96 protein-coding genes and 3 tRNA genes (2 of these 99 cut by a window edge) are annotated in these 115,343 nt (G+C 51.4%); 51 read left to right on the top strand and 48 right to left on the bottom strand.

All coding sequences use genetic code 11. The features are described from left to right. From QEH52_RS02850 to QEH52_RS02860, 3 genes are all read left to right on the top strand, one after another. A protein-coding gene (locus tag QEH52_RS02850; RefSeq protein ID WP_308948502.1) for a LysR family transcriptional regulator crosses the window boundary here: on the top strand, positions 1 to 203 show its 3' end. It extends 688 nt beyond the left edge of the window; the window shows 203 of its 891 coding nt (coding positions 689-891); its start codon lies beyond the left edge, outside the window; the stop codon is at positions 201 to 203. 129 nt (positions 204 to 332) lie between these two features. Then, a complete protein-coding gene (locus QEH52_RS02855; protein WP_308948503.1) occupies positions 333 to 1,520 on the top strand; it encodes a PP2C family protein-serine/threonine phosphatase in 1,188 nt (395 codons plus the stop codon). 90 nt (positions 1,521 to 1,610) lie between these two features. After that, positions 1,611 to 5,009, top strand: a complete 3,399-nt coding sequence (locus QEH52_RS02860) for a sensor histidine kinase (RefSeq protein ID WP_308948504.1) — start codon at positions 1,611 to 1,613, stop codon at positions 5,007 to 5,009. Here the strand turns inward: QEH52_RS02860 and QEH52_RS02865 are convergent, their stop codons facing one another. Genes QEH52_RS02865 through QEH52_RS02875 form a run of 3 tightly spaced genes read right to left on the bottom strand, consistent with a single transcriptional unit; the run spans position 5,010 to position 10,085 of the window. Next, on the bottom strand, positions 5,010 to 7,730 hold the full coding sequence (locus QEH52_RS02865) for a response regulator (protein ID WP_308948505.1): 2,721 nt from the start codon (positions 7,728 to 7,730) through the stop codon (positions 5,010 to 5,012). A gap of 14 nt (positions 7,731 to 7,744) precedes the next feature. Next, complete coding sequence (locus tag QEH52_RS02870) at positions 7,745 to 8,194, bottom strand: response regulator (RefSeq protein ID WP_308948506.1); 450 nt, start codon at positions 8,192 to 8,194, stop codon at positions 7,745 to 7,747. 16 nt (positions 8,195 to 8,210) lie between these two features. Next, complete coding sequence (locus QEH52_RS02875) at positions 8,211 to 10,085, bottom strand: sensor histidine kinase (RefSeq protein ID WP_308948507.1); 1,875 nt, start codon at positions 10,083 to 10,085, stop codon at positions 8,211 to 8,213. Positions 10,086 to 10,640: 555 nt separating this feature from the next. Between QEH52_RS02875 and QEH52_RS02880 the strand changes: the two genes are divergently transcribed. The 6 genes from QEH52_RS02880 to QEH52_RS20670 are packed head-to-tail and all read left to right on the top strand — an operon-like array spanning position 10,641 to position 17,530. After that, complete coding sequence (locus QEH52_RS02880; protein WP_308948508.1) at positions 10,641 to 12,080, top strand: efflux transporter outer membrane subunit; 1,440 nt, start codon at positions 10,641 to 10,643, stop codon at positions 12,078 to 12,080. Positions 12,081 to 12,092: 12 nt separating this feature from the next. Further along, positions 12,093 to 13,406, top strand: a complete 1,314-nt coding sequence (locus QEH52_RS02885; RefSeq protein WP_308948509.1) for an efflux RND transporter periplasmic adaptor subunit — start codon at positions 12,093 to 12,095, stop codon at positions 13,404 to 13,406. A gap of 3 nt (positions 13,407 to 13,409) precedes the next feature. Continuing rightward, a complete protein-coding gene (locus tag QEH52_RS02890) occupies positions 13,410 to 14,135 on the top strand; it encodes an ABC transporter ATP-binding protein (RefSeq protein WP_308948510.1) in 726 nt (241 codons plus the stop codon). A gap of 5 nt (positions 14,136 to 14,140) precedes the next feature. Further along, complete coding sequence (locus tag QEH52_RS02895) at positions 14,141 to 15,355, top strand: ABC transporter permease (RefSeq protein WP_425609275.1); 1,215 nt, start codon at positions 14,141 to 14,143, stop codon at positions 15,353 to 15,355. 7 nt (positions 15,356 to 15,362) lie between these two features. Further along, complete coding sequence (locus tag QEH52_RS02900; protein WP_308948512.1) at positions 15,363 to 16,013, top strand: response regulator transcription factor; 651 nt, start codon at positions 15,363 to 15,365, stop codon at positions 16,011 to 16,013. Next, positions 16,010 to 17,530 carry a sensor histidine kinase gene (locus QEH52_RS20670; protein ID WP_308948514.1) on the top strand — a complete coding sequence of 507 codons (1,521 nt, stop codon included), beginning with the start codon at positions 16,010 to 16,012 and terminating at the stop codon, positions 17,528 to 17,530. Before QEH52_RS02900 ends, QEH52_RS20670 begins: the two co-directional genes overlap by 4 nt. Positions 17,531 to 17,635: 105 nt before the next feature. On the opposite strand, the gene QEH52_RS02910 is transcribed toward QEH52_RS20670, so the two are convergent. The 3 genes from QEH52_RS02910 to QEH52_RS02920 form a co-directional block, all read right to left on the bottom strand. Continuing rightward, a complete protein-coding gene (locus QEH52_RS02910) occupies positions 17,636 to 17,764 on the bottom strand; it encodes an entericidin A/B family lipoprotein (protein WP_345785437.1) in 129 nt (42 codons plus the stop codon). A gap of 30 nt (positions 17,765 to 17,794) precedes the next feature. After that, complete coding sequence (locus QEH52_RS02915) at positions 17,795 to 17,968, bottom strand: DUF1328 domain-containing protein (RefSeq protein ID WP_308948515.1); 174 nt, start codon at positions 17,966 to 17,968, stop codon at positions 17,795 to 17,797. Positions 17,969 to 18,224: 256 nt separating this feature from the next. Beyond that, the gene (locus tag QEH52_RS02920) at positions 18,225 to 19,046 is read right to left on the bottom strand and encodes a formate/nitrite transporter family protein (RefSeq protein WP_308948517.1); all 822 of its coding nucleotides are present in this window, start codon (positions 19,044 to 19,046) and stop codon (positions 18,225 to 18,227) included. 459 nt (positions 19,047 to 19,505) lie between these two features. Between QEH52_RS02920 and QEH52_RS02925 the strand changes: the two genes are divergently transcribed. Genes QEH52_RS02925 through mdoH form a run of 4 tightly spaced genes read left to right on the top strand, consistent with a single transcriptional unit; the run spans position 19,506 to position 24,363 of the window. Continuing rightward, the gene (locus tag QEH52_RS02925) at positions 19,506 to 20,129 is read left to right on the top strand and encodes a c-type cytochrome (RefSeq protein WP_308948519.1); all 624 of its coding nucleotides are present in this window, start codon (positions 19,506 to 19,508) and stop codon (positions 20,127 to 20,129) included. A 6-nt stretch (positions 20,130 to 20,135) separates the two neighbouring features. Beyond that, positions 20,136 to 21,662 carry a glucan biosynthesis protein gene (locus QEH52_RS02930; RefSeq protein ID WP_308948520.1) on the top strand — a complete coding sequence of 509 codons (1,527 nt, stop codon included), beginning with the start codon at positions 20,136 to 20,138 and terminating at the stop codon, positions 21,660 to 21,662. Continuing rightward, positions 21,650 to 22,228 (top strand): hypothetical protein, encoded by a 579-nt coding sequence (locus tag QEH52_RS02935; RefSeq protein ID WP_308948521.1) that lies wholly within the window; start codon positions 21,650 to 21,652, stop codon positions 22,226 to 22,228. Before QEH52_RS02930 ends, QEH52_RS02935 begins: the two co-directional genes overlap by 13 nt. Next, on the top strand, positions 22,180 to 24,363 hold the full coding sequence (gene mdoH, locus QEH52_RS02940; RefSeq protein WP_308948624.1) for a glucans biosynthesis glucosyltransferase MdoH: 2,184 nt from the start codon (positions 22,180 to 22,182) through the stop codon (positions 24,361 to 24,363). The genes QEH52_RS02935 and mdoH overlap by 49 nt, the downstream gene beginning before the upstream one ends. Positions 24,364 to 24,377: 14 nt before the next feature. On the opposite strand, the gene QEH52_RS02945 is transcribed toward mdoH, so the two are convergent. The 3 genes from QEH52_RS02945 to QEH52_RS02955 form a co-directional block, all read right to left on the bottom strand. Then, on the bottom strand, positions 24,378 to 26,204 hold the full coding sequence (locus QEH52_RS02945; protein WP_308948522.1) for an ATP-binding protein: 1,827 nt from the start codon (positions 26,202 to 26,204) through the stop codon (positions 24,378 to 24,380). Between the two features lie 2 nt (positions 26,205 to 26,206). Beyond that, positions 26,207 to 27,541, bottom strand: coding sequence for a sigma-54-dependent transcriptional regulator (locus QEH52_RS02950; RefSeq protein ID WP_308948523.1), 1,335 nt, complete (start codon positions 27,539 to 27,541; stop codon positions 26,207 to 26,209). Between the two features lie 112 nt (positions 27,542 to 27,653). Beyond that, entirely contained in the window at positions 27,654 to 27,812 is a 159-nt protein-coding gene (locus tag QEH52_RS02955) for a hypothetical protein (RefSeq protein WP_308948524.1), read from the bottom strand. 338 nt (positions 27,813 to 28,150) lie between these two features. Between QEH52_RS02955 and QEH52_RS02960 the strand changes: the two genes are divergently transcribed. Both QEH52_RS02960 and QEH52_RS02965 read left to right on the top strand, forming a co-directional pair. Continuing rightward, positions 28,151 to 30,304, top strand: a complete 2,154-nt coding sequence (locus QEH52_RS02960; RefSeq protein ID WP_308948525.1) for a VTT domain-containing protein — start codon at positions 28,151 to 28,153, stop codon at positions 30,302 to 30,304. A 2-nt stretch (positions 30,305 to 30,306) separates the two neighbouring features. After that, a complete protein-coding gene (locus QEH52_RS02965; protein ID WP_308948526.1) occupies positions 30,307 to 31,026 on the top strand; it encodes an endonuclease/exonuclease/phosphatase family protein in 720 nt (239 codons plus the stop codon). 53 nt (positions 31,027 to 31,079) lie between these two features. Here the strand turns inward: QEH52_RS02965 and QEH52_RS02970 are convergent, their stop codons facing one another. Then, a complete protein-coding gene (locus QEH52_RS02970) occupies positions 31,080 to 31,445 on the bottom strand; it encodes a response regulator (RefSeq protein WP_308948527.1) in 366 nt (121 codons plus the stop codon). A gap of 202 nt (positions 31,446 to 31,647) precedes the next feature. Here QEH52_RS02970 and QEH52_RS02975 point away from each other — a divergent pair, with 202 nt between their 5' ends. Beyond that, positions 31,648 to 31,986, top strand: coding sequence for an FmdB family zinc ribbon protein (locus QEH52_RS02975; RefSeq protein WP_308948528.1), 339 nt, complete (start codon positions 31,648 to 31,650; stop codon positions 31,984 to 31,986). 27 nt (positions 31,987 to 32,013) lie between these two features. Here QEH52_RS02975 and QEH52_RS02980 read toward each other — a convergent pair whose 3' ends face one another. The 3 genes from QEH52_RS02980 to argH form a co-directional block, all read right to left on the bottom strand. Beyond that, positions 32,014 to 33,891 (bottom strand): LptA/OstA family protein, encoded by a 1,878-nt coding sequence (locus QEH52_RS02980; protein ID WP_308948529.1) that lies wholly within the window; start codon positions 33,889 to 33,891, stop codon positions 32,014 to 32,016. A gap of 44 nt (positions 33,892 to 33,935) precedes the next feature. Continuing rightward, entirely contained in the window at positions 33,936 to 35,726 is a 1,791-nt protein-coding gene (gene aspS, locus QEH52_RS02985; protein ID WP_308948531.1) for an aspartate--tRNA ligase, read from the bottom strand. A gap of 77 nt (positions 35,727 to 35,803) precedes the next feature. Beyond that, positions 35,804 to 37,201, bottom strand: coding sequence for an argininosuccinate lyase (gene argH, locus QEH52_RS02990; protein ID WP_308948532.1), 1,398 nt, complete (start codon positions 37,199 to 37,201; stop codon positions 35,804 to 35,806). Between the two features lie 163 nt (positions 37,202 to 37,364). Here argH and ribB point away from each other — a divergent pair, with 163 nt between their 5' ends. Next, positions 37,365 to 38,480 (top strand): 3,4-dihydroxy-2-butanone-4-phosphate synthase, encoded by a 1,116-nt coding sequence (ribB, locus tag QEH52_RS02995; protein ID WP_308948534.1) that lies wholly within the window; start codon positions 37,365 to 37,367, stop codon positions 38,478 to 38,480. Positions 38,481 to 38,546: 66 nt separating this feature from the next. Here ribB and QEH52_RS03000 read toward each other — a convergent pair whose 3' ends face one another. The 10 genes from QEH52_RS03000 to QEH52_RS03045 form a co-directional block, all read right to left on the bottom strand. Further along, positions 38,547 to 39,056, bottom strand: a complete 510-nt coding sequence (locus QEH52_RS03000) for a DUF4136 domain-containing protein (protein ID WP_308948535.1) — start codon at positions 39,054 to 39,056, stop codon at positions 38,547 to 38,549. A gap of 475 nt (positions 39,057 to 39,531) precedes the next feature. After that, positions 39,532 to 39,891, bottom strand: a complete 360-nt coding sequence (locus QEH52_RS03005) for a Fur family transcriptional regulator (protein ID WP_308948536.1) — start codon at positions 39,889 to 39,891, stop codon at positions 39,532 to 39,534. Positions 39,892 to 39,894: 3 nt separating this feature from the next. Beyond that, positions 39,895 to 41,631 (bottom strand): thrombospondin type 3 repeat-containing protein, encoded by a 1,737-nt coding sequence (locus QEH52_RS03010; RefSeq protein WP_308948537.1) that lies wholly within the window; start codon positions 41,629 to 41,631, stop codon positions 39,895 to 39,897. A 6-nt stretch (positions 41,632 to 41,637) separates the two neighbouring features. Continuing rightward, on the bottom strand, positions 41,638 to 43,656 hold the full coding sequence (locus QEH52_RS03015; protein WP_308948538.1) for a TonB-dependent receptor: 2,019 nt from the start codon (positions 43,654 to 43,656) through the stop codon (positions 41,638 to 41,640). An 83-nt stretch (positions 43,657 to 43,739) separates the two neighbouring features. After that, a complete protein-coding gene (locus tag QEH52_RS03020; protein WP_308948540.1) occupies positions 43,740 to 44,378 on the bottom strand; it encodes a hypothetical protein in 639 nt (212 codons plus the stop codon). 190 nt (positions 44,379 to 44,568) lie between these two features. Further along, positions 44,569 to 44,958: an aspartate 1-decarboxylase gene (gene panD / locus QEH52_RS03025; protein WP_308948541.1), complete on the bottom strand. Its 390-nt coding sequence runs from the start codon at positions 44,956 to 44,958 to the stop codon at positions 44,569 to 44,571. A gap of 84 nt (positions 44,959 to 45,042) precedes the next feature. Further along, entirely contained in the window at positions 45,043 to 46,170 is a 1,128-nt protein-coding gene (locus tag QEH52_RS03030) for an ATP-binding response regulator (RefSeq protein WP_308948542.1), read from the bottom strand. Between the two features lie 54 nt (positions 46,171 to 46,224). Then, the gene (locus tag QEH52_RS03035) at positions 46,225 to 47,655 is read right to left on the bottom strand and encodes a nitrogen regulation protein NR(II) (RefSeq protein ID WP_308948543.1); all 1,431 of its coding nucleotides are present in this window, start codon (positions 47,653 to 47,655) and stop codon (positions 46,225 to 46,227) included. 9 nt (positions 47,656 to 47,664) lie between these two features. Beyond that, positions 47,665 to 49,812 (bottom strand): ATP-binding protein, encoded by a 2,148-nt coding sequence (locus tag QEH52_RS03040; protein WP_308948545.1) that lies wholly within the window; start codon positions 49,810 to 49,812, stop codon positions 47,665 to 47,667. Next, a complete protein-coding gene (locus QEH52_RS03045; protein ID WP_308948546.1) occupies positions 49,809 to 51,491 on the bottom strand; it encodes a methyltransferase domain-containing protein in 1,683 nt (560 codons plus the stop codon). The genes QEH52_RS03040 and QEH52_RS03045 overlap by 4 nt, the downstream gene beginning before the upstream one ends. 174 nt (positions 51,492 to 51,665) lie before the next feature. On the opposite strand from QEH52_RS03045, the gene QEH52_RS03050 reads away from it, so the two are divergent. Then, positions 51,666 to 53,693, top strand: coding sequence for an ATP-binding protein (locus QEH52_RS03050; protein ID WP_308948547.1), 2,028 nt, complete (start codon positions 51,666 to 51,668; stop codon positions 53,691 to 53,693). Between the two features lie 4 nt (positions 53,694 to 53,697). Further along, positions 53,698 to 54,894 (top strand): OmpP1/FadL family transporter, encoded by a 1,197-nt coding sequence (locus QEH52_RS03055; RefSeq protein ID WP_308948548.1) that lies wholly within the window; start codon positions 53,698 to 53,700, stop codon positions 54,892 to 54,894. A gap of 82 nt (positions 54,895 to 54,976) precedes the next feature. Here QEH52_RS03055 and pheA read toward each other — a convergent pair whose 3' ends face one another. Together pheA and scpB are read right to left on the bottom strand one after the other, a co-directional pair. Continuing rightward, positions 54,977 to 56,278 carry a prephenate dehydratase gene (gene pheA, locus QEH52_RS03060; RefSeq protein WP_308948550.1) on the bottom strand — a complete coding sequence of 434 codons (1,302 nt, stop codon included), beginning with the start codon at positions 56,276 to 56,278 and terminating at the stop codon, positions 54,977 to 54,979. Continuing rightward, complete coding sequence (gene scpB / locus QEH52_RS03065; protein WP_308948551.1) at positions 56,275 to 57,072, bottom strand: SMC-Scp complex subunit ScpB; 798 nt, start codon at positions 57,070 to 57,072, stop codon at positions 56,275 to 56,277. Before scpB ends, pheA begins: the two co-directional genes overlap by 4 nt. Positions 57,073 to 57,214: 142 nt before the next feature. Here scpB and ilvD point away from each other — a divergent pair, with 142 nt between their 5' ends. The 5 genes from ilvD (at position 57,215) to QEH52_RS03090 (ending at position 62,909) form a co-directional block, all read left to right on the top strand. Beyond that, positions 57,215 to 58,930 (top strand): dihydroxy-acid dehydratase, encoded by a 1,716-nt coding sequence (ilvD, locus tag QEH52_RS03070; protein ID WP_308948552.1) that lies wholly within the window; start codon positions 57,215 to 57,217, stop codon positions 58,928 to 58,930. Positions 58,931 to 58,975: 45 nt separating this feature from the next. Beyond that, entirely contained in the window at positions 58,976 to 60,550 is a 1,575-nt protein-coding gene (locus tag QEH52_RS03075) for a glucose-6-phosphate isomerase (RefSeq protein ID WP_308948553.1), read from the top strand. 26 nt (positions 60,551 to 60,576) lie between these two features. Beyond that, positions 60,577 to 61,425 (top strand): hypothetical protein, encoded by an 849-nt coding sequence (locus QEH52_RS03080; RefSeq protein WP_308948554.1) that lies wholly within the window; start codon positions 60,577 to 60,579, stop codon positions 61,423 to 61,425. Positions 61,426 to 61,509: 84 nt separating this feature from the next. Then, entirely contained in the window at positions 61,510 to 61,656 is a 147-nt protein-coding gene (locus QEH52_RS03085) for a hypothetical protein (protein ID WP_308948555.1), read from the top strand. A gap of 95 nt (positions 61,657 to 61,751) precedes the next feature. Beyond that, positions 61,752 to 62,909: a hypothetical protein gene (locus QEH52_RS03090; RefSeq protein WP_308948557.1), complete on the top strand. Its 1,158-nt coding sequence runs from the start codon at positions 61,752 to 61,754 to the stop codon at positions 62,907 to 62,909. Between the two features lie 82 nt (positions 62,910 to 62,991). Here the strand turns inward: QEH52_RS03090 and QEH52_RS03095 are convergent, their stop codons facing one another. After that, positions 62,992 to 63,975 carry an acetyl-CoA carboxylase carboxyltransferase subunit alpha gene (locus QEH52_RS03095; RefSeq protein WP_308948558.1) on the bottom strand — a complete coding sequence of 328 codons (984 nt, stop codon included), beginning with the start codon at positions 63,973 to 63,975 and terminating at the stop codon, positions 62,992 to 62,994. A 44-nt stretch (positions 63,976 to 64,019) separates the two neighbouring features. After that, positions 64,020 to 64,376 carry a tetratricopeptide repeat protein gene (locus tag QEH52_RS03100; RefSeq protein WP_308948559.1) on the bottom strand — a complete coding sequence of 119 codons (357 nt, stop codon included), beginning with the start codon at positions 64,374 to 64,376 and terminating at the stop codon, positions 64,020 to 64,022. Positions 64,377 to 64,437: 61 nt separating this feature from the next. Between QEH52_RS03100 and QEH52_RS03105 the strand changes: the two genes are divergently transcribed. Beyond that, a complete protein-coding gene (locus QEH52_RS03105; protein ID WP_308948560.1) occupies positions 64,438 to 65,142 on the top strand; it encodes a zinc ribbon domain-containing protein in 705 nt (234 codons plus the stop codon). Positions 65,143 to 65,212: 70 nt separating this feature from the next. Here the strand turns inward: QEH52_RS03105 and QEH52_RS03110 are convergent. From QEH52_RS03110 to hpf, 4 genes are all read right to left on the bottom strand, one after another. Next, positions 65,213 to 65,289 (bottom strand) — tRNA-Arg (locus tag QEH52_RS03110). 278 nt (positions 65,290 to 65,567) lie between these two features. Beyond that, positions 65,568 to 65,644 (bottom strand) — tRNA-Arg (locus QEH52_RS03115). A 90-nt stretch (positions 65,645 to 65,734) separates the two neighbouring features. Then, positions 65,735 to 66,094, bottom strand: a complete 360-nt coding sequence (locus QEH52_RS03120; RefSeq protein ID WP_308948561.1) for a hypothetical protein — start codon at positions 66,092 to 66,094, stop codon at positions 65,735 to 65,737. 138 nt (positions 66,095 to 66,232) lie between these two features. Next, positions 66,233 to 66,598 (bottom strand): ribosome hibernation-promoting factor, HPF/YfiA family, encoded by a 366-nt coding sequence (gene hpf, locus QEH52_RS03125; protein WP_308948562.1) that lies wholly within the window; start codon positions 66,596 to 66,598, stop codon positions 66,233 to 66,235. 132 nt (positions 66,599 to 66,730) lie between these two features. Here hpf and QEH52_RS03130 point away from each other — a divergent pair, with 132 nt between their 5' ends. The 5 genes from QEH52_RS03130 (at position 66,731) to QEH52_RS03145 (ending at position 69,141) form a co-directional block, all read left to right on the top strand. Beyond that, entirely contained in the window at positions 66,731 to 67,555 is an 825-nt protein-coding gene (locus tag QEH52_RS03130) for an SDR family NAD(P)-dependent oxidoreductase (protein WP_308948564.1), read from the top strand. Positions 67,556 to 67,627: 72 nt separating this feature from the next. After that, the gene (locus tag QEH52_RS03135) at positions 67,628 to 68,431 is read left to right on the top strand and encodes an RluA family pseudouridine synthase (RefSeq protein ID WP_308948565.1); all 804 of its coding nucleotides are present in this window, start codon (positions 67,628 to 67,630) and stop codon (positions 68,429 to 68,431) included. 83 nt (positions 68,432 to 68,514) lie between these two features. Then, positions 68,515 to 68,590, top strand: a tRNA-Ala gene (locus QEH52_RS03140). Between the two features lie 122 nt (positions 68,591 to 68,712). Then, positions 68,713 to 68,871 carry a GIY-YIG nuclease family protein gene (locus QEH52_RS20490; RefSeq protein WP_345785440.1) on the top strand — a complete coding sequence of 53 codons (159 nt, stop codon included), beginning with the start codon at positions 68,713 to 68,715 and terminating at the stop codon, positions 68,869 to 68,871. Positions 68,872 to 68,913: 42 nt separating this feature from the next. After that, positions 68,914 to 69,141 (top strand): addiction module protein, encoded by a 228-nt coding sequence (locus tag QEH52_RS03145; RefSeq protein ID WP_308948566.1) that lies wholly within the window; start codon positions 68,914 to 68,916, stop codon positions 69,139 to 69,141. Between the two features lie 557 nt (positions 69,142 to 69,698). Here the strand turns inward: QEH52_RS03145 and QEH52_RS03150 are convergent. Both QEH52_RS03150 and QEH52_RS03155 read right to left on the bottom strand, forming a co-directional pair. Beyond that, entirely contained in the window at positions 69,699 to 70,943 is a 1,245-nt protein-coding gene (locus QEH52_RS03150; protein ID WP_308948567.1) for a tagaturonate epimerase family protein, read from the bottom strand. A gap of 22 nt (positions 70,944 to 70,965) precedes the next feature. Beyond that, entirely contained in the window at positions 70,966 to 72,288 is a 1,323-nt protein-coding gene (locus tag QEH52_RS03155) for a Gfo/Idh/MocA family oxidoreductase (RefSeq protein WP_308948568.1), read from the bottom strand. 91 nt (positions 72,289 to 72,379) lie between these two features. On the opposite strand from QEH52_RS03155, the gene QEH52_RS03160 reads away from it, so the two are divergent. After that, positions 72,380 to 73,177 (top strand): AraC family transcriptional regulator, encoded by a 798-nt coding sequence (locus QEH52_RS03160; RefSeq protein ID WP_308948569.1) that lies wholly within the window; start codon positions 72,380 to 72,382, stop codon positions 73,175 to 73,177. A gap of 72 nt (positions 73,178 to 73,249) precedes the next feature. Here QEH52_RS03160 and fabV read toward each other — a convergent pair whose 3' ends face one another. Together fabV and QEH52_RS03170 are read right to left on the bottom strand one after the other, a co-directional pair. Continuing rightward, a complete protein-coding gene (fabV, locus tag QEH52_RS03165; protein ID WP_308948570.1) occupies positions 73,250 to 74,428 on the bottom strand; it encodes an enoyl-ACP reductase FabV in 1,179 nt (392 codons plus the stop codon). Between the two features lie 83 nt (positions 74,429 to 74,511). After that, positions 74,512 to 75,870 (bottom strand): UDP-glucose 6-dehydrogenase, encoded by a 1,359-nt coding sequence (locus tag QEH52_RS03170; RefSeq protein WP_308948572.1) that lies wholly within the window; start codon positions 75,868 to 75,870, stop codon positions 74,512 to 74,514. 136 nt (positions 75,871 to 76,006) lie between these two features. Between QEH52_RS03170 and QEH52_RS03175 the strand changes: the two genes are divergently transcribed. Beyond that, positions 76,007 to 76,645, top strand: a complete 639-nt coding sequence (locus QEH52_RS03175) for a TIGR04282 family arsenosugar biosynthesis glycosyltransferase (RefSeq protein WP_308948573.1) — start codon at positions 76,007 to 76,009, stop codon at positions 76,643 to 76,645. A 55-nt stretch (positions 76,646 to 76,700) separates the two neighbouring features. Here QEH52_RS03175 and QEH52_RS03180 read toward each other — a convergent pair whose 3' ends face one another. Next, the gene (locus QEH52_RS03180; protein WP_308948574.1) at positions 76,701 to 77,789 is read right to left on the bottom strand and encodes a PAS domain-containing sensor histidine kinase; all 1,089 of its coding nucleotides are present in this window, start codon (positions 77,787 to 77,789) and stop codon (positions 76,701 to 76,703) included. 270 nt (positions 77,790 to 78,059) lie between these two features. Here QEH52_RS03180 and sucC point away from each other — a divergent pair, with 270 nt between their 5' ends. Together sucC and sucD are read left to right on the top strand one after the other, a co-directional pair. Next, positions 78,060 to 79,250, top strand: a complete 1,191-nt coding sequence (sucC, locus tag QEH52_RS03185; protein WP_308948575.1) for an ADP-forming succinate--CoA ligase subunit beta — start codon at positions 78,060 to 78,062, stop codon at positions 79,248 to 79,250. A 35-nt stretch (positions 79,251 to 79,285) separates the two neighbouring features. Then, positions 79,286 to 80,170 (top strand): succinate--CoA ligase subunit alpha, encoded by an 885-nt coding sequence (gene sucD, locus QEH52_RS03190; RefSeq protein WP_308948576.1) that lies wholly within the window; start codon positions 79,286 to 79,288, stop codon positions 80,168 to 80,170. Between the two features lie 143 nt (positions 80,171 to 80,313). Here sucD and bshA read toward each other — a convergent pair whose 3' ends face one another. From bshA to QEH52_RS03220, 6 genes are all read right to left on the bottom strand, one after another. Beyond that, a complete protein-coding gene (bshA, locus tag QEH52_RS03195; protein ID WP_308948578.1) occupies positions 80,314 to 81,447 on the bottom strand; it encodes an N-acetyl-alpha-D-glucosaminyl L-malate synthase BshA in 1,134 nt (377 codons plus the stop codon). A gap of 1 nt (position 81,448) precedes the next feature. Then, the gene (locus tag QEH52_RS03200; protein WP_308948579.1) at positions 81,449 to 82,174 is read right to left on the bottom strand and encodes a PIG-L deacetylase family protein; all 726 of its coding nucleotides are present in this window, start codon (positions 82,172 to 82,174) and stop codon (positions 81,449 to 81,451) included. Beyond that, positions 82,171 to 82,941 (bottom strand): hypothetical protein, encoded by a 771-nt coding sequence (locus QEH52_RS03205; RefSeq protein ID WP_308948580.1) that lies wholly within the window; start codon positions 82,939 to 82,941, stop codon positions 82,171 to 82,173. Before QEH52_RS03205 ends, QEH52_RS03200 begins: the two co-directional genes overlap by 4 nt. Then, positions 82,938 to 84,635, bottom strand: a complete 1,698-nt coding sequence (locus QEH52_RS03210; RefSeq protein ID WP_308948582.1) for a sodium:solute symporter family protein — start codon at positions 84,633 to 84,635, stop codon at positions 82,938 to 82,940. The genes QEH52_RS03205 and QEH52_RS03210 overlap by 4 nt, the downstream gene beginning before the upstream one ends. 109 nt (positions 84,636 to 84,744) lie before the next feature. Beyond that, positions 84,745 to 87,231, bottom strand: coding sequence for a PIG-L family deacetylase (locus tag QEH52_RS03215; protein ID WP_308948583.1), 2,487 nt, complete (start codon positions 87,229 to 87,231; stop codon positions 84,745 to 84,747). 65 nt (positions 87,232 to 87,296) lie between these two features. Further along, positions 87,297 to 88,151: a DUF2911 domain-containing protein gene (locus QEH52_RS03220; protein WP_308948585.1), complete on the bottom strand. Its 855-nt coding sequence runs from the start codon at positions 88,149 to 88,151 to the stop codon at positions 87,297 to 87,299. A gap of 149 nt (positions 88,152 to 88,300) precedes the next feature. Here QEH52_RS03220 and QEH52_RS03225 point away from each other — a divergent pair, with 149 nt between their 5' ends. The 4 genes from QEH52_RS03225 (at position 88,301) to lpdA (ending at position 94,411) form a co-directional block, all read left to right on the top strand. Beyond that, a complete protein-coding gene (locus QEH52_RS03225; protein WP_308948586.1) occupies positions 88,301 to 88,657 on the top strand; it encodes a hypothetical protein in 357 nt (118 codons plus the stop codon). Positions 88,658 to 88,815: 158 nt separating this feature from the next. Further along, positions 88,816 to 91,572 (top strand): 2-oxoglutarate dehydrogenase E1 component, encoded by a 2,757-nt coding sequence (locus QEH52_RS03230; RefSeq protein ID WP_308948587.1) that lies wholly within the window; start codon positions 88,816 to 88,818, stop codon positions 91,570 to 91,572. Positions 91,573 to 91,642: 70 nt separating this feature from the next. Next, positions 91,643 to 92,905, top strand: a complete 1,263-nt coding sequence (gene odhB, locus QEH52_RS03235) for a 2-oxoglutarate dehydrogenase complex dihydrolipoyllysine-residue succinyltransferase (RefSeq protein ID WP_308948588.1) — start codon at positions 91,643 to 91,645, stop codon at positions 92,903 to 92,905. Between the two features lie 99 nt (positions 92,906 to 93,004). Further along, the gene (gene lpdA, locus QEH52_RS03240; RefSeq protein WP_308948590.1) at positions 93,005 to 94,411 is read left to right on the top strand and encodes a dihydrolipoyl dehydrogenase; all 1,407 of its coding nucleotides are present in this window, start codon (positions 93,005 to 93,007) and stop codon (positions 94,409 to 94,411) included. 117 nt (positions 94,412 to 94,528) lie between these two features. On the opposite strand, the gene QEH52_RS03245 is transcribed toward lpdA, so the two are convergent. Together QEH52_RS03245 and QEH52_RS03250 are read right to left on the bottom strand one after the other, a co-directional pair. After that, entirely contained in the window at positions 94,529 to 95,059 is a 531-nt protein-coding gene (locus QEH52_RS03245) for an ecotin family protein (RefSeq protein WP_308948592.1), read from the bottom strand. Positions 95,060 to 95,116: 57 nt separating this feature from the next. Then, complete coding sequence (locus QEH52_RS03250; protein ID WP_308948593.1) at positions 95,117 to 96,181, bottom strand: quinone-dependent dihydroorotate dehydrogenase; 1,065 nt, start codon at positions 96,179 to 96,181, stop codon at positions 95,117 to 95,119. Positions 96,182 to 96,373: 192 nt separating this feature from the next. Between QEH52_RS03250 and QEH52_RS03255 the strand changes: the two genes are divergently transcribed. Next, on the top strand, positions 96,374 to 97,123 hold the full coding sequence (locus tag QEH52_RS03255) for a hypothetical protein (protein WP_308948595.1): 750 nt from the start codon (positions 96,374 to 96,376) through the stop codon (positions 97,121 to 97,123). A 254-nt stretch (positions 97,124 to 97,377) separates the two neighbouring features. Here QEH52_RS03255 and QEH52_RS03260 read toward each other — a convergent pair whose 3' ends face one another. Then, the gene (locus tag QEH52_RS03260; protein WP_308948596.1) at positions 97,378 to 98,022 is read right to left on the bottom strand and encodes a hypothetical protein; all 645 of its coding nucleotides are present in this window, start codon (positions 98,020 to 98,022) and stop codon (positions 97,378 to 97,380) included. A gap of 505 nt (positions 98,023 to 98,527) precedes the next feature. On the opposite strand from QEH52_RS03260, the gene QEH52_RS03265 reads away from it, so the two are divergent. Beyond that, complete coding sequence (locus QEH52_RS03265; protein WP_308948597.1) at positions 98,528 to 101,413, top strand: vitamin B12-dependent ribonucleotide reductase; 2,886 nt, start codon at positions 98,528 to 98,530, stop codon at positions 101,411 to 101,413. An 81-nt stretch (positions 101,414 to 101,494) separates the two neighbouring features. Here the strand turns inward: QEH52_RS03265 and QEH52_RS03270 are convergent, their stop codons facing one another. Then, the gene (locus tag QEH52_RS03270) at positions 101,495 to 102,301 is read right to left on the bottom strand and encodes a helix-turn-helix domain-containing protein (protein WP_308948599.1); all 807 of its coding nucleotides are present in this window, start codon (positions 102,299 to 102,301) and stop codon (positions 101,495 to 101,497) included. Positions 102,302 to 102,399: 98 nt separating this feature from the next. Between QEH52_RS03270 and QEH52_RS03275 the strand changes: the two genes are divergently transcribed. The 11 genes from QEH52_RS03275 (at position 102,400) to QEH52_RS03325 (ending at position 113,537) form a co-directional block, all read left to right on the top strand. Next, positions 102,400 to 103,215: a sugar phosphate isomerase/epimerase family protein gene (locus tag QEH52_RS03275; RefSeq protein WP_308948602.1), complete on the top strand. Its 816-nt coding sequence runs from the start codon at positions 102,400 to 102,402 to the stop codon at positions 103,213 to 103,215. Positions 103,216 to 103,259: 44 nt separating this feature from the next. After that, positions 103,260 to 104,369, top strand: coding sequence for a Gfo/Idh/MocA family protein (locus QEH52_RS03280; protein WP_308948603.1), 1,110 nt, complete (start codon positions 103,260 to 103,262; stop codon positions 104,367 to 104,369). 102 nt (positions 104,370 to 104,471) lie between these two features. After that, positions 104,472 to 104,756: a YhbY family RNA-binding protein gene (locus tag QEH52_RS03285; RefSeq protein ID WP_308948605.1), complete on the top strand. Its 285-nt coding sequence runs from the start codon at positions 104,472 to 104,474 to the stop codon at positions 104,754 to 104,756. 36 nt (positions 104,757 to 104,792) lie between these two features. Further along, entirely contained in the window at positions 104,793 to 105,989 is a 1,197-nt protein-coding gene (corA, locus tag QEH52_RS03290) for a magnesium/cobalt transporter CorA (RefSeq protein WP_308948606.1), read from the top strand. Positions 105,990 to 106,140: 151 nt separating this feature from the next. Further along, a complete protein-coding gene (lspA, locus tag QEH52_RS03295; protein ID WP_308948608.1) occupies positions 106,141 to 106,683 on the top strand; it encodes a signal peptidase II in 543 nt (180 codons plus the stop codon). 356 nt (positions 106,684 to 107,039) lie between these two features. Beyond that, entirely contained in the window at positions 107,040 to 107,348 is a 309-nt protein-coding gene (locus tag QEH52_RS03300; RefSeq protein ID WP_308948610.1) for a roadblock/LC7 domain-containing protein, read from the top strand. A 10-nt stretch (positions 107,349 to 107,358) separates the two neighbouring features. Further along, the gene (locus QEH52_RS03305) at positions 107,359 to 107,928 is read left to right on the top strand and encodes a hypothetical protein (RefSeq protein ID WP_308948612.1); all 570 of its coding nucleotides are present in this window, start codon (positions 107,359 to 107,361) and stop codon (positions 107,926 to 107,928) included. 71 nt (positions 107,929 to 107,999) lie between these two features. Next, positions 108,000 to 109,262 carry a DNA-binding transcriptional response regulator gene (locus QEH52_RS03310; RefSeq protein WP_308948613.1) on the top strand — a complete coding sequence of 421 codons (1,263 nt, stop codon included), beginning with the start codon at positions 108,000 to 108,002 and terminating at the stop codon, positions 109,260 to 109,262. A 19-nt stretch (positions 109,263 to 109,281) separates the two neighbouring features. Beyond that, on the top strand, positions 109,282 to 110,676 hold the full coding sequence (locus QEH52_RS03315) for an ammonium transporter (protein ID WP_308948615.1): 1,395 nt from the start codon (positions 109,282 to 109,284) through the stop codon (positions 110,674 to 110,676). A gap of 249 nt (positions 110,677 to 110,925) precedes the next feature. After that, positions 110,926 to 112,134 (top strand): Lcl C-terminal domain-containing protein, encoded by a 1,209-nt coding sequence (locus tag QEH52_RS03320; protein WP_308948616.1) that lies wholly within the window; start codon positions 110,926 to 110,928, stop codon positions 112,132 to 112,134. Positions 112,135 to 112,145: 11 nt separating this feature from the next. Further along, a complete protein-coding gene (locus tag QEH52_RS03325) occupies positions 112,146 to 113,537 on the top strand; it encodes a sulfatase (RefSeq protein WP_308948617.1) in 1,392 nt (463 codons plus the stop codon). Here QEH52_RS03325 and QEH52_RS03330 read toward each other — a convergent pair. Continuing rightward, complete coding sequence (locus tag QEH52_RS03330; RefSeq protein WP_308948618.1) at positions 113,507 to 114,124, bottom strand: HNH endonuclease; 618 nt, start codon at positions 114,122 to 114,124, stop codon at positions 113,507 to 113,509. The two genes, QEH52_RS03325 and QEH52_RS03330, sit on opposite strands and share 31 nt — an antisense overlap. Positions 114,125 to 114,199: 75 nt before the next feature. After that, positions 114,200 to 115,343, bottom strand: the 3' portion of a protein-coding gene (locus QEH52_RS03335; protein ID WP_308948619.1) for a sensor histidine kinase. Its footprint extends 26 nt past the window's final position; 1,144 of the gene's 1,170 nt are visible here — the last part of the coding sequence; its start codon lies off the right edge, out of view — the gene reads right to left on this strand; the stop codon is at positions 114,200 to 114,202.

Below are 115,343 nucleotides of genomic sequence, written 5' to 3' on the forward strand. Positions count from 1 at the left end.
TGCTGGAAGGTAAGGGTGTGACCATTCTGCCCCAAATGTCGCTGCACGGACACGACGATATGGGGATCAAAGAAATCGAGGGAATGACGCTCGAACGCGAGATCACCCTAGTGCAACACCCCGACCGTTACCTCTCAAAGTCCGCGCAAGAGCTCAAAGATAAGCTCAAGGCCTTCACCCAGCAATATTTGCAAGCGGAGTAAGCCAAAAGTGACAGATGCAGCTGAACATGCCTTGCGTTCGGGGACCGTTCGCGACTTGCTATCCACTGGAACAAACGTAATACTAATGAAGTAAGCTGCCCCCCCAGCGCCTCAAACAAGGACTGCCCCATGAAATCCGATTACGAGCAAAGCGCCACACTCATCCGAAACTCCTTCAAGCGTTTGTTTGTCACGCTAATGGAACAGACTGCTGACCGCATCTACATTAAGGACACCCAGAGCCGGTTCGTCTTTGTTAGCGAGGCACTTGCTCGCACTCACGGCTTACAACGTCCCACCGATATCGAAGGCATGACGGATTTTGATTTTTACGACCAAGCGACTGCGCAAGGATTTTTCGACGAAGAGCAGCGTATTATGCGCACGAATGAACCATTGATCAATCGTATCGAGAAAGAGTCATGGAAGTCTGGCAACGTCACTTGGGTCTCGCACAGTAAGACTCCCCTACGCCTCGATACCGGAGAGACAATTGGGCTGATCGGTATATCCCGAGACGTGACCGAAGAGCACTGCTCAAAGCAACAGGTACTCGAACAAAATAAAACCATGCGTGCTGATATCGCGAGCGCACAAAAGGTGCAACAAATCATGATTCCAGGGCGCCTGCCAGTCGTTGACGACATCCGCATCGCTTATGTATGGCAGCCGATGACCTCAGTCGGCGGAGACATCATTAGCTTCCCCCGCAGCCCTGGAAAGGAACTCATCTTTTTCATGGCCGATGTCTGTGGCCATGGCGTGCAGGCCGCATTCTACACCGTGTTACTCAAATATATGTCAGCTCACGCTGCTGAAGAATACGACAAAGCCCCAGACCACTTTTTAAATACCATTAATGAGCATGTCATTGGCCGAATAACCCAAGGCTTTGTCACTGCGGTCGCAGGCCACTTCGACCCACCGCAAGCCAACGGCAGTCGCAAGCTACACCTGTCAAACGCAGGGCAACCCGACTGGATGCTACTGCGTGCGAGCTCACAAACCGTCGAGCACCTCAAACTAGCTAGCGCGATGGTCATGGGCCTGCCTACCGGGCAAGCCAGCCCTCCGGTCGAATACACTCTGCATGCCGGCGACCGACTTTTTTTATTTACGGACGGCATCGTGGAATCTGCGAAGCCCAATGGCGAAGAATTTGGAATTGAAGGTCTACGTCAAACCATCGAATCTTATTCCAATCTACCACTACAACAATGTGTCGACAAGACCTACCAGGCTGCGCTGCAGCATACTGGCGACTTACAATTACAAGACGATATGACACTATTGGCTTTTGAAATCGCATCCTGCTGACTGGCTAAGGAAAGAGAGCGCGTGAACATGAAATAAGATTGCTGAATGGACATGATACGAATACATTAACATCCACCCTCACAGCGCGACATGCCACAGTCGATACCAGTCAAAATCACAACCCTTCTTTTGCTATTTCTTGCAGTCGCAAGCACTCAACTTACAGGGGCGAGCAAACGTATTTTATACCTGAGCTCCTACCATTCGGAATTCACCTCAGCATCGAGCCATTTAAAGGCAATCTCGCGCCTACATGAGCAAACTGGCCGTGAGATCGACCTGATCTACATGGATACCAAACGCCACCCTGTGGCGGAACGTTTTCCTATCACGCTGCAACAGATTCAAGAAAAAATCCATCAGCACGGCAGCTATGATGTCATTGTATCCTCAGATGACAATGCACTGAAATTTCTTCTACTACATAAGGATGGCTTATTAGGTTCAAGCCCAGTCATATTTTTTGGAATCAATGATCGTAATTTAGGCGAAACAGCTGCGCAACGTGCTGATTTCTGTGGGATCTTAGAGCAAGAGGCTCTAAACGAAAATGCAGAGCTTGCACTCCAACTATTTCCTAGTTTGGGCACTTTACACGTAATTACAGACCCCACTCCCAGTGGTCAGGCTCAATTAGAGTCGCTGCTAAAAAACCTATCCCCTGAAATAGAAGAGCGTCTGGAGGTCGATGACTTAAGTAATTATACTTTTTCCGAGTATAAAGAACGTCTACGCGCCTATCCTCACAACGACGTGCTACTCTTACTCTCCGCATACAAAGATAAAACTGGAGCACAACGAAGCTTTCTAGACCTTGCTTTATGGTTCAAGAATCACACACGGCTACCGATCATCTACCCGTACTCGCACGGCATCGGACTCGGGTTCCTCGGCGGCAAGGTGGTATCCCACCAGCAGATGGCTCAATTGGCTGTAAATATCGCGAACGACTACCTAAATGGTAAGCCTCTACCAGAGGATCATTTAATAGAGAATTACGGCAGCAATTACATTTTTGACTACAGAGAAATGCAATGCCAGCAACTCTCTGTAACCGCGCTCCCCCCCGGAGCGATCGTTCTTGATCAGCCTCAGTCCCTTTACGGGAAACATAGAGTCTACTTCATCACAGCATTTATCATCGCACTGCTATTAGCTGGTTTTGGTATCATTATCGGCATTATTCATTTAAAGCAGAGGAAGCTGTTAATGCATCTCAAGGAAAGTGAGGGCCAAACCGCTGGCCTCTTTAAGAACAGTGCCACTCCCATTCTATTGATAGGGCCTAAAACTGGAAAAATCCTCGATGCCAACCCAGCCGCCATAGATTATTATGGTTACTCGCAGTCAGAGCTGACAGAAATCAATTTATCTGATATTGATAACGGCGCCTTCGATGCAATCGGTAATGTACTCGAGCGAGTGACCGCGGGCGAAAGAAAGAGCTATCAATTTACACACCGCTTAAGTAACGGCGAAGCAAGAACCGTGGATGTGCTCTTTATTTCCATACAGAGCCACGAAGAACCCGTACTCTTCTCAATAATTCAAGACACGACAGAGCGCCGGCATATGCAAGAAAGCTTGGCGGCCGAACAAATACGACTCGCGAATATTCTGACTGGCACTCATGTCGGCACTTGGGAATGGAATGTAGCGACAGGCGAATTGAGGCTCAATCAGTATTGGGCTGAGATGGCTGGCTACCAGCTAAAGGACTTAGCACCCATTAGATTACAGACTTGGATCAACTTATGCCACCCTGAGGACCTCAAAATCGCGCAAGAGCGTATCCAGGACCACTTCGAAGGCAGAACGGACTACTACAGCTGTGAACTGCGCATGAGACATAAAAACGGCACATGGGTATGGATCACCGATCGCGGCAAGCTCGCCACACGAAAGCAAGATGGGAGCCCAGAATGGATGTATGGAACACATCAAGACATTACTGAAATCAAAAAATCCGAAGAGGTGTTACGGCGTAATCTAGGCTTCATTACTTCTCTTTTTGATTCAATTCCAGACATGATTTTTTACAAGGATCTCGACGGCAAATATCTAGGATGTAATGCAAAATTCGCTAAAATTGTCGGCAGTACGCCTGAAGCCATCCGAGGGAAGACGGACTATGAGTTGTTCGAGCCAAAACTAGCAAATTACTTTCGAGAAAATGATAAACAAATGCTAGCTCAAGGAAGCCCTCGTCAAAACAAAGAATGGATCCGCGATGAGGGTGGAAATAAAATACTTCTCAGTATGCTAAAAGCTCCCTATCAAACTGCAGATGGAGATATACTCGGTCTACTCGGCGTCGGTAGAGACATCACGCAACACTATCATGACGAGCAGCAACTACGCCTGCAGGCTCTGGTATTGGAGCAAATACAAGACTGTGTCACCGTAATGAACCTCAACGGCATCATAACTTACGTTAATGATGCCGAAACTCAGACGCTAGGCTTCGATCGTTCGCAGCTAATAGGCTCTGATGTCCTAGATTACGGAACAACTTGTAATGCTTGTCGCCCCGGCCAGGACTTCTTAGCCCTAACGCTGCAAAACGAGAGTTGGCAAGGAGAACTCACTAAATGCACGGCCGACGGCACTCAAAAGCAATTCATCAGCAAGATGCGGCTAGTTCGGAACGAAAATGGTGAAGTCGTTGCAATCAGCCGTGTATCAACCGACATTACCGAGCGTAAAAAATACGAATCCAAGCTCATTGAAGCTAAAGAAGCTGCAGAAGCTGCCAGCCGAGCGAAGAACACCTTTCTAGCCACAATGAGCCATGAATTACGCACTCCACTAAATCCGATCATTGGACTCACCGACCTGCTACTCGAGTCTAAAGAACTAGCGAACAAGCAACGCCAGTGGCTGCAAATCATCAAAGCTCGCTCCAATCACTTACTACAACTGATCGAAGATATTCTCGATATCTCTCGCATCGAATCTGGTCGACTGACGATCGCGACCAAGGCCTGCTCCATTCCCGACCTTTTAGATGAAATCGGAAACACCCTGGGACAGCCGTGTAGTCAGAAAGGTCTTAGCTTAAATTTTCAGATCGCGCCTCAACTGAGCACGCCATGTAAAATTGACCCCGCAAGAACACAGCAAATTTTGCTCAATCTAGTCAACAACGCCATCAAGTTCTCAGAATCCGGCGAAATCAAAGTCATCGCAGACATAGAAATGTATCAGGCAAGCAAGCACCTGCCCCGCGCCAACCTGCATTTAATCGTTCGTGATCAAGGCCCTGGAATTCCAGTCGAGGAACAGTCTCGAATTTTTCAAGAGTTTCAACAAATCGATAGCAGTAGCAGTCGTGAGCATGAAGGCGTTGGCCTCGGATTAGCGATTTGCAAACGCCTCGTAGAACTCATGTCTGGCAAGATCTGGATCAACTCTGATTATCAACAAGGAGCCGAGTTTCACGTAAAAATACCAGTCACATTGGAATACGAAAACAAACAAGACGTATAACTAAAAAAGCGTCTGCTCAAAGAAAGTCCTCAATTTCGATAAGGTAATTGGCTTCTCAAGAAAATCATTCATTCCGACTTCAATCGCCTCTTTTTTAATATCGTCCACAACATGAGCCGACAATGCCACAATCGGCACATGTGAATTTGGACTCGTTCCAGAACGGATTCGGCGCGTGGTCTCAATGCCATTCAACTTTGGCATCTGAATATCCATTAGAACGAGATAAAAACGCTCACTCTCGATATAATGGAGAGCTTCAAAACCATCCTCCGCTAAAACATGTGTGATACTCAAAGACTGCAGTAATTCACTAATAACTAAGCGATTCATTGCATCGTCTTCAACAACCAGCACCTGGCCACGTTCCTCCAAACAAGTATTTGCACCCTCGCTTCGAGGCTCCGGTCCCTCAGGCACATGTCTAGGCAACTTCAGCTTTAAGGTAAATACTGAGCCTACACCGAATTCACTGCCGACATGAATCGTCCCTCCCATCAACTCCGCCAGTTCTCGACACAAATTCAGACCAATCCCCTGCCCTTCATATTTACGCGAGGCACTCTGGTCAACTTGATAGAATCGATCAAAAATAGAATCAAGATTCTCAGCTCTAATCCCGATGCCAGTGTCACGAACTAACACGGTAACATCAACTTCACTTGCATTCAGAGCTGGTGGCAACAACTCGACACGAACCGTCCCTTCATGTGTAAACTTAATCGCATTATTTAATAAATTGATTAAAATTTGTCGAATTTTGCTCTCATCTCCTACACAAATCAAGGGTGTATCCGAGTCTCCATGCGCAGCATCCAAATATTCGAGCGACAGAGCTTTCTCTTGAGCGCTGGGTTGAAACATCTCAATAATTTCATGAATCAAAGCTGAAACAGAAAAAGCTTTCGATTCCAATTTTATGCGCCCCGATTCAATACTAGCAATATCTAGAATCTCTCCAATCAGTTCCACCAAATGAGTGGCTGAAAACTGAATCTGCTTTAAAAATGCGCATTGCTCCGGGTCTGTGGTTTCCGACAACATCAGCTCCGCAAATCCAATGATCGGATTTAGTGGAGTCCGTAACTCATGACTCATCATCATCAAAAATTGATTCTTCGCCTCATTTGCATGATTAGCGTCCCTCAAAGCCTGCTCTAGCTCAAGCGAGCGCTTCCTAGATTCAGTCACATCCTGACAAACTCCCCAGACGCCCTCAATCTCGCCATTCACCCACATCGGCACCCCCTGAGTGTGACACCATTTATGTTCCCCCCGTCGATCACGCATCTCCAAGGTCAGGCCATAAGGAACACCTTCATCCAAGCACGTGTGCCAAGCGTTTTTGAGAGCCAATTGGTCCACCTTCGAATATAAAGATAATGCATCATCAATCGAAATTGGTGTGCCCACCGGCATCGCATGAATTTCGTATATTTGATCGGTCCAATAAAGATGATCTGTGGATTTGCGATAGCGCCAGCCTCCAACCTTAGCCATCGAACCGATCTCACTGAGGAAATTTTCCTGCTCTTTCAATTTCTCGCGTTGGCGAATTTCCTGAGTCACATTAGTTTGAGTGGACACATAATGCGTTACTTGTCCGCTCGAATCCACAACGGGCGATATTCGCCAAGATAAAATATACTCGCTGCCATCTTTACGGTAATTAGTGGTCATACCCTGAAAATTATCACCAGCTAGCAGTTTTGAACGTAAGCGATTTAAAACCTTTCGGTTTGTTTTAGGGCCTTGAAAGATTCGCGGGCTTTGCCCTAGCAACTCTGATTCACTATACCCCGACATACGGCAGATTGCCTTATTCACATACAGAATTTTTGGTCCGGGACGCTCCAAATTCGCATCCGTTATCAAGATTGCATCTGAAGACTGATCCAGTGATTTCGCCATTAATTGTTGCATCGATTCCGACTCGATTTCCCGCGTAATATCGCGCAAGCAACCGACCACCTTTAAAATCTCACCGCTATCTGGATCTCGTATAGTCTCGCGGGTTTCCTCAACCCATCGCTCCGACTGATCATAGCAAATAATACGGTAACGAAGCTTAAGCTCACCTGAAGGTGCCTCGGAGTACGCCTTCCGAACACGCTCGCAATCAGATGCGGCAACCAAGTCAATCAACTGCATGCGGCGGCGAATAAATTCCTGCTTCGAATAACCAGATAATTTTTGGATCGAATCTGAACAAAAACACTCCCAGCCCTCTTGATCGCTTAATTTAGATTCGCGCCACATCACCACCTCGGTCCGCAGTAAGATATCTTCGATTGTAGCCGCCTGTTCTTGTAATTGACGCCGTTGGATAGAATTCTCGTAAGCATAGCGTACGGAACGGGAAAGCGTAGCTCCACTCACTTCTTTTTTAGGAAAGAAATCAGAGATCCCGACGCCTTCCACTTGCTGATCCACCTCCTCGAACACTCGTGCAGAAAGCCCAGTTAGTAATATGATACTAACAAAGGCATTCCGTTCTCGTATATCACGAGCAAAGTCCACTCCATTCACAGCTCCCAGGCTGTAATCAATCAATATGACATCTGGATCATATTGCTCTAAGAACAAGTCTGGATCCGGGGCATGGTCCAACCATTGCAAACTGTAATCCGTCCCAGCCAGCCCCTCCGACAAAGCCTCTTCAGTCAGAATATAATCATCTTCACTATCTTCAATCAGGACAATGCTTATCGGCGAACTCATATAATAAATGGTCTCTAGGGCGCTCCAGGTTTAGGTATTTCGACCACTTCTACCCAGTATCTTTTAAGTTCGGCGATGACACTCACCAAACCATCAAAGCTCACTGGCTTCGTCACAAAAGAATTCACACCTGTTTCATAAGAACGGATGATATCCTCGTCCGACTTCGACGTCGTCAAGATAATGACAGGAATTCTGCGAAACACGGGATCCGCCTTCAACTTCTGTAAGGCTTCACGCCCATCCATTCGAGGCATATTCAAGTCCAATAAAATAATTAGAGCTGGTTCCGCCTGTTTCGCTGGATTCTCTTTCAATTCTTGGGTTAACAATTCGAGTAATTCAACTCCATCATTAACAAAAACATAGGGGTTACGTACCGCACAAGACTGCAAAGCTTCTTCGATCAAAAATTGATCATCTTCATCATCTTCAGCGATAACAAACTTTATAAGGGGGGGCATACATGTAAAGCTACTGTTAATTACCGTTTGGGCAAATAAAATTTCTACTCACAGGCAGATAAAACGAAAAAGTGGCGCCTTTCCCGAGATCAGAGTCTACATGAAGCTCGCTGCCGTGTCGTTCAACAATTCGCTTGCAGATCGCTAAGCCGATACCTGTCCCGGGATACTCAGAACGTCCGTTCAAACGTTGAAACACCTTGAAAATTTTATGTTGATACTTCGGATCCATGCCGATGCCATGATCTCTAACATAAATGCGCAATTTTGAATCCACGCACTCCGCGCGGATCTGGACCACAGGTGGCACATTCGGCTGCATGAATTTGAGCCCGTTGCTAATTAAATTTTGAAAAAGTTGGCGCATTTGCGATTCGTCAGCGACTACCGGAGGCATCCCCCCCTCGATCTCGATACGCCCCTGAGTCAGTTCCAAACGCTCGACGAAGGTATCCTGCAAATCAACCAGTAAAAGGTTTAAATCCACCTCCTTATGCGTCTGAGCACGCGTCTCCACACGAGCATAATTCAAAAGTTCCTCGATTAGCGTGCTCATACGATCAACTGCTCGCAGCATTCGATTTAAATAATCCCCCCCTTTTTCATCTAATGAATCACGATACCCAGTGTAAATACGCTCACTAAATGCCTTGATGATGCGCAGCGGCTCCTGCAAATCATGCGATGCAACTTGCGCAAATTCTTGCAAGTCACGGTTACTACGCTCCAGCTCTCGATTCGCACTCTTTAACTTTGCTTCAGCCTCTCGTCGCACCTGAACTTCCGCTTGCAGCTGGGCATTTAACTCTAAAGTTTCATCAACCAATACGCGATAACGTGCATTTTTGTGAACGATCCAGCCAGTCATCAAAACAGCTAAGCTCGCAGCCAGCCATAGCAAGCGATGCTTAACCACTTGCAACTGCACAAACAAACTAGGATCTGGGATGATGCGCAGTATAAAATTCAAGCCATACTTTTGAAAGCTCAACTCGTGTCCCCACTGCTGATACTGCTTCTCAGAGAGCTTAAAAGCTTCACGAATCTGATAACCATTGAGAGTTATCAGCATCCGCTCATTCTGCACATTAGAAAAGGCCAACTTGTGCAAATAAGCAGCAAAAGATATTTTTGCTAGAAACATATGGGTTCTACTCTCTTGACCCAGTCCATCCAGCTCCAGCGGATATGCAATCAAGCCTGCTAGCCCAGATTCGGTAGAGGCAATATGAATGCGAACAGCTTCCTGATCTTCTGCCTGTTCAGCAAGGAGTCGTTCATAGCTAGGAAATGCCCTTTGCAACTCCTCAATCCGCGCCTCATCACCAATCCATTGCTCCCCCGATGAGCCATATGAGTAAATATATAAACCTTCGACCACGTTTAAGCGATCTTCTAGCACTGCAAAATCAACACCTAAGCCCGTAAATGAAGTGCCCGCAGCAGCATATGGAACCTCTGAAGCTGCGACTCCACTCCGCAGCAAGCCCAATAGCCGGACTACATCGTCAAGCTCTGCGATGATTTCCCGCCGCATACTCGCCAACATGAGTTGGCTATCTTTCTCAAATAATTTCCGATCTAAAGCAACACTAGTGGAAATTACTGTATAAGCGATTAACGCCCCCCCCAATGTAGCTAGAAAAGCAGATCGAGCAGGAGAAGTCAGCGAAACGATACAATGCTCTCGAAATAATAAGAGCCATGCAATGCACACGATGAGTAGAAAATATAGCTGATCTGTAACCCCTCCAACAAAGGTACGATTGCCCCCATCGAGGCTCAATAAATGCGTCAGAAGAGCCGAAATTAATAAGGCGACCATGACCACCCAACAAACCGCAGCTAGAAAATACGCCCAAGTGTAGCGTCTCAAAAACAGTAGACTCACAAGAAAAACAGTGAAGCTTAAAAAATATAGCACACTAAACGCATGCGGCTCACTCCTCGCGAAGACTTCTAAGAATGGTGCCTTAAAGATTGAAACCGCAAAAACAGGCACACACAAAAACACCAGTTCCAGGACTCCAAGCCCCATGAGTAGGCACAAGCAAACTGGCCTCTCATATCGCCGTGAATTGAAAAATAGCGAGCGCCAACAAATGGCTCCATAAATAAACAGAGCCACCGATAAAAATGGATGTGAAGGCACTCCCAATCCTGCACCCGCAGTAGATTCAGAAGCACAAAACCACCATACTGCAGTCAGAAGACCGCTCAAGCACAGCAAACCCGAAAGCCATTGCTGAACGACTTCGGCACTCACAGATTTCACCCAGCCAAGATAACTCACATAATTAACGATAAAAGACTAGGCAATCATGACAAACCTATTCACTCAGCTCTGCTCTAATATTTTTTGAAAGGTATCCGATTCTCATCCAAGCTTAATCTAATCTAAAGGTACCTTCTGCTAGAGTGGTAACATGTTCCTCTATCACATGTCATGAAACGATCACATTCCACTCCACTCAGTATCGCTTTAATCAGCTTATCCAGCCTAGCGCTCATAGGTTGCACCACCACTGGTAGCTCACCGGAAAGCACGACCATCAGCCAGCGCATCCCAGAAAACTGGGCACACGGCTCAGAAACAATGAGTCAGGCCACTGCAGTCGACTTAAGTGGATGGTGGCAGCGCTTTGGCGATCCCGTGCTCAACGACTTAATCGTAGAAGCACTGCAAAATAATACTGACAGCCGTAGCGCCCTCTCATCGATCCGCCAAGCCCGCGCCGAGCGTGGCTTGGCCAATGCGCAACTCTGGCCCTCAATCGATGCCAGTGCAGGCGCATCGGGATCCCATGTTAATAATCTGAATACAGACAACACGAGCTCCTCAGAAAGCTACAGTGCCGGAATCGATGCCAGCTGGGAAGTGGATTTATTTGGGCAACAAGCGAAATACCTGGAAGCCTCCGAAGCAGAACTCGCGGCGAGTGTTGAAGACTTCCATGACGCGCAGGTCTCACTGGCCGCGGAAGTTGCGACCGCTTATCTAGACCTGCGCGCTTATGAAATACAGCTCGGCATCGTCCAAGAAAACCTAAGCACTCGTGAAAGTACCTTGGAAATCATCCAATGGCAGGAACAAGCCGGTGAAGGCGATGCACTCAGCACTCAGCAAAGCCTCAGCACAGTGGAGCAAGCACGCGCACAAATCCCGGCCTTGGAGCAAAGCATCCAAGAGATCCGCAACAGTCTGGCGATCCTAGTAGGCCGCACCCCTGCAGAGCTACAATCACTCCAGTCCACGGCTAAATTTCCTCAAGCACCGGATCAACTCACACGAACGATCCCAGCCGACACTCTAAGTCAGCGCCCTGATCTTCGCTCTGCCGAACGCCATATCGAAGCGGCAGCTGCCAATCTCACTGCCACCGAACGCAGCCGCCTACCATCATTGAATCTAAATGGCTCCATCGGCATAGAGGCCTTTAAAGCAGGCGATTGGCTAGATCCTGAGCAAATCATCAGCAACGCCATCGCCAGTTTGAGTGCACCGATCTGGGATGCAGGACGAATCAGTCGCAATATCGAAATTCAAAAAGAAACACTTACGCAAGCCTACCTCAACTATGAGAGCGAGGTGCTGGCCGCACTCGCCGAGGTGGAAAACGCACTCTCCAGCATCGATCAGCTCAATCAAGAACTCGCGATCCTTCAGCGCGCCAGTGCCGCCGCCAGCAAGGCCACAGAACTCGCCCAGATGCAATACGAGAGTGGCGAAGCCGACCTGCTGACCGTGCTCGACACACAACGTACGGAGCTCTCACTCGACCAAGATCGTATCAGCACCCAAGCCGAAGTGCTACAAGCACACGTGGAGCTCTACAAAGCACTGGGTGGCGGCTGGTCCACTCCCCTGTCACTCACACAACTCTAAAATCAATCCAACATGAATACAAACGACTCCAACTCCGACATCAGTTTGGCCGATGCCATTCAAAAAGGCCGCCCCAACAGCAAGAAGCGCGCACGACTCATCAGCGCCCTAGTCATTTTGTTACTAGCGCTCGCACTCTGGCAGTTTCTGGGCTCCAGCGCCAAGCCTCAGCACTCGGGCCCCCAATTTAGCACCGCTCCCCTCAAGCGCGGAGAAATCAGCCTGACAATCACAGCCACTGGCAATCTGGAACCGACTAATGAAGTCACCGTCGGTAGTGAACTCTCAGGCACTGCCCGCGAAGTGTATGTCGATTACAATGACCGCGTCACTAAAGGCCAGGCAATGATGCGCTTAGACACCACCACATTGGAAAATACTCTCAAGGCAGGACAAGCGGACCTCGAATCCGCGAAGGCAAATCTAGCTCAAGCCAAAGTCAGCTTAAAGGAGGCCCAAGCGACCCTCCAGCGCCAGCAAGAGCTCCACACGCTCAGTGAAGGTCGCATTCCTTCCAAAGCCGACCTCTCCACCACCGAAGCCTCAGCCGAGCGCGCCGCTGCCGAAGTGCTCAGCGCAGAAGCTGCAATCGAACAAGCTCAGGCTGAAATAAACATTATTAAAAGTAACTTAGACAAATCGATCATCCGCTCGCCAGTCGACGGCATCGTATTGAGTCGCAGCATCGACGCCGGGCAAACAGTGGCCGCCAGCTATTCCACACCAGAGCTCTTCGTTGTCGCCGAAGACCTGAGCCAAATGAAACTCGAAGTCACTGTAGCCGAAGCGGATATCGGTCGAGTCGAATCAGGACAAAGCGCCACCTTCCAAGTCGACGCCTGGCCCGATCGCACATATCAAGCAGAAGTGCTCAAGGTATCCTACGGATCCTCTGAAACGGATAACGTGGTTACCTACGAAACCGAACTCAGCGCATCCAACGAAGACTTGAGCTTGCGCCCCGGTATGACAGCTACCGCAGACATTCATGTCGCTCAGCACAGTGACGTGCTGCTCGTGCCGATCGCGGCCCTACGCTTCGAACCAACACCTCCGGATCAAGCACCCAAAACCAGTAGCAACAGTAACGAGAGCTTTCTCAGCAAGCTCATGCCCGGCCCTCCCCGTCGTGGCGGCAGCGGCAGTGGCCGCCCGCAGAACGATAACATGCTGGAACGTGGCAGTGGTTCCACCATTTGGATTTTACAGGACAATCGACCAAGCCCCATCGAAGTCACCATCGGTCTCAGTAACGGACGTTACACAGAGGTCAGTGGAGATGGCCTAAATGAAGGCTCCGAAGTCATCCTCAGCGAAAGTATTTAAATTATGAATACATCCCCACAGAAACTCATACATTTACAACAGTTGACCAAAACCTACGGGCAAGGCAGCGCTGCATTCAAGGCGCTCAAGGGCATTGACCTCACGATTCATCAGGGGGAATTCGTCTCAATCATGGGCCCCAGTGGCTCTGGTAAATCGACACTCATGAATTTGCTAGGCTGCCTCGACCGCCCCACCACAGGTAGCTATCTATACGAGGGGATCCCAGTCGAAACGCTCGATTCAGTGCAACTCTCGCTGCTGCGCCGTCATGCGCTGGGGTTTATTTTCCAAGGTTTCAATCTACTCGCGCGCACGAGCGCCCTCGAAAACGTAGAACTCCCCCTGCTCTATCGCGGCATCAAGCGCTCAATGCGCCATACAATGGCACGCGATGCGCTCGCCCAGGTGGGGCTCCCCGACAAGGAGCGTAACACACCGGCCGAGCTCTCAGGCGGTCAACAACAGCGCGTCGCCATCGCCCGCGCCATCGTCAGTAATCCAACCACACTCTTTGCCGATGAACCCACTGGTAACTTGGACTCTCAAACCACAGAGGAAATCATGGAATTGCTCACCCGGTTGAACCGCGAGCGCAACATCACGATTCTCATGGTCACCCACGAGGACGATGTCGCCACCTATGCCCAACGAACCGTCCATGTCATCGACGGACTCATTCAAAAAGACCACGTAAATCCTCCACTCCCGCAGGCCGTCCTCTCATGATCTCAATGCTCACCAACGCCTTCTTTATCGCTCTGCGCGAAATCAAGCGCAACTTGATGCGCGCCTTCCTGACGGTGCTCGGCATCATCATCGGTGTCGCCGCCGTGATCACCATGGTCACTCTAGGCGACGGCACCACTCAAGCGGTCAAAGACAACATTTCTAACCTCGGAAGCAACTTAGTTATGGTGCGGCCAGGTTCTGGCTTCGGGCCACGCTCCAGTTCAGCGGGTGTGCCCAATTTCACCGAAGCCGATGTAACAGCTATCGCCGAGCAGGTGCCCGGTGTCGCTGCCATCGCCCCCGTGCGCAACAGCTCACTCAGCACGATCTACCGCCAAGAAGCCCGCAGCACCTCAGTGACGGGCAGCACACTCGACTATTTTGAAATCAATAGTTGGGAACTAGCCGAAGGGCGCTACTTCACCACAACCGAAGCCAAGACGGGAGCTGCTGTGGCAGTAATCGGAAACACGGTAAAGACAGAACTCTTCGACGACGAAGATCCAATCGGGCAAAAGATCCGCGTCGGCCAAGCTTCCTTGCAAATTATCGGGATCTTAAAAGCCAAGGGCCAGGCTGGCATGGGGGACCAGGATGACACGATGGTGGTGCCCCTCACCACCATGCAACGCCGCCTCGGCGGACGCTCCTCCGGACGCGACATTAGCCAAATCAGTATTTCAGCCGAGGATGACTTTGATAGCGATTTACTAATCAGCAATATCACCTCGCTCATGCGTCAGCGCCGCAATTTACAAAGCAATCAAGACAACGATTTCAACGTTTTCGACACACGCCAGATCGCCGAAACCCTGAGCTCTTCAACTCAATTAATGACCACCCTGCTAGCCGCCGTAGCAGCAGTCTCACTCCTCGTCGGCGGGATCGGCATCATGAATATTATGCTGGTATCCGTCACCGAACGCACCCGGGAAATCGGTATTCGCCTCGCCATAGGAGCCACTGCCCGCGAAGTATTATGGCAGTTCTTAGTCGAAGCGCTCACACTCTCCTGTGTAGGTGGAATCGTGGGGATCACATTAGCCTACATCTTCTGCTCTCTGATCGCACCACTGATTCAAATTGGCTTCGTATTTAATACGCAGATCAATCTAATCGCATTTGCCTTTTCCGCACTGGTTGGCATCGTCTTTGGCTTTGCTCCAGCCCGTCGTGCCGCCAAGCTTGATCCCATCGACGCTTTGCGTCATGAATAATAGAACTATGCGAATATTAGTCGTCGAAGATGATAACGGCCTACGCCGCAGCCTGAGCGCAACTCTCAAGGACGCTGGCTTTGCGGTGGACGCCGCCGCCGATGGTGAAGAAGGTCTCTACAAGGCCAGTGAAGATCTCTACGACGCCATCGTGCTGGATGTAATGATGCCACGCATGGATGGCTGGCAGGTCTTGGAAGCCCTACGCCCTGAGCATAGCACGCCCGTGCTGATGTTGACCGCGATGGACACGGTGCCCGATCGTATCAAAGGGCTCAATGCTGGCGCCGACGATTACTTAACTAAACCTTTTGATAGCGACGAATTGGTGGCTCGCTTACGCGCACTGATCCGCCGTAGCAGTGGTGCGAGCAGCTCAATACTACAAGTGCAGAGCTTCCAACTCGATACCGCCAAGCGCACGCTCAGCAATACCAAGGGCGAAATTGAGCTCACCGCCCGCGAGTATTCTCTATTCGAATACATGGCGCTGCATCGTGGCGAAGTCGTCAGCCGCAGCCTTCTCTACGAACGCCTCTTTGACGAAACTGATAATAGCCTGTCTAATCTCTTGGACGTCCACGTCTCTAATCTGCGTAAAAAGCTCGGTTCAGACGTCATCAAGACCCGCCGCGGCCACGGCTACTACATCGAATGAAATCCCCCTTCCAATCCATCCGCTGGCGCATCCAAGCCTGGCATGGGCTCATCCTCTTCATCGCGATCGCAGCCTTCTGCCTGACTGCCTATCAATTAGCGTGGTTTAATCAATTACGCCGTATTGACAGCGAAATCCAACATCTGGAACGCGAGCTCATCCGCACCTTGCTTCGCCAGAACAAAGACAGCCGCGCATCAGAATCGCGGAGTGTGAGCAATGTACATAAATCCACCAAGGAAGTTCGGCCCCTATTACCGGAGGAGTTTCTCACACTACTACAAACGGACTCTATCGAAGTACCAGAAGAAATGAGCACCCGCTTCAGTGGCCAGGAAGCCAGCCATAACTTTTTCAGCATTGCCGACAGAGAGGGCAAGGTTCTGCTACAATCAGAGAACGCCCCGCAGCGACTCGAGTTCCTGCCCTTACCAGAAGGCTCCGAAATGGTCGAGACCTCCCGCAGCACCGGAGACTACCGTGAGATTGCCCGCAGCGTGCCCTTCGGCTTACGCACGATTGTGGGCCGAGAACTCGGCCCAGAGCGCGCGGAGATGCAGCGTTTCGCGCTCTCTCTCGCAGCGATCGGACTCACCCTATGGGGCTTAGGCCTACTGGGCGGCTGGTGGCTGGCTGGCAAGGCAATCCAACCCATCCAGCGTATCAGTCGCACTGCCACACGCATCGCCGAAGGCAACCTGAATGAACGGATCGATACCGATGGCGGCACCAGCGAACTCGACCAATTAAGCCATGTGCTCAACCACACCTTCGAGCGCCTCAACGCCGCCTTCGAACGCCAAAGGCAATTCACCGCCGACGCTTCCCACGAGCTGCGCACCCCACTCACTATTTTACTCTCTGAGACGCAACGTATGCGCAAACCAGGGCACCAAAGAGACAACAGCGAATATCTGGAATCCTTCGACCTCTGCCACGAAAGCTGCCTTCGTATGCGTCATTTAGTGGAGAGCCTACTAATGCTAGCGCGTCAAGATGACGGCGCGCCCGCTCAGGCGCTGAGCGATTGCCAACTCTCCGAGTGCATTCGCCAAAGCATCGCTCAGCATCAACCATTGGCCGAAGCGAAGGCCATCGAGATCCTATCAGAACTTGAAGACAGCCCCTTAAAAGCCGATCTCAACAGCCTGATGATCGTCCTCAACAACCTCATCGGTAATGCGATTCAGCACCATCCTGGTACCGGCACTGTACATATCAGCTGCGGCCGCCAAAACGGCACCGTCTACATTCAAGTCCGCGACAACGGCCCCGGCATTAGCGAAGACGACCTCCCACATATCTTCGAACGCTTCTACCGAGCCGATAAATCACGCAACGGTGAGCAAAGCCACTCCGGCTTGGGTCTCGCACTGGTACAAACCATCGTCCGCAACATGAAAGGCCAAATCGAAGTCAATAGCACAGTCGGCACTGGTAGCACCTTCACAATACACCTACCGAGCAACATTCTCTATCGGGCTGCGCGCGTGAATACTTTGACTCCAAAGCTCTAATTCAGGCTGCTGCGCTTTATATGTGGGCGCCCCCGTCTCTCCGTGAAGGTACCTAAAAAAGGCGGGGCACTCGCCCCGCCTTTTGGCATCATCTAAAAATGAGTATTAATTTGACGCGTCTTGCATGCTTTCACCGGCATCTTCGATGTCTTCGCCGATACCGTCGACAGTGTTACAAGCTGTCATTGCAATCAATGCACTAAAAAATGCGAGTAGGCTGAGTGTTTTTTTCATAATGTATATATTAGTTTAAGTAGAGTTGATTTACATAGGCTTCTTACCACGAACTGCTCCAGCGACGGCCGAAACAATCAATAGCACGAGGAATACGAAGAAGAGAATCTTAGCGATACCAGCGGCTGCGCCAGCGACACCACCGAACCCAAGTACGGCTGCGATGATTGCAATGATGAGGAATGTGAGTGACCATGATAACATGATGTGTGCCTTTCTGTTGTGGTTATTAGTTTAGATATGTTTAAGAGGCTTTATTACATAGAAAGCGCTGTGCCAACTCCGCCACAAATATCACTAACAACTATAAAACAATGACTTACAGAAAACAAAGGAATTAATCTAATATAGAAATACCGTAATTTGCACGCCAAACCTTAGCCCCTCATTGCAGTGTGCACGACGCTTCGTCCTCATCATTAGCAGAGTATTCAAGCTCTAGGCAGATAAGGCTAACAGCCTAGATTTCGTCCTTCACTTGTGCGTAACTAATCAGGGCGAACAATCCCGTGCCCCCAATTATGTTTCCTAGCAATGCAGGCAAGATACACTTAAAAACTGCATCCAACCAGTCGAGTTCTCCATTCAACGCAAGTAAGCACCATTCGGTGGCTCCCGCGACAACGTGAGTCAAGCCACCAAGTGCGATCATATAAGTCACGAGGAAGATCACCCAAAACTCATTCCCCTTTGCGCTGGGTAGCACCCACACAATGGAGGCCACCATAAAACCAGCAGGTATGCCATAGAGCAATGTTTGCGTCGTGGAGTATTCAAGTAAGTGATGCGATATCTCTAACGCGGCGGCGACTTGAGATTCGGGTAATATGGCACCGTGATACGCAAAGTAGGCAGATAGCCAAGCGCCCAGCATATTTGCAGTAAAAACGACCACCCAAAGCCTTGCTGTACATTTTAAATTACGAGCGGTTCGATCTCCTAATACCGGCAAGACCACTGAAATAGTATTTTCAGTAAAAAGCTGTAGCCTGCCTAAAATAACAATAATAAATCCGACGGCATAGCCACCATTCGAAAGCACTGTCTGCAAAGGATTGCCAGTGAGATGCCCATGCAGAAAAGCTTTACAATAAATTGATAAACTCAGCACCATGCCCGCTGCAATGCCAGACCAGAACAAAGAAGACATCGGTCTCGCCAATTCTTCCAGCCCTTCGCGGCGTACGACTTCGTAAATCTGCGGTGAAGGCATCCCCATGTGCCCCTTCGCTTGAGATTTATCAAGCGCGCTTAATTTCTTCTTTTTGCTAACCTCGGACACAATACATATTTAGTTATAAGCTAGCTTCGCTTTACCAAACAACATGCCAATCTGCACTTCGATTGCAACAAAAACGCCTGATCGCAACAAGGTGAGCGCCACAGGCTTGCGCTAGAGCGCACTCTATACCATGTAAGTTCCTGTTAAAGTCGAGTGCTCCTGTTTTTATAACATAGGCATCGTGCAGAACGCATAAGAACTCCTCGAATGGCCGTGCATTTTGCATCAAAATAATCGGCCGCATCCAGTCCAGCCCTAGTCAATTTACAATGGCATAGATTTCGCTAACGCCAAGCAGGACAAGATATGCACTATTTTTTTAAGCAAAGAAAGAAACATCCAATAGCGCCTATGAATAGAACTCGGCTAATATCCGGCGTCAGCACGGGCCTGTTGGCATTAGTAAGCCTCTGTGCTCTACACACTCACACATATGCTCAAGAAAAGCTAGCAAGTGCAATGGAAACGGCACTGAGCCACAGCAGCGACTATCAAACCCTCTCGCATTCAGCTAAGCGTATCAGTTACACATCTTGCTTACCCTGCCACGGAGAAGAAGGCAGAGGCAAACAAGATGTATTTGCGCCGGCACTCGCAGGCCAAAAACGCTGGTACCTTGAACGGCAAATCAAAAACTACCAACAAGGCATCCGTGGGATGCACAGTAGCGACATTGCTGGTGCCAGCATGCGCGCAATGTCACTCTTACTACTCGATCAGGATGTTATGAACGCGGTCCTCGATGAAATTGAAGAATTTCCGATTCCACCCGCAGTGCAGCTGAACAATCAGCCATACAACATAGAATCAGGAAAGGAGCGCTATACCATCTCCTGTGCTCATTGTCACGGAGAACGTGCCGAAGGTGATCAAGCTCTAGGGGCACCACGTTTAAATACGTTGCCCGCATGGTATACACTGCGGCAGCTTCGCAATTTCCAAGCTGGAATACGTGGTCAACATAATGATGACACACGCGGAAAAGAGATGCGCCCCATGGCTATGGCTGTTTACAACGAACAAGCGATACAAGATGTAGCCGCCTACATCGCCACTTTGCAGGATAAAGACCTATCACATTAATGCTACATGGATATGACCAAAGTACACCGATCACTCTTACTCTTATGCGCACTGGGCCTAAGCTCTGTACAAGCTCAACAAGAACGCACTCAAATCACATTAGATTCAGTTGCCCACGAAGCCCAAGCGCTGATAGAGCAGCCACCGCGGCAACCAGAAGCACTCGCTGAGAATTTACAGTCCCTTAGCTATGACCAGTATCGGGACATACGATTTCGTCCATCCGAAGCCCTATGGTGGAATGCAGACTCAAAATTCCGAGTTGAATTCTTCCACCCGGGACACCTATTTCAAGACCAAGTCGAAATCTTTGAAGCCTCGGACACGCATGTGCAAGAGATCCCCTTCCTGAAGAATGCTTTTGATTATGGCAACAGTGGCTACGACCCTGGCTTTTTTAAGAAACCTAAAGCTTACTCAGGCATACGTGTAAAATATCCGGTCAACAACCAAGACGTCTACGACGAACTCATTGTCTTTCTAGGAGGCTCCTATTTTAGGGCGATCGGCGCGGGGCACAATTTTGGGCTTTCGCTGCGCGGATTGGCAATGAACACCATCGGCGAGCAGGAAGATTTCCCACGCTTTACAAAGCTCTGGCTCAAAAAGCCGGAAGCAAATTCAAATCAATTAACGCTGTTCGCTCTGCTAGAAGGCGAAAAGGTCACGGGTGCCTACCGCTTTGACGTTCGCTCACAAGGAGTCACCCAAATTGATGTGCATACGCGTCTATTCTTTAGAGCCGGCGGCGCAGCCGAAGTCGGCATCGCCCCCTTGACAAGTATGTTTGTGCATGGAGAAAACAGTAACAACCCAAATTTGACAGATTGGCGCCCAGAGGTACATGACTCTGATGGTATGCTGGTACATGCCAACAATGAATGGCATTGGTTCCCCCTAGAAAACCTGCCCGGGCGCACGATCCAACGTTTGCCCACGGCCAAATTACGCGGCTTTGGACTTCTACAACGGGATCGTGATTTTAAAAATTATAAAGATCTCGAAGCAAACTACCAACGACGTCCTTCGGCATGGATCGAGCCGATTGGCAAGTGGTCTACTGGAGAGATTGTACTCTACACCTTCGGCACCGATACCGAAGCCACCGACAATGTGACCGCCTTTTGGAAGCCGGATATCGATGCCAACACGCAAGACCGCACAGAGTTTTCCTATAGAATTACTCTTCAAACAAAAGACCCGGCGCATGAACTCGCGAAAGTGCTCGAAACCAGAGTGGGCCAACGCACCTTAGACAGCAATGCAAGTACGGTCATCATCGAGTTCAGTCGCCCGGAATCGATTGGATTGGATGAAATTGATCGCTTAAGTGTAGGCTTCGAATATGGTGGCGCCCAAGCGATTGAAGCCCCCATCATACAATACAATGAGCCGGAGGATCGCATCCGTGTCTTCGCAAACTTTAAGACACCTCAGGAGCACCCACAGGAAAGCCCCTACAGAATGTCGGCTCAACTCCTGCGAGAAGGGCATCAAGTATCCGAACGCTGGAACTATATATGGAAACACTGAGCCACCTACCGGCAAATACACAGACTGCGCAAACTGATTTGGCCTACAATCGAATCGATGCACTCCTACGCGCCTATGGCTTCAGCCATGCGGTGACACGAAGTCGATATTGCCTAGAGATCTTAGAACAGGCACTAGAGGCATCCACAAAGGAAGCAGAGCAAGCACTCGAAACAGTGGCGGCTCGCATAGCCCTACGGCGTATTCATTCTGGTGTGATCGCCATATCTGAAGCCGCTGAGCTTGCTACAGAAGCTGTGAGTGTTGAGGATCTCTATTTGGCACTACAGGCAGCCAAAATTCCTCAAAATGCAGCCGAAATCATCCTATCTGGCTCGTCTATAGACGAATCCCGCTTAGAAACCATTCGCGCCCATTATCAAAGTCAGGCCAAGCCAAGCTTACGCCGAACTTCGATGGGCGCCCCCTCCCTACGCTTCGATGCGATCGATGAGGTCACGAACTCCACCGAACGCTACCTGCAAAAGCACCCCGTAGTCTTAAAAGCGCTCAAGTTATCGATCGCGAGCATCACTCTCTACATCGTTTATATTTTTGCAAGATGAACACTCCCACTGCATCCACCTCCCCCAGTTCACCTGTAAGTCGCTATCTGTTTTTTATAACATTTGCAGGGATCGTGCTCACCAGCTTACTCTTGTTTGGAGACTGGCTATATCGGACAGGTCTTTCCCCGGCCAAATGGACCTTGTTGGCGATCTACCTAATCTTGACTTCAGGGCTAGCCTTCGGCTTTTGCCAATCGCTCTTTGGCTTTTTAGTTACACTGCGTGGTAAGGACCGTTTGAATATAATGAACCGTCTACCCGAGCGACCAATAGGAAAGCCCATCATACATTCTAACGTAGCGCTTCTCTTCCCGATCTACAACGAAGATCCCACCCGTTTTTTCAGTGGAATTGAAGCCATGTACGAAGCCCTGGAAGAGGCCGGAGTGATCCAACACTTCACCTTTTTCATACTCAGTGATTCGACCAATCCGAACCGCTGGATCGAAGAAGAGCGGCAATGGTTGCAACTCACCAGGAAGCGAGATGCAAAAACAAAAATCATCTATCGCCACCGAATCTCGAATATCAACCAAAAGAGCGGCAACGTAAGCGATTTCTGCCGTCGCTGGGGCAGCCACTTTGAACACATGGTTTGCTTTGATGCAGACAGTTTAATGTCCGCGGACTGTCTCATCAAGCTCGTGCGAATGATGGAAGCAAATCCAAAAATTGGCATTCTACAAACAGCCCCTCGCCTGACGGGTGCTAAAACACTCTTTGCACGCTTTCAACAATTTGCCAACCGTATCCATGGCGAAATCAGCTCGGCAGGACTTAATTTTTGGCAACAAGGCAATGGGAACTACTGGGGCCACAATGCCATCATTCGAGTGCGCCCCTTTATAGAAAAATGCGCTCTACCGGAACTGCCTGGCAGTAGTGCGCTCGGCGGCCGCGTGCTCAGTCACGACTTTGTGGAAGCAGCTCTCATGAGAAAAGCTGGCTATGAGGTATGGCTCGCCTATGACATGGAAGAGAGCTACGAAGAACTCCCCCAGACCTTGCTCGACTTTGCACAACGTGACCGGCGCTGGTGCCAAGGCAACTTACAGCACGCCTGGATCGCCCTCTTCGCAAAGATCCCATTCTTAAATCGTATCCATATGCTCAATGGTATTTATGCTTACCTAGCCGCACCACTCTGGCTGCTGTTCATAGGCCTGAGCACACTCATTGCTTACAGCTGGGAAAGCAGCGGCTTGAGCTTACTGATACGACCGGCTTTATTTAGCTTGTCTCCAGAGAGCATCAGCCTCCACGGAATCGCGATTCTTACGCTTACGTTCTCACTAATATTCTTACCAAAACTATTCACCTTGATTCGTCTGATGCTCGACAGCAAATTTCGTCAGCAATTCGGGGGCGGTATGCGAGCTTGCTCAGGGATACTGGGGGAAATCACCTTCTTCACCTTGCTAGCCCCTAGTTTAATGCTGTTCCACAGTGCCTTTGTGCTCGGCACTTTAACCGGTAAACGTGTGACATGGAATGCACAGAACCGCGGCTTAAGCCATACTACGTGGAGCGCAGCCTTCGCAGCGCAACACGGTCAGACATTCGTCGGCCTCAGCTGGACAATATTGGCCATAGCGATCGACCCGTTGCTCTTTTATTGGATGTGTCCGGTATTAATTGGATGGCTTCTCTCGATCCCGCTTTCCGTCACCAGTAGTCACGATGATTTTGCACGTTGGCTGAAAGCACATAAGCTATTGGTCACGCCAGATGAAATCGAAGCACCCGAAATTTTCAATAAGTTGGCGAGTGCCGAAAAAGCGCAGCCTAAAATGCCACAAGCCATTAAAACTCTCAGAGAAGACTTTGCACTGCTACAAACTATCCTAGATCCCTACATTCTGTCTTTGCATCTGCACTTTTTACCACGCCGCCACAAGCAACCAACACAAACAGCGGAAAAGCTACAGAAGCTAGCAGACCGTTTAATGCAAGAAGGCGCACAAGCTTTAAGTTCCAACGAAAAAAATCGAATTTTAAACGACTCCTTAACGCTCAGCCGATTACACAAAGAAATCTGGACAGCACCAGAGACTAGCTTGCCGCCTTGGTGGCGACTCGCGATGAGCCGCTACAATAGACGCAGCTCTTTTGTTGCGGAACTCAGTCAGTAATAAAAATGCAGCACTTACAACAGAGGCAATTCGAAGAAGAAAGTGCTCCCTGCATCCAATTTACTGATACATCCAATTTCACCAAGGTGTGCATCGATAATATCTTTAGAAATTTTAAGCCCTAGGCCTGTGCCTTTAACGGCACCTGTTGCGTCGCCACGTGTATATGCATCAAAGATCGTATTCACCGTTTCTGGATCCATTCCAGGGCCTTGATCCGACACTTCGACACGGCAGAAATCTTCATGCTGAAAAGCTCGTATTTCAACAGTTCGTCCAGCACCGGAATATTTGATCGCATTGACCACCAAATTATTCAGCACGATACGTAGCTTTTCTTTGTCGGCCTGCAGTATGATAGAAGATTCAGGGGCGGCATAGCTCAGGCTCACATCGTGCGCAGTCGCCACATCATGATGCGCATCAATCGACTCGGCGACTAGGTCGCATACTGCAAATTCTGAAATATCAAGTTCGTTGGTATTCTCTTCCACCCGCGATAGATCGAGTAAATTCTCGATGGTCGACAACTGACGGTTCACGTCGTCGCGAGCAGTTTCCACCAGCTCGATTTGATCTGAATTCAACTCACCAAGTTGCTGCTCCAAAAGCAAGTAAAGGCTAATACGTGCGCTGGTGATCGGAGTCTTCAACTCGTGGCTCACTGTGGCCAATAGATTTTTCCGCAAGCTATCCGATAGTTTAAGTAAAGTCGCCTCTTGGAATATAACTGCGATACTTGGCTTTGCGTTCGTAGATTGATAACTAAAGTCACCCGAATCGGGCGCATCAAAAGGAAACGCATGCACCAAATACCACTTATCTTCCCCCGCAACAGATATGCGTATGGCATCGTTCATTTCCTTCGATAGCTGTGGCTCATTCGTTTCAATTGTTTTTAGCAGGAGCTCCCTCACTTCGCTCGGCAGCTGATCTTTCAAGGTCGACTGCGAGTACAAATGGCTGGCGCTGGGGCTGAAATAGGTTGGCTCCAGTTCTTCTGAAAAAATGAAAAACGCATCGGGAGATTGATCTAAAATAGAGCGAATGGCACTCGTGGATCGAATCAATTTTTCATTGGTCAATTCCTGGTACTCTTTAAGTCTAAAAGTCATCCCTTCCAGACTGCGAGCGAGCTTTCCCAACTCATCGTTCTCGTTATATTCAATATCGAGTCGTTCACTATCGGACCCGAAATCCTCCATACCATGCGAGATCGCTTCGATAGGACAGATAATCCGGCGCCATAGTATGGTCGATATCGCGAGCGTTAACACAATAGCAATCAGCATCCCCCCAATCACGACAGCATAAAGAATTTCGACGCGTTTTTTAATTTGCGCCTGAATGTGCATGAGTGACTCATTGATGGTATTGCGCAGTTGCCGTGCCGCATCATTGGTCTCTTTGATCAAAGCATACAGTGCTTTGGGATCGCCTTGCCCTTCCGACAAATGGGTTGCCAACTCAGCGATGGATTGAAGATTCCCATTAAAACTTCGATCATCTTGCATAAACTCCTGAAGCTTCAACTGCATGATATTTGAAAGCTTCAATTTTTCAGCACCTTGATCGATGCGTACGGATAGACGCCTCATACTCACCCGATCTCGATCGCGGCCCAAATAACCTTCGCCCTCATCCAGCAAGACTTCCAGAGCATATAAGGTGCTCTGGACATCCCCCAAGTTGCGACTAAGCGCTAATTTGGTATAAGAAATCTCCTCTGTATCGCGATAGAGCCACTTCACATCCAAGACCAGGAAATACATAATTCCTAGGAACAGTAGCAACAGCGGTAAAATACCGAGATAGATGCGAGAGCGCAGCGACAACTTCATAACTAACAGAGGCCGAGTTTCTTACGTTTGCGATAGAGTGTGGCCGGATCGATACCTAATACGTTTGACGCCTCGTCTAAACTAGCCGTCTTAGCCACCACCCGCTTGATGTGTGCGGCTTCAAGCTCCTCCAAGCTAATGAGGCTTCCCGTAGTGATACGTCCCTCAGACTCAGCATGGAACTCAACGGGCAAATCGGCCTTGGTCAATTCTTGTCCCTCACTTAGTATCAGCGAACGTTCGATCACATTTTTGAGCTCTCGCAAGTTGCCTGGCCAAGCATAATCCACGATCGCCTGCTGTGCATCCTCAGCGAGCACGACTCGCCCGCGTCCCAACTGAGCCGCGAAAAAGTCGACATACCTTTGAGTGATCGAAAGTATATCGCCTGGCCGCTCTCGCAAGGAGGGCATTTGTAGCCCGATCACATTAAGTCGATAAAACAAATCTTCTCGAAAGGTGCCGGCTTCTACTTCTTTAGAAAGGTCACGATTAGTCGCAGCCAATACGCGGACGTTTGCTTTACGAGTGCGTGTTTCACCGACGCGTTCAAATTCACGATCCTGTAGCAGCCTCAGTAATTTCGGCTGAATCTCGAGCGCCACTTCACCGATTTCATCTAGAAAAAGTGTGCCCCCATCGGCCGCAGAAACTTTGCCCCAAGTATCTTTAGTCGCCCCGGTGAAGGAGCCTTTAATATGCCCGAAGAGCTCACTTTCGAGTAGCTCTTTTGATAAACTTGGACAGTTCACCGTTACAAATGGTTTGTCGCGACGTTGACTATTGGCATGTACGTGACGCGCCAGCATCGTCTTCCCCGTACCACTCGAACCTAGGATTAAAATATTGGCCTCCGAAGCGGCCGCCTTGGTCGCAATACGAAATGTCTCCTGCATTTCCGGTTCATTCGACTCGAACTGCAAAGTGGGATTCGAAGACTCTATGATCCCCTTTAGTTCTTTCAACTTACCACTGTCCGCGAGGCTCTTTTCAAGCTTGGCTAAGAGCTGTCGCAGATCTTCTGGAATGAAGGGCTTTTGTATATAATCGTAGGCGCCGCGTTTCATCGACTGCACCGCCGTCTCAATCGAAGAGTGGGCGGTAAAGACAACTACCGGCGGGTGTTCGCCCTCGGCCTCCAGCTTATCCAGATAATCGAGCCCATTTTCATTGCCCAACATCATGTCCAAAATAATCGCATCAATCGGCTCTTCGTTCAACACACGTTCCGCCTGACGCGAGGACGAGGCCTGAAAAGCTTGATGCCCCATCGTTTTTAAGGCGATACAGGTTGTTCTTAAAATGTTTTGTTCATCGTCAACGACTAGAATATTCATAGCACCTACGTTATTTTATTGGGGAATCTGGAGAGTTTTAAAGCTCAATATAAAATAAGCGCTCTCGCAAGTAGCGAGAGCGCTTAAATAGAATGTTCATTTCAGAGCATGCTTAGTTAGTCGCATCCTTAACATCATCCGCTGCATCCTCAAAAGCGTCGCCTACTTCATCGGCAGCATCTTCTAAGTTGTTGTCCTCACAGCCTGTCATAGCAAAGGCAGCAAAGATGAGAGAGAGAATCAGACCTGATTTTTTGAGTATATCGTTCATAATATTCCGGTTGTTGGATTGTTGTTGTAACCTGATTTTTGTATCAGGATTTAACTTATAGGAAGTGCCGTGCCAATTTTTCGTTCAAATCACAAGAATATGCTAGATAGCCACTTAAGGAATCAATAACGAATCAACCTGCCTCAAGCCACTCGAAAAGCTGCATATTGCACGATCAAAAGACCGCACCCATTTGCATACTGCACGACCGGAATCGCGCTCTCTAGTCATTATAAAGCTTAAGCCCTTAGCTGTAAGGGGATGCGCATCGGGAGCAAAAACTGGCACAGCTCCTTCTATACAGTGGGCGTTACGGAATCTTCCAATAATAATTAAATATGAGCCTACCTACACACAAGCAGCAGCAAGAATGCCTCGGAGCAGGCTTCACCCCCCTACGTGAAGATGCCAACTATTGGAAGCAAGCCAACTCCGGCAGGGGTGCCTTTATCGTCGATGGCGAGAGTTACTTTCGCGCCTTTCGCGAAGCCGTGATACAAGCAGAAAAATACATTTGCCTGCTGGCTTGGGACTTCAAAGGAGAAATCGAATTACTACGCGACGAATCTCCTGAAGACGAGTACCCCACCAAGTTGGTCGATCTAATTTACGCTCTCCTGGAGCAGAAACCGGAACTCGAAATCTACATTCTACTGTGGGACTATTCGATGGTTTATTTAACCGAGCGCGAATGGCTGCCCTTTACCCGTTTCCGGCAAGATCCGCACCCGCGCCTGCACTTGGTCACGGACTCTGAAATCAACGTGGGCGCGTCACATCATCAAAAAGTGGTGATGGTCGACGGCGGATTTGCCTTTTGTGGCGGCTTGGATTTGAGCACTTGGCGTTGGGACACCCAAGCGCACCAACCAGAGGACCCACTGCGTGTCACGCCCGATGGCGAGCAATATCAGCCCTATCACGACATACACACTGCAGTCACCGGCCCTGCGGCGCATGCCCTGGACGAACTCTGCCGCCAACGCTGGCAGCGCGCGACAAAAGAAGAAGCGCCTTGGCCCAATCCTAGCTCCGAAAATACAGTTTGGCCTGAAAGCATACAGCCAAACTTTGAGAACGCGAATGCCGTCTTTGCACTCACCTATTCTGAATACAAAGAATACCCCGCAGTCACTCAAATCGAAGAACTGCACCTGGATATGATCGCGGCGGCCGAACGCTATATTTACATCGAGAATCAATACCTATCTTCGCACACCATCACCGATGCCTTAATTGAACGACTAGGCGAAGAAGACGGGCCGGAGATCATCATTATTCTCACTCAAGATACGGGAGGCTGGCTGGAAGAAGGCACATTAGGATTACTGCGCTGTCGTTTGTTAGAAAAATTAGTCGAGGCGGACACTCATAGTCGTTTCGGGGCCTACTTCCCACACGTCAGCGATGAGGCGGGCAATGAGAGCCAAGTCTATGTGCATGCGAAAACTATGATTTGCGACGATCGTGCTGTCATGGTCGGCTCCGCCAATCTAAGTAATCGCTCCATGAAAGTAGACTCCGAAGTGATGATGACACTCGGATTAGACGAGGCCGCCGAAGCCGCGCCCGAACTCTTACGCCGCCTGCTCGGGATTCACCTCGGACATAGCCAAGACAAAGTCGATCAATCACTAGCCACCACGAACTCGATCAACCAAACGATACGAGACCTGCGCAAGGGGAGCCACCATCAGCTCCGTAATTTGGAGATTGGCTGCGCCGGCCCCGTTCGCCGCAAACTGGCCGACACGCAACTACTCGATCCAGATGATCCGATCGACCTAGGCTATTGGCTGCGCAAAGCCACCCGCTCGGATGACTCCAATCAATCGTCTCATAATTGGAAACGCTATGCGATCATTGCTGCCAGCATCGCTGCGGTCTTTTTACTGGGCCTAGGTTTGAAAGAGGCTTGGGGAAGCGTGATCGATAAAGAATCCGTCGAAACGTTTTTCCAATCGCTGAATCAAAGCCCTTGGAAGTTGCCCCTACTCTTCGGTATTTTCTTTCTAGCGGGAATGACCGGCATATCAATTAACGTGTTGTTAGTGTCGGCCACACTTGTGATCAGTCCATGGGCGGCGTTTGCATGTGGTTTTGGCGGCTCCCTACTCAGCGCGGTGGCAGCGCTTTATGTCGGTCGAATGGCCGGCTATCCTGTTTTAGAAAAGCTCTTCCATGATCGACTCGATCGCTTGAGCAAAAAGATACAAGATCGCGGCGTGCTGTCGGTCGCCCTCTTGAGGCTGGTCCCCATAGCTCCCTTCGTCGTCGTGAACTTGGTGGCCGGCATTTCTAAGATGAAGCTGCGCACCTTCGTTGCGGGCTCCTGCCTGGGCATGCTGCCCGGCATGCTGGGCGTGGTATTCGTGACTCACCAAGCCAAAAGTGCCTACTCCGATCCCAGCTGGCAGACATGGCTCTACCTAGGGCTCGGTATAGCTGCATTACTCGGTCTCACATTTGGCGTCAAAAAATTCATCAAATAGTAGTGCGCATACTGTCTTACAACATTCACGGTTGCATCGGCCGCGATGGGCGGGAGTCTCCCGATCGTATTCTTGATGTCATTCGCCAAACAGATGCCGATATCGTAGGCTTACAAGAAGTGCACAGCGACGACAGCCTAGACCGTGACTTTCTGCGCAAGCTAGAACACCTGCCCTATCGCTCAGTGCTATACGGTAAAACCCTGCGCAAACCCAATGCAGACTATGGCAACATGCTGTTGCTGCGCGAACCACCAGAACAAGTGCAACGCATCGAGCTGCCCAACCTGCACGGCGGCGAACCACGTGGCGCGATCATCGCCGACATTCGATACAGTGGCCAGCGCCTACGCATCCTCAGCACACATCTCGATCTACGTGTCAAAGCGCGTCGTCTACAAACGCGCAGTCTGCTCCCCCACTTAAGTCAAGAACACTGCGAAAACTGTATTTTGCTCGGCGACCTCAATGAATGGTTACCATGGCGCAGCCATTTCCGGCAATTCATAGTAAATTTTGACGCCTGCTCCAAGCTTAGGACTTTCCCGATCAAACCATGCCTCTTCGCCCTCGATCGCATCGCAATCAAAGGGGAAATAAGCCATTGCGAGTTCAAAACAGTTGACTCAAGGCTTGCCAAGATCGCCTCCGACCATCGCCCACTCGTCTGTGATCTCAGCTGGAAAAACGCCTTTCATAGGCAACTGCCTCCCAGAAGGTAAGAAACTTCGTCAACTTCACGAACGCCTCTGGATGCGCGATCGTCTCAACTATACTAGGAGTTGGGAAAGTGTTTCTTTACCAAATCTTCGACAATCTCTGAATAGAGCGAGGGCTTATTATAGTAATCTACCTGATGTGCTTTCAGCTGCTGAATATCTTCGCTATTCAGCATGCCAGAGACCACGACGACCTTGATGCCGTCTGGCATATCTTTCGTTTCGATCGCAAACTCTGAGCCATTACCATCCGGCACTTGCTGATCAGCGATCATAATATCGATGTGCACATTATCATCGTTCAAAATCGCCTTAGCTTGAGCGATATCTAGAGCTGAAAAGACCTTGTGACCGCGACCTTCAATTTGCTCACAAGCAACTGCGGAGAGCTCAAGTTCATCTTCGAGGAGTAAGACATTCATAGCTTTGGGAGTATGGGGGTGATCAGAGGAGTAGACATCATTATGATAACGAAAAACCTTGGAACACGACAAGCCTCAAATACAATCACACATTGATTGCACTCGTTGAGAAAGGGCACAGTTTTACTGGGGAACAAGTTGGTGATTGTAAGCGACATCATTCCATTTGTAATACACTTAGTATTTTCATCCCACAGACAGTATGCCTACTTACGTATATCAAGAAATCCTCCCTGATGGCTCCGACGGCGAAGCCTTCGAATACATTCAACGTATGGCCGATGAGCCGCTAAAGACGCATCCTAAGACGGGGAACCCCGTGCGTAAAGTCTTCCACTCCCCCAACGTTTCAAGCAAGTACACGGAAGGCTCGACTAAGAATAAATTGTCCGACGAAAATGTCGAAAAAAACGGCTTCACTCGCTACGAAAAGGATAAGGTCACCGGTCGCTACCATAAGACCGCGGGCAAAGACAAACGCGCTCCCGATGTGGTCGATGCCAACAAGCTTAAAGAAATCCAGAAGAACGGCTTGATCTGATCGCTCGCCCACAAACTGCTAGCCGACTTACTCGCGCCCTGGCATCGCGGGCAGTGTAATACGTGCGCGCTCACCATCAGGGCCGCCGCCTTCGACGATGGCGCGGCGCTCTCCTTGCAGTAGTGTCATGCGGTGTCCGGACACGCGGCCACGATCATCCTCGACCACGGCTTCGCCTTCGAGCACCACCTTACCTTCGCCTGGTAAAATGATCGCTTTGTCGGCAGTCGCGGTGCGCCCGATCTGCTTGATCACGACTTGTTCCAGCGCTTCGATGCGCTCGAGAACCAATGGCGCGTCGGAACCTGCTTGCTTCGATTCAGTGGCAATCACATCGAGGCGCTCGCAGGTGGTGTCGAGATTGGTCGCGGTGACGTGCACGCCTTCCGTAAATCGGAAGACGGTGCGGGCTGGCTCTTCAATCATACGTAGCAACTGACTCGTGACGACAGTGTTCGTCAACTCTGGCGGCTCCGAAGCCACCACCTCAGTGTTGCTGGCAGTGCCCTCGCCCTCCGTTGCGGAGCTTTTCGAAGCAAAGGCGGCGTAACCAAGGTCAGGCATCTCGGGCAAGCGCACGACCACGGGCGTGCTGCCATCACCACGAATGAGGGCGCGTTGCGGTTTAAGCTCCATGCTTTCCCCCGTCACGACGGCCTCGCCATTAGTCACTTTGGGCGAACCAGTCAGCACAGCGCGTTCTTCCTCGGGATAAAAAGTAACCTTCTCGCCAGTAGCAATTTGCCCACTCTGCTCGATGCGCACCCCGCCATCCGCAACGATATCTTTCACCTCACCGACTTTGAATTCGGCATCATCCGCAGGCTGTTGAGATGAATTCGCCTTGATGGTCATGCGCTCCGAACGCATTTGCACCGCGCCCGACATGACTTCGACCGAGCCCGCAAATAAGAAATGATTCTCATGTGACTGCTCACGCATAGTGATGGTGTCCGCCAGCACGATCGTCTCAGAGCTCAAAGCCGCAGCGCCCTGTAAGCCAAGGCCACCGGTATCGGTCAAAATCGTCTGTGCACGCCCTGCAGTGGGACTGCCGGCAATTATAATTTCCCCCGTTTGGCTGGTGATCGTATCGCCACTCAAATAAGCGCCCGGTGTTTGCACACTTGCAGCCCCGAATAAGTTAGCACGTTGCTCACGGGGAAAAAACTCCGCCTCGTCAGCCTTTACGGTTTTGCCCCCTTGCAGAATCACAACCTGCTCGCGAGCGATAATTTGCCGAATGGAATCGAGTTCGCTGGGGTTTGCCTTGGCAGCGATGCTTTGCTCGCGCCCCTCGGGCGCATCGGCCACCGCAATCAAAATCTGGCTGCGCAGGTCCATTTGATCAGAGACCGCATGCACACTGCCTGTAAACTCAAAGTAGTATTCTTCTTCCGTCGTGCGTAGCAGTAGGCCGTCACTATGAATTTCAGTCTTTACAGTGCCTCCGGAGTCAGACGCGCCCGTATCGACGAAGGCACCCGCGATGCCTTGGGTAAAGGTCACCACAGTTTGTTGTTTGACTACAATCTCTTTGCTATCGCCCGACCACTCCCAACCGATACCGGAAATTTTAAAATTGGCCCCGGCAATCTCGATCGCGGCTTCTGAATATGCGCGATTTTCTTGCAGACGCAGGGTTGCCTGCGGGCTGTCCAGCGAGAGCTCGACTGCCATACGTTCGTCGCCCGTGTAGACGCGCATGGCCATGCCCTCGACCCGCACTTGCTCTTCGCTGTCGTAAATCCCCTGCGCACCTTGCAGCACCCACTGCGTATAGCCATTATCGGCAAAACGTGGCAGCCGGAAGTTCTGAATTGGGGCATTGGGAGTCATCTGCCCCCAAGCGGGGGCAGATAAACAAACAAGGAGTGTAAAAGAGAGGAATCGCGAAAAGCGCATGGACATAAAGAAACCCGGAGCAGTCTCCGGGTTCCAGTCTTAATTCACGAATCCTTTTTCGGAAGCACGGCCTTGATATGCAGGTCGCGCAACTGCTTCTCTGTCGCAATACCCGGGCTGGCAGTCATCATTTCCTGCCCCTTTTGATTCTTCGGGAAGGCGATCACGTCGCGAATACTGGTGCGCTGGGTCAAAATGGTGACCATGCGGTCGAGGCCGAAGGCGATACCACCATGTGGCGGTGCACCATATTCGAAAGCCTTGAGCATATATCCGAAGCGGCTTTCCACCACGTCGGCAGGGATCTTGAGCACGTCTTCGAATACCTTCTTCTGCAGAGCAGGCTGATGGATACGAATACTGCCGCCACCGAGCTCCACGCCATTGAGCACCAAGTCGTAATGCTGACCACGCACCGCCTTAGGATCGGAATCCAATAGAGGGATGTCTTCCGGCACCGGTGAAGTAAATGGGTGGTGCGAAGAAACGAAGCGACCTTCGTCCTCATCGAAGAGCATGAGTGGGAACTCAATCACCCAGAGGAATTTGTAATCGTTGGGATCGATGGTCAGCTTACCGCGCTTGACTAAAAGTTGAGCGGCATCGAGGCGCACACGCCCGAGAATAGTGCAGGCACGCTCCCACTCAGTCGCCGCGAAGAAGACGATGTCGCCGTCTTCCACCTGTAGCTGCTCCTTGATCGCCGCTTTTTCTTCTTCAGAGAAAAACTTAAGAATTGGTGATTTCCACTCGCCACCAACGGACTTAATAAACGCCAAGCCCTTGGCACCAAGCGCCTTAGCGGAATCCTCAAGGCTGCGAAGCTCTCCCTGTGTCAGATCGGCAAGCCCCTTGGCATTGAAGGCCTTGATCGCACCGCCAGAATCGAGGGTGCCTTTGAAGACCTTAAAGCCAGAATTCGCGAAAATGTCAGCACAATCCTTCAGCTCCAAGTCGAAACGCATATCCGGCTTATCGACACCGAAGCGATTCATCGCGTCGTAGTAGCTCATGCGCAAGAAAGGTGTTTCGATGTCGACACCGATCACGTCTTTCCAGACACGCTTCATCAGACCTTCGATCAGCTCATACATGTCCTCACGATCGATGAACGAAAGCTCGATATCGACTTGAGTGAACTCTGGCTGACGGTCCGCACGCAAATCTTCGTCACGGAAGCAGCGAGCCAACTGGTAGTAGCGCTCCACACCGCCCACCATCAGCATTTGCTTATATTGCTGTGGCGATTGTGGCAATGCGTAGAAAGCGCCAGGATTCATGCGGCTCGGCACCAGGAACTCGCGGGCACCTTCAGGGGTGCTCTTAAAGAGCATCGGCGTCTCGATTTCGATAAAGGCCTGATCATCCATGTAGTTACGGATGGCACGACTGGTGGCGTGGCGCATGCGTAGCATCTTGGTGTTGGTGGCACGGCGCAGGTCGAGGTAGCGATGCGTCATACGCAAATCTTCGCTCACCTTGTCGGCCGAGTCATCCATCGGGAATGGAGGTGTCTTGGAAACATTGAGAATTTCCAGCTCGACCGCATGTACTTCGATCTCGCCTGTTGCGAGCTTTGCATTGGCGGTGCCACCAAAGCGTTCTTCAACCTTGCCGGTAACAGCAATCACCGATTCAGGCTTAATCGAAGCAAACTGAGCTTCGAGGCCCTTATTTGCTGGATCGAGAACAATTTGAGTGAGTCCCTCGCGGTCGCGAAGGTCGACAAATAAAATACCGCCGTGGTCACGAACCGAATCGACCCAGCCACAAAGAGTGACGGTCGAGCCTTGGTCCGATGCACGGAGTTGCGAGCAGTGGTGGGTGCGTTTCATAAGAGCGGCGATGAAAACACCTTACCCCCTCGAAACAAGCACGAAATGGAATCAAAAACTACAGACTGCCTGGCTGGCTAGGACTGACGCCAATGCGCGATACGAGCGGCAACTTGATCAGGGCCAGGCATGCCGGGCTTGTCACGGGCCGCGAGGGCTTTGTCTAAATCAAAGGCTTGTATCCAGTCTTCGCCGAGGGCGGCGTGTATCTGGCTCACTTCGGAATACGGCAACTGGTTCAACGGCGTTTCCAATTTCTCGGAAAGTCCGACCAGTGCGCCGACGATGTGGTGCGCTTCACGGAAGGGCACTGCTTTATTGACTAAATAATCCACCACATCGGTCGCAAGCAAGGCGGGATCAGCGACGGCTTCAGCGCAGCGCTGAGCGTCGGCCACAACACCTGGCAAGCAAGCGGCGACGCAATCGAGTATCAACTTCGTTTGATCGAAGCTATCGAAGACTGGTGGCTTATCTTCTTGTAAGTCGCGGTTATAGGTGAGCGGCAGGCCCTTGACCATGGTCAGCAGCATTTGCAAATTCCCAGTCAAGCGCGCGGACTTACCGCGAATCAACTCGAAGGCATCAGGGTTTTTCTTCTGCGGCATCAAGCTGGATCCGGTCGTGAAGGCATCGGGTAATTTGACAAAGCCAAATTCGGCACTGCTCCATAGAATAAAGTCTTCGCTCAGCCGCGAGAGGTGCACTCCAATAGTCGCGCACGCGGAGGCAAATTCGATAAAGCTATCGCGATCGCTGACGGCATCCATGCTGTTTTGGGTCACCTGGGGCTGCCCCTGCGCGTCGACAAAACCGAGCTCTTTGGCCACAAATTCGCGATCGATGGGTAATGTGGTGCCCGCAATCGCTCCAGAGCCGAGCGGACATACATTGGCCTGAGCCTTGACCGCTGCGATGCGTGTGCGATCACGCGCAAACATCTCAACATAAGCTAAAAGGTGATGCGCCATCGAAACCGGCTGCGCGCGTTGCAAGTGCGTATAGCCGGGAATGATGACCCGCTGAGTGCGATCTGCGAGGTCCACTAATGCCGCGATCACGGCTGCCAGCGAGGCGTCCACTTCGTCGCAGGCGTATTTAAACCAGAGACGCATATCGGTGGCGACTTGGTCATTACGACTACGTGCGGTGTGTAGCTTTGCCGCCGCGGGCACCTCTTGGGTGAGCGCTTGCTCGATGTTCATGTGAACATCTTCCAGCGCAGGGTCCCAGTTAAATTCGCCGGCTTCAACCTTGGCGAGAATCGCGTCGAGCCCAGCTTGAATGGCGTCGCGCTCTTCGGGGGAGATGATGCCGACATGCGCCAACATCGCGGCCTGAGCTTGGCTCCCTTGCACATCAAAGGGTGCCAACCGTTGATCAAATGATACGGATTCGCCGATGCGGAGCATCAATTCTGCGGGACCTTCTGAGAAACGTCCGCCCCAAGTTGCTTGCTTTTTTCCTTCTGCCATAGCTGCAGAGAATTTTGCGCCCTGCCCGCTTTGGCAAATCTAATTCTACCTTTTCACCGCCGCTGCATGATTTTTCGCAATAGTTCTAAAAGACGATTGCGCCCAAACAGTTCCTCAAAATACTTTCTCTCTTTTATTAGACCCGACTCCGGACAGATTTCCAATGAGCACAGAACCCAATCAAGACAGCCCTTTCGATAGCATAGAATCCGCGATCGCCGACATCGCCGCCGGTAAGATGGTCATTGTGACCGACGATGAGGCCCGCGAAAATGAGGGCGACCTGATCATGGCCGCTTCAAAAGTGACCCCGCAGGCAGTCAACCAAATGATTCTACACGCCCGCGGCCTGATCTGCGTGCCAATGATGTCGCACCAACTGCGCCGCCTCGGCATCAATCCAATGGCCTCGGAAAACCGCGAGTCTCACCAGACCGACTTCACCATCTCGGTGGATGCTGCGGAAGGCATCACCACTGGCATTAGTGCCTACGACCGGGCAGAAACGATTCGCATCCTGAGCGATCCGAAATCAAAGTCAGACCAATTAGTGCAGCCAGGCCACGTCTTTCCCTTGCGTGCCAAGCCGGGCGGCGTGCTACAACGTGCCGGTCACACGGAGGCCGCGGTCGATCTCGCTCAACTCGCGGGGCTCAACCCGAGCGGCGTGATTTGCGAAATCTTAAATGAAGATGGCACCCTGGCGCGCTTGCCTGACTTGATCAAATTCAAGGCGAAGCACGACCTAAAGCTCATCTGCATCGCGGACTTGATCGAATATCGTCACACCCGTGACAAACTGATCGAACACGTGCTCACGAAACCTTTTGAATCTGAATTCGGCACTTTTGATCTGCACATTTTCCGCAGCATTCTCGACAATCGACAGCACCTCGCACTCAGCATGGGCGAGCTCAACGAAGCACCTACACTGGTGCGCGTGCAGAGCGAAAACTTGCTCGGCGATATCTTCCGCTCGAAGACATTGGGCGGCTACAATTCTCTGAACACAGCAATGGAACGCATCGCGCAAGAGGGCCAAGGCGTGCTACTCTACATCGAGCAACCGCAAGGTGGCATCCGCGTGATCGAAGGCAGCGATGATAAAACAGTCAAAGATGTCGGCCCCACGAAGATGGACTTCCGTGACTACGGAATCGGCGCCCAAATCCTGGTCGACCTGGGCTTGAAACAAATACGCCTGATGTCGAGCACCCAACGCAAAGTCGTCGGGATCGACGGCTACGACCTCGAGATTATCGAACAAATCGAGATTTAAACGAGTTTACACAGGTCTTTGCCGCGGCCACGTAGCAAAGACGCTCCCGTCGCGAGGAGATCCTAACTATTCGATATTTGGAAGATTCGGGTCTTTCTCGATGTGTTGCGGGAAGTTTTTTAACGCCCGTTGCAAGGAGTCCACGACCCGCTCTTCTGTAAGCTGGATGGCATCAAATATATTGGGCAGATCTTTACGCCAAAACATATTACCGGAGCTGGTTTCGTAAATCTCCAGCGTCAACTGTAAGCGTGGGGCAAACATTCGCGCGGAATCATCGCGACGCGCCATCACCTCATTGTAGGGGTCGATATGGTCGAAGGGGTTCACGTGATGACTCACCGACTTCTTCCATTTAACAACGGCAAAAAAGTCGCTCGGCACCTCAGGCGCACTCATTTGAAAGCCTCGAGCGGCCAATCCCTTTACAATAGTTTGCTCAGAAAGCTCTTCCAGTAACAATTCTTCCGACGTCCGAAAGTCCATACCGGTGACTAAGGTATGTTTATAACTGAAGGTATCTAATGAGCTAAAATTGATTGTTTTAGTAAATTCCGAATTTTCGGGCGTGCTCATGCAGCCATTCAAAAGGCTCAACAGTGCGAGAAGGGGCAAAAGAAAAATGGTCGATTTCATGATAGCGTGTCCAAAGCGAATGTGCAGCAATTCAAGCCATTGAATATAATCGACTCCAGCAAATAAATGAATCGATGGATACTGAAGACAAATAGCTCAACTCAAAGCGCTCAGAATGCCTGGAGCAAGGCCCCAACCCACATGAACCATAAACACTAGAAATATAATCCCCAGGAATTTCTAGTGTGAATTTTTATTCGATGTCCCCACAACGAGATAAAAACTATATTAGTTACATGCAAGAAGGGGCAAATTATTGACTCCAAATTACCATTAGTTTCCAGAATCTTTATTAAGCATATCAGTGAAGAAGAACCCTAAGAATATACAATTCCCCCCTGCCTGTATATCGCTTATATAAGTGATTCTGAACCGCTTCCCCCACCGAATACCTCAATATTAGGGAACACTCAGCTCAGCGACAATCGGGACACTTGCCCGAATAAATAACCTCGCCACCGGAAATATCAAAACCGACAGGAGGCTCAATCTTAGGCAGCTGCATCTTAATCGGCAGGTCATATACCTTTTCACACTCGCGGCAAATAAAGTGCGGGTGCGCATACTCCGCAGGGAGCTCATAGCGCTTAGGCTGCCCGGGGAATTCTACGCCAATGAGCTGAAAATTACTCACCAAGTCGCGAATCGCACGATCCACGGTGGCCGAGCCGAGCCGCGCAATCTGCTGGCGGCCCAGTTTCACGATTTCTTCGCGCGTCAATGGACGCCCCGAAGCTTCAATCACGGACATGATGACTTCTCGCTGCTGCGTCATACTCTAATCATTCGCCTCGAATTGTATTCTCCAAAACTCCCCCACACTCCCGGTAGGCGCCAGCTTAAAGACTAAATCGCGTTGCCCTTCAGCCGCAAGGGATAAACGATCACTGATGACCTCAGGCACCACCGTCATCCAGGCCTCTGCGTCTGACAAATCCTGGCTCCCTTCAAGTAACAAGCGAATCGGCGCGGCGGTATTGACCGACAGCCCGAGCAAGTATGCACCTGCTTCAGTTCGATTTAAAGTGCGAACTGGACGATCGTTAGGATCATTGGGATCGGTACCCGAAGCATATTCTTCGAAATCGCTCGTACCATCCGAATCACTATCCGCTGCATTCCCGGCAGACAAAGAGTGACGACCTTGCCATGCGGCAAAGGAGAGCGGAGCTGCGGGATCGCTCGATGCGACGATTTCAAAGCTCAGCAACACATCTTCCGCGGGCGCATAAGTGACGCCCTCCAAAGTGCCGCCGCTCTGGTAGGCGCGCAACTGCACCGAGCCCGTGGTCGCTCCTGAAGAGAGTTCCTGATTCGGCGGAAAACCTGTCGAGACATCGGAAGGGCCACTGACCACTTCGATCAAAGGAGTCAAACCACTGCTGGTGCTGGCATGCAAGGGCACACTGGTATTGGGCAATTGATTCGCGACTGGCTCGAAGTAAATATGCTGCAAGGCATCGGCGACATAAAAGCTACGAACCACCGGTGTCGCGACCGCGTAATCACCGTCGCCCGCCTGAGTGGCTTTCACCACCACCTGCCCCAAGCCACTAAAGCTCAAAACATCGTCCGCCACTGTCGCCGCGCCATCAATCACCTCGAACGTCACCGGCAGCCCACTGGAGGCGGACGCCGTTAAGATCAAATCCCCATCGAGCAGACGGCGATTCGCGATCGTTGCAAATTCGATACTTTGAGCCAGCCCCGTAGGCTCCAGCTGATGCAAGACTCCGATCGCATCTAAATCAAGGCCCGCACTGCCGCTGGTAGGATAAGGATCCCAAATAGAATAACCGTTCGCATCCAGCGCGGTGCCATCACCCACGATATCCACGAGCCGAACGTAGCGTATATCTGCCAAATCCAGCGTCGGATAATTGAGCGCTAACTGCGTGCGAAACTCCGTCGAAAAATAAGGTGCGTTGGGGTCCTCCTCTTCCAAAGCTTCGTAAGCGTATCGAAGTTGATCTAGATCAAAGGGAGTGCCATAGCCTTGGCGGTATTTGCCAGCATAGCCGTGAAAAAGATCGGCCGTAGTCGCTGCGCCGTCTTCGCGATAGGAGTAATTAGGAAAACGGACAAAGTGCTGGCCATCTGTAGAGACCTCCACCCATGCCAGTTCCAAAAATGTGTCGCTAAAAGAATTTTCGAAGACTGCAAAATCTGGCCCATCACCATTTCGAATGGGATGGGTAAATGTCAGAGTGATCTGCCCGCCTCGCCCAAGCGAAACGACATCGAAACTATCCCCCACCGCGGGCCCCAGCGCTTTGACCGGAGTCTTCCATTGATCAGAAACATAGCTGCCATAGCTCAAATCCTTAAAACCACTGGCCCAAGCGACAATTGCACTGTCGTCCATAGCAATGGCGGTGCTACCGGCCTGCCCTGCCGCAAGTGCAAATGGCCACGTCTCATCGATGCCGGGGTAGACGACCTGAGCCGACAGCAGCCTCGCAAAGAGCAGCAGTCCAAAACAATAAAATCGAAGCGAAGCGTTCATATGATTCATAACAGATTAAAAATTAAGCTTCACGCCCAATTCAAAGGAACGTCCATCTCCCGGATAATAGAGCTCGTAACTGGCGCTTTCCGCATAGAGCTGATCGAAGGCATTGTTCACCACAAAGAAGACGCTACAATGCTCCGAGACTCGCGCTTCAGCCTGCACATCGAAAAGATGGTAGGCATCGACTTGAGGCAGTGAATTACTTAGATCTCCGCCCTGATAGCGCTCCCCTAAGTAGCGATGCGTCAGCTGCAATTCCAGCCAGTCGACCGGCGCCCACCAGACACGATTGACGCCACCGAAGCGCGGCACCAAGGGCACATGATTGCCGTCTCCGACGCCGGAGCGAAGCTTCGTTTCGATATAGTTCACTTGCAACGAGTAGCCCCAATGGCCTCGATCATAACGGTACGATAGATTCACACCGTAGCGATCTACGGGGCCGAGATTGACGTTGAGACCCGTTCCAGACGGGCCGACCACCGTATCATCGTAGGCGATCTCGTTTTCCATCTTGAGCAAAAAAGCCGTCGCGAAAAACTCATGCCGCCCCTGGATATACTTTAGGCCCAGTTCGTAATTATTGCCCTCCTCCGCATCCAAGGAATCGGCCACCTCTTGTGCCTGTATCGCTCCTTGGTAGGAAGCGCGCTCGTCAAAAACCGGATAGCGATACACACGATCATAGCCCGCCCACAAGCTCCAGTTGTGGTGAAAGCGCCAGTTCATAGAAAACTCCGCCGCAAAGCCATTTTGATCAATGCGCTCATTGAAAGTGCCTTCTTCGACCGTATCCGGTGGCGACTTATAATTTGGGTTCGGCAACTCGCCTCGATTGGTCGTGCGAGTCGGGGTCAATTGTGTCGCATCATAAGTCTCAGAATCGACTTGGTAACTCACCCATTCTTGACGCAGGCCACCACTCAGGCTGAGCGAGTCGGACAGCGCTCTCTCTAATAAAAAATAAGGGCTGACACGGCTCTCCTCGAGCTCCGCTTGAGCGAGCACATAGCGGCGCTCCGATGTCAGAAAGCGTTGATTCGTCAAAGTATCGTAGCTCAAATCAAAGCCTAAGATCAACGCAGTCAGCTCTCGCTCGAAGCGCAACCGTGGTTTCAGGTTGTAACGCTCAGGCTGATTGAGATTAAAACTTTCAGTCGCATAGAAAGAGGACTCAATCGAGCGACGCTCGTAGCCTGCCAGCAATTCCCAGCTGCCCCAGTCACGTTGTCCATCGGCGCGAGTAGTCAGCGTCAAATAGCGTGTATCGCTGCCATCTAAGCCCGAAGAGGTAGAGCTCTGCGGATCACTCTTGTAGAGTGCCTCCTCCAAGCCGCCCGGGTAGCCCAAATGCACCTCGCCCACACTCAAGCGTAGATCTACGTCGTCACCATTTTTTAAAGTATAGCCAGCCGCCAGATAGCCACTGCGTGATTCACTTTCAGAGGCCGCTCGGTAGCCCTCCGACTCCGTGCGATCCAGTCCCGCTCGCAAGCTCCAAGTCCCCTCTCCGACTTCTGCGGCGAGCGAAGCCTGTGTCTGCCCAAAACTGCCTATGCGAGCAACTGTATTCAAACTGCTTTCAGTCGCTCGGCGTGTTTCAATCTTGATCACTCCCGTCAATGCCTTGTCGCCATAGAGAACATTTTGCCCTCCTCTTAAAACCTCGATACTTTCCACCGAGTTGAGCGGCACTTGCTCCCAATTAATTCGTCCCATATCAGCGGGATTGAGCACTTGCCCATCGACTAGAATCAGGCTGCGTAAGCCACTGCCCTCCCCGAAGCCGCGCATATCGACTGAGGTAAAACCAGAGACTGTCGAAAAATAGAGATTGGCTTCCGCCTCTAAAAGCTCCGGAACGGAAGACGCTAACGAACGCTCGATCGACTCGCGCTCGATCCGTACAACATCCACAGGCACATCCAAGGGCTCTTGATCGAAATGCCTAGCTTGCACCACATAGGCATCTAACAGCTGCACCTCATCGGCCCAGCCGATACGGGGTGCCGCAAAAATCGCGCCCATGCAACAGGCGAAAACGCAAAGAGAGCGCAAGCATTCCAAATGCAGGAAACAGCTCACGCTCTCTGAAACTGAAAGGGCTCGCTTCAAGATTGACGACGACGGCTCAATACAAATCCAAGGCTCAACATACCCGCCAAGAGCGCATAGCTCGAAGCCTCAGGAACCGCATAGCTGGTTTCATAAGGTCCGAAACTCCATACATCCCAGGAGTTATCGGCAATAAAGCGACCAGGAGAGCCATAACTCAATTCCCCAGCTCCAACAGGTGAGCCATCAATCGAATCGGGCGCCGTCTCGCCGGCACCACTCACAGAGTTCCCACTTGCGGAGCCTCCAGCCACAAAATAGCCCCAGTAATCAAAATTAGACACCCAATCTCCATTAGTCTGCGACTGCGTCGCATAACTCAGCTGCGTCATATAAAAGCCGTCCGCAGCCGTGCCAGCATAGAAGATCGACAAATCTGTAATGGCTGCGGCGACATCAATCAGCATTTCCGCACCAGAAACTGTGTCGGCGGCACCGTCCCAATTGTATTGGAAGACGTAGCGTTCCGTGCTCGCGCCATCATTGAAGTCAATGATCAAGCCCGATTGATTCGCGCCCGTGCCCACTTGATTCTCAACGGGAATGTCGATGAATCCAATCGCGTAGGACTGAACTGCAGTTGCTAGAAACGCGACAGAGGCCGCGATGAGTCGTATGTGTGTACTAGGTTTCATGATAAATCAGCATGATTGACCGGAACTACATTGGCTTCCTAAAAATCAATCGCCCTACTACTGACCATCGCGTCAACTAATTTGCAATCACCATGTGATAATCGAGAATCAATCTCAATACGTATAAGAAGAACGTATAGAGCGAGTGAGACGCCCTACTAAAAATCAGGCCTGCGACGCGGCCCCACCCTTAGGCATAAACGCCATCTGCCACGAGCACATTGTCTGCTCGTACCACACGCTTATTGCCATCAGCCAGCACCAGAACCTTGGGCTTCCATGTCTTAGCCTCTTCTTCGTCCAATTGGGCAAAAGACATAATGACCAACAAGTCACCAAGTTCCCCCTTATGCGCCGCTGCGCCATTTAAAGAAATGGTGTGCGAGCCCTTTGGAGCCTCAATGGCGTAGGTCTCTAAGCGTTCGCCATTTGCAATATTCGCCACTAAGATTTTCTCGTAGGGGACTAGGCCAATTTGCTCCATCAGTGCGGCATCAATCGCGAGGCTTCCCTCGTAGTGAAGAGCGCGGTCGGTAACTTCTGCACGGAGCAGCTTGGACTTTAATAGTGTGACTTGCATGATTATATTCTGTTCGCGAAAGCTCGAATTGTCAAAAAGCCGCGCAGGTTGGTACATTTGCAAGCACTTTACAATTTCATTTTTCTAAGCAAAATTGGTATGAACAATACAATCGAAGGTAAAGACCGAACCCTCTCCGAGCACACTTTGCACCCTGATGCTTCCACCTAAGCGATCAGCAATACTTTTACAAAGAGACAAACCAAGACCAAGGCCTTCATGAGAGCGACGACTGGAAGAATCCCCCTGCGTAAAGGCATCAAAAATTCTCCCGTGTTCTAAGAGCTCAGGTTTAATTCCCTCACCTGTATCCTCCACCACAAAAGTTAAACAAGCCTGATCGCCAGGTAATGGTGCATAGCGAACCGAAACGGCAACATGCCCCTTCGTGGTAAATTTAAATGCATTCAACAGCAGTTTACGCACAACTATACGAATTTCTTGCTCCGCACCACTCACAAGCTCAAGTAAATCTTCGGGAATGTCAGGCAAGACTTCAACCGCTTCAGGAACTTCGGACTCTGCGATCAACTTCAAGACTAGAGTTGCTGGATTAAAGGCGTTCAGCGATATCTCACTTTCAGTCATCGTCATCTTCGCATACGTCAAAATGTCCTGCACATGCTCAAAATATTTTAAGCCACACGCTCGTATCGTATCTACATACTCCGCCTGTTCCTGATCGAGATCCGTGCCATCTAGCAATTCCAAAAAACCAAGAATCCCATGCATGGGCGTATTTAACTCGTGGCTGACAATTTCTAGAAAATTGTTTTTAGCAGCGTTTACATCTTCACGAATCACTGTCTCATGATTAGACTTCAAAAAGTAGCTCTGAAAACACTCCTCAACGACAGTTTGAATATGATCCAAGTCAAAGGGCTTTTTCAAATACTCCGATGCCCCAAGGCTAATCGCTTGGCGAGCTGTCTCCAAAGTCTCATATGCAGTGAGCACGACTACTTCAGTATGCGGATCAATCTTTTTAACTTCTCGCAAGACATCAATCCCACTGATTCCTCGCATACGTATATCTGTAACCACCACATGAAAGGAAGTATCACGGGCAAACTCAAGCGCTTCTTCCCCCGAACTAGCGATACTCACCTCATAGTCATCGCCAAAAATCATATTCAAAGACTGACGCGGCCCTTCTTCGTCATCGACGACCAATAAACGCTTGATTGTTTTCTCTGATGCAAGGGCTAGCATAGTGTAAGCTAATTAAATAAGATTTTTACTAATACGTCGAAGCAAACAAAAAGCTCAAGAAAAATCAAACTGTAAGCGTAAAGCTTCCAGAATCAGCCCCGAATCAAAAGGTTTTTCAAGGACTGTAGAATTCACGCTCAAGTCAAATTTCGACTGAGCCATAGCTGCTTGCATGTGCGTCATATAATAAAGGCGAAAACCAGCTCCAGCTTTAATGCCTACAGCTCTCAAGCGTTCCAAATCACTCGCATCCTCTCCATAGGCATCTACATCAAGAAAGATGCCGTCAAACTCACCACTCTGAATCAGAAAAATCGCTTCAGCCACTCCTTCGACTGGCTTGAAGCAACAGAACTCTCCCGCAAGTAACTCAAGCGCCTCACTGACCGCTGGATAAGGATCCAACACGAGCATAACAGGCCGTAAGAATTGCTCCAACGGCTGAAAATCTGCACAGGCCGCCTGAATCAAAGACTGGGCCAAGGCCTCATCCTCCTGATCTATTTGCGATATTAAGGCCCCGGCCGTCTGCTCCGGATCCAGGCAATGCGCAAGCGCACGTTGAAGTAAATAGCGCACACTGCGTGGTGATTTAGCCGTAAAGATACAGGCACAAGAGTACGCATCTAATGCGGCAAAAGAACTGACATCTAGGCCTAAGGGATCTGCGGCAACTTTTAACGCTCGCAGCAATCGCCCCGCTTCGGAGCGATCTTCTAAAACTGCGACCGTCCAAGAAGTGCCGCGAGATTCGGCACGAAATACGGAACGCTCCACCTGTAATAACAGTCTCTCACGCTGCGCGCTCAAATCATGCAGCACAAAAGCCGTCACGGCGTTTCCAGCCTCAATCTCCAAACGGCGTGCTTCCGCATAGAGTAGCTTTCCGTCGACTTCGATATGCAAGCGAAGCGACTCCTGCGACTTCAATGCTTGCTCCGCAAGCGCAGAACGCAACAGATCTGCGCCAGCAGCACCCAGCAACCGGGTCGCCAATTTGTTCTTAATAATCAGATCGCCCTGCCCCCCCAAGCAAACGATTCCGAGTGGCAATTGATTGATCAGGTATTCAAATATACGTAACTTGTCTCGCCCCTGACGATGCGTCTTAGCATTCGCATACGCAAGCGATACGAACTCACTGATCGCGCCAATCCACATCAAGTCCTCGGTATCAAAAGGCCTCCCCTGCTCATTCCCCGAAAATCGTATATAGCCCCGATCCTCTCCAGAACTCAATGGTACGACCAAACTATCCATGACAAAGTGCTCGCCAACGTCCTCATCGGGAATCGAGCGCATATCCGTATCTAATTCCAAGAAGCCTGCATAATCCGTATCCTCGGAAACAATACGCTCGAGTGCAGATCGAAACGCATCAAAATCACTGAATTCACTCATTGCCGCCGCGAATCGACGGAAAGGAATCAAGCCCTTAGGTATAGCCGTAGAAGAACCGGAAGTCTGAATAGTATGTTCAATCATATAACGCAATTATTTAACAACGGGAAGTGAGACAGTAAATTCGGTTCCCCGACCTAAAACCGAACTCACCGTAATATTACCGCGATGGCGTTCAATAATTTTAGTCACAATGGCCAAGCCTAGGCCCGTCCCACGAGTCCGCACGCCCGTGCCGGTATCTCTCGAAGTAACAAATGGCTCAAAGATAAACTTCTGCAAATCTTTAGGAATCCCTGGGCCATCATCCTTACATTCGACAATTAACCAATCATGCCCATTTTCTGAATCTCGCCCCGTTTTCAGATCGGTAACAATCGTAATCTGCCCGGGATCATTGCGCTCACTCCACTCGGAGATCGCATTAATTGAGTTCTCCAGCAGATTGCAGAAAACTTGCACTAATTGGTCCGAATCCCCCACTAACTGAGGCAATTCCTGCGAGTGATGTAGAGCGACCTCAATCCTCTCCGTCTGTAAGTTAGGCTCTACAATGGACAAGGCCTCAGCTAAAACATCCTGCACCTGCACTGCACGAAACGAACCATCCGTATTATGCGCAAACGCAGACACACCTTCCACGACTGAAATAACTCGCTTAACATCGCGCTGCACCGTCTCACTAAAGCTCGGATCGAGTCGCAATGATTCCGGTTTTTTCTTCAACAGCGAAGCTAAGGTTTTGATCGAAACCAAGGGGTTGCGTAATTCATGCGATAAGCCCGCCGCCATCGTCCCTAATGTGACCAATTTCTCGACTTGGTTCGAACCTTGCTCGATCTCACGCATCTTAATCGATAAGCCCAGTTGCGAACATATATTCTCGACCAACAAGTAGTCCACCTCTCCCAGCACGGTTTGGTGCTTCCCTTTGCCTAAGACCAAAAATCCATAACATTCAAGGCGTCCGCGCACGGGCACGACAATGTCCTCCGGCCAAAGGATGCGCCGCTCAATCCCCTGACTGAAGTATGCCATCTTAAAGTCCTGGGAAGCTAGAATGGCCTCTTCCACATGAAAAGATTTCGCATGCCGCTCAAAAGCATCTAGTAAAAAGTCAATTCGCTCGGGGCTAAGACGGGGGCACCACTTACGTGAACCATTGGAACCACGGCAAACGAAGTCGAAGTCATGAATCGAGCGTGTATACAGTGCCACGTCTGCAATGGACAGCACTTCGGAGATCCGCCCGACGACATAGTTAAACTGCTCCTCTAAATCGCCCTCCAAATCAACTTGTTCCGACAAATCACGCAAGTCTGCCCGAAACGCAAACCGCTTAGCGAGGAAACGGTCATGGAGAAATTGGTTGAAAAGATCATTCACATAGGGCCCCAGCGCTAAAAGAAAGATCGATAACAGACTAAAAAGCACCCACCAGAACAGCACATGATCAGGATAAAAATCATCATAGATCGAGTGCATCAGTGCGACTAAACCAAACGATGCTATGCCTGAAAAAATAATCGCGATCACGATTAAACCAAATACCCGAAAGGACATCTCGCTAAAATCCAGAGCTCTGAATTTCAACATCGAATACCCCAGCCCTAAAATATAGAAAATAACTGCGGCATGTCCGAACGGAGCGATGGGTATGTCTAACCACAAAAAGAAATTTGTCGTCCCCCCTAGAAAGCCAATCACGGTGCCAAAGGTGATATAGCGCAACTGATTCTTCTTATCGATTTCAGCACGTCGGTATTCTGAAAGAAGCAAACCAGATCCAAAAATCACCATAAAGATATAGCCGCCGATGTAGGGAAAAAACATACTACCTGGCACAGGCCAGAATTCAAAGCCCCCCCGTGCCTCAAGGTCCACGACCACAAAATCTGAAATATTAAAACAGAGCAGTATGGCTCCAATCGCATAGCCTGCAATCACATGCCTCTGTAAATAAAAACGCCCCGTCAAATTTACAGCAAAGTGAAAATAAGCATAAGGCACCATAATAGAGCCCGCAACCAGCACATGTACCCAAAAAAATGCATCCGACCGCTCGCTCGAAACCAGCCACATCATGTGCCCGAGTGACCATACAAAAATCGAAAAACTAAAAAAGCAAAAGGCGAGGTTGCGCCCTTTAAAATAGAGATTCCCCTTCGCGATGACAGCGACTAGGAAAAATAGCGACAACAAAGAAATCAGAAAGGAACTGACGACTAGATACGCAATCATTTGATAGAAGACACCAAGTTTGCCTGCTCCCCAAAGGACCTAAAGACATGTGTTTTATCAAAGCCTCCTTGTCGCATAATTTCGACCAATTCATCTTCGCTATAGAAAATGTAATGCCCCTCATCCTCTTTGAGCTGTAAAACTCCAGCAGCGCTCAATAAATTACGCGCAGACTCCACAGCCTCCTCACTATTGGTCTCGCCTAAAAAGCCCTTATAAATAAGCGAAAGATCACAATAAGGTTTCATGCTGGAAAGAATGATACGCCCATCAGGTTTCAAAACACGGTATAATTCCTTCACCAGAAAGACGGGATCTTTCAGATAAGAAATTAAAAGACTACAGCAAATACGATCTACAGATTGATCCGCTAAGGGTAAGAGCTTCTCTTGGCTCGCATCGATACGATCCAGGTCAAAACGGTAATACATCCGATTAAGATTCCTCAGAGCTGGTCCACCGCCCTCATTTGCTATCGTAGAGTGCCTCCGCGCGGCTTCAGAAAGCCCCTTACCAGTCAAATCAAGACCAAAATACGTAGCGGGTGTTTTCCAGTTCACAGCCGACTGCGCGATCAAATCACGCAAACACCAAGCACCAAACATACCATTGCCGCAACCACAGTCCAAATAGACCGCGCCCTCAGTAGGGCTGCCAAGGCAATCCGCAATCAGTTTGAGGTAATCTTTATACGCGCTAACCGACTCCAGCATTTTATACTTGTCGAGGTAGCTATGCCAAAAATCAGCCTCAGACTCACGCTTCGGTGCGACCGCACGCAAGCGATTACGCTCCACTTTATTCTGCTTAAAGACCTCTCGTTTATTGGGTTCAGCTACATCCTCCAACTCTTCTTCGCGCGGGAAGCGTCCATGCTTCGCAACGAATACCGCAGCAAATATAGTCTTTAGCGCCGCCTGTGGATTCTCCATCATTTCGTGCATCACGCCCTTAACTTCACGTATTTGCACACGATTCGCGCCCTCAGCCAATTGCTTTAATTTCTCGAAATCAACCCATGCATCTTTTTCTGCAGCAAACATGAACACATCGCACTTTGCTTTCAAAAAGTCATCTCGAGTGCCCACACTATCGTGCATATTCTCATCCACGCTAGTTTTCAAAAATTGATCGATATTGACATCATGCCCCAGGATGTCGCCCACACCTTGTTCCACCCCAGAAACATACACATCAATGATATCTTTTTGGCAAATGAGTGTAATCGTCTCCCGGAAATCGACAATACCGACAAGGCAAATCAAGCGCTCTATCCGAGCGTCCAAGCTCGCAGCGCGTATGGCACAGCGCGCGGACATACTGTTCGCCTGCAAAATGACTTTCGAGTGACCGTACTCGGTTTCTAAATAATCAAGTGCAGCCAGAATGTCGGCCACTGCACCCGGCAGTGTGTAATCGACGATCTCTCCTTCACTCTCTCCGATGTGATTGGTGTGATCAAACCGTAAAACCCTTAACCCGTTTTGCGCAAAGACATAGGACATTTGTAAGTTGTTCTTCTTAGACTGTCCATATTTGGGCGCCATCACCACAAAGGGCGCATCTGGCGCCGCCGTGCTCAATGCATCAATGAAGCCCACCATCTTCTTACCGCTGCGAGATGGAAATACGACGACTTTACTTTGAATAGTCGAGTGATCAGTAGCACTTGTAGTCATCTATAAAATTGCTCAATAATTAATCTCCTATCAGATTCATAGGGCCGCCAACATACAAATAAAAAATAATTGTAATGAAACTTAATGAAATAATGGCAACTAATACAAATTAGACATTATAGTTGCACCGCATTAAACTATGGACGTATTTTCCCTAGCTCTACTAATTATTTCGTGAGTCATTTTCTATTCATTAGAGACGAGCCATCCATCCCAGCTAAGCTACGGGAGGTTTTTTCGGCTCCAGAGGACCGAATCGTCATACGGCAATCAGCACTTGAAGCGAAATCTTCGCTCGCGCGCAGCGCCTTTGATGCAGTGGTCATTTACTCGGAAGGCACAGAGCTAGAGCTCAAGCGCACGCTCTGCGAAATACGCGAGCTCACAGAACAGATCCCAATCGTCGTCTTAACACCCGAGTATAACTCAAGCCTAGAAAACACTGCCTTTGAGAATCGTGCCGATCTTTATTTCGCGGAGCCGATCCCCTCAAAAACACTCGCTCGCGTGTTGATGAATCAACACGAAAACAAACAAGGCAACACGTCCAGTAGCATGCAGGACTGGGGCAATCATCCACAACAGCGGAGCACTAATATCAGCCACGCGACATCGACTCTGAACGTACTGCGCGATCTCTCGCACATATTGAGCTTCAGTTTGGATTATAAAGCCTTTACCCAGCACTTCATCCTCAAGCTGCGAGAGCACATCAGTTTCAGCCGCATCGGCATCTTTCTAGAGAGTTCCGCCAAGCAATCCTTAGTCAAAAATAAGCAATCGAAACATCTCACATGCATTGCCTCACTCGGCTTGCCCTCCGACCTGGTGGACTGCTTTCAACTCAGTCGAGAAGTTGGCATCGGGCGCGAGCTGACAGAATATCCTCGTATTTTACACAAAGAAAGCGGTACTCGCAGCCAATTCACACACGGTAATAGCGGGAGCGCTAAAGAGTTCTCAGTCCTCGGCTGCCACTTAGCGATCCCGATCACAGATCGAGAAGAAATCATTGGCTTGGCGGTATTAAATGGCCCCGTGACTGGTCGCGACTACACCGAAGACGAATTGGAGCTACTCTACCTGCTGATGGAAGAACTAGGCTTGGCAATCCGCAATAGCCGCCTACACAGCGAACTTGCGCACCATGGGCAATTAATCGAAAACGTCATGCACTCCATGTCGAGTGGTGCGATCGTCTTCAGTGAAAATCTAGACATTCTTTACATGAACGACGCGGCCAAGCGCTTTCTTGATCTCGGTCAAAACAATCCCGACCGTCGTATCGAGTTCGCAGAACTTCCCGCCAAACTGGCGAAGCCAGTGCACCGTGCTGTCGAGAAAGGTGAACTGCTAGAGCCTTTTAAAATCGACGGTTTAGAACCAGACGAGGTGTATCAAGTCTCGATTTTCCCCTTCAGCCAAAAGGGGGAACTGATGCGCCTACCGCGCCCGACGATGCTCATAATAGAAGACTTCACTAAAATTGAAGCCAGCAAAGAAAGCGCTCGATCAGATACCAAGAACCAAACAATCAGTCTGATTGCCGAGCGATTCGCCCACGAGATACGCAATTCTCTGGTGCCGCTATCGACACATGCTCAATTAATCGACAAAAAGATCCAACAACCCAAGTTTCAAGCTTCGCTTAAATCGGCCATGCTCAAAGAAACCGCGAGAATCAAACGCCTCAGCGAGCAAATGCTCTATATGGCGCAATCTTCTCAGGCAGGGGGGAGTGAAGTGCAACTCAATGTTATCATCCAAAAGGCATTCCAACGCGCTCGTACCCAGACAGATAATACACTCGCGGAACTAAAAATTGAAAACCAGCTAGAGTCCTTAGCGCCACTCACGCTAGAAGCCAATCCTGAGGCGCTCACCCATGCATTCGAAGAACTATTCTTAAATTCGATTCAAGCCAATCCAGACGCACAAATCATTCAAGTTGAGATCTGCCAGGATCTCACGGGCAAGCGTCTGGTCCGCTTACGTGACGGAGGCACCGGCCTGACAGAAGATTTAGTCAAGCAGGCAACCGAAGCTTTCTACACGACGCGTCACACCGGCGTAGGCTTAGGACTCTCCGTCGCTCAAAAAGTGATTACCGAGCATCAAGGTGAGCTGAAACTCAACTCCCGAACTCAAGAACGCAACTGGGACATCGAAATCGAATTCCCCTCCTACCGTATCCACGCTTAATTACATGAAACCATTGCAACGCCCTCTCTTCACCCTTGGTCTTTCTTTGCTCGCCTACGTATCCACCGATGCCGCAGCCACACGTGTCGCTTTCATTGATCCCTTTGCCACCGCACGTGGCAATGCATTTACCGCCACGGCCGACAACCCTTCCGCCGTGTTCTACAACGCTGCAGGCCTCACACAAGTCGAAGGCACGCAAGTTCAAGGCAATGTGTTCACGATTTCACTCGGCTACGAATATAGCAGCTCCAGTGGTAACGACTCCCTAGACGACAGCTATCAAGCCATCCCCAGCGCATTCATTTCCCATAAGTTCAAAGACACTCCGATCGCACTCGGATTTGGCATGTATGCACCCTTCGCACTCGGCACCGACTGGGGCGATGACGCATCATTTACAGCAGCTTTCCCCAACCCAGAATCCGCCGTGCCTCACAAAGCGGACTTAACTTACGTGAAGTATCACGCAGTGGTCGCGTGGCAAATCTCAGAGAGCTTTTCCTTAGCAGCAGGGCTGTCCTTTGACGACACAGACATCGACCTCCAAACAAATGCATTGGAATTCAATGGCCAAGACAGTGCCGTAGGCTACTCGCTTTCCGCCTTGTGGCAACCTAGCGCACAGCACAGTTTCGGTCTCAACTACCAAGCGAAAACAGAAGTTAGCTACGACGGCACAGTTTCGGGGCCCGCGGTATCGGCATTACTCTTACAGAGCTCAGTCGATACCACCGCTGACTTCAGCTACCCCGAATCAATAGTCTTTGGCTATTCCTATCGTCCCAGCGAGCACTGGAATTTTGAATTTAATTTGGATTGGACGAATTGGGACCGCGTAAATGAGCTCGAACTTAAAGGCACGCCCTTTGCCTACACACTCAACTGGGAGTCGGCCTTTATTTGGGAGCTGGGGCTCACCCGCTACTTCGACAATGGCTGGCAAGTGAGCGCAGGCTATACCTTCGTCGAAAACGCCGTGCCCGATTCATTCCTGCTTCCGATCGTCCCCGACTCGGATCGCCACTTCCTCGCGATCGGCCTAGGCCGCAGCTACGAAAATCTGAGCTGGCAAATCACTTACCAGCAAGCCTTTGCCAGCGAACGTAAACTGACTGGCAATAAGACTTCGTCAAGTATCGATGGTAGCTACGATCTCGACAGCCAAGCGGTGGCGATATCACTGAATTACAGATTCTGAGACAGGGCGAGCCAGAGCCTCAAGACAGCGAGCCGCTCAGGGTGCACAGGGCGCACTGGACGCTCGTGGCCAAACGCTGGCATTATTCCATCGCACTGCCGACATTCGGATAGCTACCCAGCCACTTGACCAGTGGGCAATGCCCCTCTAGATCCGCCAGCGCCGCCTGCACATTGGCATCTTGATAATGGCCAATCAGATCGATAAAGAAGTAATAATCCCAAGCTTTTTTACGACTGGGGCGCGATTCGATCTTGCTCAAATTAATGCCACGAGTCGCAAAAGCGCGCAGTGCTTTCTCCAAGGCACCACACTCGTCGCGCAAAGAAATCACTAGGCTGGTCTTATCTCGTCCGCCTCCGAGTGGCTTGGCGCGCGTCTTACCGACCACCAAAAAACGCGTCACATTGTCATCACGGTCTTGTATGTCGCGGGCTTGAATCGGCACCTCATAACGCTGAGCAGACAAGGCACCCGCTACAGCAGCCACGCCTTCGCAAGTCTTCGCGGTGAGCACGGCTTCAGCGGTGCTCACAACATCAATTAGCTCTGCGTTGGGCAAGTGACGGCGCAGCCAATCGCGACATTGCCCCAGCGCTTGATCCTTTGAGCGCACCTCTCGAATCGCTTCGATGGGCGATTGAGAGATCAAGCAATGATCAATCGGCAAGTAAACTTGCGAGCAAATGTGTAGATTGGACTCGACTAGCATGTCCATCGAGTGGAAGACGGCGCCTTCAGTTGAGTTTTCAATCGGCACTACACCGTAATCCGCGGCCCCGGATTCGACCTCGGCAAACACGTCGGGAATCGTCTTGATCGAGCGATAATCGAGGCTGACCCCAAAATTGCAGATGGCGGCCTGATGAGTATAAGTCGCCTCTGGGCCGAGGTAGCCAATCACCAGCTTTTTCTCCAAGCCGATCGAGCCAGAAATCACCTCGCGATACACAGAGCGTAAGGTTTCGTTCTTAACCGGGCCGGGGTTCAGCGTGCACACTTTTGCCATGACCTGTGCCTCACGCGTGGGGTCATAATAGTCGGCCCCGTTGGCATGCTTAATCTGTCCGATTTCACCGGCATGTTTAACTCGCTGACTGAGGAGTTCGACAATGTTCAAATCAAGGGCGTCCACCTGTGCGGGATCAGTTGCCTGCGCGGCAGGGTCTAGCCCCGCAAGCATCAATGCACGGTAAATCGCCTGCAAAGTCGCGTCAGAAAGTGGACCGGGGTTAAATTTCGCAACCTTTGCAAGCACGGTAGCCTCGTCGGCCCCCCCGTCGTTCAACACACGTTGATTAAGCAACTCCACCACTTGGCGGTCGATGGCATCAATCGCATCGCGATTGCGCTGTAGTTTCACGTTGATATCTTCAGGCATCATAATGCAGTGTTTTCGTTAGATTCAGATTCGATGGCCGCATCACTCTCGACGTTCTCCCGCTGCCAGTCCACTTCGACAAATTTCTCATCCAGCGCGAGCTCATCTGACTTCGGCTCTTTCGACAGGCCCACATCTTCGTCAGAAATCTCATCGGATTCGTCTTCGCTGCGGCGCATCCACTCATCGATCTGATGATTGCTCAAGACATCCGAGGCGGGCAGCTCCTCCAGCTCCCGGATACCGGTGAATTCTAAAAACTTATCAGTGGTGCCATACTGAATCGGACGACCAGGCAACTCGGCGCGGCCAGTCACAATTACCAGCTCGAGATCGATTAACTTATGTAGCGCACTATCCACGGACACCCCACGAATCGCCTCCATCTCCGCACGTGTCACTGGCTGACGATACGCCACGATCGATAAAGTCTCTAAAGCGGCCGGGCTGAGTTTCATCGGCCGTGGAGCGCCACGCAGCAGTCGCACAAACTCTGCAAATTGCGGAGCGGTCACCATTTGATAACCATTAGGCCCTTCCACGAGGCGGTAGGCTTTATCCTTTACTTCCGCTTCCTCGCGCAACTGCAGCAAAGCATCGCGAATTTGCGCTTGTGTCACCAAACTTGGCACTTCCAGTGTCGGGCTTTCTTCGCCCTCCTGCTCTCTGGCATCTTCCTGCGCTTCGCTCAACTCTTGATGGTAACGGACGAATACCTTAACCACATCTTTGAGCAAAATCGGTTCGGCAGTCGAAAGCAACAAGGCCTCTAAAGTCTTTTTCAGGTCAAAATCCATATAATGACAGCCACTAGATTCAATAATATCGTCGGTTAAAAGCAAAAAGGGTATTGTCGTTTGCGTCGCTATTCATTGAATTCTTCGCTTTTCTGCAATGAGAAAGACTTTTCGACTACATTTAATTTAGAATTTATCAATTATGGCTGATATAACAAACCGCCCGCACTCCTCAATCGTCGTTGACGGAAACGACCGCGCCCCCGCACGCTCTATGTTACGCGCGGTCGGATTCCAAGATGAAGACTTTAAGAAGCCTCAAATCGGGATCGCCGGCTCTCCCAGCGACTTGACTCCCTGTAACATGCACCTCGGGGAACTCGCGGAGCACGCCACCAAAGGCGTCAACCAAGCAGGTGGTAAAGCCGTCAATTTCAGCACAATCACCGTATCCGACGGCATCAGCATGGGCACTAAAGGCATGCGCTACAGCTTGGTCTCACGCGATGTGATTGCCGACTCCATCGAAACAGTGGTCGCGGCCGAAGGCTTTGACGGCCTTGTCGCGATCGGTGGCTGCGACAAGAATATGCCAGGCTGCATGATCGCGATCGCGCGCCTCAACCGCCCAGCGGTCTTTGTCTATGGCGGCACCATCCTACCGGGCCTGATGCCACACGACGAAGAAGAACAACGCAATCCAATGGATATCGTATCGGTATTCGAAGCCGTCGGCAAGCACGCCAAGGGCGAATTGACCGACGAAGAACTGAAAGAAGTCGAGAAATACGCAATCCCCGGCGCAGGCTCTTGCGGCGGCATGTATACCGCCAACACAATGGCCAGTGCAATCGAAGCGCTCGGTATGAGCCTACCTGGCAGCAGCGCACAAGTCGCCGTCGGCGAGCCGAAGCGTAAAGACTGCGAAATGGCCGGCGCAGCGGTGCTCAAGCTACTCGAAAAGGGCATTAAACCACGCGACATCATGACGCGCAAGGCCTTCGAAAACGCGATCACTACCTGCTTGGCGCTGGGTGGTTCCACGAATTTGATTCTGCACCTACTCGCAATCGCACACTCCACAGACGTTGACCTAAGCATCGATGATTTCAAGGAAATCGGCGAGCGCGTGCCCCTACTGGCCGACTTGAAACCCTTCGGAAAGTATAACATGAGCCACCTGGTCCGCATCGGTGGCATCCGTCCGATGATGAAAATGCTGCTTGATCGCGGCATGCTTCACGGCGACTGCCTCACCGTGACCGGCGAGACTATCGCCGAATCGCTCAAGGATGTACAGCCCTACGCCAGCTTCCCCGACGAGCAAGACATCATTCGCCCCTTCGATCAGCCGATCAAAGAGACCACTCACCTACGCATTTTGCGTGGCAACCTCGCTCCCGGCGGCGCCGTCGGCAAAATCACTGGTAAAGAAGGCCTCTACTTCAAGGGCGTGGCCAAAGTTTACGAAGGCGAAGAAGAAGCTCTCATCGGTATCCTACGTGGCGATGTAGTCGCTGGAGACGTAGTCGTGATCCGCAACGAAGGTCCCGTCGGGGGCCCCGGCATGCGGGAAATGCTCTCACCCACCAGTGCTGTCGCCGGACGCGGCCTCATCAAGGAAGTCGCCCTCATCACCGATGGCCGTTTCTCTGGTGGTAGCCACGGTTTCGATGTCGGCCACATCACTCCCGAAGCCGCCAAGGGCGGCCCGATTGGCATCGTCAAGAGCGGTGATCAAATCGAGATTGATGCGGTCAAGAACACCATCAATCTATTGATCGACGATGCGGAATACGATGCGCGCATGGCAGCCTTCAAGCCAACCGGCGCTGGCTCCAAGCGCGGCATTCTCGGTAAATACGCAGCCACCGTCGCCACCGCCTCCGATGGCGCCGTGACCGATAAAGATCTATAGCCGCACTTCCTAATTCTAAATTGCTAATTCTAAATTCATACAGCCATGTCCTGGGACCGTTTCACTAAGCACTATCTAAATATCAACGAGCTCGATTTCGCGATCGATATCAGCCGCATCGACTTCGGCGATAATTTCTTCGCCGAAATGGAGCCACGTATGCAAACCGCTTTCAAAGCGATGCAAGCGCTCGAAGCGGGAGCGATCGCCAATCCGGATGAGGGCCGCATGGTCGGCCATTATTGGCTGCGCAATGCCGCACTCGCACCCAAACCAGAACTCACCGCAGAGATCGAAGCCTGTGTTGCTAAGATTAAAAAGATCGCGGCCGATGTGCACAGCGGAGCCATCAAAGGCGCGGCAGGCGCCTTTAAGAACTTACTAGTGATCGGCATCGGCGGCTCCGCACTCGGCCCGCAGTTTGTAGCCGATGCACTTGGTGGCCCCAAAACTGATAAGATAAAGCTCTTCTTCTTCGACAACACCGACCCCAATGGACTCGATCGCACACTGGACGCGCTCGATGGCCAGCTCGGAGAAACACTCTCAGTCGTCATCTCTAAGTCGGGTGGCACACCGGAAACTCGCAATGGCATGCTAGAAGCCACAGCTGCCTATACAGCAGCGGGGCTCGACTTCGGTCAGCACGCGATCGCCATCACCGGCGAGGGCAGTAAACTGCATCAAGTCTCCAAAGAGGACAACTGGTTAGACTTCTTGCCCATGTGGGACTGGGTCGGTGGACGCACCTCCGAACTTGCAGCCGTGGGGCTGTTTCCCGCAGCCATCCAAGGCCTCGACATCGATCGCATGCTCGCGGGCGCGAAAGCGATGGACGATGTCACACGTTCTACAGAGACCGCCAGCAACCCTGCTGCCCTACTCGCACTGATGTGGTATTTCGCCACTGACGCGAAAGGCGCCAAAGACATGGTGGTGCTTCCCTACAAGGACCGACTCATGCTCTTCTCGAAGTATCTGCAGCAACTCGTCATGGAGTCGCTCGGCAAGGAACTCGACCTCGACGGCAAAGTCGTTCACCAAGGCATCGCCGTTTACGGCAACAAGGGCTCCACCGACCAGCACGCCTACGTGCAACAACTACGTGAAGGTGTGCATAACTTTTTCGCCACCTTCATTGAAGTGCTCAAGGACCGCGATGGCGACTCGATCGAAGTCGAATCCGGCACCACATCGGGTGACTTCCTGCAAGGCTTCTTCCTCGGCACACGCGATGCTCTTTACGATAATGGTCGCCAATCGATCACACTCACCATTCGCGAAGTCACTCCCGAGGCCGTGGGCCAACTGATTGCACTCTTCGAACGTGCCGTCGGTCTCTACGCCAGCTTGATCAATATCAACGCCTACCACCAACCTGGCGTGGAAGCTGGCAAGAAGGCGGCAGCGACCGTCCTCGAGCTCGAACAACAAGTGATCGAGCACCTGAAAGCTCAAGCAGGCAAAAAATTGGACGCAGTCAGCATTGCACAGAACTTGAACCTTGATGCACAGACTGAATTGATCTTTAAATTACTGAATCGTCTCGCTGCCAACCAGCGTGGGATTGCAGTTGAAGCGAAGAGCCCCATCCATCAGTCACTTTTTTATTCTGAATAATTTAGCCAGAACCCCCCAATAAATAAATGAATAGTCTATCCATGATACTCCGTATCCTCGCAATCGTGGCTGCACTCGCAGCAGCCGCCCTTTTCTTCGTTGGCAAGGGGAAACTTGCCGAACAGCACGCAGCTCAAGTTAAAGCAGAGCAAGCCACTGTAGCTGTTCAGGCGGAACTAAGCTCCGCTAACGAACAAATCGGCAAACTGGAAACCAACCTCAAAAACGAACGCGAGTCGCTCGCCGACGAGAAGCGTAAGCTCGAAAGCGTGCGCTCTGAGATGTACACAGCCAAGCAAGAAGTCAGCCGTAGCCAACAACAACTGAGTGAAAGCAAAAAGACGATCCGCGAGCTAGAAAGCGCCGCCCAACGCCTACGCGCCGACCTACTACAATCGGAGCAAAACTTGATCGCAGCTAATAAGGAAAGTGAACTCGCTCAACTCAACGAGCGCATCGCTGAACTGGAAAAATCAAATGCCGACTTCAAAGAATCCTTAGATCGTGCCCAAGAGCGCCTCGCCAACAGCCGAGCGGCTGGTGCAAAAAGCGCCGCCAACGGAGTGCTCACAGCAGGTAGCGGCAGTTACAGCAGTCACTTCACGCCAACTGCATCACAGCCACTGCCGCAAGCAACGATCGGAGCCGAAACAACAGTTCAATCTCTGAGTACACAAAATGGTCTCATCGTACTCGCCAACACACCTGAGCTCGCTTTAGCCCCAGGTGCACAAGTGACTGTCATTAAAGACATGAAGGCCCTGGGTAAGATTCAAGTCGTGCAAGTCACCGACAAGCTTGTCGTGGCCAACCTACTACCAGGTGCTCAAGCTAACAAAATGACTGTGGGTAGCGCCATCAAAATCTTGAACTAAGAGCTCGCAAGCGCCCAAGCTATTTGAGCATACTTGCTTTCATATTTTATAACACGAACAGCACATCACTCATCTAAATATATAATGTATCGCCGAATCGCACTCCTCGCCGCACTTGCCCTGATGGCATTCTTCATGACTGGTTGCTTCGACAGTAATCCCGACGATCAATCGGTGCCTTGGAGTCGCCCAGCTGATTGGGAACGCGGCGCGCCCGGCTTCGGCGGCTAGCTTGCGAATATATTTTCCACAAAAGCTCCACTCATTCCGAGTGGAGCTTTTTTATTTTCACTTGCGAGCGACTAGAAGGACGAAAAGATGCACTCGTGTTAAAAAGCATACCAATCAAAGAAACCCTGATCACCGTAGCTGATGGACTCCTACACATGGGTTCCTTCATCGTGTTGGCAGCCATCATACTACTTGCTTGCAGGCTTTTATCGCGTGGCCATGTGGATGCGAAGCTATTAACAGGCCTATGGATCGCTCTACTGTTAGCCACTGTAAGAGTTTTGTTGCTAAACGCGTTCGCACACCTGCTACCAAACTCTAATGCACACAATCTAGAACTAGCAGTTATCGCGGGGCTCTACATCGCAGCATTTATACTAGTCTATAAACTGATCACGATACCTGCGCTCGGCACCGCACTGAGTGCCGCAGCCATCGTCCTGGCGCAACTCGCATTGGCCAGCTATGTGCCACAACTCTCACAGAAATTAATGCCTGAGGGTCAACGTTTCGCAGAGCTGACAGGCGCGAGTAATCAGCGAACTCAAACACTCGCACGCGATGCGCAAGCATTTCGCAATAGAGCAGGCAGTGCCCAGCAAATCTTAATAAACACTTTCAATTCCTTAACTGGCCGGGAAAGCGGCGAAGTCAAATTCTCTACAGAAACCGCTCCACGACAAAAAAGTTTAGATAAGCCGAGACCTGCGGCCAAGCTCGACAGCGAAGCCGTGCTACAATCTACCAGCGCCAGCATATTAACTCCAAAACCGCTCTTCCCTGAAGATTACCATCACGCCGAAACGCCCGACTTAATCAATGAAGAGGTCGCATACTACATGCCACAAGCAAAGCCAGTCCTCTCCGAGAGCAACTTAGCGACTCCACCAGCAAATGTGGAGGCATCCGAATGGCCCGCCCCCACGACAGACGAGCCCGCAGCAGAAACCAATTATTTCACCGCGGATGAGCTCCGTCCCATCGTGACGGACCAATCCATCGTGCAAATACCCACAGGCCCCGACGCCGCAACATGGCAGCTAGCCGCAAAAGCCATTAAAATCGACGCTTGGTTTGCAGCTGCCGATGAGTCCGGACGCTCCACCATTTTCATAGCAGGCAATGCCTTACAAGATGGGGACACTTGGGAATATCAACACCAAGACGGCCATCTCTACCGATTCGCCTTCAAGGGCATCCAAAACAATTTGATTACCCTAGTTGCCCTAGAGCGTGTCAGTGCTTCGAAATAGTTGACGTCGTGAATTGCTCACTCTAGCCGTGACCAATTCACGAATTCACGACATCACGACTAGAGCACCCGCCCGATTCAGTCTAAACTTTATCTTTAGTCGCAGAATCAGCAAATTCGCCGAGATTACGGAAGCGCGCATAACGATCATCCAGCAACTTTTTAACGCTCTTCTTCTTCAGCTTAGTCAACGAATCCACGATGGCCTCCTTTAAGTTTTTAGCCGCCGCTGCGTAGTCGCGATGTGCGCCCCCAGTCGGTTCGGCAATCACGCGATCGACCACGCCAAATTTCTCCAAATATTCAGGACTAAACTTCAATGCATCCGCCGCCTGCGGAGCCGCCGCGCGATCCTTCCAAAGAATCGCGGCACAACCCTCCGGCGAGATCACAGAATAATAGCCGTTTTCAAGAATCATAACCTCATCGGCCACAGCCAGCCCCAAGGCGCCACCACTGCCGCCCTCTCCGATCACAATCGTGACGATCGGCACCTTCAAAGCACTCATATCACGAATGTTCACTGCGATCGCCTCCGCGACGTGACGCTCCTCGGCTCCAATGCCGGGATAAGCCCCTGGAGTATCCACAAAAGTAACGATTGGCATATTAAATTTTTCAGCCATCTCCATTAAGCGCATCGCCTTACGATAACCCTCTGGATGCGGACAACCAAAATTACGTTTCAAGTTATCACGCGTGTTACGCCCCTTTTGTTGGCCCAAAAGCATGACTGCTTCACCATCAAGAAAAGCAGGTCCGCCCACAATCGCAGCATCCTCGCGAAAACGACGGTCCCCGTGCAACTCCTCAAAATCCGTAAAAATCGCCTCAATATAATCCAGCGAATACGGGCGCTTCGGGTGGCGCGAAAGCTGAACGCGCTGCCAAGGAGTCAAATTGGAGTAGATCTCCATCTTGGTTTGCTCGATTTTGGCCTCAATAGCCTCAATTTCATTCGTCACATCGACCTTGGACTCCTTTGAGACCTGGTTCAGTGTGATCAATTGTTTCTCAAGCTCGCGCAGCGGCTTTTCAAATTCCAGCGTATAAGTAACGTCTTCCATGTATATTAGAATTTAGGGGTTTAGATTCGAGGCTGTCAATGCCGCTAAATGTCATCCTTTTCAGGGGGCGATTTGAGTTCATCCTTCCAGCCCAACATGCGGGCCTGCGCACCAAAGTGCTCCGCTTGATCTTTGTCTCCACGCTCCACCCATATGCGCGACAGACTGGTATTAATGTGTATATCCTCCGGGCATAACGCGTGCGCACGCTCCCCGGCCTGCAAAGCCGCATCATAATCGCCCTCCGCAAAATAAATTTCAGTCAAGGCGTGCCATACCCCAAAACTATCCGGATGCAGCTCCGAAAGCTTTAAAAGTTTAGTCAGCGCCGCCTCACTATCACCCAAGGTGAAATCAAGGGTGGCATCGTCGATCTGGTCTTGAAGAGAAGTGTCACGCATAGTCGCTTTTGTGTTGCTCTAAAACTGAGCCTGTTTTGGATCGAGGAGAGATAACTCACTTATGTCTGACCCGCAAATCGAAAAACTCCTTATTGTTCAAGATCGCGACGTCGCGCTCCAAAAAATCGAGCAAGAACTCGCCCGCATCCCACAAGAGCGCAGCGCCCTAGAGGCCCACATCACCACGGAGCAGGCTAATATAGAAGCCGCCAGCCAGGCACTCAAAGAAAAAGAGGTCCAACGCAACGAGGTCGACACCGAGGTGAAAGCCAAAGAAAGCGCCATCGCACGCTTTCTGACGCAACAACTTGAAGTCAAAAAGAACGACGAGTATCGCGCCCTCACCCAGCAGATCGAACAAAATCAAAGTGACATTGCCGAGCTAGAGGAGCGCCAAATTGAGCTCATGCTAGAGATCGACGGCACCCGCGAGACCTTTGAAGCCGAAAAAGCTGTCATCGAAGCCCGCATAGTCGAACAAAAGCAAGAGATTCTACAACTTGCGGAGCGCGAAAAGAATTTAAAAGCCTCGATCAACGAAGCCCAGGCAAGCGTGGTGGCCGCACGCAGCACAGTCGACGAATCTTACCTCGGTCATTACGACCGAGTCAAAAAGCTCTGCAAGCGCCCCCCTTACGTAGCCCCCATTGAAGCCCACAAATGCGGGGGCTGCCATCTGCGCGTATCCAACGAAGTCTCCGGCAATGCCCACCTAGACAGCGAGATCCACTTCTGTGACCAGTGCGCTCGCATCGTCTACGCGTAAGCAAACTCAGGCAGGGGGCCATCAATGGACACAAAAAAAGCGCCTCGTGTAAACGAAGTGCTTTAAAAAATGGTACACCTGAAGGGACTTGAACCCCTAACCTCCTGATTCGTAGTCAGGCGCTCTATCCAATTGAGCTACAGGTGCATTTAGGAAGTCGCGGATAAAGACGAAGCTCGGGGCAGAGATCAAGCAGAATTTTACAATTTTGACACGCTAAATCCGCCTCGCACCGAATCGCCCCTGCGCCTAACACTGGTGCTCGCCGCTCTTCGTCACCCAGGCCAGCCAACAGCCCAGCTCAAAAGAATCTATTAGGACCAAACTTTATTCGAAGGGGTATAAGGCAAAGCCTGCCCCCCACCCATAGGCACAAAACATAGGCATAAAAAAAGCGCTTCGTATCAACGAAGCGCTTAAAAAAATGGTACACCTGAAGGGACTTGAACCCCTAACCTCCTGATTCGTAGTCAGGCGCTCTATCCAATTGAGCTACAGGTGCGTTTGAGAAGGTGCGGATAAAGACGAAGCTCTGGGCCTAGATCAAGCAGAATTTTTCAAAAGATGCATTTTTTTGAAAAACCCACTTCACTTAGAACCTCACAATATAGACCATGCTCGCGGCAATTGCGCCGAGCGCAATCAATACCCACCACAGCATAACAGCTAACTGTGGCTTACGATTAATCAAGACGATCAGCCCACCGAGCGCCAGCCAGATCAGCATTTTCACGATCAACCATGGAGAGGTGAAATTGTGGCCCATCTTAGAAATTAAGCCAAAACCCGCCACTAAAATCAGTAGTAAACCAATGCCACTGGTAATCGAACCGAGCTTACGCACCGAAACATTATCCGGGGCAGCCATGCTACGCGCAAGCAAGGCACCGTAGCCTAAAAAGACCATTGCGATGCCGACGATATGAAGAACTTGATAGATATTAGGATTCATAGACCGCTAAAGAATCTGAAAAGTCACTTCCTGCAAAGACGAAAAACGGATCTTTCCGACATATGTATTCAATAAAAAAGCCCGGCAAAAAACTGCCGGGCTTTGTAGTTAGTGATACTAGGTAGGGGAATCGAGGCGCTAGACTGCCTTAGGAATGTCCGCAGGGATATCCACTAAGTGTGTAACCTTGCGCTTAACTTTCTTCAAGCGTGAGCGACGCCGTAACATACGATCAAGCTTGTTGACCATATCATCGATCGACTTATATAAATCGTCGGTAGCGGCTGACGCGAAGTGATCATTTCCGCGGACTTCAAGCTGTCCTTTCGCTATAAATTCTTTCTGGTGGCTAGACTGGTGAGGGTCGTATTCTAGCTCCACACGCATACGGATGATGTTATCCTCATGCTCGAAGAGTTTTTCTGCTTTTTCGTGAACCATATTTTTGATCGCATCCGTCAGTTCCATGTTCAAACCTGAGATGATTACGTCATGTTGCTTCATATGTATTTTCCTTTTGTTTATTGGTTCGATTTAACGGCATCGACTGACACCGCCGCAATGACCCAACTGAGCATAAAAAAAGCCAATCCATTATAACGCCGAACTCGAAAGTTCGAAAAACCTAACACACTTATGAAGCAATTAGAATACTTCAAGCGGTTCTCCGTAATCATCGTTACGGGTGGTTCGTCTGGGATTGGCTGCTCAATTATCAAAGCAATTCAGAACGTAGCACCAGATATTACATTGTGCAACCTTTCTCGCTCAAAACCTGCGTTTTTTTTGGGCCCAACCGGCCAACATTTCCCAGTCGACCTGAGTGACGCGACCGCCCTCGCCGACACAGCATCTGAACTGATAAAGAAAATCCATTCAGTGCCCAACGGTGAGGTCTTGCTAGTCAATAACAGCGGCTTTGGCGACTATGGGCGCATGCCCGATCTCGAGCTCAAAAAACAGCTATCCATGATCGATCTAAACGTGCGCGCGGTCGTGGATTTGACCGCACGCCTACTGCCCACCCTTTTAGAACGCGGCGGCGTCGTCGTCAACATCGCCTCGACGGCGGCTTTTCAGCCGACGCCCTACCTCGCCACCTACGGCGCGAGCAAAGCCTTTGTGCGCAACTGGTCGCTCGCACTCAACGAAGACCTACGTGGTAGCAAAGTCCGCACCCTCACCGTCTGCCCCGGCCCCACTCAGTCCAATTTCTTTAAAGCTGCGGGCTTCGCCACGCCTCCCATGAAAAAAGGCAGCGCTCCGGGCCTCGACATGAGCTCCGAAGAAGTCGCCGCACGTACACTCAATGCCATTGCCAAAGGGCAAGCACTCCTCGTAACTGGTTGGATGAATCATTGCATCAGTTTCTTTGGCAGCAAAATGCCACTCGTCGCCGTCACTCGCATCGGCGGCGCCATCCTGCGCAAAATGCGCCTAGAACAACATCGAGCCCAATAATACCCGCATTCCCTTCTATCCTCCGACCTCTGCCATCCGTCCTCTGCCATCCGTCCTCTGCCATCTAAAATTATGAACAATCCCTACGGCGAAGAAGCCCCCCTGGTCGAAATGACCGATTTCACCAACTGGATTGTCCAGGAAGACGACAACCTGCTCATCATAAACAAGCCTGGCTGGCTGCTTTGTCATCCCTCCAAAAATGGTCCAATGTCCAGCCTCGTGGGCGTCGTGCGCGAATACACCGGAGCCGACAAGCTGCACCTCGTCGCCAGGCTCGACCGCGAGACCAGCGGTCTCATTGTCTTTGCCAAACGCCCGGCCGTGGCTCGCAAATTTCAAATGGCGATCCAAAATCGCATCGTCAAAAAAGCCTACATCGCACTCATGGAGGGCGAATTCAACGAGCCCAAGCATATCGACCTCCCGATCGCCCGTCGTCGTAAAGGTGGAGGGCCCGTCATCGTCAAATCCGAGGTCAGCTACGATCGCAGTTCACAAGACGCCGTCACCGACTTCATTCCCCTGCTATCCAAGAACGGCTATACGCTATGCCGCGTCGAGCCCGAGACCGGCCGCAAGCACCAGATACGCGTGCACGCCGAAGAAATAAAGCACCGCATCGTCGGCGACAAGATCTACGGCCCCGATGAGACACTGTATATTGAGTTCATCGAAAACGGCTGGACCGAGCGGCTAGCCGCCGCCCTCCCCATGCAGCGTCAAGCGCTCCACTGCTTCCGCTACGATTTCCAATTTCCCGAAGGTACGGTCAGCTTTACCGCTCAACTACAAGAAGACATGCTGCAGTTTTGCCGCGAATACATGGGTTTGAGCGCCGCAGAAGTCATGACAGCAGTCCAAGGGCAAAACTAGCGCAGTTTTCGTCACAAAAAAAATAGTTTGAAAAACTATTGACGCCCGCAGCAAGCGCGCCATTTTTCGAATCTTTCCTGAAAGGGGCATTAGCTCAGTTGGTAGAGCGCTTGCATGGCATGCAAGAGGTCAGGAGTTCGACTCTCCTATGCTCCACCAGGCTTCGTCCGAAACTTGTTTCGGCGAACGAAGCCTGTCACGGCGTAATGAAGTGAAGCTGGACTCCCAACACCTAGAGAACTACGCCCGGGCAAGCCCCCCCTTTGAATTCCACAAGTATGATGCAATTCTATTACGTGTATCGTCTCGTAAGTATAAAGGCTACAAATCGTCATTATACTGGGCTGACAGAGGATTTATCGGCACGACTCGCGAAGCACAACCGAGGCGAAGTCCCTCACATTTCCTTCCAATTGCAACCCTGGGTCGAACCGGTTTAACGTCGAGATTGACAAAACCTAATTGCTAGTAAGATTCACAATTTGTCTGTCAGCCTAAAAGTTGAATCTGAATTGATGGGGTTGCCTCCGGTTGAACGTGCGATGTTAGCTGAAAGGCTTCTTTCGTCTTTTGACAGCTCCGAGCAGACATCTCTCGATGTCGAATGGTGCAAGGAGGCTGAAAATCGGATCGAAGCATTTGACAATGGACTTCTTTCCGCATCCAAAGCCGAAGACGTCCATGCAAGAATCGAGAAGAAATATTTCTAGTGAACGTGCGCTACCTCAGCATCGCTGAAGAAGAGCTCGGTAAGGCTATCGAGTATTACGAAGACAAGGAGGTTGGCCTGGGTTTGCGTTTTTACGCGGAGTATCGAGCTGCTCTAGCGCGAATTCTCGCTTATCCCGATGCGTGGTATACACTTTCAGAAAATACCCGCCGCGTCGTACCAAAGTTTTCCCATTCGGGATCATCTATCAGATTCGGAACGACGAAATTCTAATCATCGCAGTTTCTGAGTTGCATCAGAAACCGAGGTATTGGAAAGATCGTATTGAAGAGGCCGATTGAATCGTCCCCCCCTGCAAGCAAACTGCTTGCCGACTTCCGTAAAGGCCTGGCAATCAAGGAAAAATACGACTTTCCGATGCTCCACCATTCCCGACGCTTTAGCGGCGCTGGAATGGTGAGAGTCCCGAAGCGTCTGTAACTCCAAGACAAGACACAAAAAAGGCACACTCAAGGTGAACTTTCCCCGAGTGTGCCTGTAAGGTAAAAGAGAGTGCTGCCCACCGCATGCTTGAAAGCGCTGCGATCAGGCCCCTGACTAGCTAAAAATCGGTAGAATGTGACGCTGGTAGAGATTCTCTGTCACGTTCTTGGCAATGACGGCTTCGTTGGCTTTGAGCGCATCTGTATAACGCTCCTGCATTTCAGCAGCCACTTTAAAGCCTACGTGGATGAGCTGGCGGAAGTTTAAATTGTAGTCAGGATGACTCTGCACATGGCGCAGGGTGTTGACATACTTCTCAGAATCCCAGCCCTGGACCGCCTCAGGCGTCGGCAACTGTGCCTTATCAATATCGATCACGGTGGCGTATGGAGCCGTCAGTTCGTCGAAGCGCACATAGGCACCTGCATAGACATCTTTAGCGATCTGAAGTGCTTCGCCATCGGCTTCAGCGAGGCCAATGACCTCTTCCAGCCAAGTGGTGCCAGCAGTTTTTACGTGGAGGCCGGCATCATGTTTAGCGATGAGTTTTTTAATGATCGGATAGATCGAAAACTTGTCTGATCCGGAGTGCACACTGAGCTTAAGTGTTTCCGGCAAGCCAAACTCTTGGATCGCGTATTCAATAACAAAGAGGTCCTCATCGAACTCTTTTTCAAATTGAGCAAGATCGCCAACGTAATCGACGCCTTTGTTAAAGCGACCAGTGAACTTCGGCGCGATGGTCTGTGCGGGGATCCCCTCGGCTGCGATCATCGACAAAATTAAAAATAGATCAATGGGTGTCTGGGGCAAATCGGTTTCATCCACCGAGACTTCAGTAATGAAATTATCTGCGCCCTTGGCCGCAACGATATGATCATAAATCGCTTTGGCCCCCTTGATGGCGACGAGAAACTTACCAGCGACTTCACGTAGCTTGGCCTCTGTCACTTCAAAGGGAGTTACGATACCGGGAATCTGCAATGCGCCGGTATACTTCTGATTGGCTGCGATGAAGGCATCCACATCGGCGGCATCTGGCGTCTCACCGACGAAGTCTGCCACGTCCAAGGTGTAAAAATTACTACCCGCCAGAAAGCTATCGACAGTCTTTAGGCCAATGTGGTCGGCATCGACGTAAAAGTCGCCCGTCCAGCCCAACGCCGCCACGGCAGCGTCGGCCTCAGTACGCAAGTCGTCGGGCTGACTTTTAACGATACTATGCTCACGAAAGGACTTATTCCACGTGGGATAGATATCGATGCCTGCGTTCTTGCCGTTCACGACGGACTGCAATTGCGCTTTACCTTGATGTGCGAAGCGATCGCCCATACCGAGAGTGTATTTTTGGATTTTCATAGTTTTCTGTATTTGAAAGAAATTATAATTTTGGAAAGAGTTGCTTAATGTTCACTGGCAATCCAGTGGCCATGGATTGATTGGCGGCGATACCGGTCAAGATCGAGAGCGCGCCGTCCTTATGCCCGGCAGCACGCTTGAGTGGATCTTCTTGTGGCTCGCCAAAGACATCGCGCAGTAAAATCTCATCGGCTCCGCCGTGCCCGCCACTGTTGCTTTCCTCAATTTCGATCTTCTGGGGTTCGCCCCAATGAGGACGATAGAGTAAACTTGTAGGTTCCAGCACCTGATGGCTGGCGCCCCCCTTGACATTACGGCTCAAATTGTGATCGCCCTCGCCTGCACTGACGTAGGACTTCTCCGTGACATCAATCTCCAAGCGCCCTTGAGTTCCATTAAATGACACGCGGTAGCCCTCCCAAGGGGCAAAAGCGACAAGGTGATAGGTCATGACTGCCTTATTCTGATAGCGCACCATCACACCCACATCATCTTCGATCGAAATGCCGTCGCCGAATACATTTTGATCGCGTAAATAGCCATCGGCGGATTCGCATTCATAATACAGCTGCTTCAGCTCTTCATTCCCTGTCAGGTCCAATGCAAAAGGATCCCGCTGCACGCGCGTATCGTTAGTGCCGCGAACGTAGCTGCGGGGCTCCCCACGCGCTTCGGCATTTTCACGGCCATAAAATCGCAGATCCCCCATAGCCACCACCGTTTCTGGACGACTCGACAACCACCAATTGACTAGGTCGAAGTGGTGAGTGGACTTATGCACCATCAATCCCCCGCTGTTGCGCTTATCACGGTGCCAACGACGAAAATAATCCGCCCCATGCTGAGTATCGAGCATCCATTCAAAATGCAGCGAGGTCACCGTTCCAATCAAACCAGACTGCAACAACTCTTTGACCTTCGAATTTCGCGGGGCATAGCGGTAATTGAAGGTCACGGTAAGCTTCTTTCCTGTGCGCTCTTGCGTCTCTAAAATCTGAGCGCACTTTTCAGTGTCCACTGTCATCGGCTTTTCTGTAACTACATCGCAGCCTGCTTCCATCGCACGACAGAGGTAGGTATGGTGAGTGCGATCGATCGTCGTCACGATCACCACGTCCACTTGGTGCGCTTGAATCATCTGTTCAAACGCCTCAGGGGCATAGCTGGGCAGGTCCAAACCGTCTGCTTTTTGCCATGCTTGCATGCGCAAAGGATTGATATCGCACAGTGCTACCAAGTCACAAGTGGCGGCATATTCTTTTAAAATTGCATTGCGAAACATCAAAGAGCGTGAGCCCGTGCCGACAATCGCGTAGCGCTTCTTTTGAGGGGTATCTTGAGACATCAGTCTTAGTATCTCGTATTACGCGGATATAGTCCATAGCCGCAGCGCTCAATAATTTGACATTATCGCTCAATAATGAAGTCTAGATGACATGCTCGCCTATTTCAGCTACGGCAAACGTCGCTATTACGAAAACCCACTCAACCACCTCCAGCAGCAACGGCGCTTCTGGGAGTTTCAAGCGGTAATACAAGGGCGCATAGGCAAAATGCCTGCGGGCGTCACCACCACGAGCATCCATGCATCCACCCTTTGGCTCTCCCCCCCCGGCTCCGCACACGGATGGGCAGGTGAACCCAAGAAAGACGCGACGATCGTGGTCTTTCACTTCAGCTACATTCCTAAAAGTCTGGCAACTTTGATCAATAGCCGGCAACAGGTCGAAATTCCACTCTCTTCGGAAAATTGCCGTCGCCTGCGCAAGCTGGCGCAGGGGGTGCAAAATTACTGGGAGCGCCCCGCGCCCGGCATGCTACTTTGCTATGAGCACGCTTTGCTAGAGCTAAGTTTTCTGACCCACGAAGCCCTCCAGCACGACCAGAGCCTCCCGGAGCATCGTAAGCAATCCAATGCGGCGGTACAACAAGCACTACTGTGGTATAACGAACATATGCAAGACAACCCAAGTTTGACCACGATTGCACAAAAAGTGCACAGCTCTCCGGCCAACCTGCGGCGCCTCTTTCACCAAAGCCTGCAAGCCTCTCCTAAAGACGTGTTTGATCAATTGCGCTATCAACGCGCAATGCAGCTACTCACCGATACCCACGAACCTCTTGCAAAGATAGCAGATAAGTGCGGCTTTCAAGACCAGAGTGCTTTCTCAAGAGCTTTCAAGCATCACTTTATGTGTAGCCCAAGTGAGATCAGAAGTCCGAAAGTTGATTAAGCCGGCATCCAAACGATGTTTCTTCAATAGAAGCACAAGACTGACTCAGGCTAATCACTTCGTGCGGATTAACTATTTTGAACTGGGCAACTCAAGGTCCACCTCAACATCTTCTTCATAGTCCACGCCAGGGAGCGAAAAGCCGAAAAGTGTAAGAAAGTTTTCCTGATATCCAGCGTAGTCCGACTCGGTAAAGAGAGTCTCACTTGTGATGCCCGGCCAAATATCGGCAACAGCTTGCTGCACATCCGGCTCCATTTCCCAATCGTCGACACGAATACGGCCCACCTCATCCAACTGGAGGTCATCCCCATAGAGGCGGTCGTTGAGCAGGCGCACCATTTGCTCGATGCAATCCTCGTGCGTCCCCTTGGCCTTCATGATCTTAAACAAGATAGAAATATAAAGTGGCACGACAGGGATCGCAGAGCTGGCTTGTGTCACCACTGCCTTATTCACAGCGACGTAGGCAGCACAGTCGTGCTTCTCTGTAATCGCAGCTGCCGCACGCTCCACATCTTTCTTCGCTTGGCCGATTGTACCGTTAGTGTAGACGGGCCATGTCAACTCTGGGCCGATGTAAGAATAAGCGACGCTCTTGGCACCTGGTGCCAGCACGCCCGCCTGATCAAGTGCATCCATCCAGAGCTCCCAGTCCTCTCCCCCCATTACTTTAATGGTATGTTCCACATCGTCGCCTTCGGCCGGCTCAATGGTAACTTCGCAAACTTGGTCCTTATCGGTATCGAGGCTGCGATTGGTGAAAGACTCTCCGATTGGCTTGAGCACGGACTTGTAGGTCTCGCCCGTCTTGGGATCGGTACGGCGCGGTGAAGCGAGGCTATAAACCACGAGATCGACTTGCCCGAGGTCAGCCTTAATCGTTTCGATCGTTTGCGCCTTGATCTCGTCCGAAAAGGCATCGCCATTAATACTCTTGGCGTAAAGGCCTGCCTCATGCGCGGCTTTTTCAAAAGCCACCGAGTTGTACCAGCCTGCGCTCGCAGGTTTGCCCTTAATCGAAGGACGCTCATAGAACACGCCTAATGTAGCTGCATCATGGCCAAAAGCCGACGCAATACGGGTCGAAAGCCCGTAGCCAGTCGAACTGCCGATCACCAAAACTTTCTTAGGGCCACCTGACTTCTTCGCCGCTTTGGCAACTTCAATCTCTTGGCGAACTTTTGCTTCGCAACCCTTAGGGTGCGCAGTAATACATACAAATCCTCGAATACGTGGCTTAACTATCATAAGTCTATCAGTGAGTGGTTTAGGCAATAAAAGAGCCTATCAAAAACAGGGATTGCCCCAGTGGCAACCGGTAATTCACAGCATCAACCTTTGCCGATACCGCTAGCTTCGAAGCCGATTTCGCGCAGCGCTTCTAGGTCGAGCAAGTTGCGCCCATCGAAAAGGAAGGCCGGCAATTGCATTTGATCGTAGATCTTCTGGAAGTCGAGCGCTTGGAACTCGTCCCACTGAGTGAGCACTAGAATCGCGTGCGCATCCTTAGTCGCCTCATACGCATCCTTGCAGTAAGTCACGTATTGATTGTCCGCATCAATCCCGAGATCACGCTGAATCTGTGCTGCTTCCACCTTAGGATCGTAAATCGCAATATTTGCCTGCTCCTCCAGTAAGTCTTTACAGATATAAATAGCCGCCGACTCCCGCGTATCGTTGGTATCCTTCTTAAATGCAAAGCCCAGCACGGCGATCTTCTTATCCGAGACTGTATTAAACATGGTCGAAATCACACGGCGACTGAAGCGGCGCTTCTGGTAGTCGTTCATCTCGATCACACCATTCCAATAAGACGCCACCTCGGGCAAACCAAAGTGCTCGCATAGGTAGACTAAATTGAGAATGTCTTTCTGAAAACAAGAGCCCCCAAATCCGACCGAAGATTTTAAAAACTTAGGGCCAATACGACTATCTGTACCGATCGCGTGCGCGACTTCATCCACATTGGCTTCGGTCGCCTCGCAGAGCGCAGAAATCGCATTAATGGAGGAAATACGCTGCGCGAGGAAGGCGTTGGCAGTCAGTTTGGAGAGCTCGGAGGACCACAGGTTAGTGGTCAACACACGCTCACGTGGCACCCAGGTCGCATAAACATCTACCAAGGCCTGAATCGCTGCCTTGCCCTCGGGTGTTTGATCGCCACCAATCAGCACGCGGTCGGGCGCTTCGAGGTCGGCCATGGCAGTGCCTTCAGCCAAAAACTCTGGATTCGACAGGATTTGAAATTTACGACCATTCGAATTCGACTCCAAGATGCGCTTGACCGACTCCGCAGTCCGCACTGGCAAGGTCGACTTTTCCACGACAATCTTATCATCCTCAGCCACTTCCGCGATCTTACGAGCACATTTCTCAATGAAGCGGAGATCCGCCGCACGGCCAGCGCCCACACCGTAGGTTTTGGTCGGCGTGTTCACACTCAGAAAAATCATGTCCGCCTCGCGAATGGCAGTGTCGACATCGGTCGAGAAAAACAAGTTGGTGCCACGCGCGCCCGCCACAATCTCGTCTAAGCCAGGTTCGAACACGGGCAATTTGTCCGAGTTCCAAGCATCAATACGAGCTTGGTTAATATCCACAACCGTGACAGTGTGCTCACTGCACTTATGTGCGATCATGGCCATGGTAGGCCCACCAACGTATCCTGCTCCGATGCAACAAATCTTCATGTCCGATTTAGGTATAGAATCTGATACCCCTGACAAGGGAATTTTATAAGAACTGATGACTCTCAACAGGCACTCTCGATAGCCACTCGATCGTGCCAATCAAATCACTAGACACTACCAATCCAATACCTGTAACATGTCCGCAATACTCATTTTCCTCAAAGCCCCTCACAAAGGTTACGTAAAAACTCGCCTTGCACACGACGTGGGCCCGGAGCGAGCACTACAGGTTTACCGCGCTTTAGTGATGCGCCAATGCTCTGCTTTACCCACTCAGGCACAGCTAGAAGTTCACTACACTCCAAGCGACGCAGGTCCTGAAATGCAAAAATGGTTAGGTCGCACAGCAAGCTACTTTCCCCAAAAAGAAGGTGACCTAGGCACGCGCTTACAGGGCGCCATCGAGCAAGCCTTTAAGCGCGGGGCACAAACTGTAACTTGTATCGGGGGCGACTGCCCGCAGCTGGAAACAAAGCACTTTGAGCAAGCCAATCAGCTCTTGGCGAAGGGCCATGATATAGTCTTTGGCCCCAGCGAAGACGGTGGCTACTACTTGGCCGCGCTCAAAGCCCCCATCCCCGAGCTCTTTCAGGACATTCCCTGGAGCACAGGCGAGACCCTGCAAGTCTCACTACAACGAGCCAGAGATTTGCAACTTAAGGTCGGTCTACTAGAGGCACTCTACGACATCGACGAAGTCAGCGAGTTAAACCGTGCATTAGCAGATAAGCGAATCCAGCTCGAGTGCCTTCCACCAGATATACAAAGCGGCTGAAATTAGGAAACCTCCTCCACTCAATCTCGCCTCTGCCAGTTCAAGCCCCACCTGATTATTTCGACGCCTTGTTATAATCTGGGAAGAACAAGGTAAAACGGGTCCCCTGCCCGACTTGACTCGTCACCGAAATACTTCCTCCCAAACTAGTCATGTAATGGTGTACCAAATATAGCCCCACTCCCTTACTATCAGCACGATCATGAAATTTTTGATGAAGTTTAAAAACAAGATCGCGATTCTGTTCTGCATCAAAACCGATGCCATTGTCACTAAACTCCAGCTCCACACCACGCTCAACTGCACGCGAACAAACACGAATTTGGACCGGACGGCCAGGGTGCGCATACTTCAACGAATTAGTCAGTAAATTCATAAAAATACCTTCGAGGTATGCACGGTGAAAACAAACACGAGGACACTCTTCCACTTCGAGCTGAATCTGCGCCCTGGAGCGCTCAATAAGATACCGAACCGAGGATTGCACGCTCGTAAAAACCACCGCAAGATCAAGTAACTCCAGCATGGATTGATGCCCTTCTGCATTGAGGTTATCGACATAACGGTCGAGCATTTTCATTAGATCTTCAGCTGAAAGCGCCAGAATTTCCAGTGTTTCGAGCGTGGCCGGGTCTTTAATCTGGCTCGTATCAATCAGACTACTCAAGGCGACCAAACCAGCCACTGGCGAGCGGATATCGTGTGCAGTCGCATTGGTGAGATGCTTGAGTCGCTGATTCGTCTCCGCCAGTTCTGACAAGAGCTCATTACGCTGCGCCTCGCGTGTCTTAATATCCGATATATCTTTTGCGATTGCGTAGACGAGTTCAAGGTCCGGCATCGGGATCGAATTCCAAGACAACCAGACGACCTTACCGTCCTTATGCAGATAGCGATTCTCAAAATTGTGAAGTGGCTGCCCACTCACAATCGCGGCTCGATGCTGCGCAGTCATCTCAACATCACTGGGGTGAATAAAATCACGGATCGGACGAGCCATTAACTCACGCTCAGAGTAACCGAGTGTATCACAGACTGCGGGATTAATTCGCTTAAAATACCCGTCAAATCCAGCGATGCAAAGCATGTCCGGTGAAGTTTCAAAAAAGGGATCCACCGCATATTCTGACTCTGAACGTTCCATATTTCGCATACACAGATTAAGCAATCGCTCTGATCAATTGCAATCTCTGAAATCAACAGACAGGTCCGCTTACTTGAATGGCTCCCCCTCATGGCCGATCACTGTTTACAATTGAGAGCGCTCCCCTAATCCGCGAAATCTGCTCTAAAGTCAAAGCACGACTTATACTCACATTTCTTTTGCGAAAATAATCCAAAATATATTGCACCGAATCAAGCGAGTCGGCATACACGACGCTTTCGTGTCTTTAACATAAACTAAGAAATACAGATGAATATCCACGAGTATCAGGCCAAACGCCTTCTTCAGGAATACGGGGTCCCCGTCCCGCGCGGTTATGCCGCAACGAATTCCCGAGAGGTTGAAACCGCTATCTCCCACCTTGGCGACGACATGATCGTTGTGAAGGCCCAAATCCACGCAGGTGGCCGCGGCAAGGGAACTTTCACCGATGGCTACAAGGGTGGCGTTAAGGTGGTCAAAAACCGTGAAGAAGCCCAGGAAGCGGCCAACCACATGTTAGATAACACGCTCGTCACTGCACAGACGGGCCCTGAAGGCCGTAAGGTACAGACGCTTTATTTCACTGAGGCTTGTGATATTGATCACGAGTATTATCTCGCAATCGTGCTGGATCGCGAAACTGCACAATCTGTCATCATCGCCTCGACTGAAGGCGGTATGGATATCGAAGCGGTCGCCGAAAAGACTCCGGAAAAAATCATCCGTGTGCCCATCTCGCCTACAATGGGCTTGCGCCACTACCACTGCCGCCGCGTCGCATTTGCCCTCGGCTTTGCCGGCGATCAGGTCAAGCAATTTGCACGCATTCTCACAGGTCTCTACAAGATGTTCTGGGAAAAGAATGCGATGCTGGTCGAGATCAACCCACTGGTCACCACCAAGCAGGGTCAACTCATCGCACTCGATGCCAAGGTTTCCTTCGACAGCAATGCGATCTTCCAACACCCGGAAATTCAACAGCTGCGCGACTTGAATGAGGAAGATCCTAAAGAGATCGAAGCCTCGAAGCACAATTTGGCCTACATCGCACTCGATGGTAACATCGCTTGTATGGTCAACGGCGCAGGTCTGGCCATGGCGACGATGGACATCATTCAAAGCTTTGGTGGTTCCCCCGCCAACTTCCTGGATGTGGGCGGAGGCGCCAACGAAGACCAGGTCACTGCTGCTTTTAAAATCATTTTGTCCGACCCCAATGTGAAGGGTATCCTCGTGAACATCTTCGGTGGTATCATGAAGTGCGACGTGATCGCCAACGGCATCGTAGCTGCGGCGAAGAATGTCGAAATTAAAGTGCCATTGGTGGTGCGTCTCGAAGGCACCAATGTCGAAGCTGGTAAGAAGATCCTGCGCGAAAGTGGTGTCGCTTTGACACCTGCGGACAGCTTGGTTCAAGCCGCCGAGATCATCGTAGAACAAGTCAAGAACGCTGACTAAATCCCAATAACGATCACATTTAACACAACATTCCAATGAGTATTCTCGTTAACAAAGACACACGTCTCGTCGTTCAAGGGATCACCGGTAAGACCGGCACCTTCCACACACAACAATGCATCGAATACGGCACAAATGTCGTCGCCGGTGTGACTCCCGGCAAGGGCGGTCAAATGTGGGAAGGCAAGGTACCTGTATGCAATACAGTCGCCGAAGCAGTCGAACAACACGGCGCCAACGTCTCCGTCATCTATGTGCCACCAGCCTTCGCAGCGGACTCGATCCTCGAGGCCATCGAAGCAGAAATCCCTCTTGTCATTTGCATCACTGAGGGTGTGCCCGTGCGTGACATGGCAGAAGTGCGTCGCCGCCTCTACTTCCACAACACAAAGACTCGCCTGATCGGCCCCAATTGCCCAGGTATCATCACACCGGGTGAATGTAAGATCGGCATCATGCCTGGCTACATTCACAAGCCAGGTCGTGTCGGTGTGGTCTCCCGCTCCGGCACCCTCACCTACGAGGCGGTCTGGCAACTCACACAACGCGGACATGGTCAATCCACTTGCATCGGCATCGGTGGTGACCCCATCAATGGCACTTCGCAATTGGACGCGGTGCGCATGCTCAACGAAGATCCTGAAACAGACGCAATCATCATGATTGGTGAAATCGGTGGCAGCGCGGAAGAAGAAGCCTGCGCTTACATCAAGGAGCACGTGAAGAAGCCAGTCGCTGGTTTCATCGCAGGTGCCTCTGCTCCCAAGGGCCGCACAATGGGCCACGCTGGAGCGATCGTTTCTGCAAGTGGCGCCGGCACAGCCGAAGCCAAGTTTGCAGCGATGGAAGATGCGGGCGTATCAATCGCACGTAACCCATCCGAAATCGCTGACGCACTGCTCAAGATCTACAAGGGCTAATTGAAGCTCTGAACGAAGCAGGCACAGCATGCAAGCTGGCCTGAATCACACATTTTCAGTCTGTCCGTGGCCGATGCGCCCGGGCAGGCTTTTTTTTTGAATAAGTCGCAGTGCTGCGATCAACTCACCGCAGCACTGCAGGACTAACGAGCTGCGAGCAAATCTAGATAATACTTAAGATACTGATCCCGTATGACGGGCGGTGCGAATCGCGCTTGCGCCTCTTTAGCTGCAGCCAATCCCATAGCTTGCATACGCTGGGGCTCTTCAATCAATTGGTCGATTGCGGCTGCAATTGCACCGGGGCTGTGTGCTGGCACGAGTCGGCCCGTACGCCCGTCTTGCACCACCTCGGGGATGCCACCGACTTCAGTAGCGACGACAGCTTTACCGTGCGCAAGTGTCTCTAAAATACTCAGTCCAAAGCTTTCCGCCTCCGAGGCATACACCCCCAGATCACAGGCGTTCAAATAGTCTTCGATCTCTTTGACATCTCGTATCACGATGACTCGATCCTGAATGCCCAGGCGAATTAGATCGGCTTGATACGGCTCGAAATCGCCGCCCGCGAGAATGAGTAATTTAACATGTTTGCGATTTTTCAATCGCGCGAGCGCTGTAAGTAGATCGGCCACGCGCTTGCCCGGCCGTATATTCGACATGTGCAAGAGTAAATACTCCGAGTCGCGAACCTGCAGCATTTGCCGCACCTCCTCTCTCGATTGTGTGACGGGGCCGGGAGCGTAAAAATTAGGAATAACCGTGATGGGGTGCTCCACTTCAAAAGTCTCAATGGTCTGCGCTTTTAAGCTCTCCGACACCGTTGTCACACCATCGGAGTTCTCGATCGAATACTTTATAATCGGCCGATAGTGCGGATCTTTTCCCAATAAATTCGTATCCGTCCCATGCAATGTAGTGACAATGACGGGCGACTTCTTCTGCCCTAGCATCTGCTTGGCCAACAAAGCACCTGTGGCATGTGGCACTGCGTAGTGCACGTGTAGTATGTCGAGTTGATGCTCTTCGCAGACCTCCATAATACGCACCGAAAGTGGCAGCGTATAATCCGGATATTTGAAGAGTGCGTATTCATTCACCACCACGGGATGAAAGAACAAGTTCTCGCCGCACTTTAAGCGGACGGGCCGCTCGTAACTGATAAAATGTATTTCATGTCCGGCCGCCGCCAGCAACATTCCGAGCTCTGTGGCCACGATACCACTGCCCCCGATGCTGGGGTAGCAAACCATACCAATCTTAAGTCGAGACCTCATATTAGAATGCGCGTGCGGTGCGGTGCAACTGTGCCAAGCTCTGGACCACGGGTGGATCGTTGGGCCAGAGTGCGATCGCGTAAGGACAGCCCGCCATGGCTCCGAGCTGCTGCGCACGTGTCAACTGTAGCTCAATATAGGCGCGCTGGCTCACTTGTGAGGCGTGGCAGGCCATCAGCTGCTGCCACGCCTCAGCCATCTCAGAAACATCGACTAGAGTGGCCGCAGACAGCGGCTGTTCTTCCTGTGCTGTAATCGAGTAGAACCATAGCGAGCCAACCGCATGGGGCGACAGCCCTGCCAGTGCCTGCAAGCCTCCATAGCGAGCCAAACGACAGGCATTACGAGTGGCATTGCCCACCGCACAATGGTCGGGATGCTGGTTGGTGCTCAGCGAGGGCGCGCAAACAATATCTGGCCGAAATTCACGGATGATACGAGCGAGTTGCAGGGCATTTTCAGGCGTAGCGCTTTGCAAGCCGTCCCCACCGAAATCTAAAAATGTAAGCCGCTCCGCCGCACCTAGCAGCTCGGCTGCAGCACGCGTTTCGGCTTCGCGAATACGGGGGGTGCCCGCCGAGCCAGCCTCTCCCTTCGAAGTCACGACCATCGAGATTTCAGTGCCTTGGGCATACTCCTTAAGCAAAACCGCGCCCATGCCGAACTCCAGATCGTCGGGGTGCGCGCCTATGGCGAGTAGTTTGAGTGGTGCTGCGTGCTGTTTCATGGTAGATAGGCCTCACTTGAATCGGAAATTTCGTCGCGTTTAATAAATTGAATCTCTGACGCGTCCGCGGTATTGAGATAATTCATTTCCCCTGCCCCCGCGACATAGTGGGTGCACTGAATCACAGACTGCATCCAACCTAAGCGCGTATCCCGCGAGGGACTGACTTGCGAACGCTGCCACTGCTGGCTCGGTAGATCGATATAGGCACTTCCCCCACGATGCAGACGTAGGCCGTGCTGCGGATCATAGCGCGCGCGTACCCATTCATCCTGATAGCTGACATCGACAAAAAAATCGTCGATGTCACTCGCCTGCTCACGAAACTGAGGATCACTGGAACGCAGCACCTCGATGCCCTCCAGCAAGCCGAGCGCTTGATACATTTCGAGGCAGAAATCGGCCACATTGTCCGCTTGTATGGCTTCGAAGACTGGCACGTATTCAGCCTTCAAATACTTAGGCAACTGACGCGCGAGGCTTGCTTGCCACTGGCGATCGACTCGTTTCGCATAGAGCGGGGAGTATTTCTTCTGAATTTTATTCGCGAAGGCAAAATTCAAAGTTTGGCGCGCGCCGGAGCTCAAGTCCTTGACCACGGTCTGCGTCTCGCGTGGATCGTGATCGCTATCGTGATAGAAGAACACGATACGCCCGCCCAGCTCAGCCTGCAAACGCCGTGCGGTCTGAAACTTGGCAAATAGAAAGCGACGCGGCAAGAAGCCACAGGGTTGCTGACCAAAACATATTACGGGTGCCTGACTCATAGGGACTGGGTGGGATTCTTATGGCTGAGCTTGAGAAGAATGTGCACCAGTTGGGCAATCAAAACAGCGAGAATACAGCCGATTAAATTGAACCACAGATAGCCGATATCTATGGGTGAGAAATAGAGCGTCAATACGATGGCTTCGGCACACAGCCCACCAATAAAGGCGGCATGCCCACCGATACGTTTGAGAAAGAACGCGACTAAAAAGATGCCCAGAATGGTGCCATAGAATAAGGAGCCGATAATATTGACCGCCTCGATCAAGTTATCAAATAAAGTCAAAGTCATCGCAAAGCTGACCGCAACAATCCCCCAAGCGAGCGTCAGAATACGAGCCACCCAAACGTAGTGCCCATCACTCCCGCGCGGATGCACCAGAGTCTTATAACCATCCACCATAGTGGTAGAGGCCAGTGCATTCAGCTCAGATGCGGTCGACGACATTGCGGCAAGAAAGATCACTGCGACGAGTAGCCCCACCAGCCCGGCGGGCAAGTTATCCAACACGAAGTGCAGAAAAATATAATCGGCATCTTGTGTATCTGCATCCGGATTCTCAGCGCTCAGCACTTGTTTAAACACGCCACGCTGCTGCTCCATCAATGCGCTTTGCTCTAAAATCGCCGTCTTGGTTTCTGCACTTGCGGAGCCATGAATTTGGCGCTCGCTCAGAGCAGTTTCCAACAGAGTGCCACGCGCTTGGAAGGCCGCTTGAAACTGCGACTCAATCGGAGCGAGTTGCTCAGGTGATATTTGCTCAATCGTCGCTTCATTATAAAAGATCGGCGGCTGTTGAAACTGGTAAAAGACAAAGAGCAGCACGCCCAATAAAAGAATCGCAAACTGCATCGGAATCTTGAGCACCGCATTAAAAATGAGCCCCCAGCGACTTGCTGTCACGGAGCTCCCGGCGAGGTAGCGCTGCACTTGCGATTGATCGGTGCCGAAATAGGACAGTGCCAGGAATGTGCCTCCGATCAAGCCCGTCCAGATGGTGTAACGCTGACTCGGGTCGAAGGAAAAACTGATCGCCTCTAAGCGGTCGTGCATGCCTGCGATATAGAGCGCATCGCCAAAACTAACATGCTCGGGCAGGCCGTTCACAACGTAGCCAAAGGCAATCGTCATTCCGATCAATATGATGAGCATCTGATACTTCTGTGTCAGGCTCACCGTGCGCGTGCCTCCCGTAACCGTATAGAGAATGACCAGCACTCCCGTCACCAAAATAGTCGGTCCCAATGGCCAATAAAAGACACTGGATACAATGATCGCAGGCGCATAAATGGTAATGCCGGCCGCCAAACCGCGCTGCACTAAAAAGAGGCCCGCCGCGAGGAGTCGCGTTTTTTGATCAAAACGCTGCCCCAAAAACTCATACGCGGTGGTGACTTGTAAGCGGTGGTAAATCGGAATAAAGACTGCGCAAATCAAGATCATCGCGATTGGCAGCCCCAGGTAATTCTGCACAAAGGCCAGCCCTCCTTCGTAGCCTTGCCCCGGAGTGGAGAGAAAGGTGATCGCTGAGGCCTGCGTCGCCATGACCGACAGCCCAATGGTGCTCCATTTCAAATCAGCGCCGCCGCGTAAATAGTCGTTGGCACTACGGTGACTCCTAGCCGTCCAGAGCCCGTAACCAACGATGCCGAGCACAGTCGAGAAGAGAACAATCCAATCCGCAGGGCTCATGAATAGGCTTTCGTTAACAAGCGCATCAGCACAATGAGCACGACTAGCCAGACAAAAGTGGCCATATAAACAGTGCGCCAGTTTATAGGTTTTGGTATCGTTTTTCTCATCATTCAGCAGGCTGCCCCAGCGACATTAAATTTGCAAATAGGCGATAAGCCCCTGGCACACCAGCTGGCAACTGACGGAACCAGGACAAGCCACTATACACGTAGTATCCCTCGCCGATGGGGGCGATCAGCAGGCTGCCCGCGAGCGGAGATTCACCGGGATCGTTGGCAGCAAAAATAGGCGTATAAGCCTCGTCCCAGTCACCGGCGAAGTAGAGGCCACGCTCTTGCACCCAGCCCTCGAAGTCGGCCGTGGTAATCGCATTGGGAAACTGCAACACTCGGTGATCTGGCGCGAGAAAGCGCATGCTCGCCGTTTCATCGGTCACACGATCGCGTGTAATAGTGAATGGGAAGGGGGCATACTCCATAGTCTTCAAACCACGATTTGTATTATACTGCATCACCACGACCCCGCCCTGCTGTGCATATTCAAACAGCGCAGGCATGTAAAACGCGATGCGATCATTAGTATTCAAAGCACGGATACCAAATACAACTGTGTCGTAAGCCGCCAGTGTCTCAGGATTCATATCTGCCTCTGTTAGAGTATCGACCGCGTAGCCAATACGCCGTAGCGCCTCCGGAATGGTATCGCCGGCACCGGGGATGTAGCCGATCCGCTCACCAGCGATCTTGACGTCAAGTAAGACTGCAGCTGCGGTCGCGGTAGGAAATAAGGTCTGCTGGGGGATATGCTGGTAATCCAAGGCCTCGTAACCGCGAGTATAGAGCTGCCCCTCAAACTCAACAGATGCGCGCAAGCTCGTTCGACTCGCAGCTGTAGGTGGAATTAACTTGGCAGTGACTTGCAACTCTTTGCCCGCCTCTAAAGAAAATGGAATACTCGCAGGCTCCACACGCCAGCCGTCGCCCGCTTCAAAGTGAACGGTGGCTGCTGCAATATCGCTAGCTGCAATCACCCTCGCCGTAAACTGGCGCGGTTCATTTTGTCCCAAAATGTGGGTGCCTTCTTCAAGATTCACCATCACAGGCGGCGTTACCGTAAAGGGCTGTTTGCTCTCTCCATGAATCGGATCGTTAAAATTGTAAGTGCTCGGAATGGTAAAAATAATCGATTCACCATCAACAATGAGCCGCACATAGATGGGGATCGCAGCCGGATTCTCGGGAGCACCAATTTGACTCAGCTCATCCACCATGTAACTCCCCCGCTCTGCTGGCTGACGCAACCAGTAAGGCTGAGAAATAGATGCATTGGCGGCGATCTGAGCCGTCTCGGAAACATGTACTAAATGGTTACGCGGCAAGGCATACACTTTGGCGCGAGCCAAGTCGGCTCGACGCGTGGCAAAAGCAATGCTCACCGGTAGCGAGGCACGCTGAATCGCACGCAAATCCAACGCGACTTCCGCCCCCGGCACCGCAGAAGCCGACGCAGCGATGCTCTCGACGTCGAGAGCGAGGCATGCCGCAATCACAACTTCAAGCTCTTGTAATTTCTTACTTTGCCAGAAGCTCGCTGGCAGTGCACTCAAAGCGCGATGCGCTTGAAGGAGTTGCGGCAGCACAGCTTCCGGCTTGCTGGGATTAAAGCGTTCAATTGCCATTTGAATGGCGGCAGCCACGGGTTCGGAATTAGCTACGCGCCCCCAAGTGGTGTCAATACCGGCAAATAAACTGCCCTCAGGCTCCGTACCCGCGAGCGTTTTGAAATATTCTTTGGACTCTCCCAGCTCAGGAGTGGCACCAAAGCCCTGGCTCATGTGGCAAGTGCGGCTATGGGCCGCAATCTCACTGTAGGCTTCGCCGAGTAAGTGATTGTAGCCACCAGTTTCGACGAAAAAGACATCCTTCGTATCAAACTCAATCCCTCGTCGTTGGTAAAACCATTTAGAGGTATTCCATAGCAAGCGTTGGGCTGCCCACGGCTCCACAAATTCCAATTGCTCAGGAAAACGTGCCGGATCTGCCGCAGCGGTAAAGGCTTCTTTAGCCAGACGGGCCGATGCCGTATGGTGACCATGCGTATAGCCAGCTTCCAAAGAAAAACGAGTGATAATCACATCCGGGCGCAGCGAACGTATTGCCCAGACGACATCTGCCAGCGCCGCATCTTGATCCCAAATTGCGAGCGTCTCCTCGGGCGTCTTGGAATACCCGAAATCAATCGCGCGGCTAAAACGCTGCTGCCCGCCATCGATGCGGCGTGCTGCCAGTAACTCTTGGGTGCGAATCATTCCCAGCTTCTCCCCCAGATCACCACCAATTAAATTTTGCCCGCCGTCTCCCCGTGTCAGTGACAAATAAGTCGTATCGACCCGTTCACCGTTGGCCAAATAGGCGATCAACTTGGTGTTTTCGTCATCCGGATGAGCGGCCACGTACAGCACGCTGCCGAGCGTATCCAGTTTTTGCAGACTCAATTGCAAGGCACCACTCGCAAGTGGTTCTATTGGTCGAGATTCGGCTGTAGCAAATGGACTCAGCATAAGAGAGACGAGAAATGAATGGAGGATCCGCATGACGCTATATAAGAATACCCGCCCCGATCAATCGGGGCGGGTGCTCATTAAAGAAAAAAAGAGAATTAACGGATCTTAGCCAAGAGCGCTTCGTTGCGTGAAATGTAGGCAGCATTGCCAGCTGCTTGAGCACCTTTCAAAGACTTCTTAGCCATCATCAAGGCTTGCTGCGTATTCCCCTGCTCTGCCAGCATCTTGGCGTAGCCATATTGCAACCAGAATGCATTCGGACTCATCGAAACAGCTTTATGCATCCACTCCAGGGCTAATTCGGAATCCTTGCCGTTCGAATGATAAAACTCAGCCGCATCGGCATAATCGCGCGCGCCCCAATCATCTATGTTAGCGAGCGACGCTTCAATCGAGGCAGCTGTTAGAGCCGTCGTATCCACAGTAATTTGCACCGGCACCCGCACATTGTCCCAATCAAGAAAGAGCGTCGCCGACTCATCTCGCAACGCATCAAAGCCAATAGTAAAGTTTTCAACCGAGTTCGGACGCTCGATGGCTTCGACCTGCACACGTGCAACATCCTGCTTAGAATCGTAGGCGCCTGCACTCGGCACCTCGGTATCCGCATAAACGATCACAGTCCATACGTCCTCCGCTGGAATGGTGAACAGCACATACTCCCCTGCCGGAATGGGGCTGCCCGCAAAATTCACCTCTGAGTCGAAGGCGATCTTTGTCGGTGCATTCGCTCCGGTGCGCCAAATTTCGCCATAAGGCACCAGCTGGCCATACACTTCACGACCCTTCACTCCAGGCCTGGAATATTTCACCGTGAATTCGGTCACACCGACCATTTGCTTCAATTCCGAGTAAGGACTGGCTGCCGGTGATTTAATTTGAGCAAAACTGCCAGCAGCGCCGAGTAAAATAGCAGCTGCAACGATCGATAAGGTTTTTGGTATTCGCATAGACAGGCTACGAGCCTACCACCCCTCTTTTATTTCAACATTTTTATGTTTTTATCCAGCACATCATAATAAATGGGCCAAGCCACCAATACATTCGCAGCAAGCGGGCGAAGCTTGATTTAAGGAAAAAGCGTCCCATCATACACCCCATGAAACCACGAAGCCTACGCCACCGACTCGAAAAAATCGCCAAGCTGCTAGTGACCGTTCACAAGCACACGCCGGAAGTTGACTGCCTGATCAACCAAGACAAAGGCCAACACGGCCATGTCGTGCTTGACTTCGCAGGCAGCGGCATGAGTCGCTCCAAAATGAATGCGCTCGGAAAAGACCTACAAACTAAGGGCTATACATTCACCGAGAAAAATAGCCCCTGGCTAGGACAGATCACCTACACCGGACGCGAAGAGGATAAACCAACGGTGGTATTCACCCTTCCAATCGTCAAAGATCGCCTTGCGATCAACGAAGAAACCCACGAAAAAAGCTATACTTTCGGAAGCTAAATAAGCTTGACATCAAGGTAAACGCTATTCAGGCAGCAATTAAAAAGGAATCCTGAAATTAGAGTTTCGAATAACGAGCAATTCTTCGCATAAAGATTTGTGTTGCTAATAAGTGTGAAGTAATCGTGAGATCACACAACTGCCCACCAGAAATCTCCATGAATCACTCAACTATCGCGAATCGCTGGAATGCCGATTTGATCGACGAAAACTACGACCTTTGGCGCACGAGCCCTGAAACCCTCGACGCTGAATGGCGTGCCTTTTTTGAAGGTTTCGAGCTCGCCAGTGAGGAGCTATCCGATCCATCCGCCCCCTCAACCGGCACGGACATTGCCAATGTCAGTCCCACACAAGCGGACAGTGATGCCACACGGCAAGCACGCGCGATTGGCCTGATTTACGCGTACCGCTCCATCGGCCACACCATCGCAGCCTTCAATCCGCTCACGAAGGAAGCTCCCACCAATCCGCGTCTGACTTTAGAGCGGCTCGGTTTTGAAGAGTCCGACTTGGACCGTGTATTCCACACGGGCAACTACCTAGGCGGCACAGAGATGACGCTGCGCGAGCTCATTGAACGCTTGGAAAAGACCTATTGTCACACGATCGGGGCGGAGTACATCCATATTCAAGAGACGCCGAAGCGCCGCTGGATCCAGGCCCGCATCGAGCCTGAGTGTTTCATCCCCCGCTTCACAAAGGAAGAGAAGCACCGGATCCTGAGTACCATCATGCAGGCCGAGGACTTCGAGAACTTTCTGCAGACACGCTATGTCGGTCAGAAGCGATTCTCACTTGAAGGCGGCGAAACATTGATTGCTTGCCTAGAAAGCGTATTGGAACGCTGCAGCCAAAATGGCGTCGACGAAATCGTCATGGGCATGGCCCACCGCGGCCGTCTCAATGTATTGGCCAATTTCCTGGGCAAATCCTTCGACTACATCTTTCGCGAGTTCTCAGAGAACTATGTACCCGACACCATTTACGGCGACGGTGATGTCAAATATCACTTGGGCTTTGAAACCAGTCGTAAGACAACGGATGGCCATGAGGTCGAGATACGCTTGGCAGCCAACCCCAGCCACTTGGAGGCGGTCAATCCCGTCGTCGAAGGTAAAGCACGTGCGCGTCAACGCATTCGCGAGGACCTCGATCGCAAGCGTGTATTGCCTATTCTCATTCACGGTGACGCGGCCATCGCAGGTCAAGGCATCGTAGCCGAAGTCTTTAACTTCTCACAGCTGAAGGGCTACCGCACGGGCGGCACGATTCACTTTGTAATCAACAATCAAATCGGCTTCACCACCGATCCTTCTGAGGCGCGCTCCAGCCGCTACTGCACTGACGTGGCCAAAATCGTGGAAGCCCCCATCTTCCACGTCAATGGCAACGATCCGCTGGCCGTCGTCGCCGCAGTGGAGGCCGCCTTCGACTACCGACAGACCTTTGGCTGTGATGTAGTGATCGACATGTATTGCTGGCGCAAGCACGGGCACAACGAATCCGACGAGCCTGCCTTCACTCAGCCAATCTTATATAAGACGATCTCCGAAATGCCGCTGATTGGGCGTGCCTTTGCCAAGCGCTTAATCGCCAGCGGGGAATTCACCGAAGAAGAGGTCAAGTCTATCGAGACGGCTTATAATAAAAAGCTCGAGATCGCCTTCGAGACCGCGAAGGCCAAAGAAGACGAAGCCATCGATCCCTTTGCAGAATCCAATGCAAAGGAGCAACCACCTTACAACTTCAAGGGCTTCGATACGCGCGTGCCCAAGGAGCAGTTGGAAATGATTGCCGAGCAACTCGCAAGTGTGCCCGAGGGCTTCCACGCGAACAAAAAGATCGTGCGACAGCTCAAGACGAAGCTAAAGGCGTTCAAGGAAAACACCGGCATCGACTGGGGCATGGGGGAAGCTTTAGCTTTCGGCAGCTTACTGATTGAGGGCACCCCCGTTCGACTGAGCGGTCAGGACTGTGAGCGCGGCACCTTTAGTCACCGCCACTCCGTGCTTTACGACAATCAGACACGCGAAAAATACGTGCCCCTACTGGACCTACAGGAAGGACAAGCACAGTTCTGCGTGCACAACTCGCTACTATCCGAAGCAGCGGTACTCGGTTTCGACTACGGCTATTCGCTGGACTATCCACAAATGCTCTGCATCTGGGAAGCGCAATTCGGCGACTTCGTCAATGGCGCCCAAGTAATCATCGACCAATTCATCACCTGTAGCGAATCCAAATGGGGCCGCCTGAGTGGCTTGGTCATGCTATTGCCTCACGGCTATGAAGGACAGGGCCCGGAACACTCCTCGGCACGCCTAGAGCGCTTCCTGCAAGCCTGTGCGGAGAACAATATTCAGGTCTGTAACGTCACCACACCGGCACAATATTTCCACTTGCTTCGTCGACAAATGAAGCGTGAGTTCAAGAAGCCGTTGATTCTGATGTCACCCAAGAGCCTGCTCCGTCACAAGAGCTGCGTATCACTGGTCGAAAACTTCACTGACAATGAATTTTGGTCTATCTTGGATGACGAGACCGTCAGCCGTAAGACAGCGAAACGTATCATCTTCTGCTCCGGCAAGGTCTACTACGATCTGACCGCGCACCGCGAGGCCAATGAGATCAAGGATACCGCTATCGTCCGGATCGAACAGCTCTACCCGCTCAACACGGATCTGCTACAACGTATCGCAGCCAATTATCCCAAGGCCAAGAGCATCGTCTGGTGCCAAGAAGAGCCGAAGAATATGGGTGCATGGAGCTTCATCGCACCACGCTTGATGGAAAGCATTGGCACATTGCCCGCATTCGCAGGTCGTAAAGGTTCCGCCAGCCCCGCGGTGGGCTCCTTGGCGGTGCATCGACACGAACAAAAGAAACTCATTGAGAAAGCCTTCTCGCTCTAAGCTCTAAGATCTAAGCTCTAAAAATTGGAGCGTGCGACGCTCCCCAATTCCAAATTCTAAATTTAATATCATGGCTACCGAAGTAAAAATCCCCGCAATGGGCGAATCAATCAGTTCAGGCATCTTAGCTGCATGGCATGTAAAAGATGGCGACTTTGTCGAAAAAGACCAAGTTCTCTACGAACTGGAAACCGACAAAATCACCTCCGAGGGCAGCGCCGAGGTCTCGGGTGTGATCTCGCTCAAAGCCGAAGTTGAGGACGAAGTCGATATCGGGCAAGTGGTGGCCACAATTGATGAGAGCGCCTCGGGCTCGAGCAGCGCAGCTGACAAGCAAAGCTCAGCCGACACTGCCAGTGCTGAAACAAGCAGCGAAGCCAGCGCCGAGCCAGCCGCTGCAGCCGCCACAGCAGCGGAGACTTCCTCGGAGGCAAAACCACTCTCCCCCGCCGCTCGTAAGGCAGCTGAGGAAACTGGCGTCGATACATCTAAAATCTCTGGTTCTGGCAAAGACGGCCGTGTGACCAAGAGCGACATTCTCGAAGCGGCCAAGGCACCCGCGCCCGCCGCAAGCCCAGCCCCTGCCCCGGCGTCTGCTCCTAAAGCTAGCAGCGCCCCCGCACCCGCTGGCGAACGCAAGGAAACACGTAAGAAAATGTCGCCCCTGCGCCGTAAGATTGCTCAACGCCTAGTGGCAGCGACGCAAGAGGCCGCAATGCTAACGACGTTCAACGAAGTCGACATGAGCGCGGTCATGAAACTGCGCAAGCAGCATCAGGAAAAGTTCGTCGAACGCCACGGCTTGAAGCTCGGCTTCATGTCCTTCTTCACTAAGGCTGTGACACACGCCTTACAAGCCGTGCCAGAGGTCAATGCTCGCATCGAAGGCAACGAAGTCGTCACACAGCACTATTACGATATCGGCGTTGCGGTCGGCACCGACAAGGGGCTCATGGTGCCCGTGTTACGTGATTGCGATAAAAAGGGTTTTGCGGAAATCGAAGGCGATATCATGGACTACGCCAAGGCAGCACGCGCAGGAAAAATCCAAATGAGCGACCTTGAAGGCGGTGTCTTTACCATCTCCAATGGCGGCATCTACGGATCCATGCTCAGCACTCCGATCGTCAATCACCCGCAACCCGCCATCCTCGGCTTGCATAACATCACTGAGCGCGCAGTCGTGATCAATGGTGAGATCGTAGCACGCCCCATGATGTATCTCGCACTGAGCTACGATCACCGCCTAATTGATGGCAAAGAAGCCGTGACTTTCTTGGTCAAAGTCAAAGAAGCAATCGAAGATCCTGCGCGCCTGCTCTTTGGCATCTAGTCGAGCGAGCGGTTACTCCGTTCACCCGTTGTCAGTTATTTAGTTCTAACATAATTAAACCGAAAACCAGCAAACAGAAAACTGGTTAACTCTCTCCTCATGTCTTCAGAAAATACATTCGACCTCATCGTCATTGGTTCCGGCCCTGGGGGCTATGTCGCTGCAATTCGCGGCGCACAGCTCGGCCTCAAAACTGCGATCATTGAAAAAGATAAGACGCTTGGCGGCACCTGCCTGAATGTAGGCTGTATCCCAAGCAAGGCACTGCTCCACTCGACCGAAATGTATCATTTCGCCGGACATGGCGCAGCGGAGCATGGGATCGACCTGACGAATCTCTCGATCAGCATCGAGCAGTTGATGGCGAAGAAAGACAAGACAGTCGCCCAATTGTGCAATGGCGTGCAGTTCTTGATGAAGTCCAACAAAATCAAAGTGTTTAACGGCTTCGGCATGTTGGCGGGCGAAAATAAAGTGCGTGTGAAGGGCGCCAAAGATGAGACGGAGCTAAGCGGCAAGCACATCCTGATCGCAACTGGTTCTTCCACGATTGAGCTGCCCTTCTTGAAGTTTGATGGCGAGACCGTAGTCAGCAGCGACCAAGCGATTGCATTCGACAAGGTGCCTGAAAAACTGGCAGTCGTCGGCGCCGGCGCCATCGGCCTGGAATTGGGCTCTGTTTGGGCACGCCTCGGCTCTAAGGTCGAAGTCATCGAGTTCCTACCGAACATTGCGCCCACCTTCGACAAAGACGTCTCCAAAATGGCTGAGCGCCTGTTCAAGAAGCAAGGCCTGAACTTTAATCTAAACACCAAGGTCACTGGCCTCAAAAAATCGAAGGGCAAGAACATCCTGACCGCCGAAAAAGACGGTAAAGCGGTTGAGTTTGAAGCTGACAAGGTGTTGGTCGCAGTGGGCCGCAAGCCCTACACCGATCGCCTCGGACTCGAAACTGTCGGCATTGAAACCGATGAGAAAGGCCGCATTCCTGTCGGTGAACATTTCAAAACTTCAGTCGATGGCATCTATGCGATCGGCGACGTCATTCCAGGCCCGATGCTCGCACACAAGGCCGAAGAAGAAGCAGTCGCTTGCGTCGAACGCATCGCAGGCCAAGCAGGACACGTCAATTACGAGGTCATCCCCAATGTAATCTACACCGAACCTGAACTCGCAAGTGTCGGCCTGACGGAAGCGGCGGCCAAAGAGAAAGGTGTGGAGTTCAACTCTGGAAAGTTCAACTTCGCTGGCAACGGTCGAGCCATCGCCAGCGACGGCACAGACGGCTTCGTAAAAGTAACTGCTTGTAAAAAGACAGATCGGATTCTAGGTGTTCAAATCATCGGTAAAGGCGCCTCTGAGCTGATCGCCGCCGCAGTCACTCACATGGAATACGGAGGCAGCGCCGAAGACCTCGGCCGCACAATTCACGCTCACCCAACCATGAGTGAAGCGCTGAAAGAAGCTGGCCTCGCTGTGGGCGGCAACGCAATCCACAGCGCGTAAGTAACCCTTAATTCTGCTGCCTGCAGCGATTGCATGCAGCGGCGCAGCCCCCTCTTCAAATATATTTTTCTAGCTTCAAAGCTACTGTGCTCGCTCGCGAGCGCCGTAGCTTTGAAGCTAGCCTTGCGGGGCAACTCGCAATTCCGCGGCACTCCAGACTTGGTATTTAACCTCGAAGCCCTCAGGCACGATGACCACGACGGGCACTTGGCTATTGTAAGGAATCGGTTCTAATGGGGCACTGACTTCAACAAAGCGCTCCACCTCCGGAGCTGCGGGGTTGACTGCCATCAGGGTGCCTGCCATGTGGCCCTCTGACTCCAGCTGGTAATACGTGTACCCCCAGCCTTCCACTGTAAGCGCTTCCAGTGTGCCCAACAGTCTGTAATTGTTGACTGAATCCGTGTGCACAGTCTTCCCGATCACCAGTGTCACAAAGTGCGCCGCCTCATCATCCAAGGCAGGCAAGCGGATAACATGACGCTGATAGCCTGGGTCCGCCAAGGGGAAAGCCTCCAGATCCTCGTCAAACGCGGCGACTTCCTTCGACGTGACTCGTACTGCAGCATCCCCCACAGCACGCGTGCTAGCGCAGCCCGCAGCGAAGATGATTAGTAGTAAAAGATGAATACGTATCAATAGCTTCATAGAGAGTAAGGAAGTACAGTGTAATACAGTCAGCAGAGCAAGCTGCCCACAAAGCAACTAGATCCAGTCCTCGCCTTTAGACTTCAAAGCTCGGGCTAACTCGCGCGCGAAGAAAGGTCCGCGGTAGACCCAACCCGTGTATATCTGGACCATTGAAGCACCCGCATCTATTTTTTCGCCTGCAGCTTCAACCGAGTCGATGCCCCCCACGCCGATGATCGGCAGTTTGCCTTCCGTCGACTTATAGATATAGTTGATGACCTCATTTGAATGGCGGCGGATAAATTCACCTCCACTCAGGCCTCCCGTTTCTTTACTCTTGAAGCCTTCGGGGCGCTGAATCGTGGTATTGGTCGCGATAATCCCATCGTAGTTCAACTCCAACAATACGCCCACAATCTCGTCGATTTCATGAAACGTAAGATCGGGAGCAATCTTAAGTAGCAAAGGATGTGGATCACGCCCCAGCTTCTTTGCATGCGCCAGATTTTCATGACGAATTGTCTGCAGTAATTCACGCAGATAGGTCGCGCCTTGTAGATCACGCAAGCCCGCAGTATTGGGGCTGCTGATATTAATAGTAAAGTAGTCCGCCTGATCCGCTAAAGTCCGAAAGCTAGACACATAGTCCTCGACCGCTTGATCCAGCGGGGTGGTCTTAGCCTTACCGATATTGACTCCGACAGGAATGCCGCGCTTGCCCTTCGGATAATTCTTCGAAAGCGCCTGTAGCATGACCTCCGCACCCTTATTATTAAAGCCCATGCGGTTGATCAACGAATGCTGCTCCGGATAGCGAAATAGTCTCGGGCGAGGGTTGCCAGGCTGCCCCTCGGGGGTGACCGTGCCCACCTCCGCATGACCAAAGCCCAAGGCTTCGATCGCACGCGGAAACTCGCCGTCTTTATCCATACCAGCAGCGAGGCCCACACGATTTGGAAACTCCAAACCAAACAGTTTCACCGGCTTATCTTCGCACACCTGATTATAACGGCGCACCAAATTACACAATGTCGGCAAAGCCCCCATTGTCATTAATGCGGTGCGACCGCGATCATGTGCTTGCTCTGGCTCCATCTTAAATAAAGCCGGGCGCACTAAGTTTTCGTAAATAAATCCCATAACGGTCTCTCTTATGCAGAATCTGAGAACGTAACACTCACTTTACGCAAAACAATGAAAAAGAAACATTGAAAAAAATTCTGACAAAGCACTTTACAATAGCGAAAACGAGTCTTTAACCCCTTGTATGGATTGCTACTGAACTCACTGTAGCCCCATCTCTAAGAAATACACAAAGCGTCTCCTAACCGTATGTCGAAACCTACTACTAAACTCACCTGGTGCAAAGCCCGCTTGGGCGAAGATATGAACTGGTGGATCAGCGAAATCAGCGATCCAGTACACTGGGATGTCGATGGCCTCGGAATGATCGATCCTCGCCAATTCCAGCACATCATTGACCTGCTTGAACCACTGAGCGATTACGGCCTACAAAACGAATTGGTCGACGATGCCTTTTACTCATTCGGCATCGACAGCGTGGACGAAGATAAGACGGTCTTGCTCAAGCGCGTGCAAGACAGCATCCTGGAGAGCGAAGACCCGCTCTTTGCCCTACCCGACGTATTAGACGAGGAAAAGGGCCCCTACGCAGACCTGCTGGACCATATCACCAAGCTGCGCGTCAAGATGCTCAACGACTTGATCGACTTTTCCCAAAACTTGACTGTGGAAGAACTCGAAGAAGAGATTCGCGAAGCACAAAACGCCGACTTCATGGAAGGCCGCGCTTCGCACTTCTTTAATGAGCTCACAGCCATCCTCGAATATGTGCCCGACGGCTTTGAACTCGACGACGATGAAGATGCCAAGCCTAAGAGCGAAGACGAGGAACTTGAAAAAGACCTCGCCGACGTGGAGGCAGGCACCGAAGTCGATGAAAAGATCGAAGAAGACGACACCATGAAATGGGACGAAGAGGAGGAAGAAGAGGAAGAAGACTACGAAGAAACCACTGCTCCGCCCGACGAAAATATCGACGACGAAGACGAGAAGCGCTAATTACTCGATCATCGCTCGACTATCGCTGAGCGCTTCTTGCAGCCCTCCCACAACATTCTGGAACAAAAGCCTCGCCCATTGGGTCGAGGCTTTTTTTTTGTGAAGAAAACAAGCAGAAATCGACTCGAAGCCATCGACCACAGACAAAAAAAAAGCATCCTCCCGATTGGAGAATGCCTTTTCTAAATTGATTTGCCTGCAGTAGTCAAAGTGGCTGCGCATCAGACGCGCAGCAACGAACGCGCAACAACGAACTAGCAGCTCGACTTAGCAGACACCGTGGCCTTTCTGCGCTTAACCCAATATAAACCAGCACTCCCCATCAACATGGATGCAGCCACCCCCGGCAGCGGTTGACCACTCGCTGGCTGAGTACCGCTCACACGAAACGCAAACTCAACCTTACTTTTGCCCTTATAGCCGTATTTACCTCCAAAGGTAAAGGCATCCTCGACACCCTTTTTACCTTCTTCGTAACCGATATAATTGTTCTTATTCTTAGAAATATCTGTGGTATTCCCGCGAGCGTCTGTCACGTAGAAAAGCAGACTGTCACCTTGCGAGAACTCACCAATGTCGATAAAGAAAGAGCCATTTTCCCAATCGCCGGAAATCTCGATATCTTGACTCGAGACCTGCCCCTTAGAGTCAGTGGACTTAACTGTCAGCGTCTTCCACTCAGAGATGTCGCCGCCATCCGTTCCGCAATGATCCTGACTGTTGACAAACTCAAGGGTCAGACTGCCATCAGTCGCCGCGGTCAGCGCCTCGGACTTACCTTTTTTGTCGTAGCTTACATATTCGCTATCAACATAATCCCCATATTGATAGGTTGCCATCAGCGATGATGCACAGAGCGATAAGCTCAGTAAGGCGAATGTGAGTGTTTTCTTGATCATATCTAGTATAGTTTAGTGGGTGTGGTGAGTCGGGGCACTGCTCATTTTTACATGCATTTCACACTATGCAACCATCGTGCCAAGTTCTAAGCATGAATTTCCCGAACAGACGATCAGCCCTGCCAATGCATGCATTCAAACGGCTCTAGCACTGATAAAAACACAGTCAGTGAGCTGTTAAAAAAAAACGCATCTATTTTTATGCGCCATCGCAGCAGAACAGAATCTTTAAATCAGCATACACTCCAAGCTGACATTAATACTGTAAAAATTACAATAGGAGCAAATTCTACAAAGCCGCTAAAATATGGCTGCAAATCAGCCCCCGAGCGTTCAACCAGCCCAGAATAAGCGACTCTTATGCCACACCCTACGAGCGCTCAATTCAAGAGCTCACATACATTTTCGTCGTGCAGCGTTGGCTGGAAACGATAGCACTAAAACCCCACAAATAGTGCATCAACCACCCAACAACCACAACATATAGTAAAACACGCTCACGCGCATGAAAAAAGAATCCCTCAATGCCGACCCCAACAAGCTAACAATCCATCGCACATTCTCATCCGCAGAGGTGCATCCCTACGACGAAATCACTTGGAGCTACCGCAGCACTGAGATCACGGACGACAAAGGCAAAGCGATTTTCAAACAGGACCAGGTCGAGGTCCCAGAAGCTTTTTCAGATCTGGCCGCTAAAATTCTATCTTCAAAATATTTCTATGGCGACATCGACAACGGCACGAATCCTCACTCCGGCGGCCGCGAATCCTCTTTTAAACAGGTCATCGATCGGGTCGCCGATACCCTCAGCGAATGGGGCCAAGCCGACGGCTATTTTACCGATGCGGCACAAGCCAAAGTGTTTAACGATGAGCTCAAATGGCTGCTGGTAAACCAATTTGGCGCCTTCAACTCTCCCGTCTGGTTTAATTTAGGCCTCTATCAAGCCTACGGCGTCGGTAAAGATTCTGGGAAGGGCAATTTCTACTGGGATCCGGAGCACGAGGTCGTGATGCGCGCCAACAATCAGTATGAGTATCCGCAATGCTCTGCATGCTTCATCCAGCACGTCGACGACGACATGGACTCGATTATGGATCTCGCCCGCTCCGAAGCCATGCTGTTTAAATTCGGCTCTGGCTCAGGCACTGATCTTTCCAGTATTCGCTCCACACGCGAAAAGCTCTCCGGGGGCGGCAAACCTTCCGGCCCACTATCTTTCTTATCGGTTTACGACGCCGTCGCCGGCGTGGTGAAAAGCGGCGGTAAAACACGGCGCGCCGCCAAGATGAACGTGCTCAAAGACTGGCACCCCGACATCGAAGAATTCATCCATGCGAAACAATTGGAAGAGCGCAAAGCCTGGGCCCTGATCGAAGAAGGCTATGATGCCTCCTTTAATGGCGAGGCCTATGCCTCCATTAAATATCAAAACGAGAACCTCTCCGTACGCGCGTCCGACGCCTTTATGCAAGCCGCCATCGATGGCAACAAATTCTTTACGCGTCGAGTGACCGATGGCCAGCCTTGCGAAGAAAAGGATGCCTCCTACCTACTAGACAAGATTGCCGAAGGCACCCACATCTGTGGTGACCCTGGCATGCAGTTTGACGACACCATCCATAAATGGCACACCTGCAAGGGCTCTGGACGCCAAAATTGCACAAACCCCTGCAGCGAGTATCTGTTCCTCGACAATTCCGCCTGCAACTTGGCCTCGCTCAATTTAATGAAGTTCCGCACCGCAAGTGGACTCGACATCGAACGCTTTGCTGCTGCGGCCAAGATCTTTATCATCGCGCAAGAAATTATCGTCGACCGCTCCTCCTACCCCACCGAAGGGATCACTTACAATAGCCACTGGTTCCGCACACTCGGGCTCGGCTATGCCAATCTCGGTGCCCTCCTGATGTCCTATGGCTACCCCTATGCCTCCGACGAGGGGCTCGGCCTGGCCAAAGCAATCACTGCTGCGATGACAGCTGTCGCTTATAAGACCTGCGCGGAATTGGCGGCCCTGAAAGGTCCCTTCGCAGGCTACCATGAAGCGGCACACTATGGCGTGCCGAATCCACCGGAAACGGACAATGTGGCTTCGATGCAGGCAGTCATCGACCTACACAAGAGTCATGCCGAAGCGCTCGACCACCACTCACCACAGCCGCTCGTCGACTTCGCCGTTCGCAGCTGGAAAGAAGCCTCCGATCTGGGTAAACGCTATGGCTATCGCAATGCGCAAGTCACCGTGCTCGCCCCGACGGGCACCATAGGCTTCCTAATGGATTGCGACACCACCGGTGTGGAGCCTGCAATTGGCTTGGTCGCCTATAAAACACTTGCCGGGGGCGGTTGCATGACTCTGCCCATTAAATCAATCCCACTCGCCATGGAAACCCTCGGCTACAATCAAGCCGCGATTGAACGCGTCTGCGCCCATGTCAAAGAATACGGCACCGTCGAAAATATCAAAGTCTCTGGCAAGTCGATCGAATCGGGGCTCAAGGACGAACATGTCCCCGTATTCGATTCGGCTTTCCGCTCAGGCCTGGGAGAGCGCTACCTGCCCTACACTGCGCACATCGATATGATGGCTGCGGTGCAACCCTTCCTCTCGGGAGCAATTTCCAAAACCGTGAACATGCCCGAAGAGGCCACCGTCAAAGAAATACGTGACACCTATATCCACGCATGGAAAAAGGGAATCAAAGGCATTGCCATCTATCGCGACGGCTCCAAGCGCTCGGCCCCGATCAAGACCCGCCAAGACAAAGCGGAGTCAAAACAAAGCAACGTGCAAGTCGTCACCGAGCCCTACCGCCGCCGCCTCGCCGATACCCGCGAGTCAATCACTCACAAGTTCAGTATCGCTGGCTCCGAAGGCTACATCACCATCGGTAAGTTTGACGATGGCCAACCAGGCGAGGTCTTTATCCAAATGGCAAAGGCCGGCTCCACCATCAACGGCCTAATGGACACTGTGGGCACGCTGGTCTCACTCTGCTTGCAATATGGCGTACCGCTGGAGACCTTAGTCAAAAAATTCAGCCACGTTCGATTTGAACCGGAAGGCATGACCAAAAACCCGCATATCCCCTTTGCCAAGTCAGTCATCGACTACGTCGCGCGTGAGCTCGGCATGGAATTTATCCCTGGCTACAAGCAAAAGATGAGCCCCGCGGTGCAAGACGACGATGATGCCTTCGAGGACAAAAATCCAAGTAGCACAGTCATCCCCAAAGAAGACCTCCAAATCGACACCAAACAATTAGAGTTCCTCACCCAAAGCGAGGGCAACCTCACCTGCCCCGAGTGCGGCAGCGGCAAAGTCAAAGTCACCGGTACCTGTGCCTGCTGCCTCAACTGCGGCACCAGTCTCGGCTGCAGCTAGTCCTCGCTGCCCGCGACAGCGCATGCAGAACCACTGCAGCAACAAAATAGATACGATTCGGCCGTGAGCTGATATCCCAGCTCACGGCTTGCTGCGACTCGCTGCGCCGATATAAGCGCGACGGTATTCGCTGGCAGCACGCCCGAAAAACTTGCGAAATGCGCGACAAAAATTCTCCGTATTGGCGTAACCATACTGACTGGCAATTAGCTTGATTGAATCATTGCTAGTGACCAGCGCATGCCCCGCTGCACGCATGCGCTTTTGAATCAAAAACTGTCGCGGGGTCTCTTTCATATGCTGCCGAAAGAGCATGTGCAGATGCGAGACACTCAAGTCTGCCGCCTTCGCAATATCATCGAGACCAATCGGCTCAGCAAAGTGTAGATTGATATAGTCGATCGCTTGATGCAAATTAGGGTGCAGCACCTCACGATCAACAATTTGGCGATACAGCTCGAGTTGAAACAATAAACGCGCCCACAGCAAATTTGCGATCACCTGCGCCCCCAAGGCAGCCGAGTGCATCGCATACAACATCTCATCTGCAAAGCGATGCATCACATGCCGATCATCCCATTGAAAATAACTGGGCCATTCAGGCAGACTCGCATCCGAGGCATACTCAAAATAGGCCACCAAGCAGCTGTAATAACTCCCCTCCGGGCTCCTTGACACCGTATGCTCCCCAGCCCGGTGACAGAAAACACTGCCCGCCCCATATACTGGGCCCGCAGTCGCCTCCGGCGCGTAAACAGCCCCCTCACGAATGATTTCGAAACAGATTTTATTGACTCCGATTAACGCAGGCCAGTTCGATCCACCAATGGGACTTGTATAGCTGGAAAGTTGCACCAAGCGTGGACATATTCCTGAACCTTCAATCATAGTTTTAGTCAATATACATTTCGAACTTAGCATGTTATATTGTTCATTCAACGCTATTATTAGCACATTAAGACAATCATACCACAAAGAACAAAATTATGCCCCCACAAATCACCGTCCAACTTTACAGCGTACGCGATCAAGCCTCAGCCGACTACGAAGGCACCCTTCGCCGCATCGCCGACATGGGTTTCGGCTGCGTCGAGCCTGCTGGCTACCCTGGCTACACAGCAGAAAAAGCCGCTAAACTATTTCAAGAACTTGGCCTGCAAGCGCCCACAGCCCACATCGCGCTAGCGGTCGGCGATCAAAAAAATGAGATCATCGAGCAAGCACTGATGATGGGGCACAAATACCTAATCACAGGCTGCCCTCCAGGCTTCCAAGAAGCCTGCGATAGCTTGGACAGCATCAAGGCGACGGCCGACTTATATTGCGAAGCTGCTGAAAACTTGGCGGCCCATGGCCTACAAGTCGGTTACCACAATCACGACTGGGACCTCGGCCTGATTGGTTCGCAGCGAAAACACCAGCTCTTCCTCGAACGCACTCCAGAGAGCGTGCTCTACGAAGCCGACATCTTCTGGGTTGCCCGCGCAGGGCTCGATCCCGCTGCCTTCATCAAAGAGATCGGTGCACGTGGCAAGGCGCTCCACTTCAAAGATGGCATCATCAACAGCCAAGAAAGCTTCAAGGCCGCCAAGACTGAAAGCGGCGATGTGATGGTCAGCGATTCAATTCCCTTCCGTGCAGCAGGCACCGGCCAAGTCGACCTACTCGCAGCCTATCAAGCCGTGCAACACGCGGAATACATCGGAGTGGAGCTCGACGCCTTCGAAGGCGACATGCTACAGGCGATCCAACAAAGCTACGAATACCTGACCTCCAACAAGATCGCCCAAGGCACAAAATAATCCCGCCCCCCCCCACACAGAGTCCAACAACAAATTACCCAAACATGACAACTAAACCCACCATCGGCCTCGGCATTATCGGCTGCGGCAATATCGCCAACGCATACTTTAAAGGTGCCAGCATCTTCGAAGTTCTGGAAGTCGCCGCCTGCGCGGACATCAACATGGACGCCGCCATCGCCAAAGCCGAAGAACACGGCTGTCAGGCACAAACAGTCGACGAGCTGCTTGCCAATCCAGAAGTAGAACTAGTCATCAATTTGACGATTCCTTCCGTGCACGCAGAAGTCAGCCTCAAGGCGCTCAACGCAGGCAAACACGTCTACAGTGAAAAGCCATTGGCAGTGGAGCTAGAAGATGCCGCACAAATTCTAAAAACCGCCGAAGACAAAGGCCTACTCGTAGGTTGTGCGCCCGACACCTTCATGGGGGGCGGCTTCCAAACCTGCCGCAAACTATTAGATGATGGCTGGCTGGGCAAAGTCGTAGGCGGCACCGCTTTCATGATGGCGCGCGGCCCCGAAAGCTGGCACCCCAACCCCGCCTTTTTCTACGAAGTCGGCGCGGGCCCCATGTTTGACATGGGCCCCTATTACATAACCGCACTGGTCCACTTACTCGGCCCCGTCAAGCGTGTCAGCGCGATCACCTCACGTGCATTTGATCAGCGCACAGCTACTTGCAAAGAACAGTTTGGCCGAATCTTACCGGTAGAAGTGCCCACCAACTACTCGGGCGTGCTCGAATTCCACTCCGGTGCTGTGATTAATATGACCATCTCCTTCGACGTGCATAAGCACGGACACAGTCCCATCGAGCTCTACGGCACCGAAGGCTCCCTCAAGGCTCCCGACCCCAATACCTTCGGAGGCCCCGTCGAGCTATGGACGCCCGCCACCAAGGAATGGAGAGAGCAAAGCTTCAGCCATCCTTATTTGGAAAATTCCCGCAGTATTGGAGCTGCAGATATGGCTTACGCCATTTTGAGCGATCATCAACGTACGCACCGCGCCAGCGGAGCGCTCGCCTACCACGCGTTGGAAGTCATGCACTCCTTTGAGAAATCCTCCAGCTCAGGCAGCAGCATCGAGATCGAATCTCGCCCAGAACAACCGCAAGCACTGCCGATCCACCTGATCGAAGGCCGCTTGTAAGCCATTCCGGCAGCAAGCTGATCAACGACGCCCCGTCGGCGCGCACAAACAGCATTCTTTTGTGCTCGTCGACGGGGCGCATCAGGCTTTATACCCATCGCCATGAACAACGAACCACTCACTAGTGCAGAGAAAAAAGAGCTCCGCGGCATCGGCCAACGACTCAAACCACACGTGCACGTCGGCAAACAAGGCCTCAGCGAAAGCGTGCTGGCCGAACTTGAAACAGCCCTGCTGAAAAACGGCTTAATCAAGGTCCGCTTCGAAGCGGAACGCGAAGCGATCAAAACGTACTCCAGCGAAATATCCAGTAAACTCGAATGCGAATATGTCGGCGGAGTGGGCAAGGTCGGCATCTTCTTCCGCGACATGCCGGAAAAAGCTTAGCTTGTAATTCATGGGTTATTGACGAAAATACACCCTGTGAAGCAACCTATCGAATCCGCCAAAGATGTGGCGCATGCCACTAGTGGCGCGATCGCCAAAACCGCAAGTTTTATAACCTCGAGCATCTTAGATCTGGGCAAGGGCGTCTTTTCCCCGATCGGACAGCCGCATAGCTCCGCGCCACGCGCAGAACCAGGCACCGCTCCAGGCATTGAGCAATATCTCCATCAGGAAGACAGCTCACTCAAAGTCGGAATCACAGTCATCGATTATGGCCCCGACGGTCACAACACTACGACTTTTGACGACATCCACGAGGCACTAGCACTACCGGAACAACAAAATCCCCATGTGCGCTGGATCAACATCGACGGCCTGCGCCCTAGCGTCGTCAACGCCGTCTGCCAGCACTATGACGTACATACCCTCTCGGCCGAGGACGTCATCCACACCTACCAACGTTCCAAAATGGAGGTATTTGACGATCACATGATCATCATCGCCCGCCAATTACAACTCGCCAACGACAAGCTGAAGAACGAACAAATCAGTTTTTTTCTGTTCCAGAAAACCCTCATCACCTTTCAAGAAGTGCCCGGCGACGTATTTGGTCCAGTTCGTAAACGCCTGGAAAAGAGCACTGGACGCTTTCGCACCTATCAGGCCGACTATTTATTCTACGCACTCCTCGATTCCATTATCGACCACCTATTCCCCATCCTAGAAGCCTATGGCAACGCCATGGAAGAGATGGAGATCGAGATTCTCGAAGACCCGAACGCGCTCAGCCAGCAAAAACTATTCTCGATGAAGCGCGACCTCTCCCTGCAGCGCCGGGTGCTGTGGCCCATACGCGAACTAGTAGACAACCTTTACCGCGACGAGTCCGAACTCATCCACCCCGAGCTCAAGACCTATTATCGCGACGTGCAAGATCACACCATGCAAGTCATCGACTTGTTGGAAACTTACCGCGAAACCGCCTCGGGCCTGACTGACCTATATCAAACCTCTGTGGGCAACAAAATGAACGAAATCATGAAAGTGCTCACGATCATGGCCAGTTTCTTCATACCAATTACTTTTTTTGCCGGCGTTTACGGCATGAACTTTGAACACATCCCCGAACTCGGCTGGAAATACGCCTACCCCGTATTTTGGGGCGGCTGTTTAACGATGAGCCTCGGGCTCGCCATCTTTTTCTGGCGCAAAGGTTGGATTGGGCCCAAGTAAACAACAGAGGCCCCCGCACTAGGCCCCCGCACGAGGCCCCCGCACAAGGCATTGGCATTGGCATTGGCATTGTATTTGCCAGTCCTCGCATTTTGAACAACTGCGGGGTTGCACCTGCAATAAACACTGGCAGCTTAGGCCGCTCGAACTAATGCCCAATCAATCACTCAGTAAACTCAATCGCTACCGATTACTCTTCGTGTCGGCCATCGTTGTCTTCGTGCTCGACCAGATCACTAAAGCTTGGATTTTTAACAACCTCGCGCTCGACAGCTACTACCCGCCGGAAGCCATTACGGTGATTGACGGCTTCTTCTATATCGTTCACATCGGCAACGAAGGCGCCGCTTGGGGCATGCTATCTGGCTACGGCGGACTCTTAGCCTTGTTCGCACTCATCACGCTCTTCGCGATCTACAAACTACGGCACAGTTTGGAATTGTACCGCAAGCCCATGCAATGGGCCTTTGGACTGCTGATCGGTGGTATCTTAGGCAATATGATCGACCGCTTGATTCACGGGCACGTAATCGATTTCCTCGACTTTCATTTCCCATTTACGATCCCCTGGGTCATGCCTACCGGACGTTACCCCTCATTCAATATCGCCGACTGCGGCATTGTGATTGGCACAATTCTATACCTGATCTGGAGCTTCCGAATAGAAAACCAGAAAAAGGCCGCTAAGAGCTAATGCACTCGAACAAGCGCCTTGCCCCACATGCAGTAAAGGCCGTAGCGCAATAAGCGCCGCCACACCAGAGCGCCATGAAATTCCCGTAATCATCCGCTCGACGACTAAGTGAGGTGCAACATGCACTATAATGCATCCAATTTGAGCATCTACGTGATACTCCCTACCAAAATAGCTACAGCTCATATCAGAAAACCTTACGGGATTTATCAATTAGAGTTATTTTTAACGATCTAATGATGAAACAATGCTCAGTTTTTAGCCATCAGAGTCACAAAAACGTCATGATGTGCCGATAGATCAGTGTAGAAAAGTATTTATGACACGGTTGGCATGCGCGTTGCTAATACCAACGCATGTTTGAAAATATAGAACTATCGGAATTAGAAGAGCGTGGATTCATCGGCGCGATCGCATGTAGTTCAAATGGCACCGTCATCGAAAGCACCAGTGATGATCTCGAGGTTTTTGGCAGCGTATTGAGTTACATTTCTCAAGTAGCCGATATGATAGGTGAACCCTTTGGCATGGACTCGATCGAAGAGGTTCACCTGGAAAGTGCCAATACAAAGGCAGTCTGTATCCCACAAGAAGAAGAGTGCTTAGGCATGCTCTGTCATAGCCGTGCTAATGTAGATGAAATCCTAGGTGAATTATTAACTTAGACCAGTAACTATGATCGATAAAATCATTAAAAATGTATTAGAGCTCCCAGGAGTCGATGGCGCCTGCATCCTAGATAAGAAGGGCAACTTATTACACAACGCACTCCCCGAATTCTTTTTAGATTCTTTCTTGGACGATTTGGCGCGGCGAATCAAAACGCTCTACGAAGCTGTCGATGAGAATTACATGCCTTGCGACGACTATCTATTAAAATTCCCTCAGAAATACATACGCCTGCGTCGTAGCCGGCACGTGTTCCTACTGGTAGCGATCGACCCGAACGTCAATCTAGTCTCCCTACGCATGGTCACCAACATCGTGCTCAAACATATCACTCCTAAAGTGGTGGGAGAGATGCGCGCGATCCTAGCAGAGCCTCCAGTCCAGGAGACTGCGACTCCTGAACCCGCTCAAGCAGCGGTGCCGACACCGACTCCCGCTCCTACACCAGCGCCACAACCGGCCCCCGCAGCAGAACCCACGAATCCCGAACCAGCCCCCGAAAACAAAGCTCCCGCGAGAGGCGAGCGAGTGGCTAGACCACGTCCAAGCCGCTCCTTCCGTGGCACTCGCTACTAATATAGCCACTCGCAACTGACAATATGCATGTGCTCACAGCAAACCGGACTACGCGCAGCCAACTAGCACTTTTGTTACGCGATCTGGGCTATACACCCACCTTCCACGAGGATGCTAAAAAACTTTTAGGTGCACTGTCCGAGACACCAAGCGACTTACTCATCGATCTCTCCTGTGAGCTATCAGAAATCGAATTGGAGCGCCTAAAAGCGGCCCAGCCCACTGCCAATCTAATCGGCTTTCAACACTACTCTGAAAGCAATACTGGTAACGAAATAAAGGCCCAAGGCTATACCGCGCTGATTATCTTGCCCAGCCATGCCGAACGCGCCAAAGCGCGCCTCAAAAACGCCTTTCGCAATAGCACCAACGAAAGCAGTTCTAGCCGTAGTTGGGCAACTCGAGCTCCCTTTGGCAACACCCGCTCAACAGGCACCGCCAAAACCCCGCGTCCATTCGGCACACGTCCGTCATACGGCACACGACCACCTTTTGGGAGCAACCGCCCAAGCAGCAGTTCTAAGACCTCCCGGCCATTTGCAAACAAGCCGAAAGTTGACATCCACGCACGCTATCTCGCAGCCTATAGCCCGATAGCCAAAGACTTCGTCCAGGCCCTAAAAGAAGGATGCACGCCTGGTAGCACTTTGGTGCTCACAGGCGAAGAAGGCGCCGAACACGAGCTTGCTGCCCGCGAGTTCAACTATCAATTCAACCAAGACGCGACACCACTCCACACGATACCTAGCAACAACATCTGTATCAAAGAGCTGGAGCAAATGGAAAAAAATGCGAATAAAGCGAAGCAGCCCATAAACTGCTATTTGGGCCGCACAGATGATTTTTCCGAAGAGTCGATGGAGCAGATTAAGCTCTTTCAGCAGTATCTGGACAACCTGCGCAATCCTCATATGCAATTGATCATTGCCCATGAACACGGCTCAGAGACCTGCTTCCATCGTGGTGTCGAAGCGTCTTTCAAAGCCGTCCAAGCGAAAGCAGTCACTCTAACAATTCCTCCCTTGCGTGCGCGGGTCGAAGACATTGCCCCCGTCTGTCACACTTTACTGGGCACACTGCGCTGCGCGCACCCCTTCCTGCTCGTGCATTATATTTCTAATGCCGCAATTGAGCATCTAGTGGAGCACCGCAGTGAACTGAGCTACGCAAAACTCGTGCGACTACTACGCAATGCCGTCGCCCTCAGCCAACGAAATTCAATCGGAGTCGAGGAAATCAAAAACTACGGCGAGAGCGACGTGGTCAATCAACACTTACTCGAAACAATGGCCGACGAGCAATTTTTCAAAGACCAACAAAGCGCAAATTTCTAATCAACCAACCATAATAACTATGATTAAAGCTCGATCCATATATCTTAGCTCACTCGCAGCGGGCACTACGCTTCTCGCACCGACCTTATTATCGGCACAAGAAGTCGTCGCAGAGGCTCCGAGTTATCTCAGCCAAAACACAGGTGATATACTCTGGTATCTCATGGCCGCAGTATTGGTCTTTTTCATGCAGGCGGGCTTTGCGCTAGTCGAGACTGGTCTGACTCGTGCGAAAAACGCATGTAATATCATGATGAAGAACATGCTCGACTTTAGCTTCGGGGTGGTCGCGTTTGCCATTGTTGGCTACGCACTCATGTATGGCGATTCCATCGGAGGGATCTTCGGTTGGAGCAACGGTTTCTTATTTATGAAAGACGCCCTGATGGTCGGCGACGATTTAGCAGCCACGAATCTGGTCGCGGCCGAGTGGCTATTCCAAGTGGTTTTCGCCGCGACTGCGGCGACTATCGCATCGGGGGTGATGGCTGAACGTACAAAATTCAGCGCCTACATCTTTTATTCCATCGCAATCACTTGTTTCGTCTATCCTATCGTTGGTCACTGGATTTGGAGTGGCGACGGCTGGCTCGCCGCCATGGGCATGCGCGACTATGCAGGTTCTACAGTCGTCCACTCTGTGGGTGCATGGGCGGGCCTCGCAGGTGCAATCGTGCTCGGCGCTCGTAAGGGTAAGTTTGACAAAGAGGGCAAAGCTCTCCCGATCCCGGGGCACAATATGCCACTAGCCACCTTGGGCTGCTTCATATTGATCGTCGGCTGGTTCGGCTTCAATGCAGGCTCCACTTTGGGCGCAGTCGACGACATGGCCTACATCGCGATGGTTACAATGATTGCCGCAGCCACAGGTTGTATCGGTGCGACCATGTCCACTTGGCTCAAGTTCGGTAAGCCCGACCTGTCCATGACATTGAACGGAGCGCTCGCGGGTCTGGTCAGTATTACAGCTTGCTGTGGTAGTGTTTCTATCATCGGTGCCATGGCGATCGGCTTGATTGGCGGGATCATCGTAGTCTTTTCAGTGCTCTTCTTTGAGCAAAAGCTACGCGTCGACGACCCCGTGGGGGCCGTCAGTGTGCACGGTATCTGTGGCATCTGGGGCACCCTATCCGTCGGCCTATTTGGCAGCACCGCCATCGATGCGGGCCTGCTCTCCGACGGCTTACTTTATGGCGGCACCAAACAAATCGGCGTCCAAATGATTGGTATTCTCGCTGTCTTTGCATTCGTATTCCCAGTCTCACTCTTACTCTTCAAAGCGATCAAGGCCACCACAGGTCTACGTGTCAGCGAGAGCGAAGAGCTGGAAGGCCTCGACATCAGCGAGCACGGCAATGAAGCCTACGCCGACTTCCAAGTATATGCCGACCTTCCTGAAGAAGATCTCGCATAAGCGCCTCTAAAAAGTTTATTTCAACCAAGCCACAGTCCGCATAGCGGCTGTGGCTTTTTTATGCACAGAGGGGCCAACACAACGGCCCTTGCCGTCATGCTAAAATGACTTTTAGGAACTCCTATAATTGTAACTCGCGGGCGACAGCCAGTGTGACGATGCAATTACCCCCGGAAATTTCCTGCAACTTAATCCAGGCTGACGCGATCCCCCTGCATCATCTAAGATTTGAATTTACCCATTTTTATTATGCATTTGTCCACCGCCCTACTTCTGAGTCTTAGCATCGCCCACATCGCGACTGCGGTCACCTATCCCATCGTAGACACCGCACAGGCGCAGGCCTATGATGCAGCTAAAGCGATTGAATCCCCCACAGCAGGCGAGCGCTATTACGGTCAGGACGCTCAATACGCGGGCAACGCGCCCGCTTACCAGCACAACCACGACGGCACAGTTAGCGATCAAGTGACGGGCCTAATGTGGACGCAAGATCCCGGCGCGAAAAAAACTTATGCTGCCGCACTGGCAGCTGCGGCCAAATGCCGAGTCGGCGGATATAGGGATTGGCGCCTCCCTTCAATCAAAGAGCTGTATTCGCTCATACAATTTAATGGCACCGACCCAGATCCAAGAGCCACCAGCTCCCGCTCACTGACGCCCTTCATCGACACTTCGTATTTTAATTTTGAATACGGTGACACAAGCAAAAACGAACGTATTATCGATTCACAATTCGCGAGCAGCACATTATATGTGAGCACCACCATGAAGGGCGCAAAAACAGACTTTGGCGTCAACTTCGCCGATGGACGCATTAAAGGTTACGGCTTAGTCGATCCACGCGGCCGTGAGAAAACCTTCTACGTGCTCTACGTGCGCGGCAATCCCAACTATGGCGTCAATCAATACAGCGACAATTTGGATGGCACCATTAAAGACCGCGCCACTGGATTGACTTGGATGCAGGCCGACAGCGGCGAAAGCATGGACTGGCCGACCGCATTGAAATATGCGGAAGATATGCAACATGCGGGCTATAGCGACTGGCGCTTACCCAATGCCAAAGAGCTTCAAAGCATCATTGATTACACTCGCTCGCCCGATACAACAGATTCTGCAGCGATTGACCCGCTCTTCAAGTGCACTGAAATCATCAATGAACAGGGCGTTAAAGACTACGGCAACTACTGGACCAGTAGCACACATGTGAACACTCGCGGTGCTGCGCAAGCGGTCTACTTCTCGTTCGGACGCTCACTGGGATATATGCGAGATCGCTTCACTGGCGAAGGCGCTTGGTTGGACGTGCATGGTGCTGGCTCTCAGCGCAGCGACCCGAAGGTGGGCGACGCATCCCAATTCCCACAAGGCCGTGGACCGCAAGGTGACGCCATTCGAATTCAAAACATGGTGCGCCTAGTGCGTGGCGGTGAGGCCGTGCGAGTCACCCAATAAAAATATAACTAATGAAATTTAACTTACTGCATGGACTCCTGCTCTCACTCTATTTCACGAGTCTGCAGGCCGCGCCCAACATCGTATTCATTTTAGTCGACGACATGGGCTGGACTGGCAGCTCCACTCTCATGGATCCCGAACTGCCAGAATCAAAGAGTGATTTTTATCAAACGCCTCAAATCGACGCACTCGCTGCAGCAGGCATGCGCTTCTCACAGGCATACGCTCCCGCAGCGCTATGCACGCCGTCGCGCGCAGCGATCCTCACTGGTAAAACACCCGCAGAGCTTCACATAACGACCCCGGGGGGCAGCCGCACACAAAGCTATCAAAAGCTCGCGCCTCCACGCCATCTGAAAGAACTGCCGGAGGACGCATTCACGATTGCTGAAGCGCTCCAGCAACAAGGCTACACCACGGCTCACTTTGGTAAATGGCATATCGGCAAAAACAGCCCCAGCGTACATGGCTTCGATGTGCACGATGGTAATTCTGGCAATCAAATGCCCGACGTGCAAGACGGCCCCAAAGACGTCTTTGGCCTCACAAAGCGCGCCATGGCCTTCATCAGCGAACAATCACACACAGGCACGCCCTTCTACCTGCAGCTATCGCATTATGCAGTGCACTCCCCGATTGAAGCACTCGCGACTTCCAGGGCGAAATTTGCTCAAATGCCCGCAGGCAGCCGTCACAACGACATCGATTATGCCGCGATGACCTATGACTTGGACAACAGTATCGGGCAATTACTACAACACATCGAAAGCCTAGGCCTTTCTAAGAATACCTACGTCGTCTTCATGTCGGACAACGGTGCCAGCAGCAAACCGCGGGAATCACGCAACAGCCCTCTCAATGGCGGCAAGGGCAGCCTCTACGAAGGCGGCATTCGCGTACCTTTAATTATTCGCGGCCCCGATGTCCCAAGTAATAGCCATTGCGCGCAAGCGGTCACTGGCTGTGACCTATTTAGCACTTTCAGCGAATGGGCAGGCATCGATACTCCAGCAGACACAGACGGTTCCAGCTTGGCAGCACTCGCTCGCAACGATGCCAGCGGCTTCAAACGAGCACAGAGAGTTTTTCTCTTCCACTATCCACACTACGGATTGGGCCCGCGACAAAAACCCCAAAGCGCGATTATAATGGAGCACTACAAACTTATCAAAGACCTCGAATCGGAGAGCTATCAACTCTTCGATTTGTCCAGCGATCTCTCAGAGTCGGACAACTTGATCCAAAAAATGCCAGAAAAGGCGGCCCAAATGATTCAAACTATGGAAGCACGCCTGCGACTAGTCGATGCCCAGCAAGCCCTGCCTAATCCTAATTACGATCCAGACGCCATTCAAACACGCAGCTCTTCTCAGGCAGGCTTCTTAAGATTCAAGAAATGATCCCAGTCCCGATCGTAGCTCTGCCCGATCAATGAGCTCACAAAAGGGCGCCAGCGCGGACGCTCAGGCTTACGAATCAAGTGCATATTCGCTTGGTGCGGCAAACGATTGGCCTTACGAGAGTTACACTTGATACAGGAAGTCACAATATTCTCCCACGAGGTGCGCCCCCCGCGGTCACGCGGGATCACATGATCCATATTTAAATGCTGCGCATCGAAATGTTGCCCACAGTATTGGCAACGGTAGTCATCCCGCTCGAATAGATTGTCGCGGTTGAATTGAATTTCTTTCAATGGCAACTGATCATATGTACGCAACAAAAGCACCTTAGGCACACGTATCCGAAGCCGAACGGTTTGAATACAAGTCTCATCCTTCGCAGGCACGGACTCCTCCGAAAATTGCAGCCATGCGGCCGAATCCATCATACGAAAATTCTCGTCGCCCGTATAAATAACCTGCGCATGGTCTTGTAGCAAAAGACTAAAAGCGCGTTCGACACCAACAATATTAACCGGTTGCCACAACCGATTCAAAACCAGGACTCGAAATTTAAGACCATTGCCCATCTGGGACTTATGCAAGTAATCGATGCGGCCGATTTGTCAATACTTTGCCGAAAAGCTTCACCCGATTGACACATATGGCCGTGCACACGACTACTCCAATAGTCGTGTGCGCCGCAACTGCCGCGGAAACTGCAGCGTAATAGCCGTCCCCTTGTCTTTGTGAGATTCGATATTAATACAGCCTCCATGCTCTCGCATGATCCGCTCGACAATCATCATCCCCAGACCATGCCCTTCCTTCTTGGTGGTATAGTAGGCTTGGAAAACTTTAGACAAGTCTTCTTCCGATATGCCAGAACCCGTATCCACAAATTGCACGTAGACGTGATCCGCGTCGCGTCGCGCCAGCACACGTAAGCTGCCCCCCGCCTGCATCGCCTCCATGGCATTCTTAATTAAATTGAAAAAGACCTGTTTGATCTGCCCACGGTCGCCCAAGATCGTAGGTAAATCATCACTCACTTCAACTTTAACATCCAATAGCCGATCACTGAGCTCGACCTCTTGCACCCGCAACACCTCTTCCACCAGGGCCAACAGATCCAGCTCATTGAGCTCAGGCTTCTGTGGACGCACGGCCTCTAGAAAGTGAGTAATAATACCATCCAATCGTTGCACCTCACCTTGACAGACCTGCAGCGACTCCGCCAGCTTCGCTGCATCCTTTTGCTCGCTCAATTTCTTGAGTTTGCGCTCAATCAACTGCAAGTGAATCGTCAACGAATTGAGCGGATTCCCGAGTTCATGCGCAACGCCCGCCGCTAAGCGAACAATAGACGAAGTACGCTCGCTTTCGATGCGTTCCTCCATCGAGACGCGCTCTTCCGTAATGTCGGACAATACAATCACATAGCCACCCGAGTCGTCGTGCCCCACCTGCGCATCGATCGGCACCATGTACAGCCGCACCACGCGGTGCTCCGGATAGCTGAGCTCAATCTCGCGCGAGAGCACTGGCCCCGACTTCTGAATCCCGCCCACGGTCTCACTATGGATGGATTTTGCGAGGTCTGGCACCATTTTCCACAAGCGCGTCACTCCGATATCGTTCTCCTTTAAACCAATCAACAATAGAGCTGCGTTGTTCGCATATTGCACCACCCCATCCGAATCGATTACCAAGATGCCGTCGTGAATCGTATTAAAGACAGTCTCTTGCATCTTACGCTCGCGCGCCAAGCGCTGCACTAAGATGCCCAGATTCACAGAATCCAGGTCCTCTATACGTCCGAGG

The organism is Thalassobacterium maritimum (genome assembly GCF_031127805.1).
Lineage (GTDB): Bacteria > Verrucomicrobiota > Verrucomicrobiia > Opitutales > Coraliomargaritaceae > Thalassobacterium > Thalassobacterium maritimum.

Coding starts and splice junctions, on each gene's coding strand:
- QEH52_RS03160 (WP_308948569.1), top strand. CDS start 72,380: ATGCTCGCCTATTTCAGCTACGGCAAACGTCGCTATTACGAAAACCCA.
- aspS (WP_308948531.1), bottom strand. CDS start 35,726: ATGAAACGCACCCACCACTGCTCGCAACTCCGTGCATCGGACCAAGGC.
- QEH52_RS03005 (WP_308948536.1), bottom strand. CDS start 39,891: ATGACGCAGCAGCGAGAAGTCATCATGTCCGTGATTGAAGCTTCGGGG.
- QEH52_RS03055 (WP_308948548.1), top strand. CDS start 53,698: ATGAAACCATTGCAACGCCCTCTCTTCACCCTTGGTCTTTCTTTGCTC.
- QEH52_RS02900 (WP_308948512.1), top strand. CDS start 15,363: ATGCGAATATTAGTCGTCGAAGATGATAACGGCCTACGCCGCAGCCTG.
- QEH52_RS02910 (WP_345785437.1), bottom strand. CDS start 17,764: ATGAAAAAAACACTCAGCCTACTCGCATTTTTTAGTGCATTGATTGCA.
- QEH52_RS02865 (WP_308948505.1), bottom strand. CDS start 7,730: ATGAGTTCGCCGATAAGCATTGTCCTGATTGAAGATAGTGAAGATGAT.
- ilvD (WP_308948552.1), top strand. CDS start 57,215: ATGGCTGATATAACAAACCGCCCGCACTCCTCAATCGTCGTTGACGGA.
- QEH52_RS03270 (WP_308948599.1), bottom strand. CDS start 102,301: ATGATTGAAGGTTCAGGAATATGTCCACGCTTGGTGCAACTTTCCAGC.
- QEH52_RS02955 (WP_308948524.1), bottom strand. CDS start 27,812: ATGAACGATATACTCAAAAAATCAGGTCTGATTCTCTCTCTCATCTTT.
- QEH52_RS02930 (WP_308948520.1), top strand. CDS start 20,136: ATGGATATGACCAAAGTACACCGATCACTCTTACTCTTATGCGCACTG.
- QEH52_RS02915 (WP_308948515.1), bottom strand. CDS start 17,968: ATGTTATCATGGTCACTCACATTCCTCATCATTGCAATCATCGCAGCC.
- QEH52_RS02925 (WP_308948519.1), top strand. CDS start 19,506: ATGGAAACGGCACTGAGCCACAGCAGCGACTATCAAACCCTCTCGCAT.
- QEH52_RS03040 (WP_308948545.1), bottom strand. CDS start 49,812: ATGATTGCGTATCTAGTCGTCAGTTCCTTTCTGATTTCTTTGTTGTCG.
- QEH52_RS02885 (WP_308948509.1), top strand. CDS start 12,093: ATGAATACAAACGACTCCAACTCCGACATCAGTTTGGCCGATGCCATT.
- QEH52_RS03220 (WP_308948585.1), bottom strand. CDS start 88,151: ATGCGAATACCAAAAACCTTATCGATCGTTGCAGCTGCTATTTTACTC.
- QEH52_RS02960 (WP_308948525.1), top strand. CDS start 28,151: ATGAGCCTACCTACACACAAGCAGCAGCAAGAATGCCTCGGAGCAGGC.
- QEH52_RS03135 (WP_308948565.1), top strand. CDS start 67,628: ATGAACAATCCCTACGGCGAAGAAGCCCCCCTGGTCGAAATGACCGAT.
- QEH52_RS03015 (WP_308948538.1), bottom strand. CDS start 43,656: ATGGGCGCGATTTTTGCGGCACCCCGTATCGGCTGGGCCGATGAGGTG.
- QEH52_RS03170 (WP_308948572.1), bottom strand. CDS start 75,870: ATGAAGATTTGTTGCATCGGAGCAGGATACGTTGGTGGGCCTACCATG.
- QEH52_RS03260 (WP_308948596.1), bottom strand. CDS start 98,022: ATGATCAAGAAAACACTCACATTCGCCTTACTGAGCTTATCGCTCTGT.
- QEH52_RS02945 (WP_308948522.1), bottom strand. CDS start 26,204: ATGAAGTTGTCGCTGCGCTCTCGCATCTATCTCGGTATTTTACCGCTG.
- QEH52_RS03325 (WP_308948617.1), top strand. CDS start 112,146: ATGAAATTTAACTTACTGCATGGACTCCTGCTCTCACTCTATTTCACG.
- QEH52_RS03105 (WP_308948560.1), top strand. CDS start 64,438: ATGTCTGACCCGCAAATCGAAAAACTCCTTATTGTTCAAGATCGCGAC.
- QEH52_RS03075 (WP_308948553.1), top strand. CDS start 58,976: ATGTCCTGGGACCGTTTCACTAAGCACTATCTAAATATCAACGAGCTC.
- QEH52_RS03215 (WP_308948583.1), bottom strand. CDS start 87,231: ATGCGGATCCTCCATTCATTTCTCGTCTCTCTTATGCTGAGTCCATTT.
- QEH52_RS03320 (WP_308948616.1), top strand. CDS start 110,926: ATGCATTTGTCCACCGCCCTACTTCTGAGTCTTAGCATCGCCCACATC.
- QEH52_RS03300 (WP_308948610.1), top strand. CDS start 107,040: ATGTTTGAAAATATAGAACTATCGGAATTAGAAGAGCGTGGATTCATC.
- QEH52_RS02980 (WP_308948529.1), bottom strand. CDS start 33,891: ATGCGCTTTTCGCGATTCCTCTCTTTTACACTCCTTGTTTGTTTATCT.
- sucC (WP_308948575.1), top strand. CDS start 78,060: ATGAATATCCACGAGTATCAGGCCAAACGCCTTCTTCAGGAATACGGG.
- QEH52_RS03250 (WP_308948593.1), bottom strand. CDS start 96,181: ATGGGATTTATTTACGAAAACTTAGTGCGCCCGGCTTTATTTAAGATG.
- QEH52_RS02970 (WP_308948527.1), bottom strand. CDS start 31,445: ATGAATGTCTTACTCCTCGAAGATGAACTTGAGCTCTCCGCAGTTGCT.
- panD (WP_308948541.1), bottom strand. CDS start 44,958: ATGCAAGTCACACTATTAAAGTCCAAGCTGCTCCGTGCAGAAGTTACC.
- QEH52_RS02975 (WP_308948528.1), top strand. CDS start 31,648: ATGCCTACTTACGTATATCAAGAAATCCTCCCTGATGGCTCCGACGGC.
- odhB (WP_308948588.1), top strand. CDS start 91,643: ATGGCTACCGAAGTAAAAATCCCCGCAATGGGCGAATCAATCAGTTCA.
- QEH52_RS03280 (WP_308948603.1), top strand. CDS start 103,260: ATGACAACTAAACCCACCATCGGCCTCGGCATTATCGGCTGCGGCAAT.
- QEH52_RS03225 (WP_308948586.1), top strand. CDS start 88,301: ATGAAACCACGAAGCCTACGCCACCGACTCGAAAAAATCGCCAAGCTG.
- QEH52_RS02935 (WP_308948521.1), top strand. CDS start 21,650: ATGGAAACACTGAGCCACCTACCGGCAAATACACAGACTGCGCAAACT.
- QEH52_RS02950 (WP_308948523.1), bottom strand. CDS start 27,541: ATGAATATTCTAGTCGTTGACGATGAACAAAACATTTTAAGAACAACC.
- QEH52_RS03210 (WP_308948582.1), bottom strand. CDS start 84,635: ATGAGCCCTGCGGATTGGATTGTTCTCTTCTCGACTGTGCTCGGCATC.
- QEH52_RS03265 (WP_308948597.1), top strand. CDS start 98,528: ATGAAAAAAGAATCCCTCAATGCCGACCCCAACAAGCTAACAATCCAT.
- lspA (WP_308948608.1), top strand. CDS start 106,141: ATGCCCAATCAATCACTCAGTAAACTCAATCGCTACCGATTACTCTTC.
- QEH52_RS03120 (WP_308948561.1), bottom strand. CDS start 66,094: ATGAATCCTAATATCTATCAAGTTCTTCATATCGTCGGCATCGCAATG.
- QEH52_RS03020 (WP_308948540.1), bottom strand. CDS start 44,378: ATGAAACCTAGTACACACATACGACTCATCGCGGCCTCTGTCGCGTTT.
- QEH52_RS03200 (WP_308948579.1), bottom strand. CDS start 82,174: ATGAAACAGCACGCAGCACCACTCAAACTACTCGCCATAGGCGCGCAC.
- lpdA (WP_308948590.1), top strand. CDS start 93,005: ATGTCTTCAGAAAATACATTCGACCTCATCGTCATTGGTTCCGGCCCT.
- QEH52_RS03255 (WP_308948595.1), top strand. CDS start 96,374: ATGTCGAAACCTACTACTAAACTCACCTGGTGCAAAGCCCGCTTGGGC.
- pheA (WP_308948550.1), bottom strand. CDS start 56,278: ATGATGCCTGAAGATATCAACGTGAAACTACAGCGCAATCGCGATGCG.
- QEH52_RS03100 (WP_308948559.1), bottom strand. CDS start 64,376: ATGCGTGACACTTCTCTTCAAGACCAGATCGACGATGCCACCCTTGAT.
- QEH52_RS03175 (WP_308948573.1), top strand. CDS start 76,007: ATGTCCGCAATACTCATTTTCCTCAAAGCCCCTCACAAAGGTTACGTA.
- QEH52_RS03245 (WP_308948592.1), bottom strand. CDS start 95,059: ATGAAGCTATTGATACGTATTCATCTTTTACTACTAATCATCTTCGCT.
- QEH52_RS02870 (WP_308948506.1), bottom strand. CDS start 8,194: ATGCCCCCCCTTATAAAGTTTGTTATCGCTGAAGATGATGAAGATGAT.
- sucD (WP_308948576.1), top strand. CDS start 79,286: ATGAGTATTCTCGTTAACAAAGACACACGTCTCGTCGTTCAAGGGATC.
- hpf (WP_308948562.1), bottom strand. CDS start 66,598: ATGAAGCAACATGACGTAATCATCTCAGGTTTGAACATGGAACTGACG.
- QEH52_RS03035 (WP_308948543.1), bottom strand. CDS start 47,655: ATGATTGAACATACTATTCAGACTTCCGGTTCTTCTACGGCTATACCT.
- QEH52_RS20490 (WP_345785440.1), top strand. CDS start 68,713: ATGCAATTCTATTACGTGTATCGTCTCGTAAGTATAAAGGCTACAAAT.
- QEH52_RS03080 (WP_308948554.1), top strand. CDS start 60,577: ATGAATAGTCTATCCATGATACTCCGTATCCTCGCAATCGTGGCTGCA.
- QEH52_RS03230 (WP_308948587.1), top strand. CDS start 88,816: ATGAATCACTCAACTATCGCGAATCGCTGGAATGCCGATTTGATCGAC.
- QEH52_RS02880 (WP_308948508.1), top strand. CDS start 10,641: ATGAAACGATCACATTCCACTCCACTCAGTATCGCTTTAATCAGCTTA.
- QEH52_RS03285 (WP_308948605.1), top strand. CDS start 104,472: ATGAACAACGAACCACTCACTAGTGCAGAGAAAAAAGAGCTCCGCGGC.
- QEH52_RS03315 (WP_308948615.1), top strand. CDS start 109,282: ATGATTAAAGCTCGATCCATATATCTTAGCTCACTCGCAGCGGGCACT.
- QEH52_RS03305 (WP_308948612.1), top strand. CDS start 107,359: ATGATCGATAAAATCATTAAAAATGTATTAGAGCTCCCAGGAGTCGAT.
- QEH52_RS20670 (WP_308948514.1), top strand. CDS start 16,010: ATGAAATCCCCCTTCCAATCCATCCGCTGGCGCATCCAAGCCTGGCAT.
- QEH52_RS03030 (WP_308948542.1), bottom strand. CDS start 46,170: ATGCTAGCCCTTGCATCAGAGAAAACAATCAAGCGTTTATTGGTCGTC.
- QEH52_RS03205 (WP_308948580.1), bottom strand. CDS start 82,941: ATGAGTCAGGCACCCGTAATATGTTTTGGTCAGCAACCCTGTGGCTTC.
- argH (WP_308948532.1), bottom strand. CDS start 37,201: ATGGCAGAAGGAAAAAAGCAAGCAACTTGGGGCGGACGTTTCTCAGAA.
- QEH52_RS02860 (WP_308948504.1), top strand. CDS start 1,611: ATGCCACAGTCGATACCAGTCAAAATCACAACCCTTCTTTTGCTATTT.
- QEH52_RS03095 (WP_308948558.1), bottom strand. CDS start 63,975: ATGGAAGACGTTACTTATACGCTGGAATTTGAAAAGCCGCTGCGCGAG.
- QEH52_RS02890 (WP_308948510.1), top strand. CDS start 13,410: ATGAATACATCCCCACAGAAACTCATACATTTACAACAGTTGACCAAA.
- QEH52_RS03085 (WP_308948555.1), top strand. CDS start 61,510: ATGTATCGCCGAATCGCACTCCTCGCCGCACTTGCCCTGATGGCATTC.
- bshA (WP_308948578.1), bottom strand. CDS start 81,447: ATGAGGTCTCGACTTAAGATTGGTATGGTTTGCTACCCCAGCATCGGG.
- QEH52_RS03150 (WP_308948567.1), bottom strand. CDS start 70,943: ATGAAAATCCAAAAATACACTCTCGGTATGGGCGATCGCTTCGCACAT.
- QEH52_RS02855 (WP_308948503.1), top strand. CDS start 333: ATGAAATCCGATTACGAGCAAAGCGCCACACTCATCCGAAACTCCTTC.
- QEH52_RS03010 (WP_308948537.1), bottom strand. CDS start 41,631: ATGAATCATATGAACGCTTCGCTTCGATTTTATTGTTTTGGACTGCTG.
- ribB (WP_308948534.1), top strand. CDS start 37,365: ATGAGCACAGAACCCAATCAAGACAGCCCTTTCGATAGCATAGAATCC.
- fabV (WP_308948570.1), bottom strand. CDS start 74,428: ATGATAGTTAAGCCACGTATTCGAGGATTTGTATGTATTACTGCGCAC.
- QEH52_RS03130 (WP_308948564.1), top strand. CDS start 66,731: ATGAAGCAATTAGAATACTTCAAGCGGTTCTCCGTAATCATCGTTACG.
- scpB (WP_308948551.1), bottom strand. CDS start 57,072: ATGGATTTTGACCTGAAAAAGACTTTAGAGGCCTTGTTGCTTTCGACT.
- QEH52_RS03275 (WP_308948602.1), top strand. CDS start 102,400: ATGCCCCCACAAATCACCGTCCAACTTTACAGCGTACGCGATCAAGCC.
- QEH52_RS03155 (WP_308948568.1), bottom strand. CDS start 72,288: ATGTCTCAAGATACCCCTCAAAAGAAGCGCTACGCGATTGTCGGCACG.
- QEH52_RS03180 (WP_308948574.1), bottom strand. CDS start 77,789: ATGGAACGTTCAGAGTCAGAATATGCGGTGGATCCCTTTTTTGAAACT.
- QEH52_RS02895 (WP_425609275.1), top strand. CDS start 14,141: ATGCTCACCAACGCCTTCTTTATCGCTCTGCGCGAAATCAAGCGCAAC.
- QEH52_RS03000 (WP_308948535.1), bottom strand. CDS start 39,056: ATGAGCACGCCCGAAAATTCGGAATTTACTAAAACAATCAATTTTAGC.
- QEH52_RS03045 (WP_308948546.1), bottom strand. CDS start 51,491: ATGACTACAAGTGCTACTGATCACTCGACTATTCAAAGTAAAGTCGTC.